Origin of the sequence: Caniella muris, from assembly GCF_943193035.1 — a bacterium.
In the GTDB taxonomy this organism is placed as follows: Bacteria; Actinomycetota; Coriobacteriia; order Coriobacteriales; family Atopobiaceae; genus Granulimonas; species Granulimonas faecalis.
Genome location: NZ_CALPCK010000001.1, coordinates 461,414 through 575,348, shown reverse-complemented (window position 1 = coordinate 575,348; position 113,935 = coordinate 461,414). Strand labels below are relative to the sequence as shown.

Here is a 113,935-nt window from a genome sequence, read left to right as displayed (position 1 = left end):
CTCATGCGCCGGTGGTACTCCACGGGACGCACGCTGGTGCTCTCCCCGGACTCGACCGACCCCGAGATCGAGGACATCGTGCTCCGGTGGGAGGACGGCCCCATCAAGGTGCTCGGCACGGTCTTCCACTTCCAGGCCCCTGCCGACTGGGCGGACCGTCAGGAGCTGTGAGGGTCGCCCCTCTGCACCCAGCCCGGCTGGAGGGCGTGAGGGAAGCAAGGTCGGCGACGGCCATCGGGGGAAATTGTGGCGCCGCCCCACATCGGGTAGGATTCATGGCGTAGAGGAAATAGGAAGCCCCCTCGGTCCTCCTCCCTCCTCATTTTTGATGGCCCCCGATGGGACGCCCCAACCTTTTGCCGGGTGCGGTCCGATCGGGGGCCGACGCATGTCAGGAGGCATAGATGCTCACGGCGGTTCTCGTAGACGGAAACTTCTACCTCCACAGGGCCAGGGCCCTCTGGGGCAAAAAGGCCCCGGCGGAGCGCGCGGACGAGCTGTACCGCTACGTGGTCGGCCATCTCGGCCGCAGGTCCCCGACATCCCCCGTCGAGGGCGGAGCGAGGACCCTTTACCGCCTCTTCTACTACGACTGCCCACCGCTCTCCCAAGGGAGCGTCTACCGCCCATGGGACGGGAAGACCACGGCTTTCGGGCCAAGCAACGGCTCGTTCAGATGGTCGAAGGAGTTCCACGGGGAGCTCGCCAGGAAGCGGAAGGTGGCCATGAGGATGGGCACCATCATGGCCGGCAGCCCCTACTACTCTCTTAAAAGCGAGGCGGTCAAGGCCGTCCTTCGAGGAGAGAGGGCGGTGGCCGACCTCGGAGAAGGCGACTTCGTCCTGATGGGCATCAAACAGGCCGGCGTGGACATGAGAATCGGCCTCGACGTGGCATCCCTGTCCCAGGACCGCATCGTCAACCAGATCGTCCTCGTGGCGGGCGACATGGACTTCGAGCCCGTCGCCAAGGTCGCCAGACGCGCCGGCGTCGACTTCATACTCGACCCCATGGGCCACCACATCCGGGACGAACTCGTCGTGAACACCGACGGCATTGAGGACCTGTCTGAGACGTTCACGGCCGAGTCGGCTGAGGAGCCAAAGTAGGTCGAAAAAGTCAGGAGCATAGAAGGCGCGGCCCCGCCCGCCAAGACATGGGGGCCTCGGGTGTGGGGCCTGTGGCGGGCGCCGGCGTGCCGGTGGGCGGACGGGGGCCGGGGCGGCAGGGGAGTGTATGGTATTGGTACCTTGCGTACTGATTCGGGAGGGGGTCGAGCAATGGCAGAACGAACCGAGGAACAGACGATGAAGGAAGCCGAGCGCCTCGAGCGCCTCTACGTTTCGACGTTTCCCTTCCTCATCCAGGAGGACAGGACTGTGAGGCCGTATGGGAACTTCAAGCAGGTCTCCGCATACACCTCTGGCGAGCGTGTCTATCTGTCGAGCGTGAGCCGCTAATGGGGTCTTGGAACGACGTGTCCTTGCAGCTCTCGCAAGCCGCTGCCTCCGACCCGGACGCCTTGGACAACCTGATCGTCAAGTACATCGAAGACGTCGCCCGGATAAGGGACAGGGGTGTCATCTGCTATTACTCCGGGTGGCTCCAGAGGGGAGGGGACCTGTCGGTCTCCGTCGTCGACGACGACATGAACGGCCTCATGAACGCCAACTACGGGTTGGACACCTCGAAGGGTCTCGACCTGATTCTCCACACCCCGGGCGGCGATGTGGCCGCGACGGAGGCGATGGTCGGCTATCTGAGGAAAAGGTTCGAAGGCGACATCGTCGCGATCGTCCCCCAGCTGGCCATGTCGGCCGGAACCATGGTGTGCTGCGGGTGCCGCGAGGTGATAATGGGCGCCCAGTCGTCCCTGGGCCCGACCGACCCCCAGTTGAACGGCGTTGCGGCAGCGGGCGTCATCGAGGAGTTCGAGGGCGCCGTCAAGGCGGTTTCCGAAAACCCTGCCAGTGGCGTGCTCTGGGCACAGATCATCGGGAAGTACCCCCCGACCTACCTGGGTGACTGCCAGAAGGTCCTCGACGCCTCCAAGAACATAGTCGTGAGGTGGCTCAGCGAGGGCATGTTCGCGGGTGACCCCGATGGGGACGATAAGGCGAACGAGCTCGGTGGGTTCCTGTGCAGCCACAACGACTCCGCCATGCACAACCGCCATTTCTCTGCGGAAGACGTTGCGGGGCATGGCATGAGGGTGTCGATGCTGGAGGACGACCAGCAGCTGCAGGACGCGGTGCTCTCCCTGCACCACACATTCATGCTGGCGTTCCAGCAGAATCCGATCACGAAGGTCGTCTGGTCGAGCTCCGGGGGCCGTTGGATCCAGCAGTCGGCGCCATCCTAGGCGGCCGTAGGTTAGCCGCGCCGCACGACAACCGAACCCGCACGTCCCCGGCGCGCCGGCGGCCGAAATGATATGCCGGTCCCCGACCTGGGTGCCGGGAGGCTTCCGGCCGGCGCCCACCGAGGTAGAGTGTTGGCACCGTCGGCAGGGCAAGGGGAGAGGGGGGCGAGTGATTCCGGGACTGCGGGACGTCGGGGCCACGCGCGAGGTCCTTCCCTACGGCAGGTACCTCGCCACCTTGGAGGAGGTAGAGGGGGAGTACGTCCCGGAGGGGGACGAGAACCGCCGGAAGATCTGGGATGCCTTCCTCGAGGTCGTGTCGGTCGCGAGGCAGGTGTATGGCAGGCTCGTGGCCGTGTGGATAGGCGGCAGCTTCGTCACGTCCGAACCCTCGCCGCACGACATCGACGTGGTCCTCCTTGTCAGGGATGAGAACTATAGGTCCGCCGTGTCGGACCAGCGGGGAAGGTTCGTGACGGGGATGCTTCTCGGGGCCCCAGGCTTTCCGGCGCTCAGCGACCTGGTCGACGCCTACCTGTTGCCCGTCCCGCCGACCGAGTGCGAGAGGGTCAAGGGCTACTCGGAGTCGCGTGGCTACTGGGACCAGTTCTGGTCGAAGGCCCGTTTCGAGGACGGGGACGATCGCTGGCTCTACCCGGCAGCCGGGTACCTGGAGGTGATCATCGATGGCTACGACGCCAAACCTTGACGAGTACCTGGCCTCTCTCGGTTTCGACCCGGACGCGGAGTACGACGTGCCGGAGGACCCTGCCGACGCTGCGCTGGCCGGGGTGGAGGCTTTCGTCCGGGAGCACGGGGGAGGGGGCGCGCCGGAGTCCATAGGCACGATCCACATCGCAGGCCCGTCCGTCTCCGGGCACTCCGCCCCCATGAGGACCGTCGGCGACCTTCTCGTGTCCTTCCAGGGGGCCATCGACGCGATCGGCGCGGCGCTGTCCGGGTTCCGCTCGGCGCGCGGGGCCATCCCGTCCTCCATCTCCGGCAGGACGGGGATGTCCGTCGTCGCGAGCCCAGCACGGGGGTCCGTCGTCATCGAGGTGTCCCCGTCCCTCCCGCGCGCGGACGACCTGCGGCCCGACGGCGACGGCCTCTTCGACGTGGAGGGGTGCGGCGTGAGGCCGCTGGCGGACCAGGCGTTCACCGAGTTCTCGCGCCTTGTCGGCGACCTGCGCGACGAGGATCCTTACGAGGCCCGCTTCATCGACCACCTGACGGACCTCGGGCCCCGCGTGGCCTCGGCCTTGAAGGGGTTCTGCGAGGTCGTCGGCAAGGGGGCCGTCGACCTGGACCTCGATTGGTCCGAGCCGAACGGCGCCACGGAGAGCGCGGCGATCTCGCACGACAGAGCCGCCCGTGCGGCGAGGGTGATCTCTGAGGCGAAGATCGACAACGAGGAGGCCGTCTTCGAGGGGACCCTCGTGACGGTGACCCGGTCACCCAAGGACAGGCTGCGCGTGGTCAGGGACGACGGGAGCGAGGCGGTCGTGTCCATGGGCGACATCCCGCCCGAGTCGACGGTCACGCTCCATCCCGGCGAGCGCGTCAGGCTCGTCGCGGAGAGGCGCGTCGGCCGCAGCCCCGGCGGCCATTCCACGGAGAAGCTCGTCGGCAAGTCCGTCGAGGCTGTCTCGAGAATCGATAGATAGCCGGTACCGAGGGGCCCCGTCGCGGGCCCCTCCCCATGCCGCACGGCCGTGCCGCCCCCTGCAACCGGCGACGGGCGTCCCCCTCCGCCGCGCCCCCGGCCGCGGCTCCCCGGGGGACGGCACGACACCCCCTCCCAAACCCTTTTTTATCCCTCCCACCGCCCGGTCGCGAGGCCCCGCGGCCCCGGTGACGCCCCGTGGGGACCGTGGGTTCTCGGTGCAGCGGCGTGACCTGGCGTGAGTTGGCGTCAGTTGACGTGAGATAACGAAAGCAACGGGTTGATTTCATCAGTATCAAGGGGTAGCCTCCGCCTCAGGCACACCGTAGGCGCGTCTGAGGCGGAGGCTACCCCTTGATACCTGTGACAACGACCGTTTGCATCGTCCTCCTCACGGTCTCCTGCACGCTCCTCGCGCTCAGGGTCCGCTCGCTCACCGCGTCCCTCGCGGCCCTCTCGGAGGGCGTCCGGGGGTCGCTGGCCTCCGCGGCCCGGGACAGGGAGGGGATAAAGAGGGATCTGGAGGGGGTCTCCGTGCGCCTCCGGGACGCCGAGGCCCGGGTTCGGGTGGCGGAGAGCTACGCCCGCGAGCCGTTCGGGGGCCGCTGATGGCCGCGCGCATGCTGGTCGTGGGCCGCGACCCGGTCACCACGGGGCGGCGCGCGTGCCCGTCGTGCGGGTGCATGGAGCCGTCGGTGTCCTGGCGCCACGAGGGCTGCGACTACCACGAGGCCGAGGTGAGGTGCCCGCAGTGCGGGCGCGTCGAGCCGTGGACCGTCGTGGGGCCGCCCGAGTACGCCTACCCGGCCCTCGCGGGGGCGTGGGGGGTGGGCGCCGGTGTGTGACCAGCCCCAGCTCGGCGGATTCGACGCCGCCATGGCCAGGACCGAGGAGTCCGACTGGACCTACTCCGAGCGCTCGTGGCTCCGCCGCCACCTCTCCGACGGCATCGCCGTGGTGGCCCTCTGCCTCAACCGCACCGCCCGGGACGTGGCCTGCGAGGCCGAGCGCATGGGCCTGTACCTTCCCGCGTGGCCCGAGAGGGGGGAGGTCTGCCCGTGGTGCGGCCGGCGCATGGCGCGCTCGTCGGCCGGATACCTCCGCGCCGGGGTCTGCGAGACGTGCTGGCTGGAGTACAAGGCCTCGGCCCTCCGGGACGCCGAGTCCGAGAGGCGCGCGCGGCGCGAGTACGACCGCGCCCGGGTCGGGAGGCAGCGCCGTGGGTAGGGTCTGCGCCCGGTGCGGCGCCCTCGTGCGCGATGGGGAGCGCCACGTGTGCCCCCTGGCCCGCAGGAAGGCCCCCGGCGCCCACGCCAGGACCCGGGAGGAGGAGCGGGGGCGCGACCGGCGGGAGCCCTACCGCGAGGGCTACCGGCGCGGCTGGGCCGAGGCCCGGCGCCGCTGCATCGAGCGGTGCGGGGGCGCGTGCGCCGTGTGCGGCACGGCCGTCTACGTGAGGGACCTGCAGGGCGGGTGGCGCAAGCGGCGCCGGGACTTCGGGGCCGTCCACCACGTCCGCCCCCTGTCTGCCGGCGGCACCGACGACCAGTCGAACCTCGTGGTCCTCTGCGCCCGGTGCCACGGGGCGGCCCACAGGAAGGGGGGCCCTCAGGCCCCCTGGTCGCCGCCCTCGGGCGCGTCCGGGTCGAAGCCCGGGTCCGTGAGCTCGTCCCAGCCCCACCGGTAGGGGTCCGGGAACGTGTCCATGTCGAACTCGTAGCCCTCGGAGGCGGCGCCCACGTCCGCGACGGCCGTCGCGAGCCCGGGCACGTCGAGGTAGGAGGGCAGGATCGTCTGGGCCTCGGGGTCCGCGTGGTCGGAGAGGTAGGCGGCCACGACCTCGGCCGGGGTCCCCCGCACGACCGTCACCGAGTCCCACTGGACGAGCACGTTGGCGAGCTGGAGGAGGTCGGAGACGAGCCCGGAGCTCACCACGGCCGCCACGGTGCCGGCGTCCTTGCCCACGAGCAGGGACGCCACCTCGTTCGCCCAGGCGGGCTCGTCGGTCTGGGCCGCGACGGAGTTGAGGGTGTCGGGGCCGCCCTCGGCGTCCCACAGCCCCCACATGCGCGCGAGCCGCGCCCCGCGGGCCTCGTCGGTGACGAGCCCGGAGAGCGCGTCGGCGAGCTCCCCGTCGGTCATGGGCATGTTCATCTGCTCGGTGTTCCCCGTGGCGACGTCGCGCACGAGGGCGGTGACGGTGTTGGGCATCGTTCCCCCTAGGGTCGGTTGCCCACGAGGTTAGGGCCGCCGTGCCCCCGGGTAACCCCACTCCACGCCCCACCCCATGGCCGTGAGGGAGACGGCCGCCGCGGCGTTGACGGCGTTATGGCCTAGCGGTAGGAGTCCCAGTCTCCGGACTCGCGGAGGGTCTCGCGGAGCTCCCAGACCCCAGGCTCCTCGAGGAGGTCGTGATCGCGCTCGTAGAGGTAGACGGCGTAGGGAGTGTCCGGGGCCTGGTAGGTGGTCGTGACGGCCCAGGCGGCGGGGCCGTGGCCAAGGGCGGAGGCGAGGGCGATGGCGGCGAGGGCGTGGATCATGGGGGTTCCTCTCTCAGGTGGTCGGGCACGGGTTCCCCTGGGCGCCGGGGTCGCCCGGCGTCTGGTGGCGTGGACTCTGGTTGTGGGGTGGGGGTCGGGGGTCGGGGGGTGCGCTACAGCTTTCCCCCGATGTACCAGCCAAAGGCGAACAGCGCGGCGATAATCGCGACTTGCGCGAGTATGGTTCCCATGGTCGTTCCTTTCGGCTACCATGGGGGTACCCGGTTGGGGAACCGGGTACCCCGCTTAGTGGGTTTGCGTTTAGTCCTCACGACGATGCTTAGGGGCGTAGTCGTGGGGGCTTTTCTTTTGCTTCAGCCTGACGTGAAGCCTCCGCAAAAGCATGCCGGCATAGGGCGCTAGCAATGCCGCCCATTCGGCGACGCTTCCCCAATCGTAGGTACAGGGACAGTGCGGACAGTCGCACAAGGTTCATCACCCCCTTTCGCGTCTGCCATAGGCGAGAGGGACAGGAGACGTGGGCGGCGCTCGCGTCATGGGCACTCCGTTCTCTATGGGATGGGTGGGACTCGTCCGCCGGTAGGCCGCGCCCCCTTGGACGACTCACACGCTATCAGGTACACAGGTTGCATGCAAGCAGAAATCTAGAAAAAGTCGTTGATGTACGTTCGGGCGTGTCCGGCTACCGTTCGCCCGATTCGTCGCGTTCGGCCGCGTTCGGTCGTGCCATCGCGCGCCCGCGCGTTCTATATTCGCGCGCACGCGCTCGCACCCGCCCGCGCACGCGCGCCCGCACGCCCATGCGCGCCCGCGCGTTATAGGAGGGGGAGGGGTTCCGCATCACGCGCGCCCCTATGGCACCCCGCAGCCTCCCCGCTCCTTTTTTCGCGCGTACAGGTTTCTACCTGCGGATTCGCAAACCGCAAACGGGGTTTTCCGAACGGTGCGACCGCAAAAGGGCACGTCGGGGCGACCATGTCGGCGTGGAGGTGCCCGATGGAACACGACCCCAGGCGCTGCGACCGGTGCGGCCGCAAGTATATACCGAAGAACGTCAGGAGCCGTTACTGCTCCGACCGGTGCCGTGCGGCGGCCCGTAGGGACCGGGTCACGGCCGGGAGACCTGTCGCACCGAGAAACCCGAGGGAGAGGGCCAAGTTGTCCGAGGAGCGGGAGCAGGCCCGCTACGAGTCCCAGGTGGCCGGCGCCGTGGTGAGGCTCCGGGGCTGCTCCCACGAGCTCAGCGTCCTCGCGGCGCACAAAAACGATTCTGGTCGTTCGAATATTTGCTATAGGTTAGCAGAAGGGATTATGGAACTGCTCGAGAGGGAGGGGCTGGCATGAGCAAAAGGGGACCGGCCAGGAAGAGGGATTCCCAGAGGACCCGGCGCACCGTCACCCCCGGCTCCGAGCTCGCCCGCGAGGAGGCGGAGGTGCCCGTGGTCACCGCAGCGACCGGGGCGCCGATGCCGGACGCGGTTGCCGCCGACGGCGCCCTCGCCGAGATCTGGGAGTCTCTGGCCGGCGACGGCTCGACGTTCCGCCCCGAGGAGGGGCTGGGCCTGGAGCTCATGACCTACTGGCTCCGCATCGCCCGTGAGTGCTACGCCTGCGTCGACCCCGGCGACGGCGGCGCCCTCATGCTCATGGACGAGAACGGGTGCGGCGACCTCGTCGACTCCAAGTACATGAAGCTCATGGACACCGCCACGAAGAACTACATGCGCCTCGCCGACCAGATGGGCGTGACGCCCATGGCCCGGGCCCGCCTCAACCTCACCGAGACAACGTCGAAGAGCGTCGCCATCGACACCGCCATCAGGGCGGCCGTGGCCAAGTCGGTGGGCGATGTATAGGACCCGCAAGGTGAGGCTCACCAAGGCCGGGAGGAACGAGGCCCTCGTGCGCGAGGTCTTCGTGCGGTCGTTCCTACGGTTCGTGGGCAACGACGCCGAGAGCTACGGCAAGCCCTTCGAGCTTGAGCCTTGGGTCAAGGAGAACATCTGGAACCCCATCTTCGGCACGGGCCGCATGGTGGGAGGGACCTTCGTCCGCACCTACAAGCGCGCACTCATCGGCGTGCCCCGCGGCGTCGGCAAGACCGTCACCGCCTGCGCCATGCTGCTCGCCGAGGCCAACATGAACCCGGTCCACAACGGCCAGTACGGCCTCGTGGCCGACTCCGAGGACAACGCCCGCAACGCCTTCGACATCCTCGCCACGATGGTGCGGCTGTCGCCCCAGCTCTCCGAGACGTGGGAGGTATGGAAGAAGGAGATCAGGAACACCGAGACCGGCGCATGGATACGCACCTTCCCGAACAAGGTGTCGGCCCTGCAGGGCTGGCACTTCAACATGGCGATCTGCGACGAGGTGCACGTGTACAAGGACGAGTCGGTGTGGGAGGCCGTGGTGTCCGGCCAGGGCCGCATCCCCAACGCCCTCGCCCTGGCCATCACCACGGCGAGCGGCGGGCGCACCGGCTTCCTCTGGGACTGGTACAGCCGCATCCGCTCCGAGGGCGAGGATGGCTGCTACTGCTACTGGGTGGGGCTCGACGACTCCGACAGGGCCGACGACCGCCGGGCGTGGCGCAAGCTCATGGTCACGCCCCGCATCAACATGGAGCAGCTGGAGGCCCAGCGCGCCGCCATGACAGCCAAGAGCTTCGAGCGCTACCAGCTCAACCGCTTCCCCATGGAGAAGGAGGAGGAGCCGTTCATGCGCCGGCGCGACGTGGCGGCCTGCTCCAAGGAGTCGAGGGCCGTGGACCGCGACCGGTGGTTCGCCGTCGGCCTGGATGGCGCCGTCTCGGGAGACACCCTGGCCGTGGTGGCCGCCCAGCAGGGAGACGACGGCGTGTGGGCCTTCGAGGAGTGGGTGTGGGACGTGACGGGGCAGATGGGCGTCTACGACCTCACCGACGTGGCCGACGTGCTGGAGGCGCTCGCCCGCACCCGGGGCCGGCCCCTCGTCGTGTGCGACCCCGCCCGCCTGCAGTTCACCGTCAACTGGCTCAACAACAACCGCGGCATAGAGCTGTTCAAGATGCCCCAGACCGGCGCCGTCATGTGCCCGGCCTCGGAGCTTCTGGCGAGCGCCGTGCGTCGCCGCACCTGCGCCTTCGCGGAGACGCCGGTGCTGGCCGAGCACTGCGTCAACGCCGTGTGCGCCGAGTCCAAGGCCTACGGGCGCCGGCTGGCGTCCACCTCCCACGGCAGGGGCTCCGAGCGCATCGACGCCGCGGTGGCGGCGGCCATGGCCATGAGCGCCTACGACTCCCACCTGCAGGAGCACGTCGGCTCATGGGCGGTGCCGTCGATCTCCCTGACGGGATAGGCCGCGGGCACACCGGGCCGACCATGGGCCGGGTAACCTACCGGACCCGGAGGCCCCATGGGAATCAGGAACGTCATAGCCATGCTGGGACGTGCGCCGCGCGGTCGCCTGGACCGCTCCATCGGCACCGAGTATGCGTCCTCCGTGACCGAGGACGAGACGGGCATCGGCGCCGAGGCGTCCCTTGCCTACCTCGCCTGCGAGCTCGCCAAGGCCCGTCCCGTGGCGAGCCTGCCGGTGGACGTGTACGAGAGCCGCGGCGCCGGCCGCGTCGAGGCCAAGGACGACGCGAGCTGGCACCTCGCCCACCTGCTCAAGACCCGGTGGAACCCGCTCATGCGCTCCGGGGCGTGCCTGCGCTGGCTCATCCTCGCCAAGGACACCCTGGGCAGCGCCTACGTGCGCGTGCAGTGGGGGGTCTCGGAGAGCGGGGTCCGCATCCCCAAGGCCCTCTGGCCCGTGACCGCGGCGGTGGAGCCGCTATGGGACGGGGGCACCGGCACGGCGTGGTACCGCACGGCCGGCGACGACTTCACGCCTCCGGGCACCTACACCGCCGACGACGTGGTGCGCTTCGACTCCCAGCTCCCGAGCACGGCGACGAGCGTCGGCGGGCGGTCCCTGGCCGAGGCGGCCTTCGCGAACATCGGCCTGTCCATCGACCTCGAGACCTTCTACAAGCGCCTGCTCACCAACGGCAGCCACTTCCCCGGCTACATCGAGACGGACAACCGGCTGAGCGACGCCGACCTCGCGGAGCTCAAGGACTCCCTGCGCGGCACGGCCGGGGTGCTGCAGGCCGGCACCGTGAGGGTCTTCGCCAACGGGCTCCACTACAGGCAGAACCCCATGACCATGGGCGACATCGACCTCGTGGCCCAGCAGACGTGGGTCCTGCAGCAGATGTGCCGCATCACGGGCGTGCCGCCCCAGGAGGTCTACGACCTGTCCCGGTCCACCTACTCCAACGCCGAGCAGTCGAGCATCCAGTTCTCCCAGAAGACCCTCGTGCCCGAGTGCCGCGAGCTGGAGTGCGGCTTCGACGAGGTGCTCCGCGTCTGCGGCCAGTACGACCGCCACGTGAAGTTCGAGCTCAACGGCCTGCTACGCGGCGAGTACATGACCCGCATGGAGGGCTACCGCATCGGCACGGCCGCCGGCATCCTCACCCGAAACGAGTGCCGGTCGCTGGAGGAGCTGTCGGAGCTCCCGGGCCTGTCGCGGCCGCTGGTGCCGGTGAACTTCTACGAGGTCGACGAGAACGGCGACGTGGTTTCCTACGACGACGGCCGCCCCGACGCGCCGGCGGTCACCGACCCGGCAGGGGGTCGCCCCGACGACGGGTTCTCGCCGATCGTCGAGGACATGCGCCGCCGCGTGCGCGAGCGCTTCGGGCAGCGGGGCGACTGCGAGTCGACCCGCGACTTCGCCCGCCGGGTCTTCGAGCCCTACGCCAGGGCCTGCACCGTCGCCGGAATCGACTTCGACATGGACCGCGAGATTGAGGAGCTATCCCATGAGTGACCTGCATCTTTACGGGACCGTCGGCCTCGGGTGGGGCGACTGTTTCACCGCCTCGGACGTCAAGGGCGAGCTAGACGCCATGGAGGGGGACCTGACGGTCCATGTGAACTCCGGCGGCGGCGACGCCTTCGAGGGCGTGGCCATCTCCCAGCTGCTCAACGCCTACCGGCGCCGCACCGGCGGCCGCGTCACCTGCCGCGTGGAGGGGCTGGCCGCGAGCGCGGCGAGCTACATGGTCCTCACGGCCGACGAGGTGGTCATGGCCCCGGGCTCCATGATGATGATCCACGACCCCTCCTCCTACTGCGAGGGCGGCGCGGGGTCCATGCGCTCGGTGGCCGACACCCTCGACGCCCTGGCGGCCTCCATCGCGTCCCAGTACGTGCTCAAGACCGGGAAGGGCGCGGACGAGGTCCGCGAGGCCATGGGGGCGGAGACGTGGTTCACGGCCGACGAGGCCGTCGCGTGGGGCATCGCCGACTCCGTGGACGCCGGCGCCGTGCCGGTGGCCGCCTGCGTCGACGAGCGCCTCCTCGCCGGCTACCGCAACCGCCCCGACACCCTCCTGCTCGACGGGGCCGGCGACGGGGCCCGCGGGCACACCGCCCCTAAAAACGAAGCCGACGACGCGCTGCCGGAGCCGGGGGAGGCCCCCGGGGACGGCCGACCGGTGGGAGGCCAGGGCCTGCGCTGCGTCCTCGGACACGTCTTCCACGAGAAGGAGCAGTGAACATGAACGATTCCCTCAAGCTTATGAACGAGCTCCGCGACCTGCGCGGGCGCTCCAAGGACGCCATGGCCTCCGGCGACACCGAGACTGCCCTGAGGCTGTCCGGCATGATCGAGCAGCGCGAGGCCGACTGGGAGGCCGCCTGCGAGGCCGAGCGCCTCGCCTCCGCCGAGCAGCCGACCGCCGCCGCCCCCGTCGACCCGCATCCCATCGCGCCCCAGCGCCGCCCGCGCAGCCTCGCCGAGGCCGTCCTGGGCTTCCGCGACGAGTTCCGCGGCATCGACGCCACCGGCAACAAGCCCATCCGCAAGCAGGTGTGGCTGAACGCCGGCGGGGACCAGGAGCCTGCGACCCCCGCGGCCCTTCCCACCCCCTCGAACGTGGTCTTCCCGGCCGTGCCCGAGAGCTGGGACTACAACCTCGACACCTCCCTCATGGAGCCCCTGGGCTTCGTGGGCACCCTTCCCACCGGCACCTGCAACGGCGCCCTCCACTACTTCCAGGCCAACGACGCCAACGCCCTCAAGGCTGCCAAGTGGAAGCCGGGCGAGGTCAAGAAGGAGCAGACCCTCAGCTGGGTGCCCAAGACGGCCAACGAGGGCACCATCGCCCACTGGGTCCCCGTCTCCAAGCTCGCCCTCAACGACTACGGCCAGCTCATGAGCATCATCAACCAGGAGCTCATCGCCGGCCTCCACCGCGCGGCCGACGACGTCGCCCTCAACTCCGACGACGAGGGCGGCATCGTCGGCGTGCTGAACTCCGGCATCACCGCCTACACCGCCAAGAGCGGCGACACCCTCATCGACTCCATGCACCGCATGATCACCCAGTCCATCCTCGACACCGGCGTCGCCCCGACCCACGTCGCCATGCACCCGCTGGTGCGCGAGAAGATCGACCTCATGAAGTCCACCGACGGCTCCTACCTCAACCTCGACAAGTGGGGCCTGACCGTCGTGGACGACGTGAACCTCATGAGCGGCAGCGCCTCCAGCCCCACCTACGACATGCTCGTGTACGCCCCCAGCGGCGCCACCTGGTACTCCACCGACCCGACCACCGTCACCGTCGGCACCATCAACCAGCAGATGGTCGAGAACACCCTGACCGTGCTGGCCGAGGAGTCGCACCTGATGTGCGTCCGCCGCCCCAAGTCCTTCGTCCGCCTGACCGGCATCGCCCTCTGATGGACGCCCGCCTCACGCCCTCGCACAGGACCCGCGTGGCCCCCGGCGACCTCCCCATCATCTCGGTGGGGGAGGGGTTCGCCGGCGCCACCGCGGCCCTGTCGGGGCTGTGGGACGGGGCCGAGCTCTCGTTCGAGGTGGGCGAGGACGGCACCTTCGAGGCCGAGGGGCTCGACTGCCCCGAGACCTACGAGGTGCGCGTCGGGTGGATGCGCTGCTGGCTGGAGGTGGTGGAGGCCCACATGTGCACGGTCGACGCCGTGCTCGACTGCGGCTCCGAGCGGGGGGACGGCCCCCGCGCCTCCGGCGCCACCGAGGCCGACGCGTTCGAGGCCCGCGAGCGGGCCTGCTCGGTCATCGAGGGGGCCTGCAGCATGTCCTTCGTCCCGGTGGTCTCCTCCGAGGGGCTGTGGGGCGAGGAGGGCGACTGGGTGCCCCTGCGGTGGACCGGTGTCACCGAGATCCGCGGCGACGTGTGCCCCCGCTCCGACTCCGGCGTGCGCCTGCGCCGCTCCGGCAACACGTCCGTCTCCTACGTCCACGGCCGCGGCCCCGTGCCCGCCGACGTCTCGTCGGCCTGTGCGAGGCTCGCGGCGAGCTACCTCGTCCCGTCGTCCATCCCCGACCGGGCCGTCGGCGAGTCCACCGACGCCGGGTTCCTGCGGTTCACCCTGGCCGGCGTCGACGGCGAGACCGGCATCCCCGAGGTCGACGCCGTCATCCAGCGCCACCGGCGCTCGAGGGCGGTGGTCCTGTGAGCACCAAGGGGCAGGACGCCTTCTCCGCGCTCCCGGACCTCGCCGCCCCGGCGGCCGTCCTCCACGGGCACCTCTGCCGGACCATGACCCGCGAGGTGCTCGACGAGGCGTTCGGGGAGGGCGTCGTGCCGGCGCCCAAGGTGAGCGTCGGCGGAACGCCGTCGCGGCCGCCGTTCGCCTGCGACGTGGCCGAGGTCCCGAGCCAGGTGACCTTCGAGCAGGCGTCCACCTGCCCCGCCCCCACCGTCTGGTGGACCCAGGAGGTGGCCCTGACGGCCACGGGCGGCGACCTCTCCCGACTCGGCGCCGTGCTCTCGGCGTGGTGCCAGGTCGTCGCCACGGTGCTCATGGCCGACCGGACCCTGTCCGGCACCGTCCACGAGTGCCATCTGCAGAGCGAGGAGTACGGCACGGCCACCGACGGCAAGGGCTACGTGGCCGCCTGCGTCATAGGCGTCCGGTGCCAGCGCGAGCTGCACCGTATCGAACCGGCATGGAAGGAGGTTCGCCCGTGAGCGAGCGAATCTGGAAGGCCACCCGCGACTTCTGGGGAGACCTGTTCGGCCAGCGCCTGGAGTTCAGGGCCGGCGACACCGTCGACCTGGACCCGGCCGCCCGCCAGCAACTGGCCCGCGAGGGCCTCATCGAGCCCGCCGCACCCAAGCGACCGGCCAAGAAGGAGGACTAGATGTCAATCCGCGTCAACATCGGCATGGCCGGCGTCGCCCTTCAGAAGGACGACCACACCCGCGCCGCCGCCCCAGCGTACGTCCACGGCCTCACCGGCGGCTCGCCCTTCGGCATCACCCGTGAGGCGTCCTCGACCTCCGTCGCCTGCGGCACCCGCGCCGACACCGACGGCTACGTGAGCTCCATCGAGGCGAACCCCAACTTCAACACCCTCGGCTACGCGGACGTCATCGCCCTGTACTACTACGCGGCCCTCGGCAACATCGTCTCCAGTCCCGCCACGGCCGGCGACATGCCCGACGGCGCCAGCCCCGACGGCTACTTCAAGCACGTCATCACCATGGGCCGCGAGCTCCCCAACCTCACGGTCTGGGGCCAGGTGGGCTCCGACAACTACGGCGTCACCGAAGGCTGCAAGCTCAACAGCCTCGGCTGCGAGTTCACCGGCAACGAGCCGCTGGCCTTCTCCGTGGAGGCCATCGGCAAGGACGCCGAGTTCCTCGACGCCGACCCGTTCAGCGGCAAGGACCCCTCCTGCTTCAACGGCTACTTCGTCCCCACCGACGGCACGTTCCAGCTCGACACCGCCGGCAGCACCCCCGAGGACGCCGTGGTCATGAGCGGCAGCGTCACCATCGGCAACGACTGCGAGGGCTCCCGCGCCTGCGGCAAGGTCTTCGCGGCCGAGGTGGGCGAGGGCAAGTGCTCCGTCTCGCCGAGCTTCACGGTGGTGCCCGACAACATCCTGCCCTACCGAAAGATGGTCACCGGCTCCGAGACGGGCCTGCGCCCCGTGGCCCGCATCGTCTACGGCTCCTACCACCTGGCCTTCTCCCACTCCGAGGACCCCAACTGCACCCTCCAGTTCGACGGCGACCGCGTGCCCTTCTCCGCCGACTTCGTCGAGGTGGACCCCGACGGACGCTCCGGCGAGTTCACGTTCCAGTCCGACGCGAGCTACGTCGCGTCCAAGGACGCCAGCCCCGTGAAGGTGACCATCGTCAACAAGGTCGCCTCCTACCCCCTGCCCACCGCCTAACCGGGAGAGACCATGGCAAAGACCCCCAAGAAGATGACCTGCGCCGACTTCGGCCTCGGCACCATCCTGCTCGTCCCCATCGACGGAGAGGCCCACGAGCCGCTGCGCTACTTCGTGACCCCCAGCGCGGTCATCCGCGCGAGCCGCATGCGCGGCGACCTCGCAGACTTCTCCATCAGCTACTTCGCCGCACGCTCCCAGGGGATCTTCGAGCAGGTCGGGTTCTCGGAGACGGGCGACACCGAGGCAGACGTGCTCGACTTCCTCGACCGCTTCGCGACGACCACCGAGGACGCGCTGTCCGGGGACGGCGGCGAGGAGCCGGGCCCTACGGAGTAGAGCGCGGCGTCGCGACGCTCCTCATGGAATTCGGCAGGGCCACCGGCTCGTCCATGCGCGAGTCGCTGGCCCTGTGCCTTGAGGAGCCCCGCATGTTCGACGCCGTGCTCTACGGCGGGCAGCGCACAGACAGGCTCATGGGGGAGACGGCCCGGTCCGCAGCCGACCGCGTGAGGGCCGAGCGCGAGGCGAGGAGGGCCGGACGTGGCTGACGGCATGCACGACTGGCGGCAGGGCTCCGCCGCGACCGACGGCGTCACCGTCCACATCCGGGGCGGCCGCGAGCTCATGGAGCAGCTGGCCTCCTTCGACGCGTCGGTGGAGCGCGACGTCCGCCGCCGCATCCGCGCGGCGTCCCAGAAGGTGCTCTCAGACGCCCGGTCGCTGGCCAACGGCATCCGTCTCACCGGGGCCTTCGCCGCGTCGCTCCGGCTCCGGGACAGCCGGGCCGGGGTCCGCATCCTGAGCGGCGACCCCGGCGCCGGCACCATCGAGTTCGCCAACCGCGGCGCCGTCTACCAGAGGGGGCGCCTCGCCGGCCGTCCCGTCGGCGTCCCGAGGGGCGGCCCTCCCCGCGCCCTCGTGGCCGCCGCCGAGCGCAACAACACGGCCGTGCTCCGCGCCGTGCAGGAGGCCGTCGAGGGCGGCCTGAGGAAGGTCAAGGGGGCCTAACATGGGCAAGGCGTCCATCTCCATCGCGATCACCTCCAACTACAACGGCAGGGGCGTCAAGCAGGCCCAGGAGTCGGTGCGCAAGCTCACCGCGAGCCTCGTGGCGATGCGCGGCGGCATCGGCTCCGCCGACGTCGTCGCCGGCTCGAAGCTCGCCGAGGCGGCCGGCCGGCTCGACAACCTCGGGGCGTCCATGCGCCGCGTCGGCGACTCGCTCACCAAGGGCGTCACCGTCCCCATGGCCGCGGCCGCCACCGCCTCCGTGGCGGCGACCGCGAAGATAGACACCGCCTGGTACAACGTCCGCAAGACCGTGGACGCCACCGAGGGCGAGTACCGGCGCCTGCGCCAGAGCGCCGTGGACATGTCGAAGACATCGCCGGTGTCGGCCGAGACAATCCTGAACGTGGAGGGCCTGGGCGGGCAGCTCGGCATCGCCAAGGAGAACCTGCAGAGCTTCGCCGAGACGGTGACCGGCCTCGACATCGCCACGAACCTCGACGCCGAGACCGCGGCCATGCAGCTCTCGCAGTTCATGAACATCACGGGCGCCGCCCAGCAGGAGTCCGGGAACCTCGGCTCGACCATCGTCGACCTCGGAAACCACTTCGCCACCACCGAGTCCGACATCATGAACATGTCCACGCGCCTCGCCTCGGCCGGCACCCAGGCGGGGATGACCGACGCCGACATCATGGGCATCTCCACGGCCCTGTCGGCCATGGGCATGAGGGCCGAGGCCGGCGGCTCGGCCATGAGCCGCGTCATCAACGACATCAACAGCTCCGTGGCCACGGGCTCCGAGTCGCTCCGGGACTACGCCGAGGTGGCCGGCATGAGCGCCGAGGAGTTCGCCGAGAAGTGGCGGAAGGACGCGGCCGGCACCTTCGCCGAGTTCGTGGCCAAGCTCGGCGAGGCGGGCGAGGCGTCCGGGTCCACGCAGGTCATCCTCGACAGGCTCGGCATCTCCGAGATCCGCACCTCCGACGCCATGCGCCGCCTCGCCGGCAACTCCGACCTCGTGAAGTCGGCAATCTCCCGCGCCAACACCGCCTACAAGGAGAACACCGCCCTCGCCCGCGAGGTGGACGAGCGCAACAACTCCCTGGAGTCGCGCTTCGGCACCCTCAGGAACCAGGCCGTCGCCGCGGCCGACGCCTTCGGCGGCCCCGTGGCCGACGCCGCGCTGGGGCTCGCCGAGCGGCACCTGACCCCGCTGCTCCAGTCCGTCGAGGACGTGGGCCGCGCCTTCGCCGACATGCCCAGGTCCCAGCAGCAGACCGTCCTCGGCCTCGCCGCCGTCGCGGCCGCCGCCGGCCCCGTGCTGTCCGTGGGCGGGCGCCTCGTGCAGGGCATGGGCAAGGTGGTCGACTGGTGCGGGCGGGTCCGCCAGAGCCAGGGCATCCTGAAGGCCGCCATGCACGAGACCGACGACGGCATGCTCCAGCAGCTCGCGGCGAACAAGGACGCCACGGCCCAGATGGGGCTCCTCCAGAACTCCTACGTGCGCGCCGCCGGGGGCATCGACTCCTACGTGGAGAAGGCCCGGGCGTTCACCGACGCCCTCTCCGAGCAGGCCCGGCAGTCGGGTCTCGCCGAGGTGGCCCAGGACCGCTACATGGCGGCCATGGCCGAGGCGAGCACCTCCGTCGAGGACGCCACGCTCGCCCTCGCCGAGGCCAGGGCCAGGGCGTCGGAGTCCATGCGCGACGAGTCCGAGGCCGTAGCACGGGACCACGAGGCGAAGCTCCGGTCCAAGGAGGCCAACAAGAACCTGCAGGAGGCCTACGACAGGCTCACCGAGGCCCAGAAGCTCCGCATCTCCGCCCTCAACGACGAGATGAACGCGGAGGACCGCCGGGCCCGCGCCGTGGGCGACGCCGTGGCCGTGCAGTCCGAGGCCATGATGAAGGCGCGCGAGGCGCAGCAGAAGCTGGGCGAGGCCATCGAGCGGGTCAAGGAGTCGCAGCAGCGCTTCGTCGTGTCCTCCGAGAGCGCCATCGCCGTCAAGGACCGCCAGAGAGAGGCCGAGAGGGCCTACCGCGACGCGGTCAAGGCGAGCGGCGAGGGCTCAGACGAGGCGCAGGCGGCGCTGGTCAGGCTGGCCGAGGCCAACCGCAACATGAAGACCGTCAACCAGGACGTGTCGGACTCGTTCAAGGACCTCCGCAAGGCCCAGTCCGACGTGCGCTCCTCCATGGACGAGGTCAAGAGCGCGGGCGTCGGGGTCAAGGAGGCGCAGGCCCAGGTGGCCGAGGCCATGCGCTCCACGGGCGAGGAGGCCAGGGCCCTCGGCGAGGCCGAACGCGCCCAGGCGGAGGCCCAGAGGAACTACGACTCGGCCCTCAAGGAGGCCACGGAGGCGACCAAGGCCAAGCGCGACGCCGCCGAGAACCTCCAGTCCGTCTACAAGGGCAACAGGGACGCGGCCAAGCAGGTGGCCGACGCCGAGGGCAGGCTCTGCGAGGCGGCGGAGCGCTACCACGAGACGGCGGCCAAGGGCGTCGAGGCCGTGGGCGACCTCGTGCTCACCAAGGAGGAGGACGTCAGGGTCTCCCAGAAGGTGCAGGAGGCCAACAAGGGGATCCAGAGCAAGCTCAAGGACTTCGTGGGCTCCGGCAAGATGGCCAGGACCTCGCTCGAGGACGTCGGCGAAGCCGCCCTCGAGATGGGCGACGCCACGGGCGACGCCTTCAGGTCGACCCAGACCGGCGCGGCCAAGATGAGCGGAGCGGTGGCCGGGTCCGTGGGCGCCATGGCCAAGAAGGTCGGCGGCGCCGTCGCCACCATGGGCGCGGCCTTCAAGGCGATGCTGCCCATGCTCGCCATCGGCGCCATCGTCGCCGGCGTGACCGCCATCGCCGGCGCCCTCACCGAGGCGTCGGACCGCACGAAGCGGCTCGCCGACAGCTCGAAGCGCCTCGAGGGCACGTCGACCCACATCAGCGGCCTCGGCGACAACTACCGCGTCGCGGGCGAGAAGGCCAAGGCGGCGTCGACCCTGTTCTCCCACGCGGGCGACACCATCAAGGACGCCACCGACAAGATCATCGAGAACAACAACGCGCTGGCAGACTCCATCGACCAGACGAAGCTCGACTACAAGGTCGACGTCGTGAACCTCGAGCTCGCCGGGCAGCGCATCCTCGAGCTCGCGTCCAGCTCCGAGTGGAGCGCCGCCAAGCAGGAGCAGCTCAAGACCGCCGTGGAGAACTACAACTCGGCGGCCGGCACCCAGTGGGAGGTCGTGGAGGGGACCAACGGCGTCATCCGGGACAACTCCGCCGTGACCGAGGAGAACGCCGGCATCATCCTCGACCTCGCCGACGCCATCGGCAAGTCCACGGAGAAGCGCAAGGACGAGCTCAAGTACCTCGCCTACGAGGAGATGTACAAGGAGGCCTACAAGAACCGCGAGAAGGCCGTCATGGAGCTCGCCGACGCCGAGGAGGCCTACGCCGCGGACTCCAGCAAGGCGAACAAGGACCGCCTCGAGGAGGCGCGGCAGGCGGCCCAGGACTCCGAGAACATGCTCGCGCGCGTCACCTCGTCCTACGAGGGGGTCAAGGCGGCCCAGGACGCGGCCGGCCAGTCCCTGCGCGACTACGTGGGGGCGAACCAGAACTACGCCGACGCTTTCTCCGCGGCCGGGGACAAGGCGGGGGCCCTCATGGCCACCTTCGAGGCCATGGGCGTCACGGCCTCCACCGTGGCCGAGATGGGCGTCGAGGACGTCAGGCGCCTCGCCACCGCCTACGACGGCTCCTTCGACTCCATGGCCGGGGCGCTCATCGACATGGGCTACAACCTCGAGGAGTTCGGGGTCACCGCGTCCGGGTTCGCCGCGTCCTCCGAGACCTTCACCAACGCGTTCTCCCAGAACTTCAACCGCGCCTTCGAGAGCGGGGACGCCGCCCTCGCGTCCCTCGCGTCGGCCCTCGACAAGTGCGGCTACTCCACCTCAGACCTCGCAAGCCTTACCGAGAGCGACCTGCAGAAGATAGCCCTCAGCTGGAACGGCAACACCGCCCAGCTCATCGGCAACCTGAGCGACCTCGGCGTGCAGATGCCGCTCCTCGGCCAGCTCGCCGCCAGCGGCTGGAAGACGGCCATCGACGACGGCGCGCTCGGCGCCGTGGCCGCCGTCGCCAACGCCAAGGGCATGACCGTCCAGGAGCTCAACGAGATGACCCAGGAGATGGAGTCCCTGGGCAACGGCGGCATGGTCGCCTTCGCCGAGGGCCTCGCTTCCGGCACCATCGCGGCGGGCATGAGCGCCGAGGAGGTCAAGGCCAAGGTCGAGCAGATCATGGGCTCCATGAACCTCGAGGGCCTCACCGCCGAGGAGGTCGACGCGGCGATCACGCGCATCTCGTCCAGCGCCCCGCTCTTCGGCAACGCCGTCATGGAGGGCAACATCTCCGCCGAGGACGCGGCGCGGCGGCTCGACCTCGCCCGCTACACCGGGGAGGCGTCCAAGACCGCGGCCGAGGAGGCGAAGAACCCCGAGGGCTACGCCGCCGCACAGCAGGAGAACAACGCGGCCCAGGAGCAGGCGGCCCAGGGCAACTCCACGCCCGAGATCGTGGGGCAGAAGACGCAGGAGGCGGCCGAGAACGCCAGCGACCCGGGGGCCTTCGGGCAGGCGGGCGCCGAGAACGCGCAGGCCACCGGCGAGGGCTACCGGTCGGCCGACATCACGGGCCCGGTCAACGAGGCCGTGAGGAGCGCCCTTGCCGACGCCCTCGCCGGCAACACCGACGCGGCCCGGGAGACCGGACGCGCCCTCGGCGAGGGAATCGTGGAGGGCATCGGCAACGCCGACGTGTCCTCGGCAGGCCAGAGGGTGGGGGAGACGCTCACCGCGTCCCTCGGCGCCGTGGACGTGACCGCCGCCGGCCAGGCCATGGGGCAGCGCATCACCGACGCCGTGGCCTCCACGGACCTCACGGCCGCGGGCCAGACCGTGGCGAACACCCTCGTCAACGGCTTCAACGCCTACGACTTCACCGTCCTCGGCGCCGAGGCCGGGGGCAAGATCAACGCCGGGCTCACCGCGTCCATGCTGCTCACGGTCGCCACCTCGGCGTTCCACGGCGCGATGGTCGGCGCCTCGTTCTCCCAGGCCTTCTCCGCGGCCGTCGCCGCCTTCGACGCCACGGCCGCCGGCATGGCCCTCGCCTCCTCCGTGAAGCTCGGCGTCATGAGCGCCGACTTCACCACGCCGGGCGTCGTCGCCGGCTCCATGGCCGTCGCCGGGTTCGCGACGTCGGCCGCGTCCGCCTACGCCCCGGGCCTCGCCCTCGGCTCCTCGTTCGCACGGGGCGTCTCGGCCGGGGCCGCCCCCGCCGCAGGCTACGCGTCGGCGGCCGCCCGGGCCGCGTCCTCGGCCATCGGCTCCGGCGCCGGCGCGGCCCGCTCCGCCGGCACAAAGACCGGGTCGCAGTTCGCGGCAGGCATCAGGTCCCAGGCCACCGCGGCCACGGCCTCCGGCAAGTCCCTGTCCCTCGCCTCGGCCAACGCCCTGAACGCCGGGGCGTCCGCGGCCCGGTCCAACGGCTCCAAGCTCGGCTCCCAGTTCGCCGCAGGCATCAGGTCCCAGGCGTCCTCGGTGCGCAACGCCTCCGCCTCCCTCGCCAACGCGACGGCGGCCGTGGCCAACAGGAACGGGTTCGCCCATGGGTGGGGGGCCGAGCTCGGCGCAAACTTCGCCAACGGCATCCGCTCCAAGGCGTCGTCCGTGGCCGCGGCGGCGGCGCGCCTCGCAGCGGCCGCGGCCGGCCCCCTCCACCACTCGACGCCGGACTGGGGACCCCTGGTCCACGACGACCTCTGGGGCGGCGAGATGGTCGAGAACATCGCCGCGTCCATGGAGCGGGCGACCCCGTCGCTCGCCCGGGCGGCGTCGCGGGTGGCCGGGACCATGGCCGGGGCCGACGCCTCATCCTCCGTGGCTGCCGCCCCGCGGGCACAGGGGGTCCAGGCTGGCAACGTGTACAACATCGCCATCGACGGCCGGTCGGTGCGGTCCGACCCCGCCCTCCGCTCAGCGGTCGTGGGGCTCGTCGACGCGGTTGCCCGCAGGACCAACATGGGGAGGTGACATGGCGACTCCGCCTGGAAAGCCGACGGCCACTGTGTCCGTGGACCCGTCCGCCCTCACCGCCACCGTGACGGTCAAGGCGGGGCCGACGGGCGCCCCCTACGGGCCCGGCCCCGAGACGTTCAAGGCCGGCTCCGTGGCCGCCGCCGCGGCCGTCATCCTGAACCGGGCGGGGTCCCTGCGCCGCAAGCCCGCCGCCACCGCTGCGACCCAGCGCATCAAGGTCGAGGCCGTGCTGCCGGGAGGCGCGAAGATACTGCTCGCCTCCGACCTCCGGGGCGGCCAGTCGGTCACCGACCACACGCCGCCCCTCAACGCCGCCTACAGCTACCTCGTCACCGCCTACTCGGCCGACGGCGGCTCGGCGGCGTGCGTCGTGGCCGCCGCGGTGCCGGGCGCCTGCGGGGCCGTGGCCTTCAACTACGGCGCCTCGTTCTCCGAGCGGGCCGTCCTGCGGCTCGACCTCGAGGAGGAGTGGTCCTACGAGCCGGCCGGAGAGGCCTACACCTTCCCCGGCGTCACCGGCCGCGGGGGCTCCGAGCTGCCGGTGTGGTACCCCAGCCCCCAGCTCTCCGCCACCTCGTCCATGAGCGGGTGCGTGCTCACCGAGGCCGAGGCCCGGGTGTGGCACGAGTGCCTCCGGGCCCGGTCCCCGATGGTCATGAGGACCGAGGACGGGGAGCGCGTGCCCGTACACGTGACGGGCTCCGTGTCCCGCTCCGCCGAGCGCTACAGCCGGTGGGACGTGTCCCTGGACGTGGAGGAGCTGGCCCGTGGCTGACTGGACCGTGCCGTTCGAGGCGTCGTACAGGTTCGTCCGGGTTCGCCGCTCCGACTGGTCCGAGGTCGGGCCGGTGGAGGGCGTCCGCACCGGTGGCGAGGTGACGCGGTCCTACGCCACCTCCATCAAGTGGAGCGCGGCGCTCACCTGCGACCGCGAACTCTCCCTCGGCAGCGACCTCCTGCGCATCTACATGGACGCCGACTTCCTCGGGGCCCGGGCCCCCGAGACGGTGTGCCTCGGCACCTACCTCGTGTCCCAGCCCAAGCGCCAGGTGGAGTCCTACGGCTCGACCATGGAGGCGGACCTGTACGGCCCCCTGCAGATCCTCATGGACATGCAGTTCCCGGGCACCTACGTCGTGCCGGCCGGGGCGTCGGCCGTCGGCCACGCCGCGCAGCTGTGCCGCGGCGCCGGCCTCCTCGTCACCGCCGACGCCACCACCCACCGCACGAGCCGCGACCGGACCTACGGCATCCCGTCCGAGCAGTCCCAGGTCACCGAGGAGGAGGCCGACGACTCGGAGGGGGAGATGACCACGGAGGACTCGCAGCTGTTCTGCGTGAACGACCTCTGCGACATCGCGAACTTCGCGTCGGCCACCACCGACGCCATGGGCCGCGTCTTCCTCAAGGCCTACCACGTGCCGGCCGTGAGGCCCGTGTCGTGGGAGCTGGAGGAGGGCCCCGACTGCCGGTTCCTCGCGTCCATGGAGGACGAGCAGGACCTGTTCGGCATGCCCAACTGCGTGAAGGTCGTCGTATCCAACGCGGACAAGTGCGTCATCGGCACCGCCCGCAACGACGACCCCAAGAGCCCGTGGTCGACCGCCGCCGTGGGGCGCGAGATATGGCGCAACGTCCGCAAGACCGAGGACATGACCCAGCAGGAGGCGGCTGCCTACGCGGCGCGCCTGCTCAAGACCGGCGACAACGCGCGGCGCAAGGTCACCTTCCAGCACACCTTCCTGCCCATGGAGCCCGGCCAGATAGTGCGCCTGTCCTACCCGTCGGGCGGCGTCGAGGACCTGTTCCAGGTGACCAAGGTCTCCTACGACCTCGGGGCCGCCGGGTGTCTCATGACGGTGTCCGCCAAGACGTTCAACAAGGAGGCGACCGATGACCGATAACCTCACCTCCGCGGAGCTCTCGGACCTCGCCGACACCCTCGTCGAGGCCCTCACCGCATCGAGCGGCCGCGACGCGAACCGCGGCATCCGGGCCACGGTGGAGGCGGTCCACGCCGAGGAGGGGCTGATGGAGGTCGTCATCGACGGCGACGACGTATCCACGCTCCTGCCCATGGAGTCCGGGGCCATCGGCGCCAAGCCGGGAGACCGCGCCTATGTGAAGCTCGAGGGGCGCGAGGCCTACGTCGACAGCTTCCGCGTGACCGACGCCACGGACCGGCTCTCCCTGCTGGAGGAGCGCACCGAGGGTATCGAGGAGGAGGTGGGGGAGCTCGGCCCGGCCGTGGAGAACGTGGTCGAGATCGTGGACACCGTGGGGCCCGCCCTGGACGCCGCGAAGGCCGAGATGGACGCCGTCCGCTCCGACGTCGACGCCGTCAAGGGGGAGATGGGCGAGGCCGCCGCGGCAGCCGACGCCGCGTCCAAGCGGGCCGACGCCGCCCAGGCCGCCGCCGACGAGCTGCGCAAGACCGCCGCCACCAAGGCAGAGGTCGAGCGGTCTGTGGACGAGGCCAAGGGCGAGGTCATGCAGTCGGTGGCCGCCTCCTACGTGGACAAGGCCACAGGGGCCACCTTGGCCACCAAGAGCGAGCTCCAGCAAACCGCCTCCGGCATCCGGAGCGAGGTCGCCGAGGCCTACGCCACCAAGGAGTCCACGGAGGGCCTCGCCAGCAGGTCTGAGCTGGAGCAGACCGCCTCCTCCATCCGCGCCGAGGTGGCCCGCGGCTACGTGGACAAGGCGACGGGGGAGACGCTGGCGACGAAGAGCGAGCTGACCCAGACCGCCGGGTCCATCCGCCTCGAGGTCTCCCAGACCTACACCGCCAAGGCCGACGCGGTCACGGCCACCAAGCTCCAGTTCTACCTGTCCACCAGCCAGACCCAGCTCACGGGCGGCTCGTGGTCCGACACGGCCCCCGCCCCCCAGCAGGGCCGCTACATCTGGCAGCGCTCCGTCGAGACCAAGGGCGACGGCTCCACCGTCACCGGGCCCGCCGTCTGCGTCACCGGCAACACCGGCCCGCAGGGCGCTCAGGGCCAGCAGGGGCAGCAGGGCGCCCAGGGCGTGGGGGTCCGCACCACCGCCGTGTCCTACCAGGCGTCCACGTCCGGCACCACGGCCCCCACGGGCGCGTGGGCGGCCCAGCCCCCGTCCGTGGCGCCGGGGTCGTACCTGTGGACCCGCACCGTCACCACCATGACCGACGGCACCTCGTCCACCTCCTACTCCGTGGCCCGGCAGGGCGGGGACGGCGCCACGGGCAAGGGCGTCACCGCCGTGGTGGAGGAGTGGTACCTGTCCACGTCGGCCACCTCGCAGGCGGGCGGCTCGTGGTCCTCCGCCCAGCCGGCGCTGGCCGCCGGGTGCTACCTGTGGAACCGCCAGAGGCTCACGTGGACCGACGGCACCACCACCCACACCACGCCCCAGCGCTACAACGCCGTTGACGGCATCAAGTCCGACCTCGACGCCTTCAGGGCCGACGCCGCCACCACCTACGCCACCAAGGCGTCGCTCACCACCACCGCCGACGCCATCAGGTCCGAGGTGTCCCGCGACTACGCCACCAAGGCGTCCACGGCGACGCTGGCCGAGAAGTCCTACGTCGACCAGAAGGCCGACTCCATAACCCAGTCGGTGTCCCAGACCTACCTCAAGACCGCCGACGCCGCCAGCCTCTACGCCGGCAAGACCGAGGTCAAGCAGACCACCGACGCCATCCGGCTCACGGCGGAGGAGTCGCTGCGCAAGGTGGAGGGGCTGGAGGTGGGCGGGACGAACATCGCCACGGGCTCCAAGCTCTGCACCGACATGTGCGCCCCGAAGAACGGCGCGACGGCGGCGGGCACGGACGCCTACCCCGGCTTCAACAAGGTCGTGGTCTCCCGGCCCTCTTCGGGCATGGTCGACCCCATACAGATGCTGCTGCCCCGCACGGAACCGGCCCCGCGGTCAGGCGACAGCCTCACCGTGTCCTTCGACGCGGCCACCCATGACGGAAAGCCGGTCGACCTCCTGTGCTACATGTGGAGCGACAGGAACGACGGGTCCAACACGGCCAAGGCCACGGTCAACAGCTCCGGGGTGTCCACGTCCTCCAGCGACGGGGCCAACGCCATCACCGTCGACAGCGCGAGTTACAAGCGCTACTGGTACACGGTGACGTACAAGGCCGACGCTGAGAGAGCCCCGGCCGTCTACATCGGTCGGCTGCTGGCCAACAAGGCGAGCGGCCACGGGGACGGCCCGGTCTACATCTGCCGGGTGAAGGTCGAGCAGGGCAACCTCCCCACCGACTGGTCCCCGGCCCCAGAGGATGCCGACGCCACCTACGCCACCAAGGCGGCCCTCTCCGTGGAGTCCGACCGCATCGCCGGCGTGGTCAGCGAGCAGGCGGGGCTGGCCAAGCGCGTGAGCACGGTGGAGCAGAAGTCCGACTCGTTCGAGATTCGGTTCGACAACCTGACGGTGGGTGGGGCGAACCTCATCCTCAACAGCAACTTCGATAACGGGATGAAAAACTGGAACAAGGACGGCGACGTCACGTGGTCCGTCGTCGATGTGGACGTCCCCGACCTCCCCTCGCCCCCGAAGAAGGGACTGCTCGGGACGGCGGCGAACGGAAAGGCCGGCAGAATCTACCAGTGGGTCGGCTCCGGCGTCGTCAAAGGCAACACCTATGCCCTGAGCTTCCTCGCCAAGAGCGAGTCCGGCAGTCCCATGACCCTGCGCTCGGCGGTCGCCGACAGCTTCAATACGGAGGACCACACCGTCCCCACCACGTGGACGAGGTTCACCAGGACGTTCACGGCGGCGTCGACCGGCTCCCTCACATTCAGACCCCTGGGCGTGAACACCGGGGAGCGCAAGGTGGTCATAACCAACGTCAAGCTCGAGAAGGGCAACATGGCCACCGACTGGAGCCCCGCCCCGGAGGATGTCGACGCGGGTATCGACGACGCCGCCAAGACCGCCACGAACTTCCTCAGGATGGACTCCGGCGGTCTCACCGTGGGGGACCTCAGGGCGTCGACGACAGGCAAGAACGTCCATATCGACCAAGACAGCGTCGACATCCGCAACGGGTCGACCGTCCTCGCGACGTTCGGGGCTGAGCGCATCGGCCTCGGCATGAACTCGACCAATGCGGGCGTCGAGTTCATAGGCGGCAAGGGGCGGATGGAGTACCACACCGGGTCCGGACTGACCATCGAGGGTGACACGGGTATCGACCTCCGTATCAATGGGGCGACCGAGAGGAACCCCTACGTGACGTTGGTCAACAAAGGGACAGCGGCGAGCCCGTCGTATTCCCTGGCCCTGTCTGCCGACACCGTGTCGCTGTTCGACGCGCATGCGGCCCAGGGCGGGGTCTACGACGTCCAGTTCTCAAAGCCCGCCTACCACCTCATCAACCTTCTCAACCGCTTCGACACCGAGTGGTACCAGACCAAGTTCGCGTCCAACCTCAACGCCCTCTGGAACTCGGGTCTCTTCTGTTGGAGCCCGACGACGGTCGGCATCCCCGAGACGAACACCTACGGCATGGGCATCTGCATATCGAACCAGCAGGCCGACTCCTCCAGCAACTGGGCGTACCAGTTCGCCAAGACCACGGCCGACACCGGCACCGTCTGGGTCCGCCAGTCCATCAACACCGGCGGGTGGACCGCGTGGAGGGCCATCGGCGGCCCGCCCGCCACGCCGCACATACGCACCTGGTCGGCCGTGACGACGGTCACCGCCGCCGATGGCCAGTGGATCACGGCGGCCAATCTCGGGTTGACGACGGCGTCGGGCCACCTCGCCAGGGCCTGGGACCGCTCCAAGGGCGACGTCCTCTTCGCCCAGAGCGGAGACACTGCCGCCCAGAGCGCCGGTGTCATCAGGGCCCAGCCCGCGAACGACCTCAAGAACGTGTGGGTCCAGTTCAGCAAGGCGCCGACGGCGGGGTCCTTCAGGTTCAGCCTCTGCGCCATCCAGATGCCGTGACGGCGACCGCCGTCTGACAGAGACAGGAGTGCCTTATGCTCAAAGGACGTCTCATCGACGCAAGCACGATCATCATCGACAACGTCGGTCTCCCCGTGATCGAGACCGAGCCCCCGGCCGCCATGGACGGTTATGTTTCCCGGCCGTCGTGGATCGAGGGAGACGGCGCCATCACCCAGGTATGGACGCTGGTGCCCCTCGCGGGGACCGTCACGGACGCGGTCGAGCGCCTTGCCCGTATGCAGGCCGCCAACCTCCCCGACGACAAGGCGGCCGAGGTCCCGCTGCTGTTCCCGGCGTGGTCCGGCGACGATGTCGCATATTCCGTGGGCGACCGGGTCGTCTTCGAGGGGGTCCTCTACAAGGTCCTCCTCGACCACAGGAGCCAGATGGACTGGGCTCCGGATATCTCCCCGTCGCTCTTCGCCCCGCTCCTCCCGGGCCAGGACGGCTCCGTCGGCGCCTGGGTGCAGCCCGACTCGACCAACGGATACTCCAAGGGCGACCGCGTGACCCACAACGGGAAGGTGTGGGAGTCCACCGCCGACGGAAACGTCTGGACCCCGGACACCGTCGGCGCCCCGTGGCGCGAGGTGGGGGACTGACACGGGCACAGCGGGTCGAACATCGTGGGGACGGAAACGACCTAGGGAGTCCCATGGCAACCTTCCCCACAGTGAACGACCGGGTGGTCCAGTACCCGGGGCGGGTCAAGCTCGTCCCGGTCGCCGGGACCTCCGACACCTACGACCTCCAGCCCGTCCCCGGCACCGTGAGTGCCGAGGGCACCAACCTCGACAAGGCGTTCTTCGCCGGGGTCAAGGGTTACATCGACGGCTTCGTGCCCAAGGACCGCGTCATCGACCAGGGCAACGTCAAGACCGGTACGTCCCAGGTGAACGTCATCCGGTGGCGCAAGTGGGAGAGCGGGATGCTGGAGGTGTGGTGCCGTTCCAACGGCAACGCCAACTGCAACCAGAAGTGGGGGAGCCTCTGGTACCAGAAGGGGCGCGTGGGCAAGGTGCCCTTCCCGGTCGGTTGCCCGCGTTTCGCGGACGGCAACGGCACCATCGTGACCTCCAGCATCCACTCGACCAACTCGCGCCTGCTCCTCGGCATGGCCGACTTCTACTACGACCGCACCCCGGAGTACTCCCTGTACAGCGCCGCCCAGTGCACCTCGTACTACAACGTCATGTCCTACATCCAGGGCTACTGGAAGTGATGGCCGTGGACATGCTCTCGCTGGTGGAGACGGCGGTGACGCTGGCCCTGGGCGGCGTGGTCACGTGGTGCGTGGCCCGCATCAACCGCATGGGCGACGAGGGCAGGGACGCGGCGGCGGCCCAGTCCCGGCGCGAGGACGCACTGGACGCCGCGGTGCGGACGCTGCTTCGGAGCCACATCGTGGACGCCTACGACGTCTACGTGCTCGGCGACAAGCCCATGAGCGTGGAGCGCAGGCAGGAGCTGGACAGCTGCTACCAGGCCTACCACGCCTTGGGGGGAAACGGCACCGGCACGGGGCTCTACGAGGAGATCTGCAAGGTGCCCGTGAAGACCTTCTACGGGCAGAGCAGGAAGGACAAGGCATGAGACGAATCACAGAGGCGTTCGTGGCGTGGTGCGCCGACGACTCGGCGGCGGCGCGCTTCGAGCGCACGGTCGTCCAGGGCGTGCTCGCGGCCGTGGCCGTGGGCGTGACCACCGGAGAGTGGGGGGCGAGCTTCGGCACGGCGGTCATCGTCGCGGTGCTCTCGCCCGTGCAGGCGGCCCTCGGCGGGAAGGGGGAGGAGCACCATGCCTAAGGCGAGCCTCAACGGGGGCCACAGCCCCTACGCGCCAGGCGCCAGCGGTTACTTCGACGAGGTCACCGAGGACCGCCGGGTGCGCGCGGCCTGCGACAGGTACCTCAAGCAGATGGGCTGGTCCACCCACGACTCGTCCACCGAGGAGCGCAGCTCCAAGGCGGACCTGTCCACGATCGTGTCGCGGGCCAACGGCTCCAAGGCCGACTACTTCGTGTCGTTCCACTTCAACAGTGGCGGCGGCACCGGCACCGAGGTCTTCTACTACGCCGGCTCCAAGAGCCCGTGGCCCAAGGACATGGCGGCCAAGGTCAGCGCCGCCGTGTCCGGGCTCCTCGGCATCCCGAACCGCGGCGCCAAGGACGACACCCAGAGCGCCGTGAAGAAGCTCACGGTGCTGCGCAAGACCGACATGCCGGCCATCCTCGTCGAGGTGTGCTTCCTGGACTCCAAGGCCGACTCAGACGCCTACCTGCGCGTGGGCGCCGACGCGGTGGGCCGGTGCATCGCCGAGTGCATCGCCGGCAAGACCGCCACGGCGACGCCTGCCGCCCCGGCCCCGTCCAAGCCCGCGACCGCCCCGGCCAAGCCGGCCGCGTCCACGTCCGGCTTCGGCGGCCGCTACCGCGTCAACTGCGACGTACTCAACGTCCGCAGCGGTCCCGGCACCAAGTACGCGAAGGTGACCCAGTACAAGCGCGGAGAGACCGTCGTCCTCGACGACTGGTACAAGAGCGCCGACGGCTATATCTGGGGGCGCTACACCGGGGCCAGCTCCGGCAAGCTCCGCTACGTGGCCGTGGGCAAGGCCACCGGCAAGCCCGAGGCCGACGACTACCTGGTCAAGGTCTAGCTTGGAGGTGATCCGGTCCATCGCACGGCCGCACGACGGCGCCCCCGACCCGCAACACAGCGGGTCGGGGGCGTTTTGCATCACCGCAGGTAAACGGCTTGTGAGACTGCGTTCTAAGGCCCTGTGTCGGCCTTCCAGGTATCCCAGGACCCCTAGATGACCCCGTCCATCACCTCCGCCGCGCGCCTCTTGGCCTCAGGGTCGGCGCTGGCGTAGATGTTGAGCGTCATGGCCGCGTTGGCGTGGCCGAGGTTGGAGCTCACCGTCTTGATGTCGATGCCGGCCGCCACGGCGGCGGTGGCCCAGGTGTGGCGCAGGTCGTGGAAGGTGCAGTGGCGTCCCTCGATGCCGCGGACGTTGAACTGCCGGGCGAACATCGTCCACTCCTTGGTGACCAGTTGCGGGTCGGCGAAACCCATGGGGTCCCCGGTGACGTAGGTGCAGCCCGGCGCCTGTATCGCCCTCCACTCCCTGAGCTTGGATACGAGGGTCGGGGTAAGCGCGACGTCGCGCGACCTGCCGGTCTTGGACTCCTTGATGTACGGGCCGCCCTTGGCGACGCCCACCGAGCGTTTGACCCACAGGACGCCCGAGTCAAGGTCGACGTCCTGCCACCGCAGGGCGCAGATCTCACCGCGCCTCATGCCCGTATGGAGTGCGATCATGGCTGCGACGGAGATGGGGCACGGGTCCATGGACCCCAGCAGGGCCACGAGCCGGGCCCGCTCCGGCTTCGCCAGGGCGTTGATGCCCTCCTTCACGGCCTTGCGCTTCGGTGGCTTCACGAGGGCCACGGGGTTCCGCTCGATGACCCCGGACTCGACGGCGCGGTTGAGCACCATCTTGAGGAGCCTGTGGGCCTTGCCGACCGAGGAGCTCGACAGGCCGCTCGCGGTCATGCCCTCCTCCCACTCCTCGACCTTCTCGCGGGTCAGGTCGCGCACGGGCATGTCGCCGAACCCCTTGCGGATGTTGCGGAGGGCAGAGTTGTAGCTGATGAGCGTCGACCTCTCGATGTTGCCGACGTTCACCGACCGGTCTATGTGCTCCTGCACGAGGTCGACCAGCGGCCTGGTGCTGCCGGTCGCCTCTGCCTCCGCCTCCCGCTCCGCCTCCTCGTTCATCTCGGCGTGCCACCTCGCCAGGAGCCGCTTCGCCTCGGAGAGGGTGCGGCAGTTGAACGACTTCGAGACCTCGTGGCGCTTGCCGGCGTCGTCCATGTACGTGAGGCGCCCCCGGTACCCCTTGCGGGGCTTGGCCTGTTTGGTGACGGTCGGGTTGTAGTATTCCATGCGCTCCTCCTGACGTTCCCGTGTGCCGAACGTGTGCCGCGGAATGTGCCGGAAAACACCCGGCACGTGAAAAATAACGTGCAGCGGCTTTCTCAGACCCTATCAGAGGATTGCACCTACTACCTGCGCTAACTAACGCTAACTTACGCTAAGTCACGCTAACTTACATAAAACATTAATGCCTGACACGGAAGAGGTCACAAGTTCAAATCTTGTAACGCCCACCACAAAATCGCAGGCCATCGGGGCAACCCGGTGGCCTGTTTTTTTCTCAGCCGGCCCCCTCGGGCGTTGGCGTCCCCTCGGATATCATGGACCTGAAATCTCCTTGAGAGGGGGCATGCCATGCGGCACCGGGCCATCGTGGAAGAGGCGGCCTGCGATGTGGGGGAGAACCTCATCGCGCGGATCCTGTCGTCGCGCCACACCATGAGCGAGGGGGAGCGGCGCATCGCCGACTACCTCATCGCCCACCAGGCGAGCGTGGGGGCCATCTCTCAGGCCGACCTCGCCCGCCAGTGCCAGGTCTCGGCCCCCACGGTCTCCCGGTTCTGCCGCAAGATGGGGGAGAGCGACTACCGGTCGTTCCAGATGAGCTTCGTGCGCATCCAGATGACGCTCCACGGCCTGCGCGACGAGCAGCAGCACGGCTACGCCTCCATCGACAACGTGGGCGCCACCGTCGCCTCCCTGCTCGACCGCCGGGTGGCCGCCCTCACCCTCACGTTGGAGGGCCTCGACGAGCGCGAGCTCGAGGCGGCCGCCCGCACCCTCGCCAAGGCGCGCATCGTGGAGTTCGCCGCCGCGGGGCGCTCGATCCCCACGGCCGAGGACGCCGCCTACCGCTTCGAGCGCATCGGCATCTCGGCCCCCACGAGCCCCTATTACGAGAAGCTCATCTCCTGCGCCCTCACCCTCGGTCCCGACGACGCCCTGGTGGTCTTCTCCCGCTCGGGCTGGTCGGGGACGCTCCAGCAGGTGGCCGGGGCCGCCCACGACCGCGGCGCCTCCGTCGTCACCGTCACCGGCAACCGGGACAACCCCCTGGCCCGCCTGTCCGACCACGTCTTCTGCGTCACGAGCGTGGACGTGGCCGAGAACGACTTCACCGGCAACACCCGCATCGGCGAGGTGGCCATCATGGAGGCCCTGTTCGCCTTGGTGGCGGCGGCCAAGGGCGATGCCCGGGCCTGCCAGAACGAGCACCGGCGCTACATCTTCTCCAAGGTGGACCTGCCCTGACCTCCCTCCCTGTTTTCACCGATGAAAGAAAGATACGTTCATCGATGAAAAACAGAGAAATTGGATGCCATTCAGCTTTCAGAACCGACCGTTCATGGATTCTTCACATGTAACTGAAAGCCCTCTCCCTATAGTCGCTGCGTCCGGGACGGCCCCCGTGAAAGGGCGGTCCAGAGGCTCCGACAAAGGAGGGGAAATGGCGGCAACCAACTACGCCGAGATGGCCCGGGCCATCCTCGACAAGGCCGGAGGCAGGGAGAACATCGCCTCCCACACCCATTGCGCCACGCGCCTGCGCATCGACCCGGTGGACAGGGGCAAGGTCGACCTCAAGGCCATCCAGCACATCCCCGGCGTCCTCGGCATCCACGACAACGGCAGCCAGGTCCAGGTCATCGTCGGCCAGTCGGTGGAGCAGCTCTACCCGGAGTTCGAGAAGGTCGCCGGCAAGGGTTCTGGGGCGGTGGCCCCCGCCGCGGCCGGAAAGCGCTCCCTCGGCCGGGCGGCCGGCGACTTCCTGCTCATGATGGCCTCCATCATGGTGCCGGTGATCCCCGCCCTCACCACGGCCGGCTTCATCATGGTCATCCTCACCGTCCTTCAGATGGCCGGGCTGGTGACCCCCGACAGCTCCACCTACCTCATCCTCAACGGCTTCGCCCAGTCGGCCTTCTACTTCCTGCCCATCTACGTGGCCTACACCGCGGCCAAGAAGTTCGAGACCGAGCCCATCATGGCCATGATGCTGGCGGCCGGCCTGCTCTACCCCGACTTCGTCAACTACGTGGGTGAGCTCACCGCGGCCGGCTCCACCTACGGCTCCTATTTCGGCCTGCCCATCTACCTCATGACCTACAACGGCGGCGTCATCCAGATCGTGCTGTCTGTGTGGGTCATGGCCAAGCTCGACCACTGGCTGTCCCGCGCCATCCCCGAGCAGGTGCGCTACTTCGCGAAGCCCCTGGTCCTGCTCGTGGTCATGTCGGTGGTGGTCCTCACCGTGACCGGCCCCATCGGCGGCTACGCCACCAACTACGTCGCCGCGGCCATCGCCTGGCTCACGGCCAACGTGCCCTGGCTCGTGGTCCCCGCCCTCGTGCTGTTCTCCTGCACCGTGGGCCAGCTCTGCGCCGGCTTCCATCTGGCCCTCGTCCCCATCGCCACGGCCTCCATCGAGTCGGTGGGCTACGACATGTCCATCACCCTGTGGTTCTTCTCGTTCACCGTGGCGTCGGGCTTCGTGGCCCTGGCCATCACCCTGAAGTCGCGCAACAACCGCTGCCACCAGCTCTCGGTGCCCGCGGCCCTCTCCGGCCTGATCGGCGGCATCTCCGAGCCCACCGTCTACGGCCTGTGCTACCGCATGGTCAAGCCCTACTACGCCCTCACCGTCACCGCCGTCCTGGCCGCCCTGCTCTGCGGCATCACCGGCCTGCGCTCCTACGGTTACGGCTGCCATTCCATCCCCGGCCTCCTGCTGTTCCTCGGCCCTGAGATGGACTGGACCAACTTCTACAAGGCCATCGCCATCGTGGCCTTCATCGCCGTGTGCTCCTTCGTCACGGTGTTCGCCTTCGGCTTCGACGACTCGGTCTACGACGACGAGGCCGACGAGGGCGCCCAGGCCCCCGATTCCGACCTCCTGCCCGGTGCCGGCGTGGCCGTGTCCATGCCCGGGAAGGGCTCCTACCTCGCCCAGGGCGACATCCCCGACCCCACGTTCTCCCAGGGGCTCGTGGGCCCGTGCTTCGCCATGAAACCGGCCACCGACTCGGTGAAGTGCCCCGTGGACGGCACGGTCTCCTTCGTGGCCGACACCGCCCACGCGGTGGCCATCCGCACCTCCGCCGGTTCCTGCGTCATGGTCCACGTGGGCATCGACTCGGTGAGCCTCGGCGGCAAGGGCCTCAACGCCCTGGTGAGCGAGGGCCAGCGCGTCAAGGCCGGCGACCCCCTGGTCAAGTTCGACAAGCTCGCCTTCACCAAGGCCGGCATCGACGACACCGTCGTGGTGGTGCTCACCGAGGCCGCCGAGCAGCGGTCCGGCGACGATGAGCCCGACGCCGGGATCCCCATGACCCCGGCCCTCGGTTAGGACGGGCCATGGAGCAGAGGCGAACCTACGACCCGGGCCTCGTGGCGGCCATCCGCGACAACGTGCGCACCGTGGAGGTGGACGGCCTGCCCGTTGAGGTCAAGCCCATCCCCGACGACGACCGCGACCACGTGCTCGACCCCCGGGTGCGCGCCGTTGCCGCCAGGAAGGCAGCCATGTTCGAGGAGCGCGCCGCCAAGCGGGGCCACGGGGCCCTGTCGGACGAGCGCTGGCGCCCCGACAAGGAGACGCCGGACCTCACCACCGTGCCCATCGACCAGCGCGAGACCGTCGTGCCCATCGCGGGGACCCACCGCATCCTCGTCCACACCTACCGCCGCGAGGACGCCTCGGGGCCGCTCAAGGTGGTCGTCTACCTCCACGGCGGGGGCTTCACGGCGGGCGACGAGCGGATCTACCGCAACCGCATGCGCTACATCGCCGAGGTCACCGGCGCCCTCGTGGTCTTTCCCGAGTACCGCCTCGCCCCGGAGGCCCCCTTCCCGGCGGCCATCGAGGACGCCATGGGCACCCTCTCCTGGGTCGTCTCCCATGGGGCCGAGCTCGGCTGCGACCCCGACCGGGTCATGGTGGTGGGCGACTCCGCCGGAGGGTCCCTGGCGGCGGCGTGCGCCCTGTCCGACCGGGAGGGAACCGTCAAGCGGGTGCACCTGATCTTCCCGGGGTGCGACATGGGGAGCCTCGAGGACCTCGAGGCCTACGAGTGGTCCTGGGACGCCTACCCCGTGGTGGAGGAGGACCGCGAGCTCGCCTATGGGCGCATCCGCCGCATCGAGCGCTCGTGCCACGGCACCGCCGAGGACAGCCTCTACGTCCAGGGGCGCACGAGCCTCCGCGACCCGCTGGTCTCGGTGGCCTACGCCACCGACGAGCAGCTCCTGCGGTTCCCGCCCACCACGGTGGCCGTGTCCGAGTACGACTACCTGCGCCTGGGGGCCGAGTACTTCGCCCGGCGCCTCTCAGCCCTGGGACGCCCCGTGCGCTGCGTGCTCTACAAGGGGTGCGACCACGGCTTCTTCGACATCTTCGGGGGAGAGCCCCAGGCCGAGGAGCTGTGCTACGACATCGCCGACGAGCTCGCCCTCGTCTGAGCTTCCATCGGGGCGGCCCTCCGGGGCCGCCCCGTCGGTCATAGGGAGGTGGCCGACCGTGGCCATGATGCTTCTGGAGTTCAAGTCGCGCCGGCTCAAGCGGGACGTGCCGGTGAGGGTGGTGCTGCCCTTCGACAGGGGCGGTAGGCCCCCGTACTCCTGCCTCGTCCTGCTCCACGGCCTGCAGGGAAACGTCAACACCTGGGTCTACAACACCCGCGTGGAGCGCTGGGCCCAGGACCGCAACCTGTGCGTCGTCATGCCCCAGGGGGACAACAGCTTCTGGGTGGAGGCGGGCGTCCCCGGGGGACCCGTGGGGGACTACGGCGCCTTCGTGGCCGAGGAGCTCGTGGAGACCGTGCGGTCGCTGTTCCCGGTGGCCCAGGGGCGCGAGGGGACCTTCGTCGGCGGCTTCTCCATGGGCGGCTACGGGGCGCTGCGGGCGGGCCTCTCCCATCCGGGGACCTTCTCCCGCATCCTCGCCTTCTCTCCCGCCATCCACTTCTTCGAGGCGGGAGAGGGGGAGCTCTCGGCTCACGGCGACGTGGCCGGGGAACGCCTCCTGTTCCGCGGCGGCCGCGGCACCGACCTCGACGTGCGCTGGCTCGCCCAGGGGCTGGCCCGGGCGGTGGGGGCTGGCGAGGCCTCCTGGCCCGCCGTCAGGATGCTCGTGGGCGAGGGCGACTGGCTCGCCGGCTGCAACGGGGCCTTCGCCGAGGCCCTCGCCGCCCTCGGCGCCCCGGTGGAGTTCGACGCCTACCCCGGGATCCACAGCTGGAACTTCGTCCAGGACCACCTCGAGGGGGCCTTGGACTGGGTCGTGGGCGGCTGTGGGCCCTTCGCCCCCGGAGGGTCCCTGGACTGACCCGCCGGCGCTAGCGCACCTCCGCCCCGAAGGGGGCGTCGATGCGGGGCCGTTTCGTGCCAGAAGGGCCGCGCAATGGGGGTCTTTCGTGCCAAGCCGTGCAACGGTGCTCCTTCGTGCGAACTGGTATGGGAGCCCAAGCTTGACGCAAACGGAGGAACGGAGCTAGCGGTACTCGGCCAGGAAAGATGACAGGAGCGCCTCGAGCTCCTCTTCGGGAATCAGTGGCTTGTCGCTTATGTCGATATCGTGATTACATGCACGGATGCCCGCGATAGCACGGTCCATGTCGAGGCTTTCGTCGAACATCACTGCCCCGCCAGAGGCGAGCGAGAAGGACCGGTAGTCATCGGCCAGGTCGACGATTTCCCAACCCGGCCAGAAGCGAGCGAAGTACTCGGGAGGTCTCTCCTCGTCCACGTACCAGTACGTCAGACGCTTCTCGTCGCAATCAATAAGGGCGGAGGAGCACAAGCCATCTCCGTCTATCCCGGAGACGTAACGCCGAAATCCCCGCTTGCTCAGTGGGGCTATCAGGTCTTCGCCGTGGTCTAGGATGTCGCATACGTACATCGAACGGATACCATGCAGGCATCTCTCGCCGCCGACTCTAATCATCAGCAGGCTTTCGATTTCTCCCATGTCGGGGCTGTCGATGCTGGATTCGTCAGCAATCCAGTACCTCAGGTCGTACAGATCGGGAGGCGTGCCGTCTAGCCACGGCATGGCGAGCGGCCCCATGTCCAGCGCTTGCGCGAAGTCGACGATGCCCTTAGGACAGAAGCGGACCTTCCATCCTGGCCAGAGGGTATGTTCGAGAAAGGCGTTGAGCACCTTCCTGAACCCGATCTCCCAGGCGCACTCCCCACCGAAGTAGAGTAGCTGTCTTTCGTCAGCGTCCATCAGCACGCCGGTCTCGTCCCAAGCGGAATTGAGCTTTTGGAACTCGAGGCGCCCATATTGGGCTTTTTCTTTCAACTTTTCCTGAGAGAGAAACAAGTAAGATAACGGATTATAGGCGCCCGTGCTGAAATATCTGGTTTCGCCATTATCCCTTATGACGATGCTGCCCTTACAACTCATGGTTTACACCTCGCTTACGGTGGAAACAGCCACGCCGTCGGAAGTTCGACGGAAGAGGGTCATGCTGCTTTCGTGCCACTGGTTGGTATGGGTGGCGCTGTGCCTCCCATACACCATCCATGTCATCATGGCGAGCTTGCCTTTATCCCCTCTTATAGCCTACATAACGTGGTTTAGGGCACCTGCCGGAGTGCGGTAGCGGCATGGTTTTGCCGCTCGTGCTGGATGCTAGAACGACCTGCGAGCGAATCACGACAGGCGACGTACGGCGGGGCCAGCGGCAGGGAGTAGTCCAAATAAAGTCTAAAGGATTACTGGCGAGCATGCGTCGCAGCAGCCTTGCTTGAGCGTTTCGTATCCGAATTCACTTCCTGCTGTAATGGTAGTCTGGCTGGGTGTTCGAGCGTTTTATGGGGGGCTCTACATCGGTCTTATCGTGGTTGTGCATGTTGCGTGCTATTATTAATAGATTGCGTAACGCTGGCATAACCGTGCGATAACCCGATACCACACAGAAGAAGGGGAGGGGAGCTTTGGCTGCTCAACATGATGCTGACGATAATCTGTCCGCCGTCGACCTCTTCTCTGGATGTGGAGGGATGTCGCTGGGATTTCAGAATGCCGGCTATGACGTAGAGGCTGCTTTCGACAACTGGAAGCCTGCCATTGAGGTGTATCGGGCCAATTTCGACCACCCCATATATCAGCAAGACCTATCGGATGTCGATGCTGCGGTGGAGGCTATCGAAGATTATTGCCCCACCGTTATTTTTGGTGGTCCACCATGCCAGGACTTCTCGACGGCAGGACATCAGGATGAGAATGGTGGTCGGGCAGTCCTCTCTGTCGCGTTTGCACGCATCGTGACTACGGTGAGGTCGGAGTGGTTCGTGATGGAAAATGTTGCGACCATAAAGAATACAAAGTCATTCAAGACCGTATGTAAGTTGTTTCGTGATGCCGGATACGGTTTGACATGTAGGGTGCTCAACGCTGCATATTGCGGCGTCCCGCAGACGAGGAAACGCATGTTCATCATTGGTGGGCTTGGTGAATCGGAAGGATTTCTTGATTCACGTCTTGAGGCCCGTCTGGCAGAGAAGCCAATGACGATACGCGACTATCTTGGGAACTCCCTCGGAATTGAGAACTACTTTCGCGTTCCGACGAACTACAGCCGCAGGGGTGTCTTTAGCATCGACGAGCCTTCGATGACGATTCGAGCAATTGATCGACCCGTCCCACCTGGATACAAAGGCAATCCCAAGGACTCGGCTCCTGTCAGCGAGACACGGGTTCTCACGCCCAAGGAGCGCAGCTACATCCAGACCTTTCCGAGGGACTTCGAGTTCTTCGGCGGAAAGTCCGACATTAATACAATGATTGGTAATGCGGTGCCGGTGAATCTCGCCTACTATGTGGCTTCTGCATTGGCGGATTACATCAATGCAGAAAGTGAGGTCCAGTAATGAGGGCCGTTGATGTTTTCGCTGGGTGCGGCGGCATGTCGTTGGGTTTCGAGCAGGCCGGTGTGGAGGTGGTCGCAGGCTTCGACAGTTGGAAACCTGCCGTCGAGATCTACCGAGCTAACTTCAATCATCCCATGTATGAGAAGGACTTATGCGACGATGACACTGTTGAGGTAATCAGTGCGCTCAGGCCTGACATCATCATGGGAGGCCCGCCCTGCCAGGATTACTCGATAGCCGGGAAGCGCGAGCTTGGTGATCGTGCGAATCTCACTATCAGATTTGCCGAGATTGTCTGTGGTGTGAGGCCCGAGTGGGTCGTGTTCGAGAACGTCTACAACATCGAGCGCTTCGGTACATTGCCTGTTATGAAGACAATGCTTAAAGACGCGGGCTATGGCCTGACAGCATGTGTCCTCGATGCGAGCAGATGTGGCGTGCCCCAAGCAAGAAGAAGGTTCTTCCTCGTGGGGCACCTCGGCTCAGATGATGGGTTCCTTGACGATGCTCTGGAGTCAGGGCTCTCAGAGAAACAGATGACGGTGCGTGACTATCTCGGTGACAAGCTCGGCACGCAGTACTACTACATGCATCCGAGGAGCTATGCCCGACGTGCCGTCTTTTCCGTCGATGAGCCGTCTGCGACAATCCGGGGCATCAATCGTCCAATTCCAGAGAACTACAAGCGTCACCATGCGGATGCCGCCGCGATAGAGGAAGGTGTGCGGGCCCTCACGACGAAGGAGCGGAGTTACCTACAGTCCTTTCCTGAGAGCTTCAAACTCGAGGGGGCTAAGACGAGTGTAGAGCTTGCTATTGGAAACGCAGTTCCTCCGGCGCTTGCAAAGTATGTAGCGGAACGCGTGGTCAATCACGGTAGCAGTCTGGGCGAATAAGGAGTGTGTGCCTTGTCGTACTTCATAGAGATTGATAATTATCAGACGTACTCCGGGCATGACTCTGAATTTCATTACGACTTTAATGCCAACAGCGGCGCGGGCCAAGCGTTTCTCGGTGGAAAGATTGTCGATACTGCGGGCAACTCCGGCTCGCCGAGCGAGCTCGAAGGTAGAAATGCCAGTTTTGCCCTGCGCGTTCGAGATCGCCTTGTTGACCTTGGAGACAACGGAAAAGCCGTTTACACAATTTCACCGCGTGGCGCCGGGAACTCGAGCATGAAGCTGGGCGTTCAGGGAAAGGTAAACCCGAACAGACTCATGGCGGCTGCTTTGATGCTGCCCAGAACGTGCGGTCGAAACATGGCTGTCTCGGTCAGCGTCTCTCCTTTGACAACAGATAACTACTGGCTTCGATCGATGTGGTTGGATGTAGACCGAAGTGACGCCAATTCCGCCACGTTCATTCCGAAAGACTTTGTGTTTGAAGGAGGTATGTCCAAACGACAAGGTGTAGCCACTGAGGAGAGCAAACTTGTAGGTGAAAGGCAATTCTTCAAGCTTGAATATGCAAAAAGAGTCGAGAACATTATTTCGCTTGCCGATGATACTGTACTCCCGGATTTTGCCCTTTCTTCGTTGAGATTCTACAGGGATGTGTTGCTGGGGCAGGCTACATTTGAATACGAGCAGGCTGAAAAGATGGTCGTAAAGCTTATGCGGGAACTGTCTCGTCGGTATCCGGACGTATATTCCGGTTACAATGACCCCCTCGACCTCCTCATGGAGCTAGGAGGCAAGGGAGGTAACGACGGTGCGACCTCCTTGACTTCTCTAGAGATGCCGCTGGATATCCATCAACCTCATAATCTAATTTATTTTGGTGCACCCGGCACGGGAAAGTCATTTCGACTCAATAGGTTGGCAGTAGGTGCCGATGGCGACCGAGGATGCTTCGACAAAGCCAATGTGACCCGCGTTACTTTTCACCCTGACTACACCTACGCTCAGTTCGTGGGTTGCTACAAGCCCTTTATTGAGCCTCAAGTCGACGAGGACTCACCGGCCTCGTCTATCAGGTACGTACCCGGGGGAATCGAGTACAGGTTCGTTCCGGGACCGTTCATCAATACCTATGTTGATGCAATCAGGCATCCTGACCAGAATTACCTCCTAATAATCGAGGAGATTAACCGAGCAAATCCCGCTTCGGTTTTCGGCGATGTCTTCCAGCTGCTTGATCGCAAAGAGAGCGGGACAAGCGAGTATTCCGTCGCGACTCCGGAGGACCTGCGCTGGTATCTATTCAAGCAGTGGAAGTCGTACCTGAACGGTATTAAGCCCGAGGAAAGAGAGAACGTTCTGTACTCGCTCGATGATCCTGAGGCGAACGAATGGGCCTCCTCCATCTCGTTGCCCGGCAACATGTTCATCTGGGCAACGATGAACAGCGCCGACCAAGGCGTCTTCCCGATGGATACCGCTTTCAAGCGTCGGTGGGACTTCCGTTACATGGGAATCGACGAGGGAAGTGACGTCATTGAGGACATTGCTGTCCCCGTCGGCACACCGAGTCGGATGGTTGGCTGGGACGCTCTACGCCGTGGTATCAATAAGGTGCTGCTGAACGCTGGGGTGAACGAAGACAAGTTGCTTGGCCCGTTCTTCATCTCGCCCTCGCGTCTTCGGGACGCCGATCGTTTTATCCAGACCTTTCAGGACAAGGTGCTTCTCTATCTGTTCGAGGACGCCGCCAAGACCAAGAAGTCGAAGGTCTTCAGTCTCGTCGAGAAGGTAGGTCACCACGTCACCTACTCCCAGGTTTGCGCGGACTTTAGGGAGAGAGGCGAACTGGCCTTCATCGGGATGAAAGAGCTGGCTTGTCTTGATGAAGCCGCCTTCGATGAAGAGCCGGAGTCTGACGGTGCCGACGGCGGAGAATAGGCATGCGAACGGCATACCTCCGCGAACTTTCCTTTCACACGCCTGAAAGCTTCGGACGTGCGCTGCACGTAGATGCTGACGAGGCATTGCGCTACATCGAGCTCCTTTGTGCCCACGGTGTGCTCAAATTGCGTACCGGCAACGAAGGGAAGGAATACGACGCGTCCTATGATGTGAACGTACACGGCAGCTACCAGCTCGTCTACGTCGGCCTCGTGCTTGTGGATGATCTCTGCATCGTCGCTTACCCGAAGTATCTGCCAGGGGCGAGCCCCGGCAATCCCGGTACCGATACTCTTCTGGTGATGCGGCAGGTGTTCCGTGTGCTGCGTAAAATCGAGGGTTCCTACTCGGGTATCGCGGCTGTGAGTGAGGAGGGCATGCGTGCCAACGACCGTCTGGCTCTCATGCTCATGCTTCTAGAGCATTATGGCGAGTACGGTGTGTATTCGAACTACGTGAGAACACTTGCCGACAACGGGCCCGGTGATATTAGCTGGGAGCGTACGATTGCCTCCAACCTGCCGTTCATGAGCAGGGAGAGGCCTGTTTACATGGACTACAAGACCGTGGAGAGCGATCGGGATGCTGCCGACTTCGTGACGCGTCTGCATCGAGCTGTGCTTACCGAGTGCTCGCGATTTATGCAGGAGAGTGGCCTCGCATCGCTTCTGACGCTTGACGAGGTCTGGTTGAGCGACGCTAAGGTCGAGGACTTTGGCGATGCTGACCTCGTCTCCTACCGCCTTGAAAGGGAGCGTGGCCTGCAGTTCGTAACGTGGAAGCAGGAGATCATTGACCTTCTCCTACGATACGTCGGCGAGGATGACTCGACGGTGCGGAAGGACGCGCCGCTCTGCCTTGGGACGTCGAGCTTTTACCATGTGTGGGAGGAGACGTGCAAGGTCGCGTTTGATGATGCACTGGACAAGCGGCTCTGCGACTTCGACCTGGAGCTTGTCGCACCATTCGACCGGATGGGGACGGCGAAGCTCATCGACATCATTCCTAGGCCGCAGTGGACGATACCCTCCGTTGGCGGGGAGGAGGGGTGCAGTGAGGTTGCCACGCTTATCCCCGATGCCGTGTCACTTCGCCACAATGGGGATGGCGGTAACGTTTTCGCCATCCTCGATGCCAAGTACTACACTCCCAAGCTCGGTACAAACGTTCGCGGCGTGCCTGGCGTCGAGTCAGTAACCAAGCAGTTTCTGTATCAGGCGGCGTATCGGGACTTTGTGTTGGCTCACGGGTACTCTCGAGTGATTAATGCGTTCCTCGTACCTTCGGCGGGAGATGTTATCGAGCATGTCGGTCGCGTGAGGTTCCCAGGCGTGATCGCGGCCGAGGAGGAGCCCTTTTCGAATGTTGTGGAGCTGTATAGTTTGCCGGCGAGGAGGGTGTTTGAGGCGTATCTGGCAGGCGAGTCATTGGATAACGATGAATTGCTTGTGATAACTGGTGGCCCCAATGTGTTGGAATAACGTGCAGCGATATTGGGATGCGGAATAGTGGCAAAAAATCAAAGCGACTGCTTCAGAGAAAAGCAGACCTGGTCGAAGACCAAGGATGGTCTTCTTTGCTCCTACTTAACACTTTTTTCGAAAAGACTTATGGTTATTATCAGGACGGTTACGTCTATGTTGACGCTTTTGCTGGAACGGGATAATTTGACAATGGCGAGGAAGGTTCACCCATCACCGCCATAAAGAAATTTCTGGCCACTGTACGTAAGCGATTCAGTAAGTGCTGCGCACAGTTTATATTCGGTGAAACGAGCGCTAGCGCTCTCACAAAGCTCAAGGACGCGGCCCACAAGGCTTGCGGGAACGTAAACTATCTTTGTTCACCCATCCTTCGCAATAGTATTGAAGAGGCAATTGAGGCAGCCCAGACCGCTAATCCACGACCCTCGAAAAAGCCCGCAACCGTTTTCTACTATGTTGACCCCTACGGCGTTAAAGACCTTCGGCTCGACCTGCTCTGTCGGTCACCGAACTTTGCGCATGCGGAATCCCTTGTCAACTTTAATCAAGCTGATTAACGGCTTTGGATTTCCTTGTGTCGTGCTCGCGAAGGGCATTTTGCTCGACTCTCTTGCGAAGCTATCTGATGCAAACACTTGCGGTATCACGCTCGTGTCGCTCGACGAGAGCTTTCGCGAGAGGATGGAGCCAGGTGCTGCTAACCTGCTTAAAATGGTTGGAGCGCTGAGAACACTGCATGACGCTGGCTGCAAGACCTGGGTGAGCATGGAGCCGTATCCTACGCCGAATGTATGCGAGCAGAAGCTGATGCCCATCCTTGAGGCAGACTCTTTCGTTGACCGCATCGTGTTTGGGCGCACTCACTACGACAAGCTCACAAGCCGGTATATGAATCACGGTGCCTTCTATCTCGACGCCGTTGCGCGGGCGCGTGGCTTCTGCGAGGAGCGTAGCACTAGTTGTTATATCAAGACGAGAACAGCTGATTATTCGGTCTCCGGTTGCGATAGCGGCTTTGCGACGGCTTCGCGACCTGAGAGCATCGGGCTGAGAGCTGATTTCTTTGTGTCGACCATTCAAAAGTAGGCTTGTATGGCGGGTGACATAATGGTGAGGAGGTGCGGGAGCGGGAGGACGAGCTGTCGGAAGAATCGCAAGGGCACGAGAGACCTCCAGTGCGCGGTTCGGCGCGAACGACCGCGAGTACGTGATGGCAGCGGCATGAACGCCCCCCGATGCGCGATTCGGGCCCCGTCTCGCCCCGAAACCGCGCTTTGGAGCCGTCTCGAGAGCCCTTCGTGTCGGGAGAACCGCGCATTCGCGGGTTCCCGTGCCCAAGAAGAAGGGCTTGTGGGGGCACCTCTCGCCCGACTGGTCGTGCGCCTCGGCCCCGCCGGCGCTAGCGCACCTCCGCCCCGAAGGGCAGGAGCGACAGCTTGGCCATCTTGAAGAGCTGCAGCCCGAAGGGCACCCCCACCACGGTGAGGCAGAGGAGCGAGCCGATGGCGAGGTAGCCGAGGGCCATCTCCACGCCGCCGAAGACAAACCACAGCCCGTTGGCCAGGCAGGACGGGAGGCCGCCCCCGTAGACGATGGTCTTTCCAAAGGGGGTGAGGGTGAGGGCGGCCATCTTGAAGGCCTGGCGCCCCACGGGGATCCCCACCACGGTGACGCACCACAGGAGGCCCACGACCAGCCATCCTGCGGCGGTCACCAGGCCCCCGGTGACGAGCCATATAATGTTGCCAAGGGTGCGCATGGCCTCTCCTCGGGGTCGTGCCGTCGACACGGCGAAGGGCGGTCTATGGGGGAGGGGTACAGCGTGTACATGGTGCGCTGCTCCGACGGCTCCCTCTACACAGGCTACACCGTGGACGTGGCCCGCCGCGTGGCGTCCCACAACGCGGGCACGGGCGCCCGCTACACGAGGGGGCGCCGGCCCGTCTCCCTCGCCGCCGAGGCGGGCTTCCCCACACGCCACGAGGCCATGCGGGCCGAGGCCCTCATTAAGCGCCTGGGCCGCGCCGAGAAGCTCGCCCTCGTGCGGCTCTACGGCGCCGACCCGGACCGCTTCCGTGCGGCCGTCGCCGACCTCATCGCGTGAGGCCCCGACGCCGGGTCGCCCCGGTGTTTCAGGCTGAATGCAACCGGTACGAACAATCATTAGGCTGGATTCAACCATGGGGACGACTCCTGAGATTATCCCTCTGTTATTCCCTCTGAGTTGAGAGTCCCTTTTTTGAGGGTAATTCCGATGTGACCGAAGCCCGGTTCAGGGCTCATCACAAAGGAAAGAACCCCATGGACAGAATCGCCCACGCGCCCCTCCTCGCGGCGTCAGCCGCCCTCGCCGTCGCCCTTGCGGGCCCCGCCACCGCGGCCGACGCTGCCGTGCTGCGGGCCGCCCCGGCCGACGGGGGCATCGCCACCCTGAGCGAGGCGGCGCTCTACGCCTCGTCCGCCGCGGCGCCCCTCGACGCCGGTTCCGTCAAGGACCCCTCCACCTACTGCGAGCTCGACGCCCTCATCGCCCAGGCCAACCGCGACATCCAGGCGATCGCGCGGCGGGGCAGCGTCGGCGGCGGCGTCTTCGGCGGCGTGCCGGGGGCCATGGACGCCCGGGCGCTCGGGGACCGGCTCCATGCGGCCGCCGACGCCGCCACACGCTCCGCGGAGGAGAAGGCGGCCGAGACCCGCGCCGCCGAGGCCCGCGCCGCCGAGCTGCGTGCCGCCGAGGGCCGCGGGGCCCAGGACTCCTCGGCCGGTGCCGCCGCCCCCGTCGCCGCCGGGGACGCCGACGGGGCCGTGTCGGCCGGCGGCGGCGAGGCCGCCGGGGGCGACAACGCGTGGAACGTCTCCTACCGCGACGAGTACGGGGCCGCCGAGGGCGCGTCCGACGGGGCCTGCACCCAGTGGGCCGACGGCTACTACGTGGCCCACGACTGGTCCGAGTCCGGAGGGCAGATCGCGTCCAAGCCCGACACCGTGGTCGTCGACGGCCAGCGCTACGCCTACGCGGGATCCATGGTGGTGCCCGAGGGCTCCGACTACTACGCGAGCGGCGTCTACGACTTCACCCACGCCGACGGCGGCATCGGGTTCCAGACCTGCTGCGACGGCGGCTACCTCGTGACGCACTACGTGCCCTACTAGCCCCTGACCCGGGCCTTGGCCGGGGCGTCGGCCGGCAGCCGCATGCCCTCGCGGTCGAGGTCCGCCTGGAGCCCGCGCCACCCCGGCAGCGCCCGGTCCATGACCTCCGAGAAGCGGGGGCCGTGGTCGGGCGCCTCCATGTGGGCGACCTCGTGCACGGCCACGAGGTCGAGGAAGGCCGGGTTGTGGCAGGCGAGGTCGAGCGCGACCGATACCGAGCCCGTGGACGGCCGGCAGGAGCCCCAGCGGCTTCCCATGCGCCGCACGGTCCATCGGCCGGTCCCCGTGCCGACGGCCCTCTCGGCCCGCTCCCGGGCCCCGGGAACCGCCGCGGCGAGCTCGCTTCTCAGCAGCCCCTCGAAGAGGCGCCTCCTGAGCTGCCGGGCCTCCTCCGAGGGGTCCTCGGGGTCGGGCACCCCGAGCACGAGCGACCCGCCCTCGACGCGGGCGGCCGGCCTCCCCTCCGTCGCCTCGAGGCGCACCGCGACCGGGCGTCCCCAGACGGCGACGACGTCGCCCTTCCGGAGCCGCCCCCAGGCGCGCCTGCGCTCGAGCTCGTCGGCCGCAGGCAGGCGCCGGGCGACGGAGGCGAGGACGTCGGCGCCCTCGCCCCCGAGCCATGCCAGCACGGCCGCGCGCCCCATGGACCTCGGCGCCGAGACCGTCACCCGTCCGTCGGGGCCGGGCCGCAGCACGAAGCGCCGACGCGCCCGGAACACCACGTCCACGGGCACGCCGGCCACCTCGCAGGAGAACCTCCGGATGCGGGCCACGGGTCAGCGGGCGGTGTCGATGAAGACCTTCAGGTACCGGGTGCCGCGGTGCGTGAAGCTGTCGCGCCGCTCCACGACGGCCTCGCACGTGCGCCCCGCGAGACCCTCGAGCACCCCGTAGGAGTGGTGCTGGCGCGGCACGACGGAGTAGGTGGCCGAGGTGGGGGAGCCTTGCGCGTCGGTCCCGGCGAGGGTGACGGGAAGCGCCTCCCCCCGGGGCTCGCCCACGGTCACGGTCGCGCGGCCGCCCTGGGGGGCGCCCTTCCCGACGGCGAGGTTGACGACCGAGACGGGGGTGTCGAGGGGCAGGTCGACGCCGCACTCCACGAAGCGGTACCAGCGCTCGAAGGGGTCGGCCTCCGGGAGCTCGAGCTCCACGCCGCGGTAGCCGCCCAGCCCGCCCTCGGTGCGCACGGCCGCCACGGTGACGGAGTCGCCGAGCGACAGGAGGGCGCGCACGGCGTGGGCGAGGCCCGTGGCGGCGCCCACGAAGGACCCGCCGTACCAGAGGGCGTAGGCCGGCCGGCGCTCGGTGAACGCGCCGGCCCCCTCGAGCGCGGAGCGCTCCGTGGCGGTGAGCGGGCGCGCCTCCATGGAGAACGCCTCGCCCGGGGCGAGGTGCGAGAGCGGCGCGGGGTCGACGATGCAGGGCGCGCTGGGGACGTCGCCCTCGAGGTCTACGGTGCGGGACATGGGGTCTCCCTTCTCCTGGTGCATGCCGAGGTCGATACCCAACGGAACCCTCCCGTGACCGTGGGGCCGCCGGCGCGCCACGGATCGCCCACGCCGTGCGGCCGGGCGATGCGCGACCGTCGACGGCAGGGGTCCCGGGCCGGCCGCGACAACGCGATGGGGCGCCCGATTCGACCGTTCACCCTTCGTATCGATGGCCATACTTACAACCTGTTATTAACCTGTTAAAGTTGTCCCAGTTGCCAGACGGCCGAACGCCCTGGGTTGGAGTGATGACCATGAGTGCCCCGACAACCGCCATCGACCGATTCTACGACCTGTGCGACGAGTTCGAGCGCCGCTTCGGCGAGAGTTTCTGGATGCCCGCAGGCTGCGGCCTGTCCACCGCCGACGGCATCTATGCCATCAAGAGCGCCATCGAGGCGGGGGAGTGTCGCAACGGCTACGCGGCCTTCGGCCTCGACGAGCCCCACGACGTGGCGAGCTGAGGCCCCGGACGACGGCACGGGAAGGCGCGGCCCCCTCGGGGGCCGCGCCTTTCTCCATATTGTGGGGCGTGCCGGCGGCCTCAGCCGTCGAGCGCGTCCGCGAGGATACGGATGGCATGCCCGTAACCCGCGAGCCCCTCGCCGGACACGGTGGCCACGCAGGCGGCGCGCACGTAGCTCACCTGGCGGAAGTCCTCGCGGGACGAGACGTCGGAGATGTGCACCTCCACGCAGGGGATGCCCACGGCCTTGAGGGCGTCGAGCAGGGCCACCGAGGTGTGCGTGTAGGCGGCGGGGTTGAGGACGATGGCATCGTAGCGGCCGAGCGCGGCCTGGATCTCGTCCACCAGGGCCCCCTCGTGGTTGCTCTGGAAGCAGCGCACCTCGGAGAAGCCCGCGAGCCTGCCCTCGCGGCGGCAGAGGGAGACGAGGTCGGCGTAGGTGCCGTTCCCGTAGATGGAGGGCTCCCGCACGCCCAGCATGTTGAGGTTGGGGCCGTTGAGCACGAGGAGGCGCGGCGTCGCGGGCTCCTCGGCCCGCGCGGTGGACGATGCCGCGGCGTCGGCGGCGTCGAGGAGCGAGCCCGGGCCCTCGAGCATGCGGCGGAGCTGGTCGAGGTCGTCCGTCCGGGCCTCGGCTGCGGCGTCCTGCGCGGCCGGGGCGCCCCTGAGGGCGCGGTTGGCCTTGCGCTGGGCGGCGTAGCTGGCCCGCCGTCCGGGGTTGGTGTCGCGTGGCACCTCCTGGCGGGGCCTGGCCTCGCGCCGCGGCGCCCCGACCGTCATGGTCGAGATGGCCTTGGCGGTCTTGCGGCCGAGCGGGAGCCCGGTGAGCTCGCAGAAGTCGAGGGCGATGGCGTCGATGACGGCGGGGCCGAAGACGACCTCCACGCCGTTGGTGCCGTGGGATCGGACGCCGAGGACGCCGTGGAGCGTGCCGAGCCGGTCGGAGTCCACCTGCGCGGTGTCCTCGAGCTCGAGCCTCAGCCGGGTCATGCAGATGGCGTTGGCCCTCACGTTCCCCTTGCCCCCGCAGGCGTCGAGCACCTGCCGGGCGGTCTTCCCAGAGTCCACGCGGACACCTCCCTCTCCATGGCCGACCCTTCGTTACCGGAATCATTTTTCCATGATGGGGGAGCGCGGGTCCGCTGGGGGCGATGTTCCTTTGAACGAGCACGGCTGGCCGACGAGCGGCGGCCGGGCATGAACCCGGCCGCCGGCGGGTGGTCAGAGGCCGAGCAGGGACCTCACGAGCACGGCGTCGCCCTCGGCCGAGCCGGTGCAGCGCACCTCGAGGTCGGCCCACTCCCGGTAGAGGGGCATGCGCTCGGCGGCCAGCGCCTCCACGCCCCTGGCCGCGGTGAGCGGCCGGTCGTTGCGGGAGAGCTGGTCGAGCGGGCGGTCGAGCATGACGACCGTGCCGTTCTGCTCCATGAGGCGGCGGTTCTCCGGGCGGCACACCACGCCGCCCCCGCAGGCCACGACGAGGCCGGTGTCGGCGCCATGGGCGGCGAGCACCGCGGTCTCCCGGTCGCGGAAGGCCGCCTCGCCGTCGCGGGCTATGCACGCGGCCGGCGTCTCGCCGTACTCCATCTCGAAGGCGTCGTCGAGGTCGACGAAGGGGCGCTGGACCATGCGCGCGAGCCTGCGGGCGGCGCCGGTCTTCCCGCAGCCCGGCATGCCGATGAAGAACACGTTCATGGACCCGCGCTCCAGCTCCCCCGCGATCCGGCCCACGAGGTCGCGGTCGAGCCCCACACCCTGCCAGAGCTCGCTCGAGCGGAGGGCCTGGGCGACGAGCATGACGAGGCCGCCCTCGGCGGGGATGCCGGCGTCGCGGGCGTCGAGCACGAGCCCGGTGCGCAGCGGGTTGTAGACGATGTCGAGGACCCCCCGGAGCCCCTCCATGGCCCCGAGGATGCCGGCGGGGAGGGGCGACGCCGGGCACGCGGGGTACATCCCCACCGGCGTCGTGTTCACGAGCAGGGCCGCGTCGCCGTGGTCCTCCACGAGGGTCCCGTAGCCGTGGCCCGGGCCCCCGGAGCGGCTGATGCGGGCCACCTCGGCGCCGGCCTCGGACAGCACGGATCCCACGGCCTCGGAGGCGCCGCCAGTCCCGAGCACCACGGCCTTGCGCCCCCGGAGCCACGAGGCGTCGGCCCCCATGTGGCGCCGCAGGAAGCCGTCGAGGAGGAAGGCGAAGCCCCACAGGTCCGTGTTGTCTGCGAGGACGCGCCCGTCGTCGAGACGCACCAGCGTGTTGGCCGCGCCGTGGGCCTCGACGAAGGGCGTGCGGACGTCGGCCGCCTCGGCGGCCAGGCGCTTGTGGGGGATGGTGACGTTGAGGCCGCGCCAGTCGCCGTCGCGGATGAGCCTCGCGGCGTCCGCGGGGTCCGGCAGCGCGTGGAGGGCGTAGGGGAAGCTTCCCAGCTCCCGGTGGATCCGGGGCGACCACGAGTGGCCGAGGGCGCCGCCGAGGAGCCCGTAGGGGGCGTCCTCGGGGGCGGGTCCCTGCTCGGCGTCGCGCGCGGCCCGCCCCGCGGCGAGCGCCTCCGCCACCGCGTCGGCGGCGGGCGCTATGACCTCGCGACCCGCCATGGCCTAGACCTCCTCGGAGTAGGAGCCCAGGTAGCGGAACTCCTCGCAGACGTCGTCGAGGGAGCCGACGAGGCGGATGAACTCGGGCGCGGCCACGGGGCAGTCGACGTCGAAGTAGAACAGGTAGTCGAAGTCGCGGTCGGGGAGGGGGCGGCTCTCGAGCTTCACGAGGTTGATGTCCAGCGAGTAGAAGCGGGCCAGCACCTTGTAGAGGGAGCCGGGGCGGTTGGCGACCACGGCCGAGAGCGAGGTGCGGTCGGCGCCGGGGTAGATCTCGAGGTTCTTGGAGATGCAGGCGAAGCGCGTGTAGTTGCCGCCCAGGTCCTGCACGGCGCGGCGCACGATCTCCAGGCCGTAGACCTCGGCGGCGCTCCGGCTGCCGAGGGCGGCGGCCCCGGGGTTGTCGCCGTCGGCCACCATCTTGGCGGCCACGGCGGTGTTCTCGACCATGTGCACGGTCACGCCCTCCAGGGAGGCCAGGAAGTCGGCGCACTGGTCGATGGCCTGCTGGTGGGAGTAGATGTCCGTCACGGCCTCGAGGGTGCACCCGGGCTTGGCGAGCAGGTTGTGGTCCACCTTGAGGCGCACGGTCCGCACGATGTGGAAGTCGTAGGCGCCCATGAGGTCGTAGACCTGGTTGACGGTGCCGGCCGTGGAGTTCTCGAACGGCAGCACGCCGTACTGGCAGAAACCCTGGTCGACGGCCTTGAAGACGCCCTCGAACGTCGAGAAGAACGAGAGGTCGGCGTGCTTGAAGAGCTTGTCGGCGGCCAGCTGGGAGTAGGCCCCCTCCACGCCCTGGCAGGCCACGAAGGCCGTGCGGGGGAAGAGGTCGGGGGTGTCGCGGCGCGCCCGCTCGATGGCCTCGACGAGGTCGGCGTTGCCCGAGACGTAGGCGGACTGGTTGGCCCGCGACACCTCCATCAGGAGGTTGAAGAGCACCACGGCGTAGTCGCGGACGCCCTCGGGGGCCGCCTCGCAGACCTCGGCGATCTTCGCGCGCTCGCGGGCGCGGTCGAGCACGGGCAGCCCGCGCTCGGCCTTGTAGGCGGCCACCTCGTCGGTGAGCGCCATGCGCTGGGAGAAGAGGTCGAGGAGCTGGCTGTCGACGGCGTCGATGCGCTCGCGGATCTGGGAGAGGTCTGCCATGGGGGTCTCCTTCCGGTGGGTGACGGTCAGTTGCCGGGGCGCCAGACGGCGTCGCGGGGGGAGAACGTGACGAGGGCGTCCATGAGGACGAGGGCGCAGACGGCCTCGACCACGGGGACGGCCCGGGGGGCGATGCAGGGGTCGTGGCGCCCCCTGACGCGGAGCTCGGCCGCCTCGCCCGTCGCGACGTCGACCGAGCGCTGGGGGCGCCCGATGGAGGACGTGGGCTTGACGGCCACGGCCACGCGCAGCGGCGCGCCCGTGGTGAGGCCGCCGAGGATGCCGCCGGCGTCGTTCTTGGCGGGCTCGGGGCCGCGGGCGCCCGGGACGTAGGGGTCGTTGTGCTCGCTGCCGCGCATGGAGGCGGCCCGGAACCCGCTGCCGAACTCCACGCCCTTGACGGCCGGGATGCCGAAGAGCGCCCGGGCGAGGAGGTTCTCGACGCCGTCGAACATGGGCGAGCCCACGCCGGCGGGCAGGCCCGTGGCCACGCACTCCACGACGCCGCCCACGGAGTCGAGGGCCGCCCGCGCCTCCTTGACGGCCGCCCTCATGGCCTCGCCCGCCCCGGCGTCGAGGACGGGGAAGGCGGCGTCGGCGAGGACGGCCATCTGGGCCCGGAGGGTGGCCTCCGCGCCCGGGGCGTCGAGGCGGTAGGCGAGGGGCTCGTCGGCCACGCCCGCGACCTCGGCGAGGTGGGCGGCCACGGAGATGCCGCGCTCCTCGAGCATCTGGAGGCAGATGCCGCCGGCGACGCAGAGGGGGGCTGTGAGGCGGCCGGAGAAGTGGCCGCCGCCGGCGACGTCCTGGAACCCCTCCCAGCGCACCTGGGCGGGCCAGTCGGCATGGCCGGGGCGCGGCACGCGCCGGAGCTCCTCGTAGTCGGAGCCGCGGGTGTTCGTGTTCGCGACGATGGCGCAGAGGGGCGCTCCGCAGGTCTCGCCGTCGGGGTTGAGGCCCGAGACGATGCGCGGGGCGTCGGCCTCCCTGCGCGGCGTGGACCACGGGTCGCGGCCGGGGGCCCTGCGGGCCATGAAGCGCGCGAGGCGCCCCATGTCGGGCCGGAAGCCGGCCGGCAGGCCCTCGACGACGCAGCCGATGGCCTCGGAGTGGGACTGGCCGAAGACGGTGCAGCGCACCGAGGTGCCGATGGTGGAGCTCACGGGCGCACCTCCCTCACGGTGCCGCCGAGGGCGGCGTAGTCGTCGAAGAACCGGGGGTAGCTCTTGGCCACGCACTCGGCCCCCCTGATGGTCACGGGCCCCTCGCAGCGCGTGGCCGCCACGGCGGCCATCATGGCGATGCGGTGGTCGTTGGCGGCGTCCACGGTGCCGCCCGGGAGGGGCTTGCCGCCGCGGACGAGGATGTCGTCGCCCTCCACGGAGACGTCGGCGCCGACGGCCCGGAGGCATGCGGCGACGGTGGCCACCCGGTCGGACTCCTTGATGCGGAGCCGGGCCGTGCCCGTGATGCGGGACGTCCCCGGGGCGAGCGCGGCGGCCACGGCCAGGGGCGGCACGAGGTCGGGGGTCTGCTCGACGTCGAGGGTGGCGGCGCGCGGCTCGCCCACGGAGGCGGAGGCCCACCGGGCGCCCTGGGAGACCGAGGCGCCGAGGAGGGCCAGGGCCGCCGTGACGGCGCGGTCCCCCTGGGCGCTCGCGCGGTCGACGCCGGTGACGGCGACCTCGGAGCCCAGGGCCCCCGCCACGAGCCAGAACGCGGCGTTGGACCAGTCGCCCTCCACCTCCACGGCGCCGCCCGGCGCCGCGAGCCTGCCGGTGCCGTCGGCGGCGTAGACGGTGCCGCCGTCGCGGGTCTCCACGGAGACCGGGCGGCCGAAGCCCCCCATGACCGAGGCGGTGAGCGCGATGTAGGGGGCGGACGCCACGGGGCCGGAGACGTCCACGGACACGGGGCCCCCAACGAGGGGGGAGGCCATGAGGATGCCCGAGACGAACTGCGAGCTGACGTCGCCCGGCACGGCGTACGTGCCGGGGGTCAGGCGCCCGGCGGCGCGCAGGCGCCCGTCGCCGCGGGACACGGAGACGCCGTGGGCGGCCAGGGCGTCCTCGAGGGGTGCCATGGGGCGCTCGAGGAGCCGGCGCGCCCCCACGAACGTGGCGTCGGCGCCGAGGGCCGCCGCGAAGGGGACCATGAAGCGAAGGGTGGACCCCGACTCGCCGCAGTCGAGCGTCACGGGGCCCGCCACGGCGTCGGGGACGGGGGAGACGGAGAACCCGCGGCCCGGCACGGCCTCGACGGACGCCCCGAGGGCGGCGAGGCACCGGGCCGTGGCGTCGATGTCCTGGGAGGTGTCCGTGCACTCCACGAACGTGGGTGCGGACGACGCGGCCGCGCAGACGAGGGCGCGGTGGGCGACGGACTTGCTCGAGGGCGCGCGCACGCCGCCCCGGAGCGGGCCCGGTCCGACGACGAGGTCCACGGCTCAGCCCCCCATGCCCCGCCGCACGACGGCGGCGTAGCGCTCGAAGGGCATGGGCACGACCTCGGCCCTGCCGACGGCCACGGGCACCACGAGGTTCACGGTGTCGCCGTGGCGTTTCTTGTCGGAGCGGGAGAGGGCGAGGACCTCGTCCACCGACGCGTCGCAGGTCACGGGCAGCCCGCAGGCCTCGATCCCGGCGACGATGGCGTCGGCCACGGCCGGGTCCGTGAGCCCCTCGGCGGCGCACCCCCGGGCCACCACGGCGAGCCCGCAGGCCACGGAGGAGCCGTGGCCCAGGGAGAAGCCGCTGGCGGCCTCGATGGCGTGGCCGGCGGTGTGCCCCAGGTTGAGCGTCTGGCGCAGGCCGCGCTCGCGCTCGTCGGCGTCCACGACGTCGCGCTTGATCTCCACGTTGCGGGCCACCACGGCGGCCAGGCGGTCGAGGTCGAGCGGGCGCGCGGTGAGGGGGGAGGAGGTGACCTCCCCGAACAGCGCCGGGTCTGCCAGGACGCCGTGCTTCACGACCTCGCCCACGGAGTCGAGCAGCAGGTCCCCGGGCACGGTCTCGAGGCAGGCGACGTCGGCCACCACGGCCCAGGGCTGCCAGAAGGCGCCCACGAGGTTCTTGCCCTGGGGGAGGTCGACGGCCGTCTTGCCGCCGACGGAGGAGTCCACCATGGCCAACAGGCTCGTCGGCACCTGCACCACGGGGCAGCCCCGCATGTAGAGGGCCGCGGCCAGGCCGGCGAGGTCGCCGGTGACGCCGCCGCCGAGGGCCACCACCGCGGTGTCGCGGGTGCACCCGGCGTCGGCCATGGCCCCGAGGCAGGAGAAGAGCGTGGCAGGGCTCTTGGAGGCCTCGCCGGCGGGGAAGGTGAAGCGGGCGGTGCCGTAGCCGGCCTCGGCGAGCGACCGCTCCACGGCGTCGCCGTAGAGCGGCCCCACGTTGGAGTCGGTCACCACGAAGGCCGTGTCGCCGCCGCAGACGTCGCGGCACACGGCCCCCACGCGGGGCAGCAGCCCCACGCCCACGGTGACGTCGTAGGGGCGCGACGGGGCGCTCACGTGGACGGTGCGGGTCTCGCTCATCGGTCCGCCTCCTCCTTGGCGCGGTTGCCCTCCTCGAGCAGGGCCTCCAGGGCCTCGCGGTCACCCGCCGCGACGGCGTCGCGGTACTCGGTCAGGTGCGCCACGAGCAGGTCGATCTCGTCCACGAGGTTGTCGGCGTTGGCGAGGAACAGCTCGGACCACATGGGGGCGTTCAGCGAGGCCACACGGGTGAGGTCGCGCCACGACCCCGCCGAGAACCCCTTGCGGCGGGCGGCCCGGGGGCTCTTGACGTAGGCGCTGCTCACCACGTGGGCGAGCTGCGAGGTGTGGGCGATCTCCTCGTCGTGCTCCTCGGGCGTGGCCACGGTGACCGACCCGAACCCGCAGGGGGCGAGCAGGCCAGCCACGCGGTCGAGGAGGGCGAGGTTATCCACCGGGTCGCCCGGGGGCGGGCAGAGCACGAGCGGGGCGCCCTCGAAGAGGTCGGCGCGCGCGTGGGCGAAGCCCGAGTACTGGGTGCCGGCCATGGGGTGCGCGCCCACGAAGGCGAAGCCGTGCTCCGCGGCGACGGCCCGGCAGCGCCCGCAGAGGCCGCGCTTGACGCCGCAGGCGTCGATGACCACGGCGTCGGGCGAGACGAGGTGGGCGTGCTCCTCGAGCCACGCGACGGAGTGGGCCGGGTAGGTGGTGAGCACGATGAGCTCGCAGGTGCCCACGGCGTCGCCCTCGAGCTCGCCGTCGACGGTCTCCACGCGGGCGAGCTCGTAGATGGAGCGGGTGCGGTTCCAGGCCAGGACCTCGGTGCCCCCGCGGTGGAGGGCCCGGGCGAAGGAGCCCCCGATGAGCCCGAGGCCCACGACCCCCACGCGGCCGGGCACCACGGTCCCCGTGGCCGTCACTCGTCCTCCATGGTCACGGCCTGGCGCACGAGCTCGATGCGGCGCATGGCGTTCCTGAACTGCTTGGGGGTGAGGGCCTGGGCGCCGTCGGACCAGGCGCGCTCCGGGCGGTCGTGGACCTCGATCTCGAGGCCGTCGGCGCCCGCGGCCGTGGCGGCGAGGGCGGCCGACACCACGTAGCGGGTGTAGCCGGTGGCGTGGCTGGGGTCGCCCACCACGGGCAGGTGCGACAGGTGGTGGGCCACGGCGATGGCGTTGGTGTCGAAGGTGTTGCGCGTGCGGGTCTCGAACGTGCGCACGCCGCGCTCGCAGAGGACGACGTTCTCGTTGCCGCCGGCCATGATGTACTCGGCGCTCATGAGCCACTCGTCGATGGTGGCGCTCATGCCGCGCTTGAGCAGGACGGGGCGGCGCAGCTTGCCGAGCTCCTTGAGGAGCGTGAAGTTCTGCATGTTGCGGGCGCCCACCTGGAGGACGTCGACCTCCATGTCCTCGAAGAGCTGGACGTCGCGGGCGTCCATGATCTCGGTCACCACGGGCATGCCGAGCTCGGTGCCGGCCTCGTGGAGCAGGCGCAGGCCCTCGGCCCCCATGCCCTGGTTGGCGTAGGGGGAGGTGCGCGGCTTGAAGGCGCCGCCGCGGAGCATGGTGGCGCCGGCCTCCTTGACCTCGCGGGCGATGGCGAGCAGGTTGTCCCCCTCCACGGAGCAGGGGCCGGCCATGACCTGGAAGTTGCCGCCGCCGATGAGGACGCCGTGGCCGCAGTCCACCACGGTGTCGGCGGGGTGGAACTTGCGGTTGGCCTGCTTGAAGGGCTCGGAGACGCGGGTCACGTGCTCGATGATGTCCATGGACTCGAGCAGGAACGGGTCGATGGTGGTGGTGTCGCCGATGAGGCCCACCACGGTCTCGTTGCTGCCCCGGCTCACGTTGGTCGAGAAACCCTTGGACTCCAGCCACGAGACGAAGTGGTCGAGCTGGTCCTGGGTCGCGCTCTGCTTGACTACGGCAATCATCAAGGCGCCTCCTTCTCGATGACTTTCAGTTTTGGTCAATCTGAGCAAACCTACCACAACCGGGCGGGCCGCCACGGCCGGGACCGCGGCGTGTAGCGGGGCGTTTACATCGCGGGGGACGCCCACGGCGGGTCCGGCCGCCCCTCGCGCCGGGGGCGCCGATGTCTGTTATAGTGATGGGCGCACGCCGACTTAGCTCAGTGGATCAGAGCGTTCGCCTCCGGAGCGAAAGGTCGTGGGTTCGAGCCCCACAGTCGGCACCACCTGCATCTGGGGCCGGGGTCCGCGCGAGCGGGTCCCGGCCTTTTCCGTATCGCCCGATGCGCCGAGAGGAGACGCAAGGTGACAGAAGAACGACCCGCGGGGGGCGCCGCGCCCCCCGCCGACCCCACACCGGCCGGCGGCCTCACGGACGCCCTGGCAGCCCGGGAGCTCGCGGAGGGGCGGGGCAACCGCGACACCTCCGCCGGGACGCGCTCCACGGCCGACATCGTGCGCTCCAACCTGTGCACGCTCTTCAACGCCGTCAACGTGGCGCTCGCGGCCCTCGTCTTCACAACGGGCTCCTACCGCAACATGCTCTTCCTGCTCGTGGTGGCAGCGAACGCCGCCATCGGCATCTTCCAGGAGCTCCGCAGCAAGCGGGCGCTCGACCGCCTCACCATCCTCGCCGCCCGGCCCGTGCGGGTGCGCCGGGAGGGCAGGGAGGTCGAGGTCCCGGCCGACGACGTCGTGCTGGGCGACCTCGTGCTCCTCGCCCACGGGGCCCAGGTGCCCTGCGACTGCCTCGTGCGAGAGGGCTCGTGCCTCGTCAACGAGTCGCTGCTCACCGGCGAGTCGAGGCCCCAGGCCAAGGCGCCCGGCGACACGCTGCTCTCGGGCTCCTTCGTCGTGTCGGGCTCCGTCTGCGCCCAGGCCACGGCCGTGGGCCCGGACTCCTTCGCCGCCCGCATCGGCGCCGAGGCCAAGACGGCCAAGCCGGTGAACTCCCAGATCATGACCACCCTGCGCTTCATTGTGCGCCTGGGCACCTGCGTGCTCGTCCCCGTGGGCCTGGCGCTGTTCCTGCGCTCCTACCTCACGGGGGGCGGCTGGTCGTCCTCCGTGCTCACCACCGTGGCCGCCGTCGTGGGCATGATCCCCCAGGGGCTCATCCTGCTCACGTCCACGGTGCTCGCCGTGGCCACGGTGCGCCTCGCCGAGCGGAACGTGCTCGTGCAGCAGCTCTACTGCATCGAGACCCTGGCGCGGGTGGACGTCCTCTGCCTGGACAAGACCGGCACCATCACCTCCGGCGCCATGGCCGTGCGCGAGCTCGTGCCGGTGGGGGGCACCCGGGAGGAGGCCCTCTCGGCCCTCGCCGCCGTCATGGGCGCCAACGCCGGCGACGCCAACGAGACGGCCCGCGCCTTCCTCTCGTACCTCGAGGGCGAGGGCGTCGCCGCCGAGCCCGCCGTGCGCGCCGTGCCCTTCTCGAGCGAGCGCAAGTACTCCGGCTGCGTCACCGCGGGCGGCGCCTACGCGGTGGGCGCGCTCCAGTTCCTGTTCCCCGACGGCGCGCCGGCCGGGGCCGCCCCGGTGGTCGCGGGCTTCCCGGCCACGGCCCGCGTGCTGGCCGTGTGCGCCGTGGACGGCTTCGACGGCGACGACCGCCCCGAGGGCGTGCCGCGCCTCCTGGCCCTCGCCGCCGTGGCCGACGAGGTCCGCCCCTCCGCCCCCGAGACCCTGGCGTTCTTCCGGGAGCAGGGCGTGCGCCTCAACGTCATCTCGGGCGACGACCCGCGCACGGTGTCGGCCATCGCGGCGGAGGCCGGCGTGCCCGACGCCGGCTCGTGGGTGGACGCCACGACGCTCCGCACGCCCGAGGAGGTCGAGGACGCCGCCGCCCGGTACCGGGTGTTCGGCCGCGTGACGCCGCAGCAGAAGCGCGACCTCGTGCGCGCCCTCCAGCGGCAGGGGCGCACCGTGGCCATGACCGGCGACGGCGTGAACGACGTGCTGGCCCTCCGCGAGGCCGACTGCTCCGTGGCCATGGCCTCGGGCTCCGACGCCGCCCGCGCCGTGGCCGAGATCGTCCTCGTGGACAACGACTTCGCCTCCATGCCCCACGTGGTGGACGAGGGCCGGCGCTCCATCAACAACCTCCAGCGCTCGGCCTCGCTCTTCCTCGTGAAGACGGTCTTCTCCATGGCCGTGGGCCTGCTCTGCGTCTTCTTCCCGCCCTACCCGCTGCTGCCGATCCAGCTCACGCTCGTCTCTGCCACCCTCACGGGCATCCCGAGCCTCGTGCTCGCCCTCGAGCCCAACCACGACCGGGTGCGGGGGAGCTTCCTCGCCAACGTGCTCTCGCGGTCGGTGCCGGCCAGCGCCGGCATCGTGCTCGGGCTCGGCGCCCTGGTCCTGGCCCGCGGCGCCCTGGGGTTCGACGACGCCCAGGTCTCCACCGTGGCCACGTGCGTCGTGGCGGTGCTCGGCGTGGCGCTCATCTACGCCGTGTCGCGCCCGCTCAACGCCCTGCGCCGCATCCTGCTCGCGACCATGGCCGCGGCCACGGTGCTCGGCATCACGGCGTTCGGCCCCTTCTTCGAGGTGGCGCCGTTCTCCGGGGCGATGTTGCCGTTCCTTGTCCTCGCCGCGGCCGCAGGGTGCGCCCTGTTCGCGGTGCTCTATAAAAAGGGTGGGGAGGCCACGGACAACGGCCGCGGCCCCTACGTGAGCTTCGCGAGCTACCTTGAGGAGAGAGAGCATGCACATTCCTGACCCCGCGGCCTTCGCCGCCGCCGTCGCAGCAGCCCGCACCCCGCGCACCCTCGAGGTGGGCGGCGTCTCGCGGCTCATGGTGGACGTCTCCGGCATCCCCGGCGCCATGCGCCTGCCCTCGGCCCTCGTGCGCCTGCTCGAGAACGTCGTGCGCCGGGCCCCGTCCGACGAGGCCGCCTGCGAGGCCGCTCGCCGCGTGGTCGAGGCCGGCCTCTCCGGCGAGGCGGGCGAGGAGGTCGACTTCATGCCCGCCCGCGTGCTGTTCCAGGACTTCACCGGCGTGCCCGTGTTCTGCGACTTCGCCGCCATGCGCGACGCCATGACGGCCCGCGGCGGCGACCCGGCCCGCGTGAACCCGAGGATTCCCTGCGTGCTCGTGGTCGACCACTCCGTGGCGGCCGACGAGGCCGGCTGCCCGTCCGCCCTGGCCGACAACCTTGCCATCGAGGCCCGCCGCAACGCCGAGCGGTTCGCCTTCCTCAAGTGGGCCGGGGCCTCGTTCGACAACGTGTCCATCGTCCCGCCCGGCCAGGGCATCTGCCACCAGCTCAACGTCGAGCGCTTCTGCGAGGTCGTGGGCACGGACGCCCTCTGGGGCGGCGAGGGGGCCATGGCCTGCTTCGACACCCTCGTGGGCACCGACTCCCACACCACCACGGCCAACGGCCTGGGGGTCATGGGCTGGGGCGTCGGCGGCATCGAGGCCGAGGCCGCCGCGCTCGGCCAGCCCATCCCCATGCTCGTCCCCCGCGTGGTGGAGCTGCGCCTCACCGGCGAGCTCGCCCCGGGCGTGAGCGCCATGGACCTCGCCCTCACCGTGGCCGAGCTCCTGCGCGCCGAGGGGGTCGTCGGCCAGGTCGTGGAGGTCACGGGGCCCGGCGCCCTGTCGCTCTCGGTCACCCAGCGCGCCTGCGTCTCCAACATGTGCCCCGAGTACGGCTCCACGGCCGTGCTGTTCCCCATGGACGGCAAGCTCTTCGACTACCTGCGCCTCACGGGCCGCGACGGGGCGGAGGTCGCCTTCGCCGAGGCCTACGTGCGGGCCCAGGGCCTGCTCGACCCCGAGGTGCCCCGCGTCTACGGCAAGACGCTGGAGCTCGACCTCGCGTCGGTGGAGACCTCGCTGGCCGGCCCCTCGCGCCCCCACAACCGCACCACGCCCGCGGGGCTCAGGGAGCGCTTCGAGGGGGCCGCGGCCCGGAACGGCCATGGCGACATGGCGGAGCGGTTCACCGTCGAGACGGGGGAGGGCGCCTTCGAGCTCGGCCACGGTGCGATCGCCATCGCCGCCATCACGAGCTGCACCACGGCCACGGACGCCGCGATGGTCGTCGCGGCCGGCCTCGCCGCCAGGCGCGCCGTGGAGGCCGGCCTCGCGCCCAAGCCCTGGGTCAAGAAGATCCTCGCGCCCGGCTCCCGCGCCGCCGGCCTGCTGCTCGAGCGCGCGGGGCTCGTGGGGCCCCTCGAGCGCCTGGGCTTCTACACCTGCGGCTACGGCTGCATGAGCTGCATCGGCAACTCCGGTGAGATCCTCGGGTGCCTCAAGCCCTGGGCCGGCTCCATGGAGCTTGCCAGCGTGCTGTCGGGCAACCGCAACTTCGACGGCCGCATCTCTCCGGACGTCGCCCAGAACTACCTCGCGAGCCCGGCCCTCGTGGTCGCCTACTCCATCGCGGGCACCGTCGACGTCGACCTCTCCGTGGAGCCCCTCGGCACCGCGGCGTGCGGCTCGCCGGTGATGCTCGCCGACCTCATGCCCACGGACGACGAGGTGGCGGCCGTCCTCTCCGAGGTGCTCGACGCCAGCCTCTACGAGGAGGGCACGACCTCCCTCATGGAGGGCGACGCCGCATGGCGCCTCATCGAGGCGGCGCCGTCGGCCACCTTCCCCTGGGACCCCGGCTCCACCTACATCCGCCGGCCGCCGTACTTCGAGATCGCGGAGGCCCGCGCCACCTTCTCCCTCGAGGGCGCCCGGTGCCTCGTGGACCTCGGCGACTTCGTGACCACCGACCACATCTCGCCGGCCGGCGCCATCGCCGCCGACTCCCCGGCCGCCGCCTACCTCGAGGAGCGGGGCGTCGACCCGGGGCGGTTCAACACCTACGGCGCGCGCCGCGGCAACCACGAGGTCATGGAGCGCGGCACGTTCGCCAACGTCAAGCTCGAGAACCGCCTCGCCGGCGGCGAGCGGGGCTGCGTGACCCGCGACCTGCTCACCGGCGACCTGACGAGCGTCTGGGACGCCGCCGAGGACTACCGCGCCCACGGCGTGCCCCTCGTGGTCCTCGCGGGCAGGATGTACGGCAGCGGCTCCAGCCGCGACTGGGCCGCCAAGGGCCCCCTCCTCCAGGGCGTCCGCGCCGTGGTGGCGGGCAGCTTCGAGCGCATCCACCGCTCCAACCTCGTGGGCATGGGCATCGTGCCCCTGGAGCTCGTGGACGGCGACGCGGCGTCGCTCGGCCTCGACGGCACGGAGGTCCTCTCCGTGGACCCCGTCGACTTCTCCGGCGGCCTGCCCGACCCCGCCGTCGTGTGGGTGCACGGGCTTCAGCGTGGTGGCAAGACGGTCGATTTCCGATGCCGCGTCCGTGTGGACACGCCCACGGAGGGGGCGTACCTCGCCGCAGGCGGTATCCTTCCCTACGTGCTCGAGTCACTGCTCTGACGTCCACAACGGAGGTGCGCCCGTGAAGAAATGCCCCCACTGCGGCTCGATCGTGGCCGACGACGCCGTCGTCTGTCCGGCCTGCCATGCGGAGCTCGACCTCACGGCGTCGCTTCCCAGGCTCACCGGGTCCTACTGCCCCAGCTGCGGCGCCCTCGTCCCCGAGGGGTCGACCAACTGCCCCAAGTGCGGCATGTGGGTCGAGTCGCGGCCGGCCCCCAAGCGCGGCCGGCGGGTGCAGGCCACCGTGGGCGACGACCCCGCCGCCCCCGACGCCACCAACGAGCTCCCGAGGTTCGAGTCGGCCGTGCCGTCCGAGAAGGACCTCCGCGACCCCTACCTGCGCGAGCACCCCGTGAGGCTCCGGGCGGTCTTCGTCGCCGCCGCGGCCTGCGTGGCCATCGTGGGCGGGGCCGTGCTGCTCATCGCCCACCCGTGGGACCCCGACGCCTTCAGCATCCGCGCCACCGCGCCGGCGGACACCTCCCAGGCGGGCTTCCCCGGCACCGTGGACACCCTCAAGGGCCAGGACTCCAAGGGGTCCGGCTCCGACACCGTGAAGTCCGGCGACGAGACCACCTACGAGGGGCTCTCGGACGCCTACACCACCTTGGGCGACCTCTCCGGGCGCCTGGACGACTCGGTGTCGGAGCTCGAGGAGAAGGGATTCTCCGGCACGGACCAGGAGCGCCAGGAGGGCCAGAGGCAGGCGGCCACGCTCGGCGTGGAGATCTCCAACTGCATCTCCGACATCCAGGGCGTCGACACCACGAGCGGCACCTACGAGGAGGAGCGCGAGGAGCTGCTCAAGATGGGCAACTGGCTCCGCAACCGCTCCGACATCGTCTCGTCGGCGTGGAGCGAGGCGGCCTCCGCCCCCGACCCCTCGTCGGTGCGCGAGGAGGTCCTCTCGTCCGTGCGCGGCGAGGCGTCCTCGTTCGGCTCCCTGTTCAAGCAGGCCTACTCGTCCTTCTCGATCCAGGCGCCCGCCGACGGGTCCTCCTCCTGAGCGCGCCCGTCGATGCCGTTCCTGTGAACGGTGCGATCGGTTGGTAAAATTCTGCGGATACCCTCGGTCTCGGAGGAGGACCCCCATGCCCATTGACCCGCTGCACACGCCCGAGTACGTCCCGGTGGGGGACGAGTATGCCACCATCGTCACCAACAAGGGGACCGTCGTCGTCGAGCTCGACGGCCTGGGCGCCCCCGTCACCGTGGGCAACTTCTGCGAGCTCGCCGAGTCCGGCTTCTACGACGGCGTCAAGTTCCACCGCTACGAGCCGGGCTTCGTCATCCAGGGCGGCGACCCCATCACCCGCGACATGGACCCCGCCGACGTCGCGGCCGGCATCCCCGGCCCCGCCGGCGTCCCCGGCACGGGCGGCCCCGGCTGGTGCATCCGCCACGAGTACGACGTCAACCCGAGGAACAGCCACGTCGACGGTGCCATCGCCATGGCCCGCTCCGCCATGCCCGACTCCGCGGGGTCGCAGTTCTACCTCTGCCTCGGGCCACAGCATTTCCTCGATTCCGGGTACACGGTATTCGGCGTCACGGAGGAGGGGCTCGACGTCGCCCACAGCCTCCGCGCCGGCGACGTCATCGAGTCGGTCACCATCAGCCACGGCAACCCGGCCGCGTAACCTCCGTCACACGCAGCACCACCACACCAGGGAGGATCCACAGTGGATCAACAAGCATTCCAGAGCGGCCGCGCCGCCTACATGAACGGCGACTACTCGACGGCGGCCACCCTGCTCGGGGCGGCGACCAACCCGGGGGAGGTCTACGCCGCGGCGGACCACATGCGCGGCAACGCCCTCATGAAGCTCGGCCGCTACCGCGAGGCCGCCGAGGCCTACCGCCTCGCCCTGCGCGACCGTTCCTACGGCAAGGTCGGCGCCCTCAACACCAACCTCGGCCGCGCCCTCGCGGCCTCCGGCGACGACGTGGGGGCCGTGCAGGCCCTCAACGCCGCCCTGGCCGACCCCTCCTACACCAACAGGTACAAGACCCAGATGGCCCTCGCCAAGGTCTACGAGCACGAGGGCCAGATGCGCGAGGCCGGCGCCGCCTACCGCGCCGCCGCCATCGACGAGAACAACCCCGACCCCGCGGTGTCCCTCGTGGCCCTCGGCCGCTGCTTCATGGAGCTCGGCCGTCCCATCGACGCCGTGGAGGCCTACCGCACGGCCCTGGACTTCTCGTCGTCCACCGGCTCCCAGGCCGCGGTCTACGCCCAGCTGGGCGAGGCCTTCGTGGCCGCCAGCCGCATGCAGGAGGCCCTCGACGCCTTCAACCACGCCACGGCGGACGGCACCTACAGCCTCAACCCGGCCCAGCAGGCCTCCTTCACCGCCGCCCAGAACGCCGTCGCGGCCCTCACCGGCCAGAAGGGCGGCGAGACCGACGCCATGCTCGCCGCCGCCGGCTACGGCGGGTCCGGCTCCTTCGACCCGCTCGACCCGCTCGGCAAGTCCGGCGAGTTCATCCCGTCCCCCGAGGACACCGGCTTCTTCTCCATCTCCGAGCAGGACATCGTCGAGGCCGAGAAGAAGGAGAGCAAGGTGCGCCGCAAGAAGAAGCGCACCGGTGTGAAGGTGCTCGTCTGCGTCGTCGTGGTGCTCGTGGTGGCCGCCGCGGCCCTCGGCTTCGCCTACTGGCGCGGCTACGGCTGGCCCACCCAGGAGGACGTCGTGGCAGACCTCTTCTACGCCAAGACCGACGGCACCGACACCTCGGCCTACATCGCCCCCTCGGTGTCCGAGGAGCAGCGCAAGGCCATCGAGGCCATCCTTCCGTCCGGCGCCACGGTGACCGTCGACGGCGTCGACCGCTCGGCCGACGCGTCCACGGTGAGCTGCACCGCGGCCCTCCCCGAGGGCGGCAGCCAGGCCTACACCGTCACGCTCGCCCGCGAGGGCATCGGCTGGAAGGTGACCGACGTCCAACTGGCCTTCGACTCCTCCTCCAACGCCGGCACCGGCACGTCGTCCACCTCGGGCACCGTGCCGTCCGACGGCGGCACCGACGCCGGCACCGCCACGCCCGATCCCACCTCGACCGACGGCACCCCCGTCACCGACCCCTCCTCCGCCCAGTAAGCCCGTGAATCGCGGGGCCGCGCCCCGCCGACCCGTCTTTGACCCGCGCCCGCAAGGGCCCTCCCGAAAGAATGGTGCCATGTCGCTCTTCGACAACCTATTCGGCGAATACGGCGGCGACCTCGCCATCGACCTCGGAACGGCCAACACCCTGGTGGCCGTCCGCGGCGAGGGCATCGTCCTCAACGAGCCTTCCGTGGTGGCCATCGACCGCAACGAGGAGCGCGTCCTCGCCGTGGGCGTCGACGCCAAGCGCATGGTGGGCCGCACCCCCGGTTCCATCACCGCCATCCGGCCCCTCAAGGACGGCGTCATCGCGGACTTCGACGTCACCGAGGTCATGCTGCGCTACTTCATCGAGAAGGCCCGCGAGCGCCGCTACCCCTGGTCGCCGCGCCCCCGCGTGGTCGTGTGCGTGCCCTCGGGCGTCACCTCGGTGGAGAAGCGCGCCGTCTTCGAGGCCACCATCCAGGCGGGCGCCCGCCAGGCCTACCTCATCGAGGAGCCCATGGCCGCCGCCATCGGCGCCGACCTCCCCATCGAGGACCCCACGGGCTCCATGGTCGTGGACATCGGCGGCGGCACCACCGAGGTGGCCGTCATCGCCATGGGCGGCATCGTCGTCTCGCAGTCCATCCGCACCGCCGGCGACGAGTTCGACCAGACCATCCTCGAGCACGTGCGCAACGCCTACAACCTGTCCATCGGCGAGCGCACGGCGGAGGACATCAAGATCAAGGTGGGCTCCGCCGCCCCGCTCAAGGAGGAGCTCGACGTCGAGGTCAACGGCCGCGACGTCATGAACGGCCTGCCCAAGACGGTCCGCATCGAGTCGGAGGAGATCCGGCGGGCGCTCAACCGGCCCCTCGACGAGGTCACGAAGGCGGTCAAGGACGCCCTCGACGTCACCCCGCCCGACCTGGCGAGCGACCTCATGTACTACGGCATCATGCTCACGGGCGGCGGCGGCATGCTCCGCGGCCTCGACCAGCGCCTGCGCGAGGAGACCGGCGTGCCCGTGAACGTGAGCCCCACGGCCCTCGAGAACGTCGTCAACGGTTGCGCCAAGGTCCTCGAGGCCAACGCGCTGTCCGGCGGCTTCGTCCAGACCTCGGGCCAGTAGGCGGTCGCCGTGCCCTCTCCCTCCATGGGCCTCCCCGGGCTCAAGCGGGGCCCCTCGTCCCGCGTCCGGGTGCTCGTCCTGCTGCTCGCCGTCTCGGCGGTCATGTTCACGTTCTCGGCCAACGACCCCGGCACCGGCCCCCTCTCCGTCGTGAAGGGGGCCGTTCAGACCGTGTGCCTGCCCTTCCGCTACGTGGGCGCCGTGGTGAGCTCGCCGTTCTCGGGGCTCTCCAACCTCGCCAGCAACCTCACGGCCGACCAGGGCTCCCTCTCCGAGCTCAAAGAGGAGAACGAGCGCCTCAAGGCCGAGAACGCCCAGCTCAAGGAGTCGAGCCTCGCAGCCGACCGCCTCGAGCGGCTCCTCGAGCTCCAGAACACCTACCGCCTCGAGTCCACTGGCGCGCGCGTGGTGTCGGGGGCCGTGGACTCCCTCACGTCCACCATCACCATCGACAAGGGCTCGGCCCAGGGGCTCGCCGTCGGCATGCCCGTGACCGACTCCTATGGCGTCATCGGCCAGATCAGCTCCGTGGGGCCCACCACGTCCCAGGTGCGCCTCATCACCGACGAGCGCTCCGGCGTCTCGGCCATGGTGCAGTCGAGCCGCGCCCAGGGCCAGCTCGTGGGGCAGGGGACCGACATGCTCAGGCTCACCCTCGTGCGCACGGACCAGGCCGTGGAGGTGGGCGACCTCGTCGTCACGAGCGGCCTCGGCGGCGTCTACCCCAAGGGGCTGCTGCTCGGCACCGTCACGAGCGCCGAGCGTCCCTCCGGCGCGCTCTACTACGAGATCCTCGTGCAGCCCGCCGCCCTCACGTCCAACCTCGAGGAGGTGCTCGTCATCACGTCGCTCACCCAGGAGCAGACGGCCACGGCCGAGGAGGCCGCCGCCGCCGACGCCCAGGAGGAGGGGAAGGCCCCGGCCCAGCAGGACCAGACCCAGCAGCCCCAGCAGGGCGACGGCACCCAGACGGCGGCCTCGGGGTCGGACGGTGACGGCGACGGCCAGGGCGCGGACGGCCAGGGCGGCCAGGCCTCGGACGGCTCCGGCGCCCCCGCCGCCGACGGACAAGGGGAGGGCTGAGCGCCGTGATCGTCAACGACTCCAACCAGCGCCGCCGCGTGGTGCTCGTCCTGTTCTGCGTGTGCTTCGCGCTCGAGGCGGCCCTCGGCCCCAACATCGCCGTCGCGGGCGGCCGCATCGACTTCATGCTCATATTCGCCGGCTGCGTGGCCCTCTCGTTCGGCGGGACCTACGGCGTGCTCTGCTCCTTTGGCGCCGGCCTGCTCTTCGACCTCATGACCTCGGGCCCGGTGGGCGCCATGGCGTTCCTGCTCACCCTCTCGTCGTTCTTCCTCGGGGCCGAGGACCGCGATCGCCTGGCCGACGACACGGCCGGGGCCTGCCGCCTGTTCTTCGTCTCGACGGCCGCCGTCGAGCTCGCCTACCAGCTGTGCCTCGCGCTCACGTCCCAGCAGGGCTCCCTCGTGGACGTCGTCTTCCTCCGCTGGCTCCCCTCGACGGTCCTCGATTGCGTCGTCTTCCTGCCCTTCGTGTTCCTCCTCTCGCGGATCGGGTCGTCGGGGCCCCAGCTCGGGAAGAAGAAGAGCGGTAGGACCCGCAAGGGGTCCTACCGGATCAAGGGGCTCTAGGGCCCGTCGGGGGGAGATAGATGGATTTCGCTACCGTCGTCCTCATAATCTGCGGCGTCATCGTCGCGGTGGCCGTAGTGGCCGTCGTCCTCGTGGTGCATGCCCACGGCGGCCGCTTCACCGTGGACATCGGCGGCCAGACGCCCCGTGCGGCCGGCGGGAACGACACCTCGCCCGAGACGGGCTTCAAGACGCGGCTCCGCGGCCTCGGCCTGTTCTCCGGCGGCGTCGTGGCGGTCCTGCTCGCCCGCGTGTGGTCGATGCAGCTCATGTCCAACGACGAGTACACGAGCCAGGCCGAGCGCAACCGCACGCGCACCATCACCACGGCCGCCCCGCGCGGGCGCATCCTCGACCGCAACGGCGAGGAGCTCGTCACCAACCGCCCGTCGCTCACGGTGGTGGCCCAGGCCGACGTCGCCGACGACGAGCGCGAGCTCCAGCTCCTCGGCAACCTCCTCGGCATGCCCCGCATGGCCGTGAAGCGCAACATCCAGGACACCACCGAGGGCGCCCAGAGCAGCCGCACCGTGGCCGTGGACGTCTCCCGCCGCATCGTGGCCTACCTCGAGGAGCACCCCGACCTCTTCCCAGGCGTCACCGTGGAGCAGCGCACCCAGCGCCACTACCCCCACGGCAAGCTCGCGGCGCACGTGCTCGGCTACACCGGCACCGTCACGGCCGACCAGCTCGAGGCCTCCAAGGACTCCGAGGACGGCATCGCCTACGAGTCGGGCGACATCACGGGCCAGGCCGGCGTGGAGTACCAGTACGAGAGCGTGCTCCAGGGCGTCCGCGGCGAGCAGAAGGTGTTCGTGGACGCCGACGGCGACGTCACGGGCTACTCCACCTCGGTGCCCGCCGAGGCCGGCAGCGACGTCGTCCTCACCATCGACGCCAAGATCCAGCAGGCCGCCGAGGACGGCCTGCAGCACGCCATCTCCAAGGCCAAGGCGCTCCAGAACAAGGCCACGGCCGGCTGCGTCGTGGTGCTCGACTGCACCAACGGCGAGATCCTGGCCATGGCCAGCTACCCGGAGTTCGACCCGTCCATCTTCGTGGGCGGCATCTCCAACGCCGACTGGGAGGCACTCTCCTCCGAGGCGTCGGGCTACCCCCTCATGGACCGCGCCGTCTCGGGCACCTACGCCTCGGCGTCCACCATCAAGCCGCTCTCCGCCCTCGCCGCGCTCAACAACGGCATCGCCGACGCCTCGACCACCTACGACTGCACGGGCTTCTGGACGGGCTTCGGCAGCGCCTACGGCCAGTACTGCTGGGACCACGACGGCCACGGCATCATCGACCTGCGCAACGGCATCGTGTACTCCTGCGACACCGTGTTCTACGAGATCGGCAAGGCGTTTTTCGAGTCCGACAACAAGGAGGGCCTCCAGGACACCTACAGCCGCTGGGGCCTCGGCAAGAAGACCGGCGTCGACCTGCCCGGTGAGGCCGAGGGCCGCGTCCCCACGGCCGACTGGAAGTGGAACTACTTCTCCTCCTATCCCGAGGAGGACCGCACCTGGAGGGGCGGCGACACCACCAACCTCGCCATCGGCCAGGGCGACATCCTCGTGACCCCGCTCCAGATGGCCTGCATCTACATGGCCATCGCCAACGACGGCGTCATGTGGCGCCCCCACGTGCTCAAGTCGGTGACCTCCAAGGAGGGCTCCGGCACCGTGGCCGACTACAAGGTCGAGAAGATCAACGAGGTGGAGGAGAAGGACGAGTACATGGCGCTCATCCACGACGCCCTGCAGGGCGTGATCTACGAGGAGGACGAGGCCGTCACCTCCCACTTCACGAGCCTCCCGGTGAAGGTGGCCGGCAAGACCGGCACGGGCGAGAAGGCCGGCAAGGACCCCACGGCGTGGTTCTGCGCCTACGCGCCGGCCGACGACCCCAAGTACGTGGTCTGCGCCATGCTCGAGGAGGGCGGCTTCGGCGCCACGAGCGCCATGTACGCCGTCCGCGACACGTTCGGCGGCATCTACGACGTGCCCGACCAGTCCACGGCGGACTCGTCGAGCAGCGCGCGGTAGGGGAGGGACCATGGCAAGGCATGCTGCGCGCCGCTCCACCGGCGTCCGGGACCCCGGCTTCTCCGAGGTCGTCTCCACCCTGTTCGGCGGCAGCGCGGGCAAGCGCCCGGGCGGCGCGAAGGCCCGCATGCCCCGGGGCAGGGGCGTGCTGTCGGAGCTCTACCTCCCGGTGCTCCTCCCCGCCGTCCTGCTCGTGGCCTACGGCCTCCTCGTGGTCTGGTCGGCGTCGCTCACCATCGCCGACGCCTCGCTGCCCCGCCAGCTCCTCGGCGTGGCCATCGGCCTCGTCGCGGCGGCCCTCGTCTGGCGCTACGACTACCGCGACCTCGCCAACTACACGACGGTGCTCCTGGTGGCCGACATCGTGCTGTTCGCGCTGCCCATGGTCCCCGGCCTCGGCTACGAGGCCAAGGGCATGACCGGCTGGATCCAGGTGCCGGGCATCGGCCTGCGCCTGCAGCCGTCCGAGATCATGAAGCTCGTGACCATCTACCTCATGGCCGGGCTCGCGGCGCAGTACAACGGGCGTATCAAGTCGTTCTCCGAGTACTGCCGCCTCTGTGGCATGCTGCTCGTCCCCTTCGTGCTGCTCCTCACCCAGGACCTCGGGTCGTCGCTCATCGTGCTGGTGTCCGGGGCCGCCATCATCATCTGCGCGGGCGCCAGGAAGGAGTGGGTCATCCCCACCATCGTGCTTATCGTGGTGGTGTGCGCCCTGGCCATCTTCTCGTCGCTCACGCCGGGGATGCCCGACATCCTCAAGGAGTACCAGCTCAAGCGCCTCATCGTGTTCGTCGACCCGTCGGTGGACCCCTCCGGCGACGGCTACAACCTCCAGCAGGCCAAGATCGCCGTGGGCTCCGGCGGGTTCCTCGGCAAGGGCATCGGCCATGCCTCCCAGGCCGGGCAGGGGTTCCTCCCCGAGGCGCACACGGACTTCGTCTTCGCCCTGCTCGCCGAGGAGTTCGGCTTCGTGGGGTCCGTGATCCTGCTCCTGCTCTTCGGCTGGCTCTGCTTCGCCGCGGTGGGCCTCGCCCTCAAGATCGAGGCGCCCTTCGCCAAGCTCGTCCTCGTGGGCGTCGTGGCCATGTGGTCGTTCCAGCTCCTCGAGAACGTGGGCATGTGCCTCGGCATCATGCCGATCACGGGCATCCCGCTGCCCTTCATCAGCTACGGCGCGTCGTCCATGGTGGTCCAGCTCACCGCCGTGGGTATGGTCCAATCGGTGTGGCGCCACCGGGTGAAGTCCGCCTAGGACGCCCGGCACCGCGCCTGCGCTAGCATCTTCCCCGTCCCCGAGCGCCCCCGCGGCGCCTTACTAGGAGGTCCCATGGCCAACCCAGCCTCGACGTTCTCCCGTCTCAAGGAAGTCCTCGACGCCGGCCGCGACGCGACGGCCGCCACCGACGCGCCGGTGCGCCTCGCCGTGGAGCTCGTGGGCGGCGCCCCGGCGGACACCGTGTCCGCGCTCAAGGCGGCCCTCGTCCCCGAGACGCCCCACGGCATGGTCCATGTGGGCAGGCTCGTCCACGGCGCCCCCGTGGTGGTGAACCCCGAGGCGGATGCCTGTGTGATCGTGTGCGGCGACGACGCCCCGCTGGCCGCCGGCGCCGCCCGCGGTTGGGCCGGGGCCGGCGTCCCGGTGTGCCTCGTGGGCCGCGGCGCCTCCGCCGTGCCCGAGGTGGGCCTGGCGGGCGGCGCCCCGGTCGGCTCGGTGGCGGACGCGGACGCGGGCCGGGCCGTCAGGGGCCTCGGCGAGTGGCTCTCCCGGGCCACCGACAAGGCCTGGGCCGTCGCGGCCAACTTCCCCTTCTGCCGACGCCCGCTCGCCGAGGAGGAGGTGCTCTCCTGCGCGGCGGCCAACGCCGGCGTGGGGGCCGTGGAGTTCGTCAGGGGCGCCGACTTCCCCGTGATGTGCGCCACGGAGTCGTCCATGGTCATGAGGATCGCCTCCATGTACGGCGCGCCCACCGGCGCCGCCCGCGCCCCCGAGCTCCTGCTCGTGGTCCTCGGCGGCATGGCCATGCGCGCCGTCGCCCGCCGCGGCTCCCGGCTCCTGCCCAAGGGGGCCTGGGCCGTCAAGGGCGGCGTGGGCTGGCTCGGCACCTGGCTCACGGGCCAGGCCGTCATCTGGCGCTTCGAGGAGGCCGAGGAGTTCGACCGCCGCGCCGCGTGGGTGCGCGACCGCGTGGGGGAGGCCGCCCGCGCCGCGGCCGACCGCGCGGCGGCGCTCACGGGCGCCATCGTGGAGGTGGAGCCGGGCGCGCTCTACACGGAGCCCGGCACGCGCTCCGTCGTGCCCGTGGACGTGGTCGACGTGGTCCAGGCCCCGTCGGGCCGCAGCTGGTTCGAGGTCGGCGGCAACGCCGGCGCCGGTCGATAGGAGAGCCGTGTCCCTGCCCAGAGAGAACCGATTCGACGAGATCGCCCCGCTCCTGCCCAAGGTGGAGAAGCCGGCGCGCTACCTCGGCCACGAGTGGGGCTCCACGGAGCCCGACGAGGACGCCTTCCACGTGTGCATGGTGTTCCCGGACGTCTACGAGATCGGCGTGCCCAACCTCGGCGTGGCCATCCTCTACCGCGCCCTCAACCGCACGCCGGGCCTCTCCTGCGAGCGCTGCTACCTCCCGTGGCCCGACATGGCCGACGCCATGCGCGCGGCGAGCGTGCCGCTGCTCTCCCTGGAGAGCGCGTCCCCCGTGGCGTCCTTCGGCATGGTGGGCGTCTCCATCGCCCACGAGCTCGCGGGCACCAACGTCGTGGAGGCCCTCGACCTCGCCCGCATCCCCGTGCGCGCCTGCGACCGGGCCGAGGACGACGCCATCGTCGTGGCCGGCGGCCCCGGCATCTGGAACCCCGAGCCCCTCGCCCCCATGTTCGACGCCTTCCTGCTGGGGGAGGGGGAGGAGCACATCGTCGAGGTGGCCGAGGCGATCAAGGCGGGCCGCGAGGCCGGGCTCCCCCGCGCGCAGATCGTGGCCTCGCTCGTGGACGTGCCGGGCACCTACGTGCCGAGCGCCTACGAGGTGCGCCGCGACGGCGAGGGCACGCGGTTCGGCTACGTGGTGCCCAGGGAGGGCTCCGGCGCCCCCGAGGTGGTGCTCCGCCGCGTGGCCGACGACTTCCGCGCATCGGACCCCTGCGCCGGCACCATAGTCCCCTCCCTCGAGACGGTCCAGGACCGCCTGAGCGTCGAGGTGCTCCGCGGCTGTGCCCGCGGCTGCCGCTTCTGCCAGGCCGGCATCACCTACCGCCCCGTGCGCGAGCGCGACGCCGACGACGTCGTGGCCGCCTGCGTGGAGGGCCTCGCCCGGACGGGCTACGACGAGGTCTCGCTCATGAGCCTCTCCACCACGGACCACTCGCAGTGCGCCCGGATCCTCCACCGCCTCAACCGGTGCTTCGAGGACGAGGCCGTGCGCGTCTCCATCCCGTCGCAGCGGCTCGACTCCTTCGGCGTCGAGATGGCCCTCGAGGTCTCCGGCGCCAAGCGCGGCGGCCTCACCTTCGCCCCCGAGGCCGGGAGCCAGCGCCTGCGCGACGTCATCAACAAGAACGTGACCGAGGAGGACCTCGAGCGCGCCGCCCGCAACGCCTTCGAGAACGGCTGGCAGCGCATGAAGCTCTACTTCATGATGGGCCTGCCCACCGAGACCGACGACGACATCCGCGCCATCCCGCGCCTGGCCGAGAGGGTCCTGGCCATCGGGCGCGAGATCGTGCCCAAGGGCCGCCGCGGCTCCCTGTCGGTCTCCGTCTCGGTGGCCGTCTTCGTGCCCAAGGCGCACACCCCGTTCCAGTGGTGCGGGCAGCTCCCCATCGAGGAGGTGCGGCGCCGCCAGGCCCTCCTCCTCGAGACGGTGTCCGACCGCGCCGTGCGCGTGAGCTACCACGACGCCGACACCTCGATGCTCGAGGCGGCCCTCTCCAAGATGGGCCGCGAGGGGTTCGACCTCATATACGGCGCCTGGCGCCGCGGGTGCCGGTTCGACGCCTGGACCGACCGGTTCCGCTTCGACGGCTGGTGCGACGCCGCCGGGGAGCTGGGCATCGACCTCGCCGCCACGGCGGCGGAGGAGCTCCCCCTGGACGCCCGGCTGCCGTGGGACCACGCGAGCCCGGGCGTGTCCAAGGGCTTCCTCAAGCGGGAGTGGCGGCGCGCCCTGCAGGGAAAGACCACCGGCGACTGCACGCGGGAGAGCTGCACGGGCTGCGGCATCTGTCCCACGCTGGGCGTCGAGAACGTGTTGGCGGGTGAGCGATGATGGCCGAGAACGAGCGGTTCCTGCTGAGGGTCCACTACCGCAAGGAGGGGCGGCTGCGCTTCCTCGGGCACCTCGACGTCATGCGCGCCCTCGAGCGCGCCGTGCGCCGCGCCCGCCTGCCCTTCTGCGTGACCCAGGGCTTCTCGCCCCGCATGAGGTGCGCCTTCTCGGCCGCCCTGCCCCTGGGCGCGGCCTCGGCGAGCGAGTACCTCGACCTCACCCTGGGCTCCTACGTGCCGCCCGAGGAGGCCCTGGCGCGCCTCGCGGCGGCGCTCCCGGCCGACCTCGCCCCCGTGCGGGCCGCCTACGTCGACCCGCGCTCGCCGGCCCTCGGCGCGTGGCTCGACCGCGCCTCGTGGCGCCTCTCGCTCGCCACGGACGCCACCGCCGACGAGGTGTCCGCGGCCGTGGCGGCCCTCGCCGCGGCGGGGGAGCTCACCTACCTGAGGGGCCGCAAGGAGAAGCGGGTGGACCTCGGCCGCACCCTCGTGGGGTTCGACGCGCACGACGTCGACGGCGGCGTGGAGCTCACGGTCCGCACGCGCTCGTCCAACGAGGGCGCCCTGAGGCCCGAGGTCCTGGTCCGGTCGGCCTTCGCCGCCCCGGCCCTGGAGGGGCGCTCCCTGGACGGGGTGGACGTCTTCCGGCTGGGTCAGTGGCACGAGGAAGAAGATGGCTCTCTTGTGGAAGCCTTGTAATGGGCGCCGCTCGGTCTACTATGACTAGGATAGCCGGCTTCAGGGGAGCCTCCCCGGCAGCCTTGGAGCGGGCCCGTTGCGGCGACATCCGGGAGACCGTTGGGCCTCGTTGACGCTTGTGCGCCGGCGGTCTATCATGGACAATTGTTGCACTCACCTCGCAATGAAGGGTTCGATCACATGTACGCAATCGTTTCCACAGGTGGCAAGCAGTATAAGGTTGCCAAGGGCGACGTCCTCGACGTCGAGAAGCTCGACGCGCAGCCTGGCGAGCAGGTCCAGCTCGACGTCCTGCTGCTCAACGACGGCGCTGCCACCACCGTCGACCCGGCCGCGCTCGCCGGCCAGAAGGTCACCGCCAAGGTCGTCGACCAGCACAAGGCCCCCAAGGAGATGGTCTTCAAGTTCCACAAGCGCAAGCGTTACCAGCGCACCAAGGGCCACCGCCAGAACCTCACCCGCATCGAGGTCACCGAGATTCCCGGTGAGGCCGCTGCCCCCGAGTCGGCTTCCACCGCCGAGTAGACCAGAACCCGGATTCAAGAGTTAGGCAGGTTTTCACCATGGCACACAAGAAAGGCCTCGGCTCGTCCCGCAACGGCCGCGACTCCAACGCCCAGCGACTCGGCACCAAGATCTTCGGCGGCCAGGCCATCAAGACCGGCCAGATCATCGTGCGCCAGCGCGGCACCCACATCCACCCCGGTGAGAACGTGGGCATCGGCCGCGACGACACCCTGTTCGCCCTCGCCGACGGCGTGGTCGAGTTCACGAAGGGCGCCAAGCACAAGGTGCACGTGCGCCCCGTCGAGGCCTAAGGCCTCGTTCCTCCATCAAGGATCGGTCCGGGACCCCCGTCAACGTCGTCGGGGGTCCTTTCTTTTAGCCAGAAGGAACAAGCCATGCCGCAGTTCACCGACATTTCCCGCATCAACGTGTGCGGAGGCAACGGAGGCGCCGGTTGCATGAGCTTCCGCAGGGAGGCCCATGTCCCCAAGGGAGGGCCCGACGGCGGGGACGGCGGCCACGGCGGCAACGTGGTCCTCGAGTGCGACCCCCAGCTCTCCTCGCTCATCGACTACCGTTACAAGCACCACTTCAGGGCCGAGCGCGGCACCCACGGCCAGGGCGCCCGCAAGCACGGCCGCGACGGCGCCGACCTCGTGCTGCGCGTGCCCATGGGCACCGTGGTCCGCGAGCTCGACCCCGAGACCATGGAGCCCGCGGCCGAGATCTGCGACCTCACCGTCCCCGGCGAGCGCGTCGTCGTGGCTCCGGGCGGCGTCGGCGGCCGCGGCAACATCCACTTCGTCACGTCGGTGCGCCGCGCCCCGGCCTTCGCCGAGAAGGGCGAGCCGGCCCGCGACCACTGGATCGAGCTCGAGATGAAGCTCATGGCCGACGCCGCCCTCGTGGGCATGCCGTCCGTGGGCAAGAGCTCCCTCATCGCCCGCATGAGCGCGGCCAGGCCCAAGATCGCCGACTACCCCTTCACGACGCTGGTGCCCAACCTCGGCGTCGTGCGCGCGGGGGACACCTCCTTCGTGGCAGCCGACGTCCCCGGCCTCATCGAGGGCGCGAGCGAGGGGAAGGGCCTCGGCCACGAGTTCCTCCGCCACATCGAGCGCACCGCCCTCATCATGCACGTGGTGGACGTCACCGGCGGCCTCGAGGGCCGCGACCCCGTGCGCGACTACGAGGTCATCAACGAGGAGCTCGCGCGCCACGGCGCCGAGCTCGCCGACCGCCCCCAGGTGGTCGTGGCCAACAAGTCGGACATGCCCGGCACCTCCGAGGCCGTGGAGCGGCTCCGCGAGCGGGCCATGGCCGACGGCCGCCCGTTCTTCGCCGTCTCCGCGGTCACCGGCGCCGGCATCGACGCCCTCGAGCGCGCCGTGGGGGCCATGGTGTCCGACCTCAGGGCCCAGGTCGAGGCCCCGGCCGGCGACGTCTCCGAGTTCGAGCGCGTCTGGGAGGCGCGCCGCGAGCGCAACGACCGCGCCATGACCGTGCGCAACCTGGGGGGCGGCGTCTGGGAGGCGTCCGGCGTCAACCTCGAGCGCGCCGTGGTGCAGACCGACTGGGACAACGAGGAGGCCGTGGGCTACCTGCAGCACCGCTTCGACCGCATGGGCTTCGACGCCCTGCTCGCCAAGTCCGGCGTCAAGGCCGGCGACGAGGTGCGCGTCCTCGACTTCGCCTTCACCTACGAGGGGGCGCCGTCCGAGGACGACTTCGCCGAGCTCGACGGGGAGACCGCCGAGGACGGGGAGGGGGAGTCGTGAGGCACTCCGAGGAGCTCGACCGCGTCATCGTGGCCAAGGTGGGCTCGTCCACCCTGGTGGGCCCCGACGGGTCCCTGGACTACGCCTACCTCTCCTCCCTCGTCGACCAGCTCGTGGAGCTCAAGGGGATGGGCTTCAGGCCCGTGCTCGTGTCCTCCGGCGCCGTGGCCGCGGGCATGGAGCGCCTCGGGCTCGCCGAGCGGCCCTCCGACATCCCGGCCCTGCAGGCCTGCGCCTCGGCCGGGCAGGCGGCCCTCACCGAGGCCTATGCCGAGCGGCTCGCCGCCCACGGGTGCCCCTGCGGCCAGGTGTTGCTCACCCGCCGCGACGTCGTGGACCGCCGCGGCTACCTCAACGCGCGGAACACCCTCGACTACCTGCTCGAGCTCGGCGCCGTGCCCGTGGTCAACGAGAACGACACCGTCGCCGCCTACGAGTTCGTCTTCGGCGACAACGACATGCTCGGCGCCATCGTGTCCACCCTCGTGGGCGCCGAGCGCTACGTCATCCTCTCGGACATCGACGGCATGTTCACCGCCGACCCGTCCACCCATCCGGACGCCGAGCTCATCGAGCACGTCGACCGCATCGACGCGGACCTCGTCGCCTGCGCCGGCGGTGCCGGGTCGTCGGTGGGGACGGGCGGCATGGCCGCCAAGCTCCGCGCCGCCCGCGCCCTCCTAGCCGCCGGCATCCCCATGACCATCTGCCACGGGCGCCGGCCCCGCTCCCTCGTGGACGCGGTGCTCGGACGGGGCAGACGCACGGAGTTCGGCAGCCCCGGGACGCCGCGGGAGCAGGCCAGGAAGCTCTGGATCGGCATCGCCAACAGGGCGGCCGGCACCGTGGGCGTCGACGCCGGGTGCGCCGACGCCATCCGCAGCCAGGGGGCGTCGCTGCTCCCCGTGGGCGTGCGCTCCGTCTCGGGCACCTTCGACGAGGGCGACGTCGTGTCGGTCGTGGGGCCGGACGGCGCCCTCGTGGCCCGCGGCGTCACGCGCTACTGCTCCGCCGACCTCGCCAAGTCGCGCGGCCTGCCCCTCGACGTGGTGGCCCGCTTCCTGCCCGACAAGGCCGACGTCCCCGCCATCCACCGCGACGAGCTCCTCGTCTTCTAACCCTTCCACCGAGAGGTCCGACCATGACCGAGTCAGACGCCACCCGCTGCGCCAGGGCCGCCAAGGCCGCCGCACCCACCCTCGCCGCCGCCCCGGCCGAGACCCGCACCGCCGCCATCCTGGCGGCCGCCGCGGCCATCGACGCCGAGGCCGACGCCGTCTGCGAGGCCAACGCCCGCGACATGGCCCGCGGGCGCGAGGCCGGCATGCCCGGCCCGCTGCTCGACCGCCTCCTGCTCGACCGCGACCGCCTCGCCCAGGTGACCTCCGCCATGGCGGAGGTGGCGGCCCAGGAGGACCCGCTCGGCGCCGTCGAGGGGGGCCGCGTGCTCGCGAGCGGCATCTCCCTCACCGAGGTCTCGGTGCCCCTCGGTGTCGTGGCCATCATCTACGAGGCGCGCCCCAATGTGACGGCCGACTCCATCGCCCTCTGCCTGCGCTCGGGCAACGCCTGCGTGCTCAGGGGCGGCTCGGCCGCCATGGAGACCTGCGCCGCCATGGCCGCCGCGGCGCGCCGCGGCATCGCCTCCACGGGCCTCTCGCCCGACGTCGTGTGCTATGTGGAGTCCACCGAGCGCTCCTCGTCCGTCGACCTCATGCACGCCACGGGCCTCGTGGACGTGCTCATCCCCCGCGGCGGCGCCTCGCTCATCCGCACCTGCGTGGAGGAGTCCACGGTCCCCGTCATCGAGACCGGAACGGGCAACTGCCACATCTACCTCGAGGGGACCGCCGACGCCGCCATGGCCGAGGCCATCGTCGTCAACGCCAAGACGAGCCGCCCCGGCGTCTGCAACGCGGCGGAGTCGCTCCTCGTGGACCGCGCCGCCGCCGACCGGCTGCTGCCCGGCGTGTGCCGCGCCCTCGCCGAGCGCGGCGTCGTCCTCGTGGGCGACGAGGGGGCGCGCGACGTCTGCCGTGCGGCCGGCGTCGAGATGGGGGAGGCGACCGAGGACGACTGGGGCCGCGAGTACCTCGACCTCGCCATGAGCGTGAGGCTCGTCGAAGGCGTCGACGAGGCCGTGGCCCACGTGAACCGCTTCGGCACCGGCCACTCCGAGTGCATCGTGACCGAGAGCTACCGCGCGTCCGAGCGCTTCCTCGTCGGCGTGGACGCGGCGGCGGTGTACGTCAACGCGTCCACCCGCTTCACCGACGGCGGCATGTTCGGCCTCGGGGCGGAGATCGGCATCTCCACCCAGAAGCTCCACGTGCGCGGGCCCATGGGCGCCTCGGCGCTCACGTCCACCAAGTACGTCCTCAGGGGCGACGGGCAGGTGCGCGGATGAGCGCCCGGGAGGGGCTCCCGCGCCTCGGCGACGACCCGGCCCGCACCTACCGGCTCGGCGTGATGGGCGGCACGTTCGACCCCATCCACAACGGGCACCTCGTGGCCGCCGAGCAGGTGGCCGGCGACCTCGACCTCGACGTGGTGCTCTTCATGCCCGCCGGCAGCCCCGCCTTCAAGCAGGACCGGCCCGTGTCGGCCGCGGAGGACCGGTTCGCCATGACGCTGCTCGCCACGGCCGACAACCCCGTCTTCGAGGCCTCGCGCCTCGAGGTGGAGCGGCCCGGCGTCACCTACACCGCCGACACCCTCGAGGAGCTCCGCGCCGCCTACCCGGACAACGTCGAGCTCTTCTTCGTCACCGGCGCCGACGCCATCATCGACATCGTGCACTGGCACGACGCCGCCCGCATCGCGTCCCTCGCCACGCTCGTGGGCGTCACGCGCCCCGGGTACGACCTCGAGCGGGCGCGCCGCGCCATCGAGGCCTCGGGCCTCGGCTTCCAGGTGTTCTACCTCGAGGTCCCCGCCCTCGCCATCAGCTCCTCCTACCTGCGCCGCCGCCGTGCGGCCGGGCAGTCGCTGCGCTACCTCACGCCCGACTCCGTGGTCGGATACATCGAGAAGCGCGGCCTCTACGGCTGGGAGGCCGTGGCGGGGGAGGCCGTCGGCGGCCAGGGGAGGGAGTCGTGAGCGCCGCGCCCGACACCTCGCGCTTCAGGGCCCTGCTCGAGGCGCCCTCGACCCTGTCCGGCGCCCAGGCCCGCACCGTGGAGGGGCTGGAGGCCGACCTCTCCGACCGCCTCTCCCACCGCCCGGGGCGGCTCGCCCACTCGCTGTCCGTGGGCCGCACGGCCGAGGCCCTCGCCACCGCCTACGGCGTCGATCCCTTCGACGCCCGGGTGGCCGGCATCCTGCACGACTGGGAGAAGGCGCGCCCCGACGCCGAGCTGGTGGGCCCGGCCGAGGAGGCGGGCATCGACCTCGGCGTGCCCCTGGACCTCGTGCGCCCCCTCATCCACGGCCTGCTCGCCTCCAGGACGCTGCCGGCGCGCTACCCGTGGCTGTCGCCGGAGGTGCTCCGCGCCGTCGCGCGCCACACCACGGGGGCCCGGGACATGTCGCCGCTCGACGAGGTGCTCTTCGTGGCCGACGGCATCGAGCCCCTGCGCGGCTCCAAGGGACCGCTCGACGCCCAGCGTGCCATGGTGGGCGAGGCGACCCTCGACGACCTCTACCGCACCTGCTTCTGCGACGGGGTGGCCTACGTGGTCCAGACCCGCCGCTACCTCTATCCCGGTACCATCGACATCTACAACGAACTCGTCACAGGAAAGGACGCGACCCACCGATGAGCACGCCCCAAGAAATCGCCCGCACGGCCGCCGAGGCCGCCGACTCCAAGAAGGCCCAGGACGTCGCCGTCATCGACGTCACCGGCAAGAGCGACGTGTGCGACTGCATCGTCGTCGCCACCGTCGCCAACAACCCCCAGGCCCATGCCGTCATGGACGCCGTGGAGGAGGCCGTGCGCACCGGGTGCGGCGCCAAGCCGCTCTCCGTGGAGGGCAGGGACGGCATGTCCTGGGTCCTCATCGACTACGGCCCCGTGGTGGTGCACGTCTTCAAGCCCGAGCAGCGCGCCTTCTACCGGATCGAGAACCTCTGGGCCGACGCACCGCGCATCGAGCTCTGAGCCGGCGGCGTCACTTGTTCATGGGCACGGTGTCGCTCGCCTCGTCCTTGAGGCGAAGGTCGCGCCCGTAGGAGACCGCGCCGGCGCCGAACCGCTCCCGCAGCTCGTCGAGGGCCACGCTGAGCTCCCGGCGCCCCTTGGGCGCGGGGGAGCCTCCGTCGTCCCCGTCCCCGTCGCCGCCCAGCATGGCGTCGGGGAAGAGCGTGGGCTGCTCGGGGGCGGCGGCCTCGCCGAAGCGCGAGACGCCCACGCCCACGAGCCGCACGGCCACGCCGGGGCGCCACACCTCGTGGAGGAGGTCGAGCGCGGCGCGGCCGAAGACCGACTCGTCGTCGGTGGGGGCCGCCAGCCGGCGCTGGGCCGTGCGGCCGTGCTCGAAGTCGAACCTCAGCTTGAGGGTCACCTCCGACCCCGCGAGCCCCTTGGCGCGCAGGCGGGTGCCCACCTTGGCCGCCACCGAGAGCACGGCCGCCTCCACGTCGGCCGCCTGCGTGAGGTCGCGGGCGAACGTCCGCTCGTTGCTCACCGACTTGGGCTCCTCGGCGTCGTCGGCCGCGCGGACGGGGGAGTGCTCGCGGCCCGCCGCCCGCTCGACGAGGGCGGGCCCCGCCACGCCCAGGAGCCGAGCCATCTCGGCCGGGTCGCCGGCGGCGAGCTCGCCCAGCGTGCGGATGCCGTGGGACAGGAGGGTCCGTTCGGTCGCGGGGCCCACGCCGCTCATGTCGCGCACGGGGAGGTCCCGGAGGAAGAGCGCCTCGGTCCCGGGCGGCACCACCGTGAGGCCGCGGGGCTTCTCCTTGTCCGACGCGATCTTGGCCACGGTCTTGGACGTGGAGAGCCCGATGGAGCACGTCACCCCCAGCGCTGCCACGGCGTCCCGCACCCGGCGGCAGATGGCCACTGGATGCTCGCGCGAGAAGCGGCCCGGCGTCACGTCGAAGAATGCCTCGTCGATGGACACCTGCTCCACGAGGGGCGTCTCGGCCAGCAGGATGTCCATCACCCTGCGGCTCATCTCGCGGTAGCGGTCGAACCTCCCGCGGGTCCAGATCGCCTGGGGGCACAGCCGCTGCGCCTGGGCGCTCGGCATGGCCGAGTGAACGCCGTAGGTGCGCGCCTCGTAGCTCGCCGTCGACACCACGCCGCGCCTACCGGCGCTGCCGCCCACGATGACGGGCCTGCCGCGCCACTCGGGGTGGTCGAGCTGCTCCACGGAGGCGAAGAAGGCGTCGAGGTCCAGGAGGCCCACGGCGGGCCCCTTCCAGGGTATCGCCTCGAGCTCGTGGGGGCGGCCGGCGTCGGGTCCCATGGTCACGCCAGGGGCAGCGAGAACGAGAACGTGGTGCCGTCCTCGTCCGTGCTCGTGCACGATATGGACCCGTCGTGGCCGTCGACGATGGCCTTGGCGATGGGCAGGCCGAGGCCGAACCCGCCCGTGGCGCGGCTGCGGGCCCTGTCGGTGCGGTAGAAGCGGTCGAAGATGTGCTCGATGTCGGCGGGGGAGAGGGTGTCGCCGTAGTTGCGCACGGAGAAGACGGCCTGGCGCCGCTTGGCGTTCACCTTGAGGGACACGTCCACGGTGTCGCCGCGAGTGGAGTACTTCACGGCGTTGTCGAGCAGGATCTTCACGACCTTCTCGATGAAGCCCGGGTCGGCCTTCACGTGGACGCCGCCCTGGATGTCCTCCGAGATCATGTGGCCGCTCTCGAAGGCCACGACGTCGAACTGCATGGTCATGCCGCTCACGAGCTCGGAGAGGTCGCAGTCCTCCATGTGGTAGACCGACCCCTTGTTGAAGCGGTCCTCGTCGGCGCGGGAGAGTTCGAGGAGGCTCGTGACGAGCTCCTTCATGCGCTCGGCCTCCATGTCGGTGGACTCCACCCAGCGGCGGTCGTCCTCCGGGATGCGGTCGAGGTCGCCCTTGAGGATGTGGGTGTTGGCGAGGATGACGGCCAGCGGGGTCTTGAGCTCGTGGGACGCGTCGGCCGTGAACTGGCGCTGGGCCTCCCAGGAGAGGCGCACGGGCTGCACGATCCAGCGTGAGATGCGCCACATGACGAGCGCGATGACCGAGAGGCCCGCCACGCCCACGGCGATGTTCACGTAGAGCTGGTTGGAGAGGGCCTGGCCGATGCCGGTGGTGTTGGCGACGGCGATGCGCTCGCCGGAGGGGGTGGTGCCGCGCTTCCACACGATGTCGAAGTCGGGGAGGTAGCCCGTCTCCCCGTCGGAGGCGTCGCTCGCCGACAGGACGGCCGAGACGGCCTTGGGGCCGATGATGGCCGCCGTGTCGTTGCCCACGATGCGGCCGGTCTCCCTGTCGATGTCGATCCAGTAGACGGCCATCTGGCCGTAGCCGTGGCGGTCGCCGTCGCCCGAGGCCGCGAGCACGCCGATGTAGGGGCGCATGGGGGTGGTGGTGTCGAGGACGCGGTCGAGCGACGCGATCACGAACTGGCCGAGCTGCTGCTGAGTGGTGGTGTAGGAGACGGCGAACGTGCCGAAGAGGACCAGGGCGAGCAGGGTCATGGTGAGTACCATGAAGTTGCGTTGGAGCCTCTCGAGCATGGAATCCCTGCGCCTTCCCCGTACGACGGACCACCTCCATCATAGCGTCTGCGGACCCCGGCCCAAAAGGGGAGGCGCCCCGCACCGGCCGGTGCGGGGCGCCTCGGGCGCGACGGTCTGACGGCAGGGGCCTAGCCCAGCTCCTCCAGGCGGTAGCCGAGCATGCGCAGGGTCGTGATCTGCACCTCGGAGTGCAGGTGGGACAGCTTCTTGCGCAGGAAGGAGATGTAGGCCTCGGCGGAGTTCTCGCTGGTGTCGCCCTCGGTGCCCCAGATGGAGGCGAGGAGGTCGTGCTTGGAGACCACGCGGCCCGTGGAGCTCATGAGCATGCGCATGACCTCGAACTCCTTCTGGGAGAGGTGCACGTCTCTGCCGTTGCAGCGCAGGTCGTGGGTGTGGAGGTCGAGGGCCAGGTCGCCGAACTTCATCTCGTCGATGGGCACCTCGCCCTTGCGGCGGGAGAGGGCACGGATGCGGGCGAGCAGCTCGTCGGTGTCGATGGGCTTGGTCATGTAGTCGTCCGCGCCGCAGTCGAGGCCCTCGATCTTGTCGGTGGTGGAGGTCTTGGCGGTCACGATGATGACGGGGGTGGCCACGCCGTCGCGGCGCAGCTGGTGCACGACCTCGAAGCCGTCCATCTCGGGGAGCATGACGTCGAGGACGACGACGTCGTACTCGCCGGTCTTCGCGAGCTCGTAGCCGGCCTTGCCGTCGTATGCGGCCTTCGCGTGGTAGCCGTCCTCCGTCAGGACGTGGCACATGGCGTCGTTGAGGTTCTTCTCGTCTTCGACAACCAGGATGTTCATCGCTCCTCCTTGCTCTGGACCCTTGCCCATGGGAATCACGGTGCGGTCGCACGTGCTTCTTGCTGTGTCTTCAACCGTGTACCCATCATCTGAAAATGAGACACCACGATCGGCGACTTCTTTTCAAGTATCGGGATTCTCACGCATTCGATACAATTCGAGCCCCGTCGCTCCGGCTCCCGGGTCCGCACCGTGGGAAAAGTGTGACGAGTGCCAAAAGCGGGGGTTTCACGCCCGGCCGCCATGTTCTATGATTATCGACGCTTTTGTGTGGTTTGCGCCCCATGGCCCGGCCATGGCGCATTCGTCTAGAGGAGTCCCATTGGCAGTCAAGATCCGTCTGGCCCGTCACGGTGCCAAGAAGCGCCCGTTCTACCGCGTCGTCGTCGCCGACGAGCGTATGCCCCGCGACGGCCGCTTCATCGAGCAGGTCGGCATCTACAACCCGCTCACCCATCCCCATGTGATCGAGATCGACCTCGAGAAGGTCGACGCGTGGATCGCCAAGGGCGCCAAGCCGAGCGACAAGGTCGCCTCCCTCATCGAGATCGTGCGCGAGGGCGACAAGCCCGCGCCCGAGAAGAAGGCCAAGAAGTCCAAGAAGCAGATCGAGAAGGACCGCGTGGCCGCCGAGGAGGCCGCCGCTGCCGCCGCCGAGGACGCCGAGTAGCATGGCCGACACCGAGAGCCAGGACGCCCAGCTGCCCGACGAGATGCCGTCCGACCGCGTCGCCGACCTCGTCGAGCTCGTGGTCTGCGGTCTCGTGGACGACATCGACGCCGTGTCCCTCGACGTGACCGACGCCATGGAGGGCACCCTCATCGAGGTCACCTGCGCCCCCGACGACGCCGGCAAGGTCATCGGCCGCCGCGGCCGCACCATCAAGGCCATCCGCACCCTCGCCCGCGCCCTCGGCGCCCGCGTGGGCACCGCGGTCGACGTCGAGGTGCTGGGCTAGACCCATGGCCTCCCGGTATCGCATCGTCTGCTCCGTCGCCAAGGCGCGCGGGGCCAAAGGGGAGATCGTCTGCGCACCCGTGGACGGTCTTCCCTTTCTTCTGAGGCCCGGCCTCACGGTCCACGTCGTGCCGCCCACCCTGCGCGGCGTCCGCGTCACGGAGGTCGAGTCGGTCCGCGACGGCGGGTCGGGCCAGGCCGTGCGCCTCGCCGGCGTGGGCTCGCTCGACGCGTCCGAAGAGCTCTGCGGCCGCTACCTGCTCGTGGACGAGGCCGACCTCCCGGACGACCTCCTCGTCCACGACCCCTCCGCCATCGTGGGCGTCGAGGTCGAGGACGCCGCCCGCGGCCCGCTCGGGACCGTCTCCGCGGTCATGCGCGGCCCCGCCAACGACGTCTGGGAGGTCCGGGGCCCCTACGGCGAGCTCCTGGTGCCCGTGGTGGACGGCTTCATCGTCTCGGTGTCGCCCGACCGCGTGGTCATGGAGCTGCCCCGCGGCGTCGTGCCCGAGGGCGGGGAGGGGGTGCCGCGATGATCGTCGACGCCGTGTCTGTGATCCCCGAGGTGTTCGGCCCCTATATGGACGCCTCCATCCTGGGACGCGCCCGGCGCGCCGGGGTCTTCGAGTTCCGGGCCCACGACCTGCGCCGTTGGACCCACGACCGCCACCGCACCGTGGACGACGCGCCCTTCGGCGGGGGGCCCGGCATGCTCATGAAGCCCGCACCCGTCTTCGAGTGCGTCCGCGAGCTGGCGGGGGAGGGGGCGGCGCCACGCACGGTGTTCTTCTCGCCCGCCGGCCGCACCTTCACCGAGGACGTGGCCCGCGAGCTCGCGGCCGAGGAGCGCCTGCTCTTCGTCTGCGGCCGCTACGAGGGCATGGACGAGCGCTGCTACACCCTGGCCGACGACGTGCTCTCCCTGGGCGACTACGTCCTCACGGGCGGGGAGCTCGCCTGCATGGCCGTCACCGACGCCGTGGTGAGGCTGCTCCCCGGCGCCCTCGGCGACGAGCGGTCGGCCCAGGAGGAGTCGTTCTCGGACGGGCTCCTCGAGTACGCCCAGTACACCCGGCCCGCGTCGTTCGAGGGCATGGACGTGCCGGAGGTGCTCCTCTCGGGCGACCACGCCCGGGTGGACGCCTGGCGCAGGCGCGACGCCCTCGTGCGCACCGCCCGCCGGCGCCCCGACCTCCTCGCCTCCGCGCCCGTCACCGACGAGGAGCGCGCCTTCCTCCTGGAGTCGGGGCTCCTGTCCGGGTAAAGTCGATGGAACGAGTCGAGGTCGAGGAGGGTCCCATGGCAGGTACCGGTTCCGCTGAGAGAAAGGGCCCGTCCCGCCTCCGGGACGTCGTCGAGTGGGTGGCCGTGGTCGCCGTGGCGGTGGCCGTGGCCGTCTTCGTGCGGGCCTACGTCGCCGAGCCCTTCGAGATCCCCACGGAGTCCATGGTCGACACCATCCAGGTGGGCGACCGCGTGCTGGGGGAGAAGGTCAGCTACCTCGGCTCCGGGCCCGCCGCCGGCGACGTCGTCACCTTCCACGACCCCGAGCAGCCCTCCACGACGCTCATCAAGCGCGTCATCGCCACCCCCGGCCAGACCGTCGACATCCGCGACGGCGCCGTCTACGTCGACGGCGAGCGGCTCGACGAGCCCTACACCGGGGGGAAGCCCACCGAGCCCATCGAGGGGCGCCACGCCGCCTTCCTCGACGGCGACGTCTCCTACCCGCTCACCTTGGGGGAGGACGAGTACTGGGTCATGGGCGACAACCGGACCAACTCCCTCGACTCCCGCTACTTCGGGCCCATCCGCCGCGACTCGGTGACCTCCAAGGCCTGGTTCATCTTCTGGCCCCTCAACGACGTGGCGCTCCTGGGCTAGGCGGCTCCCCCTCACCGGCGGTCCCCGAAGGGCTAGTATTGGAAGCCGCTATGACCGCACGCACCCGAGGGGAACGAAGCCTATGCACAAGGACGCACTGACGTTCCAGGCCATGATCCTGGCCCTGGAGCACTACTGGGCCGGTTGCGGCTGCACCGTGATGCAGCCCTACGACTCCGAGGTCGGGGCCGGCACCTTCCACACGGCGACGCTGCTCCGCTCCCTCGGCCCCGCCCCCTGGGCCTGCTGCTACCCGCAGCCCTGCCGCCGCCCCGCCGACGGCCGCTACGGCGAGAACCCCAACCGCATGCAGCACTACTACCAGTTCCAGGTGCTCATCAAGCCCAGCCCCGCCAACGCGCAGGAGCTCTACCTCGGCAGCCTCGAGGCCATCGGCCTCGACCCGGCCAAGCACGACGTGCGCTTCGTCGAGGACGACTGGGAGAGCCCCACGCTGGGTGCCTGGGGCCTCGGCTGGGAGGTGTGGCTCAACGGCATGGAGGTCACGCAGTTCACCTACTTCCAGCAGGTGGGCGGCATCGAGTGCGACCCTGTGCCCGTGGAGATCACCTACGGTCTCGAGCGCATCGCCATGTACGCCCAGGGCGTCGACTCCGTGTACGACCTCGTGTGGAGCTACCTGCCCGACGGCACGCCCATGACCTACGGCGACGTCTTCCTCGAGAACGAGCGCGAGTTCTCCGCCTACAACTTCGAGGTCGCCGACGTTCCCATGATGCGCCAGAAGTTCGACGACTACGAGCGCGAGTGCCGCCGCTGCCTCGAGGCGAAGCTGCCGCTCCCGGGCTACGACTGCGTGCTCAAGTGCAGTCACGCCTTCAACCTGCTCGACAGCCGCGGCGCCCTGTCCGCCACCGAGCGCACCAACTACATCCTGCGCGTCCGCACCCTCGCCAAGGCGGCGTGCGAGTGCTACCTCGCCTGCGTGGCCTCCAAGGAGGTTGAGTAAGCCCATGACCCAGACCAAGGACTTCCTGCTCGAGATCGGCTCCGAGGAGCTGCCGAGCGCGCCCCTCGACCGCGCCGCCGCCCAGCTCGCGAGGCTCGTCGAGGCCGGCCTCGACGACGCCGGCCTCGCCCACGGCGGGGTTCGCGTCGTCTCCACCCCCCGGCGCCTTGCCGTGCTCGTGGCCGACGTCGCCTGCGCCACCGAGGCAGCCCACTCCGTCATGCGCGGCCCGGCGGCCGCCATCGCGTTCGACGCCGACGGCAACCCCACCAAGGCGGCCGTCGGCTTCGCCCGCGGCAAGGGCGTGGACCCCGCCGACCTCGTGGTGCGCGAGGACGGCGGCAAGGACTACGTCTTCGCCGAGGTGGACGAGCCCGCCGTGCCCGCCGAGCAGATCCTCGCGCCCCTCTGCGAGCGCGTCATCGCCGGCCTCGACTGGCCCCGCAGCCAGCGCTGGGGTTCCACCCACGAGCGCTACGGCCGGCCCGTGCGCTGGATCTGCGCCCTGTTCGGCGACGAGGTGCTCGACGTCTCCTACGCCGACGTCACCTCCGGCCGCACCACCCGCGGCCACCGCGTGCTGGCACCCGGCGAGCACGTCGTGCCCGAGCCCTCCGCCTACGAGGCCGTGCTCGAGGACGCCCGCGTCCTCGGCCACGAGGAGCGCGCCGCCCGCATCCGCGAGGGCATCGCCGCCGTGGAGTCCGAGCTCGGCGTCACCGTGGACACCCCGGCCCGCGTCTTCAACGAGGTGGTCAACCTCTGCGAGTGGCCCACGGTCCTGGTGGGCCGCTTCGACGAGGAGTTCCTCTCGGTCCCCCACGAGATCATCTGCGAGTCAATGCTGTCCCACCAGCGCTACTTCCCCACGTACGACGGCGACGGGAACCTCACCCGGGCCTTCATCGTCGTGGGCAACGGCGACCCGGCCTGCTCCGAGACCGTGGTGGACGGCAACGAGCGCGTGGTGCGTGCCCGCCTCGACGACGCCAAGTTCTTCTTCGAGGAGGACCTCAAACACCCCCTCGAGGACTACCTGCCCAGGCTCGAGACCGTGACCTTCCAGGAGCGCCTCGGCACCATGGGCCAGAAGGCCGCCCGCATGGAGGCCCTCGCCCCCGCGGTGGTCTCCGAGGCCGGTGGCACCGAGGAGCAGCGGGACCACGCCCGCCGCGCCGCGTACCTCGCCAAGGCCGACCTCGTCACCCAGGCAGTCGTGGAGTTCACGAGCCAGCAGGGCGTCATGGGCGGCTACTACGCCCAGGCGGCCGGCGAGCCCGACGAGGTCTTCCGTGCCGTGGCCCAGCACTACCGCCCGCGCTTCGCCGGCGACGAGCTCCCCGAGGGCCTCGTCGCGCGGGCCGTCGCCGTGGCCGACAAGCTCGACACCATCTGCGGCATGTTCGCCATCGACGAGCCGCCCACGGGATCCTCGGACCCCTTCGCCCAGCGCCGCAGCGCCATCGGCGTCATCCACATGCTCGAGGACATGCCCCAGGCGAGCCTCTCCGACCTCATCGACGCCTCCCTCGACGCCTACGCGGACCAGGGACTCTCCTTCGACCACGGCGCCGTCGCCCAGAGGGTGAGGGAGTTCTTCCTCGGGCGCCTGGCCACCATGGCCAAGGACGAGGGCATCGGCCCCGACACCGTGGCCGCGGTCTCCGCCGCCTCGGTGATCGACCCGGCCGAGTTCTTCCAGCGCGCCCGGGCCCTGGAGCGGGCCCAGGTGGAGGACCCCGAGCTGTTCGAGGCCCTCGCGGGGGCCTACGCCCGCGCCGCCAACCTCGCCGACGCCGATCTCGGCTGCGACGTGGACGAGAGCGGCCTCGGCGACGCGGAGAGGCGCCTCCTGGACGCCTGCGTGAGCGGCCAGGCCGCCGTGTCCGCCGCCCTGGCCTCCGGCGACTACGAGGGCGCCCTGGCCGCTCTCGGCGCACTCAGGGGCCCCATCGACGGCTTCTTCGACGAGGTCATGGTCATGGACGACGACCCGGCCGTGAGGGAGAACCGCCTGCGGCTCCTCAACCGCTTCGCCGCCGTATTCTCCGGCGTTGCCGACTTCGGCGCCTTGGGGAGGGGTCGTTAGGCAACCAACTCCCTTGTTATTTTGAAAAGGCCGCCTGCTCCCAAGCGTTGCAGGCGGCCTTTAGTTACTTGTAAAATTGCCAAGGCCCGTCAACGACAGACCCCTCGCAAGGAGGTCCCTTGGCTAAGTACAGTTTCGAAGGGGAGGCCATCGACTACGCGCCCGACTGCGCGGTCATCCACGTCATCTCCGACTCCCTGGGGGAGACGGCGTCGAGCGTGGTCACCGCGGCCGCGGCGCAGTTTCCCCTCGGCTCGGTGCGTATCCGACGCCTTCCCAAGCTCCAGGCGCTCAGGCAGGTGAGGGAGTACTTCGACTCCCTCGACCCGGAGAGCGCGGAGCATCCCAGTGCCGTGTTCCACACCATCGTCGACCCCGACCTCCGTCGCGAGGTGCGCCGCGAGCTCGACGAGCGCGAGATTCCGTCGGTCGACCTGCTCGGCCCGGGCATCGCCATCCTCTCGTCGCTCACCGGCAAGGAGCCCGTGGGCATCCCCGGCATCAACCACGAGGCCGACGACCGGTACTTCCGCCGCATCGACGCCATGGAGTTCTTCGTCGAGCACGACGACGGGCGCAACCCGCAGGACCTGCCCAAGGCCGACATCGTGCTCATCGGCGTCTCCCGCACCTCCAAGACGCCCCTGTCCATGTACCTCGCGTTCATGGGATACAAGGTGGGCAACGTGCCCCTGGCCCTCGGCGTCGAGCCCCCCATCGAGCTCGAGGAGGTGGACCCGGCCCGCATCTTCGGGCTCATGTCCACCACCGACACCCTCGTCTCCATCCGCACGCGCCGCCTGTCCAAGGACGGGGCGTCCGACTACGCCGCCTCCTACGCCGACCCCGCCGAGGTGGTGGCCGAGCAGGCCGAGGCCCGCAAGCTCATGCGCCACCTGGGCTGCATGATCATCAACACCAGCGGGAAGGCCGTCGAGGAGACCGCCAACGAGATCATCGCCCAGATCGAGGAGCTCAAGCGCATCCGCGCCGAGTACGCCGCCCGGGAGCGGGAGGCCCAGGGCTCCGAGTAGGTCCTTGGCCATTCACCGGTGGACAACCTTCGCCGGTTTTGGTTGGATACTGATATATGTATCGGCACGAGGCGCCCTTCGGGGCGCGAGAGAGGCGCATCCCGTGCGCCGCAAGCAAAAGGGAGATTTATGGCTGACCCGAACAAGCATGTGTACCGCTGGGGCATCGACGCCTCCGGCAACGACATCACCGAGGCCGACTCCTCGATGAACTACGTGGTCGGCGGCAAGGGCGCCAACCTGGCCGAGATGGCCAAGATCGGCCTGCCCGTGCCCCCCGGCTTCTCCATCACCTGCCAGACCTGCGTCGCCTATTCCGGCAACGACAACACCTGGCCCGAGGGCGTCCTCGACGAGATCGACGCCGCCCGCGCCGACCTCGAGGAGCGCATGGGCAAGCGCCTGGGCGACCCGGCCGACCCGCTGCTCGTCTCCGTGCGCTCCGGCGCGCCGTTCTCCATGCCCGGCATGATGGACACCGTCCTCAACCTCGGCCTCAACGACGAGTCCGTGGAGGGCATCATCGCCCAGACCGAGAACCCGCGCTTCGGCTGGGACTCCTACCGCCGCTTCATCCAGATGTTCTCCAACGTGGTCATGGGCGTCGACGCCGACCTCTTCGAGAACGCCATCACCCAGCGCAAGCTCGCCAAGGGCGTCAAGAACGACACCGACCTCACGGCCGACGACCTCAAGGAGCTCGTGGCCCAGTTCAAGAGGATCTTCTCCGACAACGTCGACACCCAGGCCCACCCCGAGATCGTGGTGGACGGCGTCGCCACCTTCCCGCAGGATCCCTACCTGCAGCTGAAGCTCGCCATCGAGGCCGTCTTCGGCTCCTGGATGAACGAGCGCGCCATCCTCTACCGCCAGCAGAACAAGATCCCCGACGACCTCGGCACCGCCGTCAACGTCCAGATCATGGCCTACGGCAACAAGGGCAACGACTCCGCCACCGGCGTCGCTTTCACCCGCAACCCCGCCGACGGCACCCGCGAGTACTACGGCGACTTCCTGGTCAACGCCCAGGGCGAGGACGTCGTGGCCGGCATCCGCAACACCCAGCCCATCGCCGAGCTCAAGGAGATGGAGGGCCTCGAGGAGGCGGGCGCCCAGCTCGAGGACATCTTCGAGCTCCTCGAGAACCACTACCACGACATGATGGACATCGAGTTCACCATCGAGAACGGCAAGCTCTGGATGCTCCAGACCCGCGTGGGCAAGCGCACCGCCCTGGCCGCCCTCCACATCGCCATCGACATGGAGCGCGAGGGCCACATCACCAAGGAGCAGGCCGTCTGCCGCGTCAACCCCCAGCAGCTCGACCAGCTCTTGCACCCCCAGATCGACCCCAACGCCAACCTGGACGTCCTGGCCACCGGCCTCAACGCCAGCCCCGGCGCCGCCGTGGGCGAGGTGGTCTTCTCCAGCGCCGACGCCGTCGACTTCGCCGAGCAGGGCCGCCCCTGCATCCTCGTGCGCTGGGAGACCAACCCCGACGACCTCAAGGGCATGGTCGCCGCCGAGGGCATCCTGACCTCGCACGGTGGCAAGACCTCCCATGCCGCCGTCATCGCCCGCGGCATGGGCGCCCCCTGCGTCTGCGGCGTGGAGGCCCTGAAGATCGACGCCGCCAACAAGGAGGCCAAGGTCAGCGGCACCGACGTGGTGCTCCACGAGGGCGACGTCATCACCATCGACGGCACCACCGGCCGCGTGGTCCTCGGCGCCGTGGAGCTCGTGAAGCCCGAGCTCGCCGGCGACCTCGACACCATCCTCCAGTGGGCCGACGAGATCCGCGACGACGAGTCCCTCGGCCGCGTCATGGGCGTGCGCGCCAACGCCGACAACCCCGAGGACGCCAAGCTGTCCCTCGAGTTCGGCGCCCAGGGCATCGGCCTCTGCCGCACCGAGCACATGTTCCTCGGCGACCGCAAGCGCATCATCCAGGACTACATCCTCTCCGAGGACAAGGACGTCAAGGACCGCGCGGTCAAGGACCTCACCGAGGCCCAGGAGGGCGACTTCCTCCAGATGCTCGAGACCATGAGCGGCCACCCGATGATCATCCGCCTGCTCGACCCGCCGCTGCACGAGTTCCTCGACAGCCCCCGCGAGCTCGCCGTCGAGATCGCCAAGATGGAGGCCACCGGCGCCGACCCGGCCCTCATCGCCGAGAAGAGCGCCCTGCTCGCCCGCATCGACGCCATGGCCGAGGCCAACCCCATGCTCGGCCTCCGCGGCTGCCGCCTCGGCATCATGTACCCTGAGCTCAACGAGCTCCAGGTGCGTGCCATCGCCACCGCCACCGCCGAGCTCAAGGCCCGCGGCCTCGACCCCGAGCCCGAGATCATGATCCCGCTCGTCTCCACCGCCGAGGAGCTCGCGATCGTGCGCGCCCAGGTGGAGCAGGTCATCGCCGAGGTCGAGAAGAAGTTCGGCTGCGACCTCGACATCCCCGTGGGCACCATGATCGAGCTGCCCCGCGCCGCTGTCACCGCCGACGAGATCGGCAAGTACGCCGACTTCTTCTCCTTCGGCACCAACGACCTCACCCAGACCGCCTTCGGCTTCTCCCGTGACGACGTCGAGAGCGCCTTCATCCCCACCTACCTGCGCAAGAAGCTTCTGCGCACCAACCCCTTCGAGACGCTCGACGCGGGTGTCGCCAAGCTCGTGGGCATGGGCGTCGAGGGCGGCCGCGAGGCCAACCCCGGCCTCGTCTGCGGCGTCTGCGGCGAGACCGGCGGCGACCCCGACTCCATCGTCATGTACTACGACCTCGGCCTCGACTACGTTTCCTGCTCGCCGTACCGCGTGCCCATCGCGCGCCTCACGGCGGCCCAGGCCAAGATCGCCGCTGCCGGCAAGATGGGCCACGTCGACAAGTAGGCCCCTCCCGCTCCCGTATCGGTAGCTGAAAGGCGGCCGCCCCGGAAGACCGGGGCGGCCGCCTTGTCCATGGCAGGCGGTTTGAGAACGAGGACGCGGCCGGTGCGGGTGCCTGCGGGAGGTGCCGACGTCCCGGGGCGCGACGTTCAGCGGTCGGCCACCGTGCTCTCGCCGTGGTTCCAGAGGATGTCGTCGGTCTCCTCGAGCCCGCGCCCGTTGGCGAGGCACCAGGCGATCACCGTGTCGCGCCGGTTGTCGGCCATGAGCGGGGCGTGGCCGCCCAAGACGAGCATGTGGCTGGCCTCCTCGGGGGAGAGCTCGAGCCCGAACGCCAGCTGCAGCAGCTTGTCGCGCGAGGCGTGGCGCGACCCGGCGATGATCTGGTAGCCGAAGGTCGAGTTGAGCTTCGACGCCCTGATGGCCTCGATGCGGGTGCACCGGCGGGACTCCAGCGTGGACTTGAACCAAGACACCAGGGTCTCCTGCGAGAAGGGTCTTGCGAGAGCCTTCTCGAGAGAGATGCCAGCGAGCTTGGTCAAGTGTTCGGTTCCCATGGCGACCCCACGTTTCCCTTCACCGGATGTTATATATGATGATGCACAAGTTGCGAGTCCTATTCATCAGCTAGTGGCTGAATCTTCCCATTTCTTTTCTTTTCCCACAGAGGGACAGTGGGGCCGCTTCTTTGGACCTCCCGTGAATCGACGGCCGTCCCTTGTGCGGGATTGACTCCACCGCTACCATATTCGTTCGTGTGCAAAGCTATGTGTCGGCCGCAGCGCGGCGGCACCTCTAGGAAGAGGAACCATGGATTACATTCGTGCCATCGAGCGCCAGCAGATCCGCGAGGATATCCCCACGGTCATCCCGGGCGACAACGTGAAGGTGCACTACCGCATCAAGGAGGGCGACCGCGAGCGCGTCCAGGTCTTCCAGGGCGACGTCATCCGCATGTCCGGCGAGGGCGCCCGCGAGACCTTCACCGTCCGCAAGATCTCCTTCGGCGTGGGCGTCGAGCGCACGTTCCCGCTCTACAGCCCCAAGATCGCCAAGCTCGAGGTCGTCCGTCACGGCGACGTTCACCGCGCCAAGCTCTACTACCTGCGCGACCGCGTGGGCAAGGCCGCCCGCATCCGCGAGAAGCGCTAGGCCGCAGACACCCGCACCCGAACGCGCCCGCCCCGAGCGGGCGCGTTTTTTGTGCGCACCAGAAGGGAGCGTGCCATGGAACCCGCCTCCGCCGTCGCCCGGGCGCTCAGGGAGGCCCCCCTGGAGGGGCTCGAGGCGCTCATCGAGGCCTGCTCCGACGACCCCCGCGCCACGGTGGCCTCCGCCGTCGCCCGGGCCCGACGCCGCCTCGAGCGGGAGCGGGCCGACCGCGAGCGCGTGGCGGGGCTCTACCGCACCATGGACGGGCTCGCCGGGGGCGGCCTGGCCGTGGGGGTGGACGAGGTGGGGCGCGGGCCCCTGGCCGGCCCCCTCGTCGTGGGGGCCGTGGTGCTCCCGCCGGAGCCCATGGTGTGGGGCATCGACGACTCCAAGCGGCTCTCGCCGGCCGCGAGGGAGCGCCTCGACGCCCGTATCCGCGAGGTCGCGACGGCCGTGTCCCTCGTCTGGGTGCCGCCTTCGGACATCGACGCCCACGGCATGTCCGCTTGCCTGCGCCGCGCCATGGGGGAGGCGGTCTCCGCCTGCGGCGTGGAGCCCGACGCCGTGCTCATCGACGGCAACCCCGTCCACGCGCACCCCCGGGAGCGCTGCCTCGTGGGCGGCGACGGCAGGGTGGCGTCCATCGCCTGCGCCTCCATCGTGGCCAAGGTGGCCCGCGACCGGCGGATGGTGGAGCTCGACGCCGTGTACCCGGGGTACGGGTTCGCGTCCAACAAGGGGTACGGCTCGGCGTCCCACATCGCCGCCATCCGCTCCCTGGGGCTGACCCCCGAGCACCGGGCCTCGTTCTGTGGCCGTTTTGTGGACTGAGCGGCGAGGGCCCCGGGGCGCCCGTTGCCCCGTCCTCCGCAGGAGAATCGAACCTTGATGAAGGCCCCCGCCGTTGCCGGGGGCCTTTCCCGTGTCCCCCGGTTTCCGACCGTCGGCGGTCGGGGCCGTGTCGGGCGGCCGTCGGGTGCCGGTCGGAAACCGGTCGGGGCCGCCTTCCACCATGGTGCCCGTCCAGCGGGTCCCAGACACGAGGAGGAAGCCATGGAGGACGTCAGGGGTGTCATGGAGGTCACGGGGGCGTCGGGGGCCGAAGAGGCGGTGGTCGTGGACCAGGGCATGGCCGCCGACACGTCGGTGCCGCCCTGGGACGCCTACCCGCGCCCCCAGAAGTCCGTGCGGGAGTACACGGAGCGCGAGCTCGGGGCCGAGGGAGAGCACCTCGCCCAGGTCTACCTCGTGCGTCGCGGGCTCGAGATCCGCGACCTCAACTGGGTGTGTCCGGGCGGCGAGGCGGACATCGTGGCCGCCGAGGAGCGCGGGTGCGTGGTGCTCGTGGAGGTGAAGTGCCGCCTGGCCATCGACGCCCCCGAGGAGCCAATGCCCGAGCTCGCCGTCGACCGGCGCAAGCGCGCGAGGTACCGGAGGATAGCCCTCTACTACCTCTCGGAGCACCCGGAGGTGGACTCCGTGCGCTTCGACGTGATCGCCATCAACATCGTCCAGGAGCGGATGGCCCGCCTCCGCCACCTGGTGGGGGCCTTCGCATGGGACGGCCAGTGAGCCGCCACGGGGCGTCGGTCCACACGGCGGTGCTCCGCGGCGCCGAGGCCGTGCCCGTGGACGTGGAGGTGGACCTCGCGGGCGGCATCCCCGGCATCAACATCATCGGCATGGCCGACAAGGCGGTGCTCGAGGCCCGGAGCCGCGTGCGGTGCGCCTTCCGGGCGAGCGGGTTCTCTCTCCCGCGCATGAGCGTGACGGTGAACCTCGCCCCGGCGGACGTCCGCAAGGCCGGGACCGGGCTCGACCTGCCCATAGCGGCCGCCATCCTGGCCGCGGCCTCCCAGGTGCCGAGGGAGGGGCTCGACGGCTATCTCCTCGTGGGGGAGCTCGGGCTCACCGGGGAGGTCTCCCCGGTGCCGGGGACCATCGCGTTCCAGAAGCTCGCCGCCGAGCAGGGCCTCGTCCTCGCCGGGGCCCCGGGGGAGGCGGCCCGGGCGCCCATCGGCGCCCCGCCGGTGCCCGTCCCGTGCCTCTCCCGGCTCAAGCAGGGCATGGGCGCCCTCGCCGAGGCGGCGGCCGGGGCCCCGGTACCCGACGCCGTGCGCCCGGGGCCCCAGGAGGCCGTCGACTTCTCCGACGTGGTGGACCAGGAGGCGGTGAAGAGGGCCTGTGTCGTGGCGGCGGCCGGTGGCCACGGCATGCTCATGGTGGGGCCGCCGGGGACCGGCAAGACCATGGTCGCCCGGCGCATGGCCACCGTCCTGCCGCCCCTGGAGGGGGAGGAGCTCATCGAGGCGGCCGTGATCCACTCGGCGGCGGGCCTCGACGCCTCCGGCATCCTCGCCGGCGAGCGACCGTTCCGCGCGCCGCACCACACGGTGTCGTGCGCCGGGCTCGTGGGCGGGGGCCGCCCGGTGGGGCCGGGCGAGGTGTCGCTCGCCCACTGCGGCGTGCTCTTCCTCGACGAGCTCCCGGAGTTCGCCGGCAACGTGCTCCAGACCCTGCGGCAGCCGCTGGAGGACAAGCGCGTGGTGCTCGTGCGGGCCGACGGCACCTACCGGTTCCCGGCCGACTTCCAGCTCGTGGCCGCGGCCAACCCGTGCCCCTGCGGGCACCTGGGGGACCGCGGCCGGGAGTGCACGTGCTCGGCGGCCCAGGTGCAGCGCTACCAGGCCCGGGTGGGCGGCCCCCTCATGGACCGCATCGACATCGTGTGCGACGTCGCGAGGCCGCGGCCGGGCTCCATCATCCGCGGCGAGGAGGGCATGGGGTCGGCCGAGATGCGCGACCAGGTCCTGGCGGCCCGGGAGTTCGCCTCCTGGCGCCGCTCCCAGGGCGTGGGCGACGGCCCCGTGTCGTCCCTCGGGCTCGACGAGGCGGCGTCCGGGCGCCTCGACCTCCTCGCCCGCACCGCGTCGCTCGGCGGCCGCGCCGTCACGCGGATCGCACGGGTGGCGCGCACCGTGGCCGACATCGAGGAGAGCCGGGCGGTCACGGCGCGGCACGTCGCCGAGGCCTCGCTCTGGCGTCAGAGGGAGGTGGCCTGACATGGCAGACATGGCGGAGGGGTTCGAGCTCGTCCCCGGGGACGACCTGTGGCCGTCCCTGGTGGGGGAGGGGTCCGGCATCGACCGCATCTACGGCCGCGGCGACCCCTCCGTGCTCTCGACGCCCTGCATATCGGTGGTGGGGGCCCGGCGCGGGACGCCCTACGGCCTGGCCGTGGCCTCGCTGGCGGGCCGCGTGGCCGCCGAGGCCGGGCTCACGGTGGTGTCCGGCGGGGCCATGGGGGTGGACGCCGCCGCGGCGCGGGCGGCGCTCGCGGCGGGCGGCCGCACCGTGGTGTGTGCCGGCACCGGGGCCGACATCGTGTACCCCGCGAGCAGCCGCGACGTCTTCCAGGGGGCGATCGCCCAGGGTGGGGCGGTCGTCGCCCTCGCCCCCTGGGGGACCGGGCCGAGCCGGTGGGCCTTCCCCAGGAGGAACCGTCTCATCGCCGCCCTCTCGCCCGTGCTCGTGGTGACCGAGGCCGGGCTGCCCTCCGGCACCTTCTCCACGGCCGACGCCGCCGTGGAGCTCGGGCGCACGGTCTACGCCGCGCCGGGCTCCATGTTCTCGCCGTCGTCGAGGGGCACCAACCTGCTCATCTCCCAGGGCGCCACCATGATCGTGGACGAGGAGTCGCTGGAGATGTCCATCTCCATGGACTACGGGGTCCTGAGGAGCCCGCGTGTGCGCACGGCCAAGGACCGGGGCAGGCTCTACTCGGCCCTCGTGGGCCAGGCCATGCGGCCGGACGACCTGGCGGCGGCCCTCGGGAAGGGAGTGCTCGAGGTCATGCGGCTCCTCGCCGACTACGAGGCGGAGGGGCTCGTCCGCAGGCTGCCGGACGGCCGCTACAGCCCCACGGAGGCGGCGCTTCTCGACGAGGTCTGAGGGGCGGTACGGGGTATGCTTGGACGACGGCGGAACGGGAGGGCGGAGCGCCCGGGGAGGGGGACACGTGGAGAAGGTCACCGTGATCGGCGGCGGTCTGGCGGGCAGCGAGTGCGCCCTGGCCCTGGCGGCCCGCGGCGTCCCGGTCCGCCTCGTGGAGCAGCGCCCCGGCGGGGACGCCCCGGCGCACCACACCGACGGCCTCGCCGAGCTCGTGTGCTCCAACTCCCTCAAGTCGACGAACCCCGAGAGCGCCGCGGGCATCCTCAAGGGCGAGCTCCACACCCTGGGCTCGCGCCTCCTGCCCCTGGCGGAGGCGTGCGCCGTGCCCGCCGGCGGCGCCCTGGCCGTGGACAGGGCCGCCTTCTCCCGCTCGGTCACCGAGGCCGTGGGGTCCGAGCCGCTCGTCGAGCTCGTCCGCGAGGAGGCGGCGTCCATCCCCGACGGCCCCGTGGTGGTGGCCGCGGGGCCGCTCTGCTCCGACGCGCTCTTCTCCGCGGTCTCCGACCTCCTGGAGGCCCACGGGACCCCGGGGTCGCTCTCGTTCTTCGACGCGGCGGCCCCCATCGTCGACGCCGCCACCATCGACCGGTCCGTGGTCTTCACGCAGTCGCGCTACGGTGCGGAGGGGGAGGGCGACTACCTCAACTGCCCCCTGGACCGCGGGGAGTACGAGGCCTTCGTGGAGGCCCTCGTGGGTGCGAGGCGTGTCGTGCAGAAGGACTTCGAGCAACGCGACCTCTTCCGGGCCTGCCAGCCGGCCGAGGAGGTGGCCCGCACCGGCGTGGACTCGCTGCGCTACGGTGCCATGAAGCCCGTGGGCCTCGTGGACCCGCGCACGGGCTCGCGTCCCTGGGCGGCCCTTCAGCTGCGCGCCGAGAACGCCGAGCGGAGCGCCTACAACCTCGTGGGCTTCCAGACGAACCTCGCCTGGCCCGAGCAACGCCGCGTCTTCTCCATGGTGCCGGGGCTCGAGAACGCCGAGTTCTTCCGCTACGGCGTCATGCACCGCAACACCTTCATCGACGCGCCCCGGGCCCTGGACCGCACCTTCCGCGTACCCGGCACCCGGGTGCGCTTCGCCGGCCAGATCTGCGGGACCGAGGGCTACGTGGAGGCCATGGCGTCGGGGCTCCTGGCGGCCCTCAACACCTACGCCGACCTCGCGGGGGCCCCGCCCGTCGACCTGCCCCGCACGGGCGCCCTCGGCTCGCTCGTGGCCTACGCCACGGACCCGGCCACGGTCGACTACCAGCCCATGCACGTGAACTTCGGCCTCGTGCCGCCCCTCGATGGGCCACGGCGCAAGAAGCGCGAGCGCTACGCCGCCTACGCCGCTCGGGCGCGGGCGGACCTCGACGCCTGGGTCGCCGGGCGCCCCGACCTGTTCCCCGGGGCGGCGCGGCCGTGAGCGCGGGCTGGGAGGGGAGGCTGGGGGACTTCCTGCACTTCCTCGCCACGGTGAGGAACCTCTCGCCCAACACGGTGCGCTCCTACCGCTGCGACCTCGAGGGCTTCCTCTCGTGGTGCGACCGCACGGGCACCGACCCGGCGGCGCTCGGCCCCTCGGACGTCCGCGCCTACCTCGGGGAGCTCCGACGGGCCCGCTACGCGGGGCGCACGGTCTCGAGGCGGCTCTCGGCGCTCCGGACCTTCTACGACTGGCTCGGGAGGGAGGGCGTCGTCGAGGGCAACGTGGCCGCGGCCGCGTCGTCGCCCAGGACCGGGCGCCCCCTCCCCGAGGTGCTCGACGACGACCAGGCCTCCGCCCTCATCGCCGCCGCGGACACCTCGACCCCCGAGGGTCTCAGGGACCGCGCGCAGGCCGAGCTCATGTACGCGTCGGGCGCGCGCATCGCCGAGGTGGCGCACCTCTCGGTGGGCGACGTCGACCTCGGGGCCGGGGGCGTCAGGCTCTTCGGCAAGGGCTCCAAGGAGCGGCTCGTCCCGCTCTACCCGGCCGCCTGCCGCGCCGTGGGGGCCTACCTCCGCGACGGCCGGCCCGCCCTCGCCGCGAGGGCGGCGCGCGCCTCCGACGCCCTGTTCCTCTCCAGCCGCGGCAACCCCATGGGGGCCGACGCCCTGCGCGTGCGCTTCGAGCGCCTCGCCGCCCTCGCCGGCCTGCCCTCCTCCGTGACGCCCCACGCCATGCGGCACACCTTCGCCACCGAGCTGCTCTCGGGCGGCGCCGACCTCAGGAGCGTCCAGGAGCTCCTCGGGCACGCCTCCATCTCCACCACCCAGGTCTACACGCACCTGTCGGTGGACCGCCTCAAGGAGGCCTCGCTCCAGGCCCACCCCCGGTCCGGGCGGTGAGCCGCGGCGCTTTTGTGGGGTCCCGGTAGAGAAGGGCCGGTCCTGAACTGGGGGTGGCGCCGGGGGGCCTCCGCGCCTATACTGTGTTCTTGCTGTGCAAAAGCACAGGAGAAGACACACGCGTGGCCACTCGGCAGCCGCGGTGCCCGGACCTACAAGCCAGGGTCCGGGTGGCTGGCCGGGGACGACGTCACGCGGAGGAACAACCGAAGGAGAACCATGGCTGTCAAGATCAACATCAAGACCCTGCTCGACGCCGGCTGCCACTACGGCCACCAGACCCGCCGCTGGAACCCCAAGATGAAGCCCTACATCTTCGGCGAGCGCAACGGCATCTACATCCTCGACCTCAAGCAGACCATCGTCGACGCCGACAAGGCCTACACCTTCCTCAAGAACCTCGCCGCCAAGGGCGGCACCGTGCTCTTCGTGGGCACCAAGAAGCAGGCCCAGGAGCCCGTGGCCGCCCAGGCCGAGCGCTGCGGCATGCCCTACATCAACAACCGCTGGCTGGGCGGCGTGCTCACGAACTTCGTGACCATGCGCTCCCGCATCGAGCGCATGACCGAGCTCGAGGCCATGCAGGAGGACGGCCGCATGGCGCTCCTCCCCAAGAAGGAGCAGTCCGTGCTCACCAAGGAGCTCGAGAAGCTCACCAAGAACCTCGGCGGCGTCCGTGAGATGAAGGCCCTGCCCCAGGCGCTCTTCGTGGTCGACACCAAGCGCGAGGAGATCGCCATCCGCGAGGCCCGTCGCCTGAAGATCCCCGTGGTCGCCCTCCTCGACACCAACTCCGACCCCGACGTCGTGGACTACGGCATCCCCGCCAACGACGACGCCATCCGCTCCGTCTCCCTCATGTGCGAGCTCATCGCCGACGCGGTGCTCGCCGGCAACGGCCGCGAGCAGATCTCTGCCGAGGAGATGGCCGGTACCCCCGCCGTCACCGACGCCGTGGAGAACCAGATCCTCGACGTGCAGCCCGAGGTCTCCGACGCCAAGGCCCCCGTCTCCGTGGACGGCCAGACCGTCGAGTCGGTGACCACCGCCGAGACCGACGACAAGCTCCCCCGCTAACCCACCCGTCCGCGCCGGCGCAGCCGGCGCCCAGCCAATGAGAAGAGGTTCCATGGCCACCAAGATCACCGCCCAGATGGTCAAGCAGCTCCGCGAGATGACCGACTCGCCCATGATGGAGTGCAAGAAGGCCCTCGTCGAGGCCGAGGGCGACCTCGAGAAGGCCGTCGACGTCCTCCGCACCATGGGCATCGCCAAGGCCGTCAAGAAGGCCGGCCGCGACACCAACGAGGGCACCGTGGGCGCCTTCGTCACCGCCGACGGCCACAAGGGCGCCCTCGTGGAGGTCTCCTGCGAGACCGACTTCGTGGGCACCAACCCCAAGTTCACCGGCTTCGCCACCAAGCTCGCCGAGGTCGTCGCCGACAACGCCCCGGCCGACGTCGAGGCGCTCAAGGCCCTGCCCTTCGAGGGCGCAGACACCGTGGACTCCGCGCTCACCGAGCTCATCCACACCATGGGCGAGAACATGAAGATCGCCCGCTTCGTCGTGCGCTCCGTCGAGGACGGCGCCCTCTCCAGCTACGTCCACGGCGGCAAGCTCGGCGTGCTCGTGGAGTTCGCCTTCTCCAAGCCCGCCACCGCCGAGAACGACGCCTTCAAGGCCTACGCCCACGACGTCGCCATGCAGGTGGCCGCCGCCCAGCCCGTGGCCGCCCGCATCGAGGACGTCCCGGCCGAGACCGTCGAGCACGAGGTCGCGATCTACAAGGCCCAGGCCGCCGAGTCCGGCAAGCCCGAGGCCATCCAGGAGCGCATGGCCGAGGGTCGCCTCAACAAGTTCTACAAGGAGAACGTGCTCACCGAGCAGGTCTTCATCAAGGACTCCGACCAGACCATCCGCTCCCTCGGCGAGAAGGTCTCCAAGGAGTGCGACGACAGCATCTCCATCGTCGCCTTCGACCGCTTCTCCTTCGGCGAGTAGACCGACGGTAAATCCGGCTCTCTGACAGGGGCGGGGACGGTGCGAGCCGGCCCCGCCCCTGTCCATGGGCTATGATGATGCGGCACGGGCCATCACTCGAGACGGGACAAGCGTGGAAGACTACAAGTACCGCCGTATTCTGCTCAAGCTCTCCGGAGAGGCCCTCATGGGCGACGGCGAGTACGGCATGGACCCCAAGATGCTCGAGCACCTCGCCGAGTCCATCAAGACCATCCATGACGACGGCATCGAGGTGGGCATCGTCGTCGGCGGCGGCAACATCTTCCGCGGCATGGCCGGCGCCGCCGCGGGCATGGACCGCGCCCAGGCCGACTACATGGGCATGCTCGCCACGGTCATGAACGCCCTCGCGCTCCAGGACGCCTTCGAGAAGGCCGGCATGATGACCAGGGTCATGAGCGCCATCGAGATGCACGAGGTGGCCGAGACCTACATCCGCCGCCGCGCCATCCGCCACCTGGAGAAGGGCCGCGTCGTCATCTTCGCCGCCGGCACGGGCAACCCCTACTTCACCACCGACACCGCGGCGGCCCTCCGCGCCTGCGAGATCGACGCCGACTGCCTCATGAAGGCCACCAAGGTCGACGGCATCTACGACAAGGACCCGATGAGGCACGAGGACGCCAAGCGCTACGACACCATCAGCTACCGCGACGTCCTCGCGCAGGGCCTCAAGGTCATGGACGCCACCGCCACGGCCCTGAGCCAGGACAACCACATGCCCATCATCGTCTTCGACATCTCCGAGGACGACGTGTTCGAGAAGGCCCTTAAGGGAGAGTCGGTGGGAACCACCGTCGTGGAAGAGGAGACCCTCTGATGAGCGATACCATCAACAACGCAAAGAGCAAGATGGAGAAGTGCCTCGACACCCTCAAGGCCAACTTCTCCAAGGTCCGCACCGGCCGCGCCAACCCCCACGTGCTCGACGCCATCAAGGTCGACTATTACGGCGTGGAGACCCCGGTCACCCAGCTCGCCGGTGTGAAGGTCCCCGAGGCCACCATGCTGCTCGTCGAGCCCTGGGACAAGTCGGTGCTCAACGCCATCGAGAAGGCCATCCGCAACTCCGACCTCGGCATCAACCCGTCCAACGACGGCTCCTCCATCCGCCTGCCCTTCCCGGCCCCCACCGAGGAGCGTCGCCGCGAGCTCGTCAAGGACTGCAAGGGCTACGCCGAGGAGGCCCGCGTGGCCGTGCGCAACGTCCGCCGCGACGCCAACGGCAAGATCGAGCGCGAGGAGGAGAACTCCGAGGACGACGTCCGTCGCGAGCAGGCCGAGGTCCAGAAGCTCACCGACTCCTACATCAAGAAGATCGACGAGGCGCTGAAGGCCAAAGAGGCCGAGGTAATGGAGATCTAGGTTGCGGTACGACGCTGAGGCGCTGGCGCGCCATTTCGCCGACGGTCCCGGTGACGTCTCCCTCGCCGACGTCGACATGGCGCGCCTGCCGTCCCACATCTCCATCATCATGGACGGCAACGGCCGCTGGGCCGAGGCCCGCGGCATGGAGCGCCCCTACGGCCACATGGCCGGCGTGGACTCCCTCCGCGAGACCATCACCACGTGCGTGCGCCTGGGGATCGACGTGCTGTCCGCCTACGCCTTCTCCACGGAGAACTGGAAGCGCCCGCAGCGCGAGGTGGACATGCTCATGCACCTGTTCGCCACCACGCTGGTGAACGAGCTGCCGCTCTTCGTCCAGGAGAACGTGCGCCTCGTCTTCCTCGGCGACCTCGAGGCCCTGCCTCGGGAGACCCGCGAGGTCTTCGAGGAGGGCCTCGCCAAGACGGCGTCCCATACCGGCATGGTGCTCGCCCTCGCCGTGAACTACGGCTCCCGGGCCGAGATCGCCCGGGCCTGCCGGCTCCTGGCGGCCGACGTCGCTGCCGGTAGGATGGACCCCGGCTCGGTGGACGAGTCTGCCGTGGCGGAGCGGCTCTACACGGCCGGGCTGCCCGACCCCGAGCTCCTCATCCGCACCTCGGGCGAGCTCAGGCTCTCCAACTTCCTCCTCTGGCAGCTCGCCTACGCCGAGTTCTACGTGACCCCCGTGCTCTGGCCGGACTTTGACCGCTGGGAGCTCCTGCGCGCCGTCGCGTCGTTCCAGGGGCGCGAGCGCCGGTTCGGGGGAGTGGTCCAAGGGTGAGCGACGACTCCAAACACAACCGCGGCCCCCAGGGGCTCGAGAGGCCCATGGACAGGTACGAGAGGAAGCGCGACGAGCGCGAGGAGCTCCGCCTCGAGGGCGGGACCCGCAGCTCCCGGGTGCGTTCCGGCACCGAGAAGCTGCTCACGCGCACGCTCTCGGGCCTCTTTTACAGCGTCACCGTGCTCGTGTGCATCTTCTGGGGGCCGTTGCCCTGCGCCGTGCTCTTCTGCGCCATGGCCTGGCTCTGCTGCTCGGAGTTCTTCCGCATCGCCCGCATGCTCGGGCGCATGCCCAACGAGTTCATCGGGCTCACTGCGGCCGTGGCCTTCGTCGTGTGCCCCCTCCTGCCCGACGTGGCCCTCATGGCCGTCTTCTCGCTTCTGGTCCTCTCCTGCGGGGTGTGGTTCGTCTGGACCGCCCGCGCCTCCATCAGCGACGCCGCCATCACGGTGTTCGGCCCGGTCTACACGGGGTTCCTGCTGAGCTCGGTCATGTACGTCCGCGTCATGGACGTCCCGAGCCAGCCGATGCCCGTGGCGGCCCTGCTCACCTTCGGCGTGATCGCGTCCATCTGGATGAGCGACGCCGCGGCGTACTTCGTGGGCCAGCGCTTCGGGCGGCACAAGATGGTGCCCAAGATCAGCCCCCACAAGACCTGGGAGGGCTTCGCCGGCGGCATGGTCGGCTCCGTCTTCGTATGGCTGATCATGTGGGTCGTGGGGCTGCCCTGCGTCACGCTGCCCCTCGCGCTGCTCGGCGGCGTCTGCGTGGGCGCCGTGGGCGTCATCGGCGACCTCTTCGAGTCGCGCCTCAAGCGCGCCGCGGGCGTCAAGGACTCCGGCAACTTCCTGCCGGGCCACGGCGGCATGCTCGACCGCACCGACTCCATCCTCTTCGGCTCCATGACAGCCTTCTTCATCCTCAGGCTTGGAGGACTCCTATGAACATCTTCGAGGACCGCGCGCCCTCGTCGCCCCGGCCCACGCCCCTGCGTGTGGCCGTCCTGGGCTGCACGGGCTCCATCGGCCGCCAGGCCCTCGACGTCGCAAGGCAGCACCCCGACCGCGTGGAGGTGACGGCGCTCTCCGTGTACGGGAGCACCGCGGAGCTCGTGGCCCTGGCCAGGGAGTTCCACCCCTCGGCCGTGGCCGTGGCCGACCGCGCCCACGGTGCCGACGGCGTCCTCGACGGCCTGCCGGCCGGCTGCGGCCTGCTCCTCGGCGACGAGGGGGTCATGGAGCTCGCCTCCCGCGACGACGTGGACTGCGTCCTCGTGGCCGTGGTGGGGGAGGCCGGTATCCACGCCGCCCACGCCGCCCTGGCCGCGCGCAAGGTGCTCGCCTGCGCCAACAAGGAGGCCCTCGTGGCCGCCGGCGACCTCCTCATGCCCATGGCACAGCCCGGCCGCCTCATACCGGTGGACTCCGAGCACTCGGCCATCTACCAGTGCCTGGTGGGTGGCCGCGAGCGCGAGCTCCGGCGCATCTGGCTCACGTGCTCCGGCGGCCCGTTCCTCGGGCGCACCCGCGAGAGCCTCGCGTCGGTGACCCCTGAGGAGGCGCTCGGCCACCCCACCTGGGCCATGGGCCCCAAGATCACCGTGGACTCCGCGACCCTCATGAACAAGGGCCTCGAGGTCATCGAGGCCCATCACCTCTTCGACGTCCCTGTGGACGCCGTTGAGGTCCTCGTGCACCCCCAGAGCAAGGTCCACTCCATGGTGGAGTTCGCGGACGGCTCCACCGTCGCGCAGCTCGGCCCCTCCGACATGCGGATCCCCATCCAGTACGCCTTCAGCTACCCGCACCGTTGGGACGCGCCCTGCGAGCCCGTGGACTGGCGGACGGCGGGGGAGCTCACCTTCGGCGCCCCCGACACGGAGACGTTCCGCTGCCTGGCCCTGGCCCTCCAAGCGGGGCGGGTCGGCGGTACGCTGCCCTGCGCCATGAACGCCGCCAACGAGGTGGCCAACCAGGCCTTCCGCGACGGGCGCCTGGGCTTCCTCGCCATCGCAGAGGTGGTCTCCGCGGTCATGGACGCCACCGTGCCCGATCCGGTGGAGTCGCTCGCCCAGGTGGCCGAGGTGGACGCCCGCGCCCGCGCCCAGGCGGCCCAGGCGGTCTCGAGGCTGTCGTGCTAGCCGGGCTCGGCGGGGCGGTCTCCGCCGTCCTCTGGGGCCTCGTGCTCCTCTCGGTCCTCGTCTTCGTCCACGAGGGCGGCCATTTCCTCGCGGCCCGCGTCCTCGGCATCCGCGTGCGCGAGTTCTTCCTCGGCATGCCCTGCCGGTTCCGCCTCGCATGGGAGTCGCGCCGCTACGGCACCGTGTACGGCGCCACGCCCCTGCTGCTGGGCGGCTACACCATGGTCTGCGGCATGGACGGCGCGTCGAGCCCGTATCTCGCCGGCGCCCTCGCCTCGGTGGCGGCCCACGGCCGCGCCACGGTGGACCAGGTGGCCGCCGACGCCGGGTGCACGGCCGAAGAGGCCGTCGAGGCGCTGGCCACGCTCGCCGACTGGGGCTCCGTGGCCCCGTACTACGACCCGGACCTCGGCGAGAGGCCCACGGACTCCACGTGGCCCTCGTCCTTCGAGACCCTGGAGCGCGACCCGTCGCTCCTCACCAAGTACGACCGCGGGCACGACTTCTCGCTGCCCGGCACCACGGCCCAGGGAGAGCCCCACGGCCTCGGGGAGGGCCCGGAGGCCTTCCTCGCCGCCGAGCGCTCCCACACCTACCTCGCCCACGGGTTCTGGGGCCGCACCTTCGTCCTCGTGAGCGGCGTGGCCGTGAACCTCGTCTGCGGGATCCTGCTCGTCGTGGCTGTGCTCACCCTCGCGGGCGTCCCCGTGGTGGGCGACGCCCCCGTGGCGGGCTCGGTGACCGAGGGGTCCCTCGCCCAGCAGGCCGGCATCGAGGCCGGCGACGAGTTCGTGTCGGTGGACGGGACCCCCGTCTCCACCTGGCAGGGGACCGTCGAGGCCGTCCGGGAGGCCCTCTCCGAGGGCACCGACTTCACGGTCACGGTGAGGCGCGACGGCAGGCCCGTGGACGTGGGCGTGGCCCTCGACGGTCCCGCCGAGACCCTCGGCATCCAGGGGACGGTGGAGAACGTGCGCCTCGGTATCGGCGATGCTCTCTCCTACGCCCTCTCCTACGTGGGGGCGACCGCCTCGTTCATCCTCAGGCTGCTTCAGCCCGCCCACATCGGCGAGGTCATCGAGAGCTCCAGCTCCGTCGTCGGCATCTCGGTCATGGCCAGCGAGGCGGCGAGCCAGGGGATGGCGTCGTTCGCCCTGCTCGCGGCCGCGGTGTCCCTGAGCCTGGCCTTCATGAACCTGCTGCCCATACCGCCCCTGGACGGCGGCAAGATTGTGATCGAGGCCATCCAGGCCGTGCGCCGGCGCCCCGTCTCCATGCGCGTGCAGCAGGGAGTCTCCATGGTGGGTATAGCCCTCTTCATGCTCCTGTTCTTCGTCCTGCTCCGGCAGGACATCGTCCGCTTCGTCTTGGGAGGCTGACCATGGAAGACCTTCGGCGCGAGGCCGGGCTCCTGGGCGACGGCGCCCCGGATCCCCTTCCCCGCACCCTCACCCGCCAGGTCCACGTGGGCCCGGTGGCCGTGGGCGGCGGCACCCCCGTGGCCGTCCAGTCCATGACCTGCACCCCGACCCAGGACCCCGCCGCTACCCTCGCCCAGGTCGCGGCCCTCGCCGAGGAGGGCTGCGAGATAGTCCGCGTCGCCGTCCCGTCGGCCGACGCCCTCGACGGTTTCGGCGAGGTCTGCGCCGAGAGCCCGCTGCCCGTGGTGGCCGACATCCACTTCGACCACCGTCTCGCCCTCGGGGCGTGCGCCCGGGGGGCGTCGGCCCTGCGGATCAACCCCGGCAACATCGGGTCGTGGGCCAAGGTGGACGCCGTGATCGACGCCGCGGGCGAGGCCGGCATCCCCATCCGCATCGGCGTGAACGCCGGCTCCCTAGACCCTGCCGTGGATGCCCGCGAGGACCTCACGCAGCCCGAGAAGCTCGTGGAGAGCGCCCTGTCGTTCGTGCGGCACTTCAAGGACCGCGGCTTCTCCGACATCGTGCTCTCGGCCAAGACGCACTCGGTGCCCTCCACCATCCGCACCAACCGGGAGCTCTCGGCCCGCATCCCCGCCGTGCCGCTGCACCTCGGTGTCACCGAGGCGGGCGGCCTCGGGCCCGCCACGGTCAAGAACTCCGTGGCCCTGGGGGTGCTTCTCTCCGAGGGCATCGGCGACACCGTGCGCGTCTCCATCACGGCGCCGCCGGAGGAGGAGGTGCGCGTCGCCTGGAACATCCTGCAGTCGGTGGGCCTGCGCCGCCGCGGCCCCGAGATCGTCTCGTGCCCCACGTGCGGGCGCTGCCGCATCGACCTCATGGGCCTCGCGTCGCAGGTGGAGGAGCGGCTGCGGGGCGTGGAGGCGCCCATCACCGTGGCCGTCATGGGCTGCGTGGTCAACGGGCCCGGCGAGGCCCGTGCCGCCGACATCGGCATCGCCGGCGGCGACGGCCAGGGCCTCCTCATCGCCGGCGGCGAGTCGTTGGGGTCCGTCCCGGAGGAACGCCTCGTCGACGCCCTCATGGAGGAGATCGACCGCCGCTACGGCGACGGCCCGCGCCCGTAGGGGCCGCACGGGCCGCCCGTCCCCGCGCCCGGGGCGGGGGAGCCCCACATCACCGGGCGCACGACCACGTACCAGACCGGAGGAGCCTAAACCGTGAAGACGTTCCAGACCATGAGCTCGCTGTACGCACCCACTCTGAAGGAGGACCCGGCCGACGCGGACCTCGCGAGCCACCGCCTCCTGCTGAGGGCCGGCATGATCCGCAAGACCGCCGCCGGGCTCTACTCGTACCTGCCGCTCGCCTGGCGCTCCCTCGAGAAGATCGAGGACATCATCCGCGACGAGATGGACACCCACGGGGCCCAGGAGGTCCTCCTGCCCATCCTCACCCCGGCGGAGCTCTGGGAGGAGTCCGGCCGCTACGACGCCTACGGCCCCGAGCTCATGCGCCTCTCCGACCGCCACGACCGCGACTTCGTGCTCGGCCCCACCCACGAGGAGACCATGACCGACCTCGTGCGCGGCGAGCTCCGCTCCTACAAGCAGCTGCCGGTCAACCTCT

110 protein-coding genes and 1 tRNA gene (2 of these 111 cut by a window edge) are annotated in these 113,935 nt (G+C 70.0%); 92 read left to right on the top strand and 19 right to left on the bottom strand.

Annotation, left to right across the window (positions count from 1 at the left end):
* From NFR49_RS02565 to NFR49_RS02520, 10 genes are all read left to right on the top strand, one after another.
* Nucleotides 1–171: the 3' end of a helix-turn-helix domain-containing protein gene (locus NFR49_RS02565; RefSeq protein WP_251158113.1), read on the top strand. The gene continues 519 nt to the left of window position 1, outside the view; the window shows 171 of its 690 coding nt (coding positions 520–690); its start codon lies beyond the left edge, outside the window; it ends in the stop codon at nt 169–171.
* A 233-nt stretch (nt 172–404) separates the two neighbouring features.
* Nucleotides 405–1,109 carry an NYN domain-containing protein gene (locus NFR49_RS02560; RefSeq protein ID WP_251158112.1) on the top strand — a complete coding sequence of 235 codons (705 nt, stop codon included), beginning with the start codon at nt 405–407 and terminating at the stop codon, nt 1,107–1,109.
* 171 nt (nt 1,110–1,280) lie between these two features.
* Nucleotides 1,281–1,460 carry a hypothetical protein gene (locus NFR49_RS02555; protein WP_251158111.1) on the top strand — a complete coding sequence of 60 codons (180 nt, stop codon included), beginning with the start codon at nt 1,281–1,283 and terminating at the stop codon, nt 1,458–1,460.
* Nucleotides 1,461–1,483: 23 nt separating this feature from the next.
* Nucleotides 1,484–2,362, top strand: a complete 879-nt coding sequence (locus tag NFR49_RS02550) for an SDH family Clp fold serine proteinase (protein ID WP_251158110.1) — start codon at nt 1,484–1,486, stop codon at nt 2,360–2,362.
* A 169-nt stretch (nt 2,363–2,531) separates the two neighbouring features.
* Complete coding sequence (locus NFR49_RS02545; protein WP_251158109.1) at nt 2,532–3,071, top strand: DUF6932 family protein; 540 nt, start codon at nt 2,532–2,534, stop codon at nt 3,069–3,071.
* Nucleotides 3,049–4,029, top strand: coding sequence for a hypothetical protein (locus NFR49_RS02540; RefSeq protein ID WP_251158108.1), 981 nt, complete (start codon nt 3,049–3,051; stop codon nt 4,027–4,029). Before NFR49_RS02545 ends, NFR49_RS02540 begins: the two co-directional genes overlap by 23 nt.
* A 362-nt stretch (nt 4,030–4,391) precedes the next feature.
* Nucleotides 4,392–4,637, top strand: a complete 246-nt coding sequence (locus NFR49_RS02535) for a hypothetical protein (RefSeq protein WP_251158107.1) — start codon at nt 4,392–4,394, stop codon at nt 4,635–4,637.
* The gene (locus NFR49_RS02530; protein WP_251158106.1) at nt 4,637–4,873 is read left to right on the top strand and encodes a hypothetical protein; all 237 of its coding nucleotides are present in this window, start codon (nt 4,637–4,639) and stop codon (nt 4,871–4,873) included. The genes NFR49_RS02535 and NFR49_RS02530 overlap by 1 nt, the downstream gene beginning before the upstream one ends.
* Nucleotides 4,866–5,255 (top strand): hypothetical protein, encoded by a 390-nt coding sequence (locus tag NFR49_RS02525; RefSeq protein WP_251158105.1) that lies wholly within the window; start codon nt 4,866–4,868, stop codon nt 5,253–5,255. Before NFR49_RS02530 ends, NFR49_RS02525 begins: the two co-directional genes overlap by 8 nt.
* Entirely contained in the window at nt 5,248–5,715 is a 468-nt protein-coding gene (locus tag NFR49_RS02520; protein ID WP_251158104.1) for an HNH endonuclease, read from the top strand. Before NFR49_RS02525 ends, NFR49_RS02520 begins: the two co-directional genes overlap by 8 nt.
* Here the strand turns inward: NFR49_RS02520 and NFR49_RS02515 are convergent.
* Together NFR49_RS02515 and NFR49_RS02510 are read right to left on the bottom strand one after the other, a co-directional pair.
* The gene (locus tag NFR49_RS02515; RefSeq protein WP_251158103.1) at nt 5,637–6,239 is read right to left on the bottom strand and encodes a hypothetical protein; all 603 of its coding nucleotides are present in this window, start codon (nt 6,237–6,239) and stop codon (nt 5,637–5,639) included. The genes NFR49_RS02520 and NFR49_RS02515 overlap by 79 nt on opposite strands.
* 122 nt (nt 6,240–6,361) lie before the next feature.
* A complete protein-coding gene (locus tag NFR49_RS02510; RefSeq protein WP_251158102.1) occupies nt 6,362–6,568 on the bottom strand; it encodes a hypothetical protein in 207 nt (68 codons plus the stop codon).
* Between the two features lie 1,119 nt (nt 6,569–7,687).
* On the opposite strand from NFR49_RS02510, the gene NFR49_RS02505 reads away from it, so the two are divergent.
* Genes NFR49_RS02505 through NFR49_RS02400 form a run of 22 tightly spaced genes read left to right on the top strand, consistent with a single transcriptional unit; the run spans nt 7,688 to nt 31,538 of the window.
* Nucleotides 7,688–7,873, top strand: coding sequence for a hypothetical protein (locus tag NFR49_RS02505; protein ID WP_251158101.1), 186 nt, complete (start codon nt 7,688–7,690; stop codon nt 7,871–7,873).
* Complete coding sequence (locus tag NFR49_RS02500) at nt 7,870–8,385, top strand: hypothetical protein (protein ID WP_251158100.1); 516 nt, start codon at nt 7,870–7,872, stop codon at nt 8,383–8,385. The genes NFR49_RS02505 and NFR49_RS02500 overlap by 4 nt, the downstream gene beginning before the upstream one ends.
* Before the next feature lie 10 nt (nt 8,386–8,395).
* Nucleotides 8,396–9,868, top strand: coding sequence for a terminase large subunit domain-containing protein (locus NFR49_RS02495; RefSeq protein WP_251158099.1), 1,473 nt, complete (start codon nt 8,396–8,398; stop codon nt 9,866–9,868).
* A gap of 57 nt (nt 9,869–9,925) precedes the next feature.
* Entirely contained in the window at nt 9,926–11,392 is a 1,467-nt protein-coding gene (locus tag NFR49_RS02490) for a phage portal protein (protein WP_251158098.1), read from the top strand.
* Nucleotides 11,385–12,122, top strand: coding sequence for a head maturation protease, ClpP-related (locus tag NFR49_RS02485; protein WP_251158097.1), 738 nt, complete (start codon nt 11,385–11,387; stop codon nt 12,120–12,122). The genes NFR49_RS02490 and NFR49_RS02485 overlap by 8 nt, the downstream gene beginning before the upstream one ends.
* 2 nt (nt 12,123–12,124) lie before the next feature.
* Nucleotides 12,125–13,312, top strand: a complete 1,188-nt coding sequence (locus NFR49_RS02480; protein ID WP_251158096.1) for a phage major capsid protein — start codon at nt 12,125–12,127, stop codon at nt 13,310–13,312.
* 35 nt (nt 13,313–13,347) lie between these two features.
* Entirely contained in the window at nt 13,348–14,070 is a 723-nt protein-coding gene (locus tag NFR49_RS02475; protein ID WP_251158095.1) for a hypothetical protein, read from the top strand.
* Entirely contained in the window at nt 14,067–14,585 is a 519-nt protein-coding gene (locus tag NFR49_RS02470) for a hypothetical protein (RefSeq protein WP_251158094.1), read from the top strand. The genes NFR49_RS02475 and NFR49_RS02470 overlap by 4 nt, the downstream gene beginning before the upstream one ends.
* Nucleotides 14,582–14,758: a hypothetical protein gene (locus NFR49_RS02465; protein WP_251158093.1), complete on the top strand. Its 177-nt coding sequence runs from the start codon at nt 14,582–14,584 to the stop codon at nt 14,756–14,758. The genes NFR49_RS02470 and NFR49_RS02465 overlap by 4 nt, the downstream gene beginning before the upstream one ends.
* Nucleotides 14,759–15,799 carry a phage tail tube protein gene (locus NFR49_RS02460; RefSeq protein ID WP_275557125.1) on the top strand — a complete coding sequence of 347 codons (1,041 nt, stop codon included), beginning with the start codon at nt 14,759–14,761 and terminating at the stop codon, nt 15,797–15,799.
* Nucleotides 15,800–15,811: 12 nt separating this feature from the next.
* Nucleotides 15,812–16,138, top strand: coding sequence for a hypothetical protein (locus NFR49_RS02455; RefSeq protein WP_251158092.1), 327 nt, complete (start codon nt 15,812–15,814; stop codon nt 16,136–16,138).
* A 23-nt stretch (nt 16,139–16,161) separates the two neighbouring features.
* Nucleotides 16,162–16,350: a hypothetical protein gene (locus tag NFR49_RS02450; RefSeq protein WP_251158091.1), complete on the top strand. Its 189-nt coding sequence runs from the start codon at nt 16,162–16,164 to the stop codon at nt 16,348–16,350.
* On the top strand, nt 16,343–16,810 hold the full coding sequence (locus tag NFR49_RS02445; RefSeq protein WP_251158090.1) for a hypothetical protein: 468 nt from the start codon (nt 16,343–16,345) through the stop codon (nt 16,808–16,810). Before NFR49_RS02450 ends, NFR49_RS02445 begins: the two co-directional genes overlap by 8 nt.
* A gap of 1 nt (nt 16,811) precedes the next feature.
* On the top strand, nt 16,812–22,913 hold the full coding sequence (locus NFR49_RS02440; RefSeq protein WP_251158089.1) for a phage tail tape measure protein: 6,102 nt from the start codon (nt 16,812–16,814) through the stop codon (nt 22,911–22,913).
* Nucleotide 22,914: 1 nt separating this feature from the next.
* Nucleotides 22,915–23,694, top strand: coding sequence for a hypothetical protein (locus tag NFR49_RS02435; RefSeq protein WP_251158088.1), 780 nt, complete (start codon nt 22,915–22,917; stop codon nt 23,692–23,694).
* Entirely contained in the window at nt 23,687–24,823 is a 1,137-nt protein-coding gene (locus NFR49_RS02430) for a hypothetical protein (RefSeq protein ID WP_251158087.1), read from the top strand. The genes NFR49_RS02435 and NFR49_RS02430 overlap by 8 nt, the downstream gene beginning before the upstream one ends.
* Nucleotides 24,813–28,877 carry a carbohydrate binding domain-containing protein gene (locus tag NFR49_RS02425; protein WP_251158086.1) on the top strand — a complete coding sequence of 1,355 codons (4,065 nt, stop codon included), beginning with the start codon at nt 24,813–24,815 and terminating at the stop codon, nt 28,875–28,877. The genes NFR49_RS02430 and NFR49_RS02425 overlap by 11 nt, the downstream gene beginning before the upstream one ends.
* Nucleotides 28,878–28,912: 35 nt before the next feature.
* Nucleotides 28,913–29,482, top strand: coding sequence for a carbohydrate-binding protein (locus tag NFR49_RS02420; protein ID WP_251158085.1), 570 nt, complete (start codon nt 28,913–28,915; stop codon nt 29,480–29,482).
* Between the two features lie 53 nt (nt 29,483–29,535).
* Nucleotides 29,536–30,102 (top strand): hypothetical protein, encoded by a 567-nt coding sequence (locus NFR49_RS02415; RefSeq protein ID WP_251158084.1) that lies wholly within the window; start codon nt 29,536–29,538, stop codon nt 30,100–30,102.
* Between the two features lie 5 nt (nt 30,103–30,107).
* Entirely contained in the window at nt 30,108–30,473 is a 366-nt protein-coding gene (locus NFR49_RS02410) for a hypothetical protein (RefSeq protein WP_251158083.1), read from the top strand.
* The gene (locus NFR49_RS02405; protein WP_251158082.1) at nt 30,470–30,685 is read left to right on the top strand and encodes a hypothetical protein; all 216 of its coding nucleotides are present in this window, start codon (nt 30,470–30,472) and stop codon (nt 30,683–30,685) included. The genes NFR49_RS02410 and NFR49_RS02405 overlap by 4 nt, the downstream gene beginning before the upstream one ends.
* Nucleotides 30,678–31,538 (top strand): N-acetylmuramoyl-L-alanine amidase, encoded by an 861-nt coding sequence (locus NFR49_RS02400; RefSeq protein WP_251158081.1) that lies wholly within the window; start codon nt 30,678–30,680, stop codon nt 31,536–31,538. The genes NFR49_RS02405 and NFR49_RS02400 overlap by 8 nt, the downstream gene beginning before the upstream one ends.
* 152 nt (nt 31,539–31,690) lie before the next feature.
* On the opposite strand, the gene NFR49_RS02395 is transcribed toward NFR49_RS02400, so the two are convergent.
* Nucleotides 31,691–32,830: a tyrosine-type recombinase/integrase gene (locus NFR49_RS02395; RefSeq protein WP_251158080.1), complete on the bottom strand. Its 1,140-nt coding sequence runs from the start codon at nt 32,828–32,830 to the stop codon at nt 31,691–31,693.
* Between the two features lie 345 nt (nt 32,831–33,175).
* Here NFR49_RS02395 and NFR49_RS02390 point away from each other — a divergent pair, with 345 nt between their 5' ends.
* The 4 genes from NFR49_RS02390 to NFR49_RS02375 all read left to right on the top strand — a co-directional run bounded on the left by NFR49_RS02390 (nt 33,176) and on the right by NFR49_RS02375 (nt 38,144).
* Complete coding sequence (locus NFR49_RS02390) at nt 33,176–34,072, top strand: MurR/RpiR family transcriptional regulator (RefSeq protein WP_251158079.1); 897 nt, start codon at nt 33,176–33,178, stop codon at nt 34,070–34,072.
* A gap of 196 nt (nt 34,073–34,268) precedes the next feature.
* Nucleotides 34,269–36,167, top strand: coding sequence for a glucose PTS transporter subunit IIA (locus NFR49_RS02385; protein WP_251158078.1), 1,899 nt, complete (start codon nt 34,269–34,271; stop codon nt 36,165–36,167).
* Nucleotides 36,168–36,175: 8 nt separating this feature from the next.
* Nucleotides 36,176–37,279 carry an alpha/beta hydrolase gene (locus NFR49_RS02380; protein ID WP_251158077.1) on the top strand — a complete coding sequence of 368 codons (1,104 nt, stop codon included), beginning with the start codon at nt 36,176–36,178 and terminating at the stop codon, nt 37,277–37,279.
* Between the two features lie 64 nt (nt 37,280–37,343).
* Nucleotides 37,344–38,144, top strand: a complete 801-nt coding sequence (locus NFR49_RS02375; RefSeq protein WP_251158913.1) for an alpha/beta hydrolase — start codon at nt 37,344–37,346, stop codon at nt 38,142–38,144.
* Between the two features lie 165 nt (nt 38,145–38,309).
* Here the strand turns inward: NFR49_RS02375 and NFR49_RS02370 are convergent, their stop codons facing one another.
* Nucleotides 38,310–39,227 (bottom strand): hypothetical protein, encoded by a 918-nt coding sequence (locus tag NFR49_RS02370; RefSeq protein ID WP_251158076.1) that lies wholly within the window; start codon nt 39,225–39,227, stop codon nt 38,310–38,312.
* 533 nt (nt 39,228–39,760) lie between these two features.
* Between NFR49_RS02370 and NFR49_RS02365 the strand changes: the two genes are divergently transcribed.
* The 5 genes from NFR49_RS02365 to NFR49_RS02345 all read left to right on the top strand — a co-directional run bounded on the left by NFR49_RS02365 (nt 39,761) and on the right by NFR49_RS02345 (nt 46,109).
* Nucleotides 39,761–40,696, top strand: coding sequence for a DNA cytosine methyltransferase (locus NFR49_RS02365; RefSeq protein WP_251158075.1), 936 nt, complete (start codon nt 39,761–39,763; stop codon nt 40,694–40,696).
* On the top strand, nt 40,696–41,592 hold the full coding sequence (locus tag NFR49_RS02360) for a DNA cytosine methyltransferase (protein WP_251158074.1): 897 nt from the start codon (nt 40,696–40,698) through the stop codon (nt 41,590–41,592). The genes NFR49_RS02365 and NFR49_RS02360 overlap by 1 nt, the downstream gene beginning before the upstream one ends.
* A 12-nt stretch (nt 41,593–41,604) precedes the next feature.
* Complete coding sequence (locus NFR49_RS02355) at nt 41,605–43,536, top strand: McrB family protein (protein WP_251158073.1); 1,932 nt, start codon at nt 41,605–41,607, stop codon at nt 43,534–43,536.
* A gap of 2 nt (nt 43,537–43,538) precedes the next feature.
* Nucleotides 43,539–45,020 carry an LlaJI family restriction endonuclease gene (locus NFR49_RS02350; protein ID WP_251158072.1) on the top strand — a complete coding sequence of 494 codons (1,482 nt, stop codon included), beginning with the start codon at nt 43,539–43,541 and terminating at the stop codon, nt 45,018–45,020.
* A 534-nt stretch (nt 45,021–45,554) separates the two neighbouring features.
* On the top strand, nt 45,555–46,109 hold the full coding sequence (locus NFR49_RS02345) for a radical SAM family protein (protein WP_251158071.1): 555 nt from the start codon (nt 45,555–45,557) through the stop codon (nt 46,107–46,109).
* Nucleotides 46,110–46,422: 313 nt separating this feature from the next.
* Here NFR49_RS02345 and NFR49_RS02340 read toward each other — a convergent pair whose 3' ends face one another.
* Nucleotides 46,423–46,782, bottom strand: a complete 360-nt coding sequence (locus NFR49_RS02340; protein ID WP_251158070.1) for a YccF domain-containing protein — start codon at nt 46,780–46,782, stop codon at nt 46,423–46,425.
* Between the two features lie 45 nt (nt 46,783–46,827).
* Here NFR49_RS02340 and NFR49_RS02335 point away from each other — a divergent pair, with 45 nt between their 5' ends.
* Nucleotides 46,828–47,127, top strand: a complete 300-nt coding sequence (locus NFR49_RS02335) for a GIY-YIG nuclease family protein (RefSeq protein ID WP_251158069.1) — start codon at nt 46,828–46,830, stop codon at nt 47,125–47,127.
* 197 nt (nt 47,128–47,324) lie between these two features.
* The gene (locus NFR49_RS02330) at nt 47,325–48,176 is read left to right on the top strand and encodes a hypothetical protein (protein WP_251158068.1); all 852 of its coding nucleotides are present in this window, start codon (nt 47,325–47,327) and stop codon (nt 48,174–48,176) included.
* On the opposite strand, the gene NFR49_RS02325 is transcribed toward NFR49_RS02330, so the two are convergent.
* Together NFR49_RS02325 and NFR49_RS02320 are read right to left on the bottom strand one after the other, a co-directional pair.
* Entirely contained in the window at nt 48,173–48,910 is a 738-nt protein-coding gene (locus NFR49_RS02325; protein ID WP_251158067.1) for a M48 family metallopeptidase, read from the bottom strand. The genes NFR49_RS02330 and NFR49_RS02325 overlap by 4 nt on opposite strands.
* Before the next feature lie 42 nt (nt 48,911–48,952).
* Nucleotides 48,953–49,642 (bottom strand): hypothetical protein, encoded by a 690-nt coding sequence (locus NFR49_RS02320; RefSeq protein ID WP_251158066.1) that lies wholly within the window; start codon nt 49,640–49,642, stop codon nt 48,953–48,955.
* Nucleotides 49,643–49,920: 278 nt separating this feature from the next.
* Between NFR49_RS02320 and NFR49_RS02315 the strand changes: the two genes are divergently transcribed.
* Complete coding sequence (locus NFR49_RS02315) at nt 49,921–50,130, top strand: hypothetical protein (protein WP_251158065.1); 210 nt, start codon at nt 49,921–49,923, stop codon at nt 50,128–50,130.
* A gap of 80 nt (nt 50,131–50,210) precedes the next feature.
* Here NFR49_RS02315 and NFR49_RS02310 read toward each other — a convergent pair whose 3' ends face one another.
* From NFR49_RS02310 to aroF, 8 genes are all read right to left on the bottom strand, one after another.
* Nucleotides 50,211–51,200, bottom strand: coding sequence for a type II 3-dehydroquinate dehydratase (locus NFR49_RS02310; RefSeq protein ID WP_251158064.1), 990 nt, complete (start codon nt 51,198–51,200; stop codon nt 50,211–50,213).
* A 153-nt stretch (nt 51,201–51,353) separates the two neighbouring features.
* A complete protein-coding gene (locus NFR49_RS02305; RefSeq protein WP_251158063.1) occupies nt 51,354–52,724 on the bottom strand; it encodes a shikimate kinase in 1,371 nt (456 codons plus the stop codon).
* Nucleotides 52,725–52,727: 3 nt separating this feature from the next.
* Complete coding sequence (locus NFR49_RS02300) at nt 52,728–53,873, bottom strand: bifunctional chorismate mutase/prephenate dehydratase (protein WP_251158062.1); 1,146 nt, start codon at nt 53,871–53,873, stop codon at nt 52,728–52,730.
* Between the two features lie 26 nt (nt 53,874–53,899).
* Complete coding sequence (aroC, locus tag NFR49_RS02295) at nt 53,900–55,036, bottom strand: chorismate synthase (RefSeq protein ID WP_251158061.1); 1,137 nt, start codon at nt 55,034–55,036, stop codon at nt 53,900–53,902.
* The gene (gene aroA / locus NFR49_RS02290) at nt 55,033–56,316 is read right to left on the bottom strand and encodes a 3-phosphoshikimate 1-carboxyvinyltransferase (protein ID WP_251158060.1); all 1,284 of its coding nucleotides are present in this window, start codon (nt 56,314–56,316) and stop codon (nt 55,033–55,035) included. Before aroA ends, aroC begins: the two co-directional genes overlap by 4 nt.
* 3 nt (nt 56,317–56,319) lie before the next feature.
* The gene (gene aroB, locus NFR49_RS02285) at nt 56,320–57,408 is read right to left on the bottom strand and encodes a 3-dehydroquinate synthase (RefSeq protein ID WP_251158059.1); all 1,089 of its coding nucleotides are present in this window, start codon (nt 57,406–57,408) and stop codon (nt 56,320–56,322) included.
* Nucleotides 57,405–58,268: a prephenate dehydrogenase gene (locus NFR49_RS02280; RefSeq protein ID WP_251158058.1), complete on the bottom strand. Its 864-nt coding sequence runs from the start codon at nt 58,266–58,268 to the stop codon at nt 57,405–57,407. Before NFR49_RS02280 ends, aroB begins: the two co-directional genes overlap by 4 nt.
* Entirely contained in the window at nt 58,265–59,284 is a 1,020-nt protein-coding gene (gene aroF, locus NFR49_RS02275) for a 3-deoxy-7-phosphoheptulonate synthase (RefSeq protein ID WP_251158057.1), read from the bottom strand. The genes NFR49_RS02280 and aroF overlap by 4 nt, the downstream gene beginning before the upstream one ends.
* 186 nt (nt 59,285–59,470) lie before the next feature.
* On the opposite strand from aroF, the gene NFR49_RS02270 reads away from it, so the two are divergent.
* From NFR49_RS02270 to rsfS, 22 genes are all read left to right on the top strand, one after another.
* Nucleotides 59,471–59,547, top strand: a tRNA-Arg gene (locus NFR49_RS02270).
* A gap of 79 nt (nt 59,548–59,626) precedes the next feature.
* Nucleotides 59,627–62,044: an HAD-IC family P-type ATPase gene (locus NFR49_RS02265; RefSeq protein WP_251158056.1), complete on the top strand. Its 2,418-nt coding sequence runs from the start codon at nt 59,627–59,629 to the stop codon at nt 62,042–62,044.
* On the top strand, nt 62,031–64,712 hold the full coding sequence (acnA, locus tag NFR49_RS02260; RefSeq protein ID WP_251158055.1) for an aconitate hydratase AcnA: 2,682 nt from the start codon (nt 62,031–62,033) through the stop codon (nt 64,710–64,712). The genes NFR49_RS02265 and acnA overlap by 14 nt, the downstream gene beginning before the upstream one ends.
* Nucleotides 64,713–64,734: 22 nt before the next feature.
* A complete protein-coding gene (locus NFR49_RS02255) occupies nt 64,735–65,721 on the top strand; it encodes a zinc ribbon domain-containing protein (protein ID WP_251158054.1) in 987 nt (328 codons plus the stop codon).
* An 85-nt stretch (nt 65,722–65,806) separates the two neighbouring features.
* Complete coding sequence (locus tag NFR49_RS02250) at nt 65,807–66,355, top strand: peptidylprolyl isomerase (protein WP_251158053.1); 549 nt, start codon at nt 65,807–65,809, stop codon at nt 66,353–66,355.
* 42 nt (nt 66,356–66,397) lie between these two features.
* The gene (locus tag NFR49_RS02245; protein ID WP_251158052.1) at nt 66,398–67,816 is read left to right on the top strand and encodes a tetratricopeptide repeat protein; all 1,419 of its coding nucleotides are present in this window, start codon (nt 66,398–66,400) and stop codon (nt 67,814–67,816) included.
* 79 nt (nt 67,817–67,895) lie between these two features.
* Nucleotides 67,896–68,939 carry a rod shape-determining protein gene (gene mreB, locus NFR49_RS02240; RefSeq protein ID WP_135977295.1) on the top strand — a complete coding sequence of 348 codons (1,044 nt, stop codon included), beginning with the start codon at nt 67,896–67,898 and terminating at the stop codon, nt 68,937–68,939.
* Nucleotides 68,940–68,948: 9 nt separating this feature from the next.
* Nucleotides 68,949–70,022, top strand: coding sequence for a rod shape-determining protein MreC (gene mreC, locus NFR49_RS02235; RefSeq protein ID WP_251158051.1), 1,074 nt, complete (start codon nt 68,949–68,951; stop codon nt 70,020–70,022).
* 5 nt (nt 70,023–70,027) lie between these two features.
* The gene (gene mreD, locus NFR49_RS02230) at nt 70,028–70,591 is read left to right on the top strand and encodes a rod shape-determining protein MreD (RefSeq protein WP_251158050.1); all 564 of its coding nucleotides are present in this window, start codon (nt 70,028–70,030) and stop codon (nt 70,589–70,591) included.
* Between the two features lie 20 nt (nt 70,592–70,611).
* Nucleotides 70,612–72,639 (top strand): penicillin-binding protein 2, encoded by a 2,028-nt coding sequence (gene mrdA / locus NFR49_RS02225; RefSeq protein ID WP_251158049.1) that lies wholly within the window; start codon nt 70,612–70,614, stop codon nt 72,637–72,639.
* Between the two features lie 10 nt (nt 72,640–72,649).
* Complete coding sequence (locus NFR49_RS02220) at nt 72,650–73,894, top strand: FtsW/RodA/SpoVE family cell cycle protein (protein ID WP_251158048.1); 1,245 nt, start codon at nt 72,650–72,652, stop codon at nt 73,892–73,894.
* Nucleotides 73,895–73,969: 75 nt separating this feature from the next.
* A complete protein-coding gene (locus tag NFR49_RS02215) occupies nt 73,970–75,022 on the top strand; it encodes a hypothetical protein (protein ID WP_251158047.1) in 1,053 nt (350 codons plus the stop codon).
* Nucleotides 75,023–75,029: 7 nt separating this feature from the next.
* Nucleotides 75,030–76,904 carry a TIGR03960 family B12-binding radical SAM protein gene (locus NFR49_RS02210; RefSeq protein WP_251158046.1) on the top strand — a complete coding sequence of 625 codons (1,875 nt, stop codon included), beginning with the start codon at nt 75,030–75,032 and terminating at the stop codon, nt 76,902–76,904.
* A complete protein-coding gene (locus tag NFR49_RS02205; protein WP_251158045.1) occupies nt 76,904–77,602 on the top strand; it encodes a TIGR03936 family radical SAM-associated protein in 699 nt (232 codons plus the stop codon). Before NFR49_RS02210 ends, NFR49_RS02205 begins: the two co-directional genes overlap by 1 nt.
* 180 nt (nt 77,603–77,782) lie before the next feature.
* Nucleotides 77,783–78,127, top strand: coding sequence for a 50S ribosomal protein L21 (rplU, locus tag NFR49_RS02200; RefSeq protein WP_251158044.1), 345 nt, complete (start codon nt 77,783–77,785; stop codon nt 78,125–78,127).
* Between the two features lie 38 nt (nt 78,128–78,165).
* Nucleotides 78,166–78,420, top strand: coding sequence for a 50S ribosomal protein L27 (gene rpmA / locus NFR49_RS02195; RefSeq protein WP_135977301.1), 255 nt, complete (start codon nt 78,166–78,168; stop codon nt 78,418–78,420).
* Between the two features lie 84 nt (nt 78,421–78,504).
* Complete coding sequence (gene obgE / locus NFR49_RS02190; RefSeq protein ID WP_251158043.1) at nt 78,505–79,887, top strand: GTPase ObgE; 1,383 nt, start codon at nt 78,505–78,507, stop codon at nt 79,885–79,887.
* Nucleotides 79,884–81,005 (top strand): glutamate 5-kinase, encoded by a 1,122-nt coding sequence (gene proB / locus NFR49_RS02185; protein WP_251158042.1) that lies wholly within the window; start codon nt 79,884–79,886, stop codon nt 81,003–81,005. The genes obgE and proB overlap by 4 nt, the downstream gene beginning before the upstream one ends.
* Before the next feature lie 23 nt (nt 81,006–81,028).
* Nucleotides 81,029–82,294 carry a glutamate-5-semialdehyde dehydrogenase gene (locus tag NFR49_RS02180; protein ID WP_251158041.1) on the top strand — a complete coding sequence of 422 codons (1,266 nt, stop codon included), beginning with the start codon at nt 81,029–81,031 and terminating at the stop codon, nt 82,292–82,294.
* Complete coding sequence (gene nadD / locus NFR49_RS02175) at nt 82,291–82,986, top strand: nicotinate-nucleotide adenylyltransferase (RefSeq protein ID WP_251158040.1); 696 nt, start codon at nt 82,291–82,293, stop codon at nt 82,984–82,986. Before NFR49_RS02180 ends, nadD begins: the two co-directional genes overlap by 4 nt.
* Complete coding sequence (yqeK, locus tag NFR49_RS02170) at nt 82,983–83,648, top strand: bis(5'-nucleosyl)-tetraphosphatase (symmetrical) YqeK (RefSeq protein WP_251158039.1); 666 nt, start codon at nt 82,983–82,985, stop codon at nt 83,646–83,648. The genes nadD and yqeK overlap by 4 nt, the downstream gene beginning before the upstream one ends.
* Entirely contained in the window at nt 83,645–83,989 is a 345-nt protein-coding gene (gene rsfS, locus NFR49_RS02165; protein WP_251158038.1) for a ribosome silencing factor, read from the top strand. Before yqeK ends, rsfS begins: the two co-directional genes overlap by 4 nt.
* A 10-nt stretch (nt 83,990–83,999) precedes the next feature.
* Here rsfS and dinB read toward each other — a convergent pair whose 3' ends face one another.
* The 3 genes from dinB to NFR49_RS02150 form a co-directional block, all read right to left on the bottom strand.
* On the bottom strand, nt 84,000–85,298 hold the full coding sequence (gene dinB, locus NFR49_RS02160; protein ID WP_251158037.1) for a DNA polymerase IV: 1,299 nt from the start codon (nt 85,296–85,298) through the stop codon (nt 84,000–84,002).
* A gap of 2 nt (nt 85,299–85,300) precedes the next feature.
* Nucleotides 85,301–86,557 carry a sensor histidine kinase gene (locus NFR49_RS02155; RefSeq protein WP_251158036.1) on the bottom strand — a complete coding sequence of 419 codons (1,257 nt, stop codon included), beginning with the start codon at nt 86,555–86,557 and terminating at the stop codon, nt 85,301–85,303.
* Between the two features lie 131 nt (nt 86,558–86,688).
* Nucleotides 86,689–87,363 (bottom strand): response regulator transcription factor, encoded by a 675-nt coding sequence (locus NFR49_RS02150; RefSeq protein WP_251158035.1) that lies wholly within the window; start codon nt 87,361–87,363, stop codon nt 86,689–86,691.
* 322 nt (nt 87,364–87,685) lie between these two features.
* Between NFR49_RS02150 and rpsP the strand changes: the two genes are divergently transcribed.
* From rpsP to ppdK, 9 genes are all read left to right on the top strand, one after another.
* The gene (gene rpsP / locus NFR49_RS02145) at nt 87,686–88,033 is read left to right on the top strand and encodes a 30S ribosomal protein S16 (RefSeq protein ID WP_251158034.1); all 348 of its coding nucleotides are present in this window, start codon (nt 87,686–87,688) and stop codon (nt 88,031–88,033) included.
* Nucleotide 88,034: 1 nt separating this feature from the next.
* Nucleotides 88,035–88,322, top strand: a complete 288-nt coding sequence (locus tag NFR49_RS02140) for a KH domain-containing protein (protein WP_251158033.1) — start codon at nt 88,035–88,037, stop codon at nt 88,320–88,322.
* 4 nt (nt 88,323–88,326) lie between these two features.
* Nucleotides 88,327–88,857, top strand: coding sequence for a ribosome maturation factor RimM (locus tag NFR49_RS02135; protein WP_251158032.1), 531 nt, complete (start codon nt 88,327–88,329; stop codon nt 88,855–88,857).
* On the top strand, nt 88,854–89,585 hold the full coding sequence (gene trmD, locus NFR49_RS02130; RefSeq protein WP_251158031.1) for a tRNA (guanosine(37)-N1)-methyltransferase TrmD: 732 nt from the start codon (nt 88,854–88,856) through the stop codon (nt 89,583–89,585). The genes NFR49_RS02135 and trmD overlap by 4 nt, the downstream gene beginning before the upstream one ends.
* Before the next feature lie 35 nt (nt 89,586–89,620).
* Complete coding sequence (lepB, locus tag NFR49_RS02125) at nt 89,621–90,205, top strand: signal peptidase I (protein WP_251158030.1); 585 nt, start codon at nt 89,621–89,623, stop codon at nt 90,203–90,205.
* 82 nt (nt 90,206–90,287) lie between these two features.
* Nucleotides 90,288–91,175: a glycine--tRNA ligase subunit alpha gene (locus tag NFR49_RS02120; protein ID WP_251158029.1), complete on the top strand. Its 888-nt coding sequence runs from the start codon at nt 90,288–90,290 to the stop codon at nt 91,173–91,175.
* A gap of 4 nt (nt 91,176–91,179) precedes the next feature.
* A complete protein-coding gene (glyS, locus tag NFR49_RS02115) occupies nt 91,180–93,264 on the top strand; it encodes a glycine--tRNA ligase subunit beta (RefSeq protein ID WP_251158028.1) in 2,085 nt (694 codons plus the stop codon).
* A 119-nt stretch (nt 93,265–93,383) separates the two neighbouring features.
* On the top strand, nt 93,384–94,298 hold the full coding sequence (locus tag NFR49_RS02110; protein ID WP_251158027.1) for a pyruvate, water dikinase regulatory protein: 915 nt from the start codon (nt 93,384–93,386) through the stop codon (nt 94,296–94,298).
* Between the two features lie 129 nt (nt 94,299–94,427).
* Entirely contained in the window at nt 94,428–97,190 is a 2,763-nt protein-coding gene (ppdK, locus tag NFR49_RS02105) for a pyruvate, phosphate dikinase (RefSeq protein ID WP_251158026.1), read from the top strand.
* Nucleotides 97,191–97,336: 146 nt separating this feature from the next.
* On the opposite strand, the gene NFR49_RS02100 is transcribed toward ppdK, so the two are convergent.
* Nucleotides 97,337–97,663, bottom strand: a complete 327-nt coding sequence (locus tag NFR49_RS02100) for an XRE family transcriptional regulator (RefSeq protein WP_251158025.1) — start codon at nt 97,661–97,663, stop codon at nt 97,337–97,339.
* A gap of 334 nt (nt 97,664–97,997) precedes the next feature.
* Here NFR49_RS02100 and rplS point away from each other — a divergent pair, with 334 nt between their 5' ends.
* The 17 genes from rplS to NFR49_RS02015 all read left to right on the top strand — a co-directional run.
* The gene (rplS, locus tag NFR49_RS02095; RefSeq protein WP_135977318.1) at nt 97,998–98,339 is read left to right on the top strand and encodes a 50S ribosomal protein L19; all 342 of its coding nucleotides are present in this window, start codon (nt 97,998–98,000) and stop codon (nt 98,337–98,339) included.
* Between the two features lie 75 nt (nt 98,340–98,414).
* Nucleotides 98,415–99,170, top strand: a complete 756-nt coding sequence (locus tag NFR49_RS02090; RefSeq protein ID WP_251158024.1) for a ribonuclease HII — start codon at nt 98,415–98,417, stop codon at nt 99,168–99,170.
* Between the two features lie 222 nt (nt 99,171–99,392).
* Entirely contained in the window at nt 99,393–99,911 is a 519-nt protein-coding gene (locus NFR49_RS02085) for a YraN family protein (protein ID WP_251158023.1), read from the top strand.
* Nucleotides 99,896–101,401 (top strand): YifB family Mg chelatase-like AAA ATPase, encoded by a 1,506-nt coding sequence (locus tag NFR49_RS02080; RefSeq protein WP_251158022.1) that lies wholly within the window; start codon nt 99,896–99,898, stop codon nt 101,399–101,401. The genes NFR49_RS02085 and NFR49_RS02080 overlap by 16 nt, the downstream gene beginning before the upstream one ends.
* 1 nt (nt 101,402) lies before the next feature.
* Nucleotides 101,403–102,290, top strand: coding sequence for a DNA-processing protein DprA (locus NFR49_RS02075; protein ID WP_251158021.1), 888 nt, complete (start codon nt 101,403–101,405; stop codon nt 102,288–102,290).
* 67 nt (nt 102,291–102,357) lie between these two features.
* On the top strand, nt 102,358–103,701 hold the full coding sequence (trmFO, locus tag NFR49_RS02070) for a methylenetetrahydrofolate--tRNA-(uracil(54)-C(5))-methyltransferase (FADH(2)-oxidizing) TrmFO (RefSeq protein WP_251158020.1): 1,344 nt from the start codon (nt 102,358–102,360) through the stop codon (nt 103,699–103,701).
* The gene (locus tag NFR49_RS02065; RefSeq protein WP_251158019.1) at nt 103,698–104,606 is read left to right on the top strand and encodes a tyrosine recombinase XerC; all 909 of its coding nucleotides are present in this window, start codon (nt 103,698–103,700) and stop codon (nt 104,604–104,606) included. Before trmFO ends, NFR49_RS02065 begins: the two co-directional genes overlap by 4 nt.
* Nucleotides 104,607–104,825: 219 nt before the next feature.
* Nucleotides 104,826–105,683 carry a 30S ribosomal protein S2 gene (rpsB, locus tag NFR49_RS02060; protein WP_251158018.1) on the top strand — a complete coding sequence of 286 codons (858 nt, stop codon included), beginning with the start codon at nt 104,826–104,828 and terminating at the stop codon, nt 105,681–105,683.
* 52 nt (nt 105,684–105,735) lie between these two features.
* Nucleotides 105,736–106,608 carry a translation elongation factor Ts gene (gene tsf, locus NFR49_RS02055; RefSeq protein ID WP_251158017.1) on the top strand — a complete coding sequence of 291 codons (873 nt, stop codon included), beginning with the start codon at nt 105,736–105,738 and terminating at the stop codon, nt 106,606–106,608.
* Between the two features lie 112 nt (nt 106,609–106,720).
* Entirely contained in the window at nt 106,721–107,449 is a 729-nt protein-coding gene (pyrH, locus tag NFR49_RS02050) for a UMP kinase (protein ID WP_204407360.1), read from the top strand.
* On the top strand, nt 107,449–107,994 hold the full coding sequence (gene frr, locus NFR49_RS02045; protein ID WP_135977326.1) for a ribosome recycling factor: 546 nt from the start codon (nt 107,449–107,451) through the stop codon (nt 107,992–107,994). The genes pyrH and frr overlap by 1 nt, the downstream gene beginning before the upstream one ends.
* A 1-nt stretch (nt 107,995) precedes the next feature.
* Nucleotides 107,996–108,781 (top strand): isoprenyl transferase, encoded by a 786-nt coding sequence (locus NFR49_RS02040; protein ID WP_251158016.1) that lies wholly within the window; start codon nt 107,996–107,998, stop codon nt 108,779–108,781.
* Nucleotides 108,778–109,728: a phosphatidate cytidylyltransferase gene (locus NFR49_RS02035; RefSeq protein ID WP_251158015.1), complete on the top strand. Its 951-nt coding sequence runs from the start codon at nt 108,778–108,780 to the stop codon at nt 109,726–109,728. Before NFR49_RS02040 ends, NFR49_RS02035 begins: the two co-directional genes overlap by 4 nt.
* Nucleotides 109,725–110,924: a 1-deoxy-D-xylulose-5-phosphate reductoisomerase gene (gene dxr / locus NFR49_RS02030; protein WP_251158014.1), complete on the top strand. Its 1,200-nt coding sequence runs from the start codon at nt 109,725–109,727 to the stop codon at nt 110,922–110,924. The genes NFR49_RS02035 and dxr overlap by 4 nt, the downstream gene beginning before the upstream one ends.
* Nucleotides 110,918–112,303: a site-2 protease family protein gene (locus NFR49_RS02025; RefSeq protein WP_251158013.1), complete on the top strand. Its 1,386-nt coding sequence runs from the start codon at nt 110,918–110,920 to the stop codon at nt 112,301–112,303. The genes dxr and NFR49_RS02025 overlap by 7 nt, the downstream gene beginning before the upstream one ends.
* 2 nt (nt 112,304–112,305) lie before the next feature.
* Nucleotides 112,306–113,433 carry a flavodoxin-dependent (E)-4-hydroxy-3-methylbut-2-enyl-diphosphate synthase gene (gene ispG, locus NFR49_RS02020; RefSeq protein WP_251158012.1) on the top strand — a complete coding sequence of 376 codons (1,128 nt, stop codon included), beginning with the start codon at nt 112,306–112,308 and terminating at the stop codon, nt 113,431–113,433.
* Nucleotides 113,434–113,544: 111 nt separating this feature from the next.
* Nucleotides 113,545–113,935, top strand: the 5' portion of a protein-coding gene (locus NFR49_RS02015; protein ID WP_251158912.1) for a proline--tRNA ligase. The gene runs 1,316 nt beyond the window's last position; only the first 391 of its 1,707 coding nucleotides appear in the window; its start codon is at nt 113,545–113,547; its stop codon lies beyond the right edge, outside the window.

What these genes read in the sequence shown, in the direction of transcription:
- NFR49_RS02120 (WP_251158029.1), top strand. Translation starts at nt 90,288, where the DNA reads ATGCACAAGGACGCACTGACGTTCCAGGCCATGATCCTGGCCCTGGAG.
- NFR49_RS02350 (WP_251158072.1), top strand. Translation starts at nt 43,539, where the DNA reads ATGCGAACGGCATACCTCCGCGAACTTTCCTTTCACACGCCTGAAAGC.
- NFR49_RS02180 (WP_251158041.1), top strand. Translation starts at nt 81,029, where the DNA reads ATGACCGAGTCAGACGCCACCCGCTGCGCCAGGGCCGCCAAGGCCGCC.
- NFR49_RS02560 (WP_251158112.1), top strand. Translation starts at nt 405, where the DNA reads ATGCTCACGGCGGTTCTCGTAGACGGAAACTTCTACCTCCACAGGGCC.
- NFR49_RS02250 (WP_251158053.1), top strand. Translation starts at nt 65,807, where the DNA reads ATGCCCATTGACCCGCTGCACACGCCCGAGTACGTCCCGGTGGGGGAC.
- NFR49_RS02085 (WP_251158023.1), top strand. Translation starts at nt 99,393, where the DNA reads ATGGAGGACGTCAGGGGTGTCATGGAGGTCACGGGGGCGTCGGGGGCC.
- mrdA (WP_251158049.1), top strand. Translation starts at nt 70,612, where the DNA reads ATGGATTTCGCTACCGTCGTCCTCATAATCTGCGGCGTCATCGTCGCG.
- rpmA (WP_135977301.1), top strand. Translation starts at nt 78,166, where the DNA reads ATGGCACACAAGAAAGGCCTCGGCTCGTCCCGCAACGGCCGCGACTCC.
- dinB (WP_251158037.1), bottom strand. Translation starts at nt 85,298, where the DNA reads ATGGGACCCGACGCCGGCCGCCCCCACGAGCTCGAGGCGATACCCTGG.
- NFR49_RS02405 (WP_251158082.1), top strand. Translation starts at nt 30,470, where the DNA reads ATGAGACGAATCACAGAGGCGTTCGTGGCGTGGTGCGCCGACGACTCG.
- frr (WP_135977326.1), top strand. Translation starts at nt 107,449, where the DNA reads ATGAGCGATACCATCAACAACGCAAAGAGCAAGATGGAGAAGTGCCTC.
- NFR49_RS02460 (WP_275557125.1), top strand. Translation starts at nt 14,759, where the DNA reads ATGTCAATCCGCGTCAACATCGGCATGGCCGGCGTCGCCCTTCAGAAG.
- NFR49_RS02450 (WP_251158091.1), top strand. Translation starts at nt 16,162, where the DNA reads ATGGAATTCGGCAGGGCCACCGGCTCGTCCATGCGCGAGTCGCTGGCC.
- NFR49_RS02220 (WP_251158048.1), top strand. Translation starts at nt 72,650, where the DNA reads ATGGCAAGGCATGCTGCGCGCCGCTCCACCGGCGTCCGGGACCCCGGC.
- NFR49_RS02090 (WP_251158024.1), top strand. Translation starts at nt 98,415, where the DNA reads ATGGAACCCGCCTCCGCCGTCGCCCGGGCGCTCAGGGAGGCCCCCCTG.
- NFR49_RS02215 (WP_251158047.1), top strand. Translation starts at nt 73,970, where the DNA reads ATGGCCAACCCAGCCTCGACGTTCTCCCGTCTCAAGGAAGTCCTCGAC.
- NFR49_RS02080 (WP_251158022.1), top strand. Translation starts at nt 99,896, where the DNA reads ATGGGACGGCCAGTGAGCCGCCACGGGGCGTCGGTCCACACGGCGGTG.
- NFR49_RS02300 (WP_251158062.1), bottom strand. Translation starts at nt 53,873, where the DNA reads ATGGCAGACCTCTCCCAGATCCGCGAGCGCATCGACGCCGTCGACAGC.
- NFR49_RS02420 (WP_251158085.1), top strand. Translation starts at nt 28,913, where the DNA reads ATGCTCAAAGGACGTCTCATCGACGCAAGCACGATCATCATCGACAAC.
- dxr (WP_251158014.1), top strand. Translation starts at nt 109,725, where the DNA reads ATGAACATCTTCGAGGACCGCGCGCCCTCGTCGCCCCGGCCCACGCCC.
- NFR49_RS02135 (WP_251158032.1), top strand. Translation starts at nt 88,327, where the DNA reads ATGGCCTCCCGGTATCGCATCGTCTGCTCCGTCGCCAAGGCGCGCGGG.
- NFR49_RS02140 (WP_251158033.1), top strand. Translation starts at nt 88,035, where the DNA reads ATGGCCGACACCGAGAGCCAGGACGCCCAGCTGCCCGACGAGATGCCG.
- NFR49_RS02385 (WP_251158078.1), top strand. Translation starts at nt 34,269, where the DNA reads ATGGCGGCAACCAACTACGCCGAGATGGCCCGGGCCATCCTCGACAAG.
- NFR49_RS02530 (WP_251158106.1), top strand. Translation starts at nt 4,637, where the DNA reads ATGGCCGCGCGCATGCTGGTCGTGGGCCGCGACCCGGTCACCACGGGG.
- nadD (WP_251158040.1), top strand. Translation starts at nt 82,291, where the DNA reads ATGAGCGCCCGGGAGGGGCTCCCGCGCCTCGGCGACGACCCGGCCCGC.
- NFR49_RS02425 (WP_251158086.1), top strand. Translation starts at nt 24,813, where the DNA reads ATGACCGATAACCTCACCTCCGCGGAGCTCTCGGACCTCGCCGACACC.
- NFR49_RS02330 (WP_251158068.1), top strand. Translation starts at nt 47,325, where the DNA reads ATGGACAGAATCGCCCACGCGCCCCTCCTCGCGGCGTCAGCCGCCCTC.
- NFR49_RS02555 (WP_251158111.1), top strand. Translation starts at nt 1,281, where the DNA reads ATGGCAGAACGAACCGAGGAACAGACGATGAAGGAAGCCGAGCGCCTC.
- NFR49_RS02490 (WP_251158098.1), top strand. Translation starts at nt 9,926, where the DNA reads ATGGGAATCAGGAACGTCATAGCCATGCTGGGACGTGCGCCGCGCGGT.
- NFR49_RS02375 (WP_251158913.1), top strand. Translation starts at nt 37,344, where the DNA reads ATGATGCTTCTGGAGTTCAAGTCGCGCCGGCTCAAGCGGGACGTGCCG.
- NFR49_RS02370 (WP_251158076.1), bottom strand. Translation starts at nt 39,227, where the DNA reads ATGAGTTGTAAGGGCAGCATCGTCATAAGGGATAATGGCGAAACCAGA.
- NFR49_RS02395 (WP_251158080.1), bottom strand. Translation starts at nt 32,830, where the DNA reads ATGGAATACTACAACCCGACCGTCACCAAACAGGCCAAGCCCCGCAAG.
- rplS (WP_135977318.1), top strand. Translation starts at nt 97,998, where the DNA reads ATGGATTACATTCGTGCCATCGAGCGCCAGCAGATCCGCGAGGATATC.
- NFR49_RS02440 (WP_251158089.1), top strand. Translation starts at nt 16,812, where the DNA reads ATGGGCAAGGCGTCCATCTCCATCGCGATCACCTCCAACTACAACGGC.
- tsf (WP_251158017.1), top strand. Translation starts at nt 105,736, where the DNA reads ATGGCCACCAAGATCACCGCCCAGATGGTCAAGCAGCTCCGCGAGATG.
- NFR49_RS02390 (WP_251158079.1), top strand. Translation starts at nt 33,176, where the DNA reads ATGCGGCACCGGGCCATCGTGGAAGAGGCGGCCTGCGATGTGGGGGAG.
- NFR49_RS02435 (WP_251158088.1), top strand. Translation starts at nt 22,915, where the DNA reads ATGGCGACTCCGCCTGGAAAGCCGACGGCCACTGTGTCCGTGGACCCG.
- NFR49_RS02510 (WP_251158102.1), bottom strand. Translation starts at nt 6,568, where the DNA reads ATGATCCACGCCCTCGCCGCCATCGCCCTCGCCTCCGCCCTTGGCCAC.
- NFR49_RS02415 (WP_251158084.1), top strand. Translation starts at nt 29,536, where the DNA reads ATGGCAACCTTCCCCACAGTGAACGACCGGGTGGTCCAGTACCCGGGG.
- ppdK (WP_251158026.1), top strand. Translation starts at nt 94,428, where the DNA reads ATGGCTGACCCGAACAAGCATGTGTACCGCTGGGGCATCGACGCCTCC.
- NFR49_RS02485 (WP_251158097.1), top strand. Translation starts at nt 11,385, where the DNA reads ATGAGTGACCTGCATCTTTACGGGACCGTCGGCCTCGGGTGGGGCGAC.
- NFR49_RS02400 (WP_251158081.1), top strand. Translation starts at nt 30,678, where the DNA reads ATGCCTAAGGCGAGCCTCAACGGGGGCCACAGCCCCTACGCGCCAGGC.
- NFR49_RS02540 (WP_251158108.1), top strand. Translation starts at nt 3,049, where the DNA reads ATGGCTACGACGCCAAACCTTGACGAGTACCTGGCCTCTCTCGGTTTC.
- NFR49_RS02320 (WP_251158066.1), bottom strand. Translation starts at nt 49,642, where the DNA reads ATGTCCCGCACCGTAGACCTCGAGGGCGACGTCCCCAGCGCGCCCTGC.
- obgE (WP_251158043.1), top strand. Translation starts at nt 78,505, where the DNA reads ATGCCGCAGTTCACCGACATTTCCCGCATCAACGTGTGCGGAGGCAAC.
- rplU (WP_251158044.1), top strand. Translation starts at nt 77,783, where the DNA reads ATGTACGCAATCGTTTCCACAGGTGGCAAGCAGTATAAGGTTGCCAAG.
- acnA (WP_251158055.1), top strand. Translation starts at nt 62,031, where the DNA reads ATGCACATTCCTGACCCCGCGGCCTTCGCCGCCGCCGTCGCAGCAGCC.
- ispG (WP_251158012.1), top strand. Translation starts at nt 112,306, where the DNA reads ATGGAAGACCTTCGGCGCGAGGCCGGGCTCCTGGGCGACGGCGCCCCG.
- NFR49_RS02515 (WP_251158103.1), bottom strand. Translation starts at nt 6,239, where the DNA reads ATGCCCAACACCGTCACCGCCCTCGTGCGCGACGTCGCCACGGGGAAC.
- NFR49_RS02150 (WP_251158035.1), bottom strand. Translation starts at nt 87,363, where the DNA reads ATGAACATCCTGGTTGTCGAAGACGAGAAGAACCTCAACGACGCCATG.
- trmD (WP_251158031.1), top strand. Translation starts at nt 88,854, where the DNA reads ATGATCGTCGACGCCGTGTCTGTGATCCCCGAGGTGTTCGGCCCCTAT.
- NFR49_RS02155 (WP_251158036.1), bottom strand. Translation starts at nt 86,557, where the DNA reads ATGCTCGAGAGGCTCCAACGCAACTTCATGGTACTCACCATGACCCTG.
- NFR49_RS02205 (WP_251158045.1), top strand. Translation starts at nt 76,904, where the DNA reads ATGGCCGAGAACGAGCGGTTCCTGCTGAGGGTCCACTACCGCAAGGAG.
- NFR49_RS02340 (WP_251158070.1), bottom strand. Translation starts at nt 46,782, where the DNA reads ATGCGCACCCTTGGCAACATTATATGGCTCGTCACCGGGGGCCTGGTG.
- glyS (WP_251158028.1), top strand. Translation starts at nt 91,180, where the DNA reads ATGACCCAGACCAAGGACTTCCTGCTCGAGATCGGCTCCGAGGAGCTG.
- NFR49_RS02455 (WP_251158092.1), top strand. Translation starts at nt 15,812, where the DNA reads ATGGCAAAGACCCCCAAGAAGATGACCTGCGCCGACTTCGGCCTCGGC.
- NFR49_RS02305 (WP_251158063.1), bottom strand. Translation starts at nt 52,724, where the DNA reads ATGGCGGGTCGCGAGGTCATAGCGCCCGCCGCCGACGCGGTGGCGGAG.
- lepB (WP_251158030.1), top strand. Translation starts at nt 89,621, where the DNA reads ATGGCAGGTACCGGTTCCGCTGAGAGAAAGGGCCCGTCCCGCCTCCGG.
- NFR49_RS02315 (WP_251158065.1), top strand. Translation starts at nt 49,921, where the DNA reads ATGAGTGCCCCGACAACCGCCATCGACCGATTCTACGACCTGTGCGAC.
- NFR49_RS02360 (WP_251158074.1), top strand. Translation starts at nt 40,696, where the DNA reads ATGAGGGCCGTTGATGTTTTCGCTGGGTGCGGCGGCATGTCGTTGGGT.
- NFR49_RS02075 (WP_251158021.1), top strand. Translation starts at nt 101,403, where the DNA reads ATGGCAGACATGGCGGAGGGGTTCGAGCTCGTCCCCGGGGACGACCTG.
- NFR49_RS02335 (WP_251158069.1), top strand. Translation starts at nt 46,828, where the DNA reads ATGGGGGAGGGGTACAGCGTGTACATGGTGCGCTGCTCCGACGGCTCC.
- aroF (WP_251158057.1), bottom strand. Translation starts at nt 59,284, where the DNA reads ATGATTGCCGTAGTCAAGCAGAGCGCGACCCAGGACCAGCTCGACCAC.
- rsfS (WP_251158038.1), top strand. Translation starts at nt 83,645, where the DNA reads ATGAGCACGCCCCAAGAAATCGCCCGCACGGCCGCCGAGGCCGCCGAC.
- NFR49_RS02480 (WP_251158096.1), top strand. Translation starts at nt 12,125, where the DNA reads ATGAACGATTCCCTCAAGCTTATGAACGAGCTCCGCGACCTGCGCGGG.
- aroB (WP_251158059.1), bottom strand. Translation starts at nt 57,408, where the DNA reads ATGAGCGAGACCCGCACCGTCCACGTGAGCGCCCCGTCGCGCCCCTAC.
- rpsB (WP_251158018.1), top strand. Translation starts at nt 104,826, where the DNA reads ATGGCTGTCAAGATCAACATCAAGACCCTGCTCGACGCCGGCTGCCAC.
- NFR49_RS02500 (WP_251158100.1), top strand. Translation starts at nt 7,870, where the DNA reads ATGAGCAAAAGGGGACCGGCCAGGAAGAGGGATTCCCAGAGGACCCGG.
- NFR49_RS02380 (WP_251158077.1), top strand. Translation starts at nt 36,176, where the DNA reads ATGGAGCAGAGGCGAACCTACGACCCGGGCCTCGTGGCGGCCATCCGC.
- mreB (WP_135977295.1), top strand. Translation starts at nt 67,896, where the DNA reads ATGTCGCTCTTCGACAACCTATTCGGCGAATACGGCGGCGACCTCGCC.